Raw genomic sequence first — 112964 nt, forward strand, 5'->3', positions numbered from 1 at the left:
AAAAGGAAGGAAAGTATTAATATCGCGCATAAGAACGCCGGTTTGTTAGATGTGTTTGCTCGCACGAACATCATCAACCAAATCGGCGTTCTTGTTTCTATGTTTCCCGGGATTCCGTGAAGAACCTATTTTTTTGCCTGTTTTTTGTCCGGCCTATAGGAGGTTTGCGATCTGGTAAGGTCAGTGACTTGGCAAAACATGAAGCAGCGCCCGATGCTGTACAAAAAACAACTATCTGATTGGCATTAAAGATTTATGAGCACACTCGCTTATCGAAGGGATATCGACGGCTTGCGGGCAGTCGCGGTGATTGCCGTGGTGCTGTTCCACTTTGGCGTCCCGGGTTTCACCGGCGGTTTTGTCGGTGTGGACGTGTTTTTCGTGATCTCCGGTTATCTCATCACCTCGATCATCTGGAACCAGCGTCAGGCCGGCCGGTTCAGTTTCGTCGAATTCTGGTCGCGGCGTGCGCGGCGGATTCTGCCGGCGCTGTTTGCGATGATCATCGCGGTGCTGGCCGTGGGCTGGTTCCTGATGGCGCCCAAGGACTACGAAGAGCTAGGGCGCTCGGTGCGCTATCAGGTGCTGTTTGTCTCGAACATCCTGTTCATGCGCCAGGACGGCTATTTCGATGTCGCCTCGGATCTCAAGCCGCTGTTGCACACCTGGTCGCTGGCGGTGGAGGAGCAGTTCTACATCGTCTTCCCGCTGTTGCTGACCCTGATGTCGAGCCGCTTGAAGCACTGGCGGCTGGCACTGTTCGGTGTGTTGCTCGTTTCCTTCGGGTTGAGCGTCTGGGCGGTCCATCATCACCCGGAAAAAGCCTTCTTCCTGTTGCCGATGCGCGCATGGGAACTGCTGGCCGGGGCGATGCTGGCGATCGCGCCGAAACATGCCTGGCGCCTCAAGCCGATGGCGGCGCAATGGTTGAGTCTGCTGGGCATGGGCCTGATTCTGTTGGCAGTGTTCGGGTTCGACAAGCGCACGCCGTTTCCCGGTGCGGCCGCATTGCTGCCGGTGCTGGGCGTGGTGCTGTTGATCCTGGCCAATGGTCATCGCCGGACCTGGGTGGGCCAATTCTTGAGCAGTCGGGTCATGGTCGGTTTTGGCCTGATTTCCTATTCCTGGTATTTGTGGCACTGGCCGGTGTTTGTGTTTTCCAGCTACGCCAGCATCGAGGAACCGAGCGCCTTCGACAGCGCAGGGTTGATCCTGCTGACCCTGGTGCTGGGTTATCTGTCGTGGAAATTTGTCGAGACGCCGTTCCGCGAGCGGCGCTTGCTGGCCGGACGTCGGCAGATTCTGATCGCCGGTGCATTCGGCGTGCTGATAATCGGACTGGCCGGGCAAACCCTGCGCTGGACCGATGGCCTGCCGTGGCGTCTGTCCGATCAGGCACTGCAATACGCCAAGGGGCGCGAGTGGCGGCCGGAGTTGATGGCATGTCTGGCGGACGACAAGACTCCCGATGACAAGCTGTTTTGCCATTACGGATTGCAAAGCCGTGCTTCGCGGGCGCTGGTCTGGGGCGACAGTCATGCCACGGCGTTGATCCCGGTCTTCGATGAGGGGGCAAAAGCCCATGACGTCAGTGTGATCCTTGCCAGTTCGCCGGGGTGCATACCAGTGGAAGGTCTGGAGCATGACGCCCGCTGCGCGCGGTTCAACCAACGTGTGGTGCAGGCAATCAAACCGCAAACCGTCAGTGATGTGGTGCTGGTTGCGCGCTGGAGTCTGTATCTCTATGGCGATGCCAAAGGTGATCTGGGCCATGTCTTGAGAACGCCTGACGGGCACTACGACCGTTCCGTCGCCGAGCAGCGTCTGGCTGACGGGCTGCGCGCGCGGGTGGCGCAGTTGCGGGCCGGCGGGCATCGGGTCTGGCTGGTGAAAGAGGTGCCGTTACAGGCTTTCAGTCCGCCGTACCGTCTGACGCGGCTGGCGATGCTGGATCGCTCGGTGGATGGCGTCGGGCTGAACGTTGCCGAACACCACAAGCGCCAGGCTTTTATCAGTCAGCTGTTCGCCGATCTGGCGAAGGATCCGGCAGTGCGCGTTGTCGATCCGGCGCCGAAGCTGTGCGATGAAAGCGGTCTGTGCCGTGCCGAACTCGGTGGATACTCCCTGTATACCGATGACAATCATCTGTCGGAGGTCGGCGCGCGTTTCGTGGCACCGATCCTCGAACCGCTGTTTGTCGGCCTGCAGGCCAGGGCAAATCTGGGAAAAGGTCAGGCGAATGCAGCCAAGTAAGCAGTGACGGGCTGCCAGCGACCGGCATAGCAGGTAGGATGTACGCCTATTTTGAGGGTGCCATCGTCAATGAAATTCAAGGATCTTCGGGATTTCGTGCAGCAGCTTGAGCAGCGCGGAGAGTTGAAACGCATCCAGATTCCCGTCTCGCCGGTGCTGGAAATGACCGAGGTGTGCGACCGCACGCTGCGGGCCAAGGGCCCGGCGCTGCTGTTCGAGAAGCCGACCGGTTACGACATCCCGGTGCTCGGCAACCTGTTCGGCACGCCCGAGCGGGTGGCCATGGGCATGGGCGCCGAATCGGTCAGCGAGCTGCGCGAAATCGGCAAGCTGCTGGCGTTCCTCAAGGAGCCGGAGCCGCCGAAGGGCTTGAAGGACGCGTGGTCGAAGCTGCCGATCTTCCGCAAGATCATCGCGATGGCGCCGAAAGTCGTCAAAGACGCACCGTGCCAGGCAGTGGTCATCGAAGGCGATGACGTCGATCTGGCGATGCTGCCGGTGCAGACCTGCTGGCCGGGCGACGTGGCGCCGCTGATCACCTGGGGCCTGACGGTCACCAAAGGTCCGAACAAGGATCGGCAGAACCTCGGTATCTACCGTCAGCAAGTGATCGGCCGCAACAAGGTCATCATGCGCTGGCTCAGCCACCGTGGTGGCGCGCTGGATTTCCGTGAGTGGTGCGAGAAACATCCGGGCCAGCCGTTCCCGGTGTCCGTGGCCCTTGGCGCGGATCCTGCGACCATTCTTGGCGCGGTGACGCCGGTGCCGGACAGCCTCTCTGAATACGCCTTTGCCGGCCTGCTGCGCGACAGCCGGACGGAGCTGGTGAAGTGCCGCGGCAACGACCTGCAAGTGCCGGCCACCGCCGAAATCATCCTTGAAGGCGTGATCCATCCGGGCGAAATGGCCGATGAAGGCCCGTACGGCGACCACACCGGTTACTACAACGAAGTCGACAGCTTTCCGGTGTTCACTGTCGAGCGCATCACCCACCGGATCAAACCGATCTACCACAGCACCTACACCGGCCGTCCGCCGGATGAGCCGGCGATTCTCGGCGTGGCGCTGAACGAAGTGTTCGTGCCGATCCTGCAAAAGCAGTTCCCGGAGATCACCGACTTCTACCTGCCGCCGGAAGGCTGCTCGTATCGCATAGCCGTGGTGACGATGAAGAAGTCGTATCCGGGCCACGCCAAGCGCGTGATGCTGGGTGTCTGGTCGTTTTTGCGACAGTTCATGTACACCAAGTTCGTTATCGTCACCGACGACGATATCAACGCACGGGACTGGAACGACGTGATCTGGGCCATCACCACGCGCATGGACCCCAAGCGCGACACGGTGATGATCGACAACACGCCGATCGACTACCTCGACTTCGCCTCGCCGGTGTCGGGACTCGGCTCGAAGATGGGCCTGGACGCCACCCACAAGTGGCCGGGCGAAACCACTCGCGAGTGGGGTCGCGTCATCGTCAAGGATGACGCCGTCACCCAACGGATCGATGCCATCTGGAATCAGTTAGGAATAGATTGATGCGTGTAACCCTGCAGCCCTCCGGAGCGGTGCTCGAGATACGGCCCGGAGAGCGGATTCTCGATGGTGCGCGGCGCCTGGGCTACGAATGCCCGCAAAGCTGCCGCAACGGCAATTGCCACGTGTGTGCGGCGCTGCTGGTGGAAGGCCGCGTCGAACAGGCCGGCGAGGTGCACGACCATGGCGAGTTCTACACTTGCATAGCGGAGCCGCTGGAAGACTGCATCGTGCTGTGGGATGGCGTGCTCGCGCTGGGAGAACTGCCGGTGCGCAGCGTGTCGTGTCAGGTCATCGAATGCCGGAACGTCGGTGGCGATACCTTTCGTGTGCGCCTGCGGGCGCCGGCCGGCAAGCCGCCGCGCTACCACGCGGGTCAGTATTTGATGATCGAGCGCGAGAACGGCGAGAAGTCGGCGTTCTCCATGGCCTCCGCGCCCCACGGCGGGCGTGATCTGGAAATCCATGTGCTGGCGCGCGAATCCAGTGCGCTGAGCCTGATCGATCAGCTCAAGCGCAACCCGATGGTGCGGGTCGAACTGCCGTTCGGCGACACCCACCTGGCGGAGCTGCCGGACGGGCCGCTGGTGCTGATCGCCGCGGGCACCGGCATGGGCCAGATCCACAGCCTGATCGAACATTGCCGGGCCAGCGGCTTCAAGCATCCGGTGCACTTGTATTGGGGCGTGCGTCGTCCGGAAGATTTCTACGAAATCGAACATTGGGACGAATGGCTGAAGTTGCCCAATCTGTTCCTGCACAAGGTCGTCAGTGACCAGTGCGGCTGGGAAGGGCGCTGCGGGATGTTGCACGAAGCGGTGTGCGAGGATTTCCCCGATCTAAAACCGCTGCACGTCTATGCCAGCGGCTCGCCGGCCATGGTCTACGGCACGCTGGATGCGCTGGTGGAAGCGGGGATGGATGCCCATCAGATGCGTGCGGATGTATTTGCTTACGCCCCCCGCTCCTAAGTTCGTTATAACTCGCTATATAGCCGATCGGTATTTATGTAATTACATAAATACCGGTAGGTTATATATCCATCAGGCAATCAATTAAGAACGGTGCCATGGCACTTAAATTGCCTTAAAACATATGTGCCTTATTGTTACAGCGGTGCGTTCTATTAAGTAATTCTTCACCCGCGGGGAGCTGAACGCTATTCGCCATGAGCGCCATTGAAAACGCTTTTCTGAACCTGGCTTATCCTCCGCGGCTCGATCTCGGGCCGCAACTGACGCACGAACAACTTCTCGCCTCCATGCAATCGACCATGGCACGCCACAAGGGCGGGCCGGTGTGGCTGTTCGCTTACGGTTCGCTGATCTGGCGGCCGGAATGCTCCGCCGTCGAGCGGGTGCGTGGGCGCGTGCATGGCTATCATCGTGGCTTATACCTGTGGTCCCACGAGCATCGCGGCACGCCGGAAATGCCGGGTCTGGTCTTTGGTCTGGATCGGGGCGGTTCGTGCAGCGGCTTCGCCTACCGGTTGCCGGAAGACAATCTGGACAGCGCGCTGTATGCGTTGTGGAAACGCGAGATGCCGTTCCCGTCCTATCGGCCACACTGGCTCAACTGCCGACTCGAAGATGGCAGCCAGGTTCAGGCCTTGGGATTCGTATTGGAGCGACACCTGCCCAGCTATGCCGGCAACTTGCCGGATCATGTGCTGAGCCAGGTGTTCGAAAGCGCTTGCGGGCGTTATGGCACGACTCGCGATTATGTCGAGCAGACCGCGCACGCCCTGCGCAGCCACGCCATGCCAGACCGGAATCTGGAGGCGCGGCTCAAGCGCTGTAAGTCAAAGGCCGATCAGGCGACTGCTTCGCGGCTCTGACTGGCGACTTGCTTGTGCCACAGGGTCGGGGCCAGGAAGGCCATCGACAGCAGGCAAGCGCCCACCAGCAGCACGAAACCGCCATCCCAACCGAAATGGTCCACGGTGTAGCCCATCGCTGCACTGGCCGCGACCGAACCACCCAGATACCCGAACAGACCGGTGAAGCCCGCTGCGGTGCCGGCGGCTTTCTTCGGCGCCAGTTCCAGCGCCTGCAGACCGATCAGCATCACCGGACCGTAGATCAGGAAGCCGATGGAGAACAGCGCGATCATGTCGATGGTCGGGTGGCCGGCCGGGTTCAGCCAGTACACCAGGGTCGCGACGGTCACCAGGGCCATGAACACCATGCCGGTCAGGCCACGGTTGCCACGGAAGATCTTGTCCGACATCCAGCCGCACAGCAGCGTGCCCGGAATCCCCGCCCACTCGTAGAAGAAATAGGCCCACGAGGTTTTATCCACGGTGAAACCCTTGGCTTCCTTCAGGTAGGTCGGCGCCCAGTCCAGCACGCCGTAGCGCAGCAGGTAAACGAAGACGTTGGCCATGGCGATGTACCAGAGCATTTTGTTGCGCAGCACGTATTTGACGAAGATTTCCTTGGCGCTGAATTCGTCTTCGTGGCTGGCGTCGTAGCCTTCCGGGTAGTCGTTCTTGTACTTCTCGATCGGCGGCAGGCCGACCGATTGCGGGGTGTCGCGCATGGTCACGAAAGCGAACACCGCTACCGCCAGGGCTACGGCAGCCGGGACGTAGAACGCTGCGTGCCAGTCGTTGAACAGGCCCATGCCGATTAGAAACAGCGGGCCGATCAGGCCGCCACCGACGTTATGCGCCACGTTCCACACCGACACCACGCCGCCACGTTCTTTCTGTGACCACCAGTGCACCATTGTGCGTCCGCTCGGCGGCCAGCCCATGCCCTGGGCCCAGCCGTTGATGAACAGCAGGATGAACATCATGGTGACGCTGGAGGTTGCCCAAGGTGCGAAACCGAAAATGAACATCACCCCGGCCGAGACCAGCAGGCCGAACGGCAGGAAATAACGCGGGTTGGAGCGGTCGGACACCAGGCCCATGAGGAACTTGGACAGACCGTAGGCGATGGCGATGGCCGACATCGCCAGGCCCAGGTCGCCACGGCTGTAGCCTTCGTCGATCAGGTATGGCATGGCCAGCGAGAAGTTCTTGCGCAGCAGGTAATAACCCGCGTAGCCAATGAAGATGCCGGCGAAGATCTGCCAACGCAGGCGTCGGTAGGTGCTGTCGATTTTTTCTTCAGGCAATGGAGCCTGATGTGCGGCAGGACGAAAGAAAGCAAACATTCAAGAGCTCCAGATTTCTTGTTTTGACTGCGGATGCGAATGTTACAGTTTCGTTACCGAAAATAGCACCGCTTCCCATCGGCAAAACAGCGGAAATGTTGGAAGTCGCGCGTTCCTTTATGAACATGTCGCTCAGATATAAGTGCGGGGCGTTGTGGGAAAGGTTACTTCGGCGTCTTCCTGCCGGGTTTCAGGGTTTTGTAAGGCGCAGGTTTGGGAAATGTCCTGCGAACAATACAGAAGGCGCGGCGTTCTGTTTCAGGCTGCCGGGCTCTACCCTTTTACGGTGCCAATCAGGCACTCGTGCTGTGAAGGGGGGAGGGCTCATGCAGTGGTGTGTGTTGCTTATGTTGCTGATTGTATCGGGAGGCGCGTGGGCGTCCGAGGTGCTGCTGATTCCGGAAAACAACCCGCGGCCGGTCTATCCGTTGGCGCTTTTCAGGGCGGGTATTACAGGTGAAGTGGGAGCCGAGTTCACCGTCCATGCCGACGGTTCAGTCGACCGGATCAGTTTTGCGCAAGGCGGCCATCCGGAGCTGATCGAAGCGGTCAGGAGCGCCATTGAACAATGGCGTTTCAAACCATGGATCGTCGAGGACGGTAAACCGGCTTACAGGCGAGTCCTTGCACCGATGGTGTTCAGGCTGGATCTGGATCAACCCATCCACATCAATCAACAACTGAAAGCATTGAAATGCCGCACCTTGAATGAGAGTCTCGGAAAGATTGCGGAACAGTCGTGGATCGATACGAAGGTGTTCGTTCACACCAGGGCTTACCTTTCCAATGCCTTCCATAAAGCGCAGCTGCCGGACGACCAGCGACTGGCGATGATCGCGAGGCTGAACAAGCGGATTCCGACGATTGTCAGGGGATGCCGCGAAAGCCCGGTCCGGACCTACATGAGCCTGTTGCCGGAGGATATTCGCAGGTTGATGTAGGACTGGAGTGTTCTGAAGGACGATCCGGATTGGTCATCAATTCCGGATCGTCCGATCAGCTCAGCGCACTTGCACCACAACCTTGCCTACGGCCTTGCGCTGCCCGAGATCATTGATCGCCTGCGCGGCATTGCCCAGTGGATAGACCTGCGACACCAGCGGTTTCAGCTTGCCTTCGGCAAACCAGCCGAACAGTTGCTGGAAGTTCGCCGCATTGTCCTGCGGCTGTCGCTGGGCAAAGGAGCCCCAGAACACCCCAAGCACCGCCGCGCCCTTGAGCAGGGCGAGGTTGACCGGTAATTCGGGAATGCGGCCGCTGGCGAAGCCGACCACCAGCAGACGGCCGTTCCAGGCGATGGCGCGGATGGCCTGGTCGAACAGGTCTCCACCGACCGGGTCGTAGATCACGTCGGCGCCCTGGCCATCGGTCAGGCGCTTGATTTCGTCCTTGAGGCTGGTTTCGCTGTAATTGATCAGTTCGTCGGCACCGGCAGCCTTGGCGACTGCGAGTTTTTCCGCGCTGCTGGCGGCGGCGATCACCCGGGCGCCCATGGCTTTGCCGATCTCGACGGCCGCGAGCCCGACGCCGCCAGAGGCGCCGAGCACCAGCAGGGTTTCCCCCGATTGCAGGTTGCCGCGCTGCTTGAGGGCGTGCATCGACGTGCCGTAGGTCATGCTGAACGCGGCGGCGGTGTTGAAATCCATCGAGGGCGGGATCGGCAGCACGTTGTAGCCCGGCACTGCGACCTGCTCGGCGAAGCTGCCCCAGCCGGTCAGGGCCATGACCCGGTCGCCGACTTTCAGGTGACTGACCTTTTCCCCCACCGCGCTGACCACGCCGGAAGCTTCGCCACCCGGCGAGAACGGGAAGGGTGGCTTGAACTGGTACTTGCCCTCGATGATCAGCGTGTCCGGAAAGTTGACCCCGGCGGCGTGCACGTCCAGCAGGATTTCGTTCTTCTTGGCGACAGGGCTGGCGACGTCTTCCAGCACCAGCGATTCGGCAGGGCCGAAGGCTTTGCACAGCACGGCTTTCATCAGGGCTATTCCTTTGGGAGTGATGGCCGATAAGTGTAGGTGTGGCAGTCAACGGGTCAACGAGCATGCCCGGCCCTGATAGTCCGCCATAAGCTTGTGCTTGCGCGGCGGGTCGTTATGCTAGGCCGCAAACCGGATAAGGAGCGAATTGTGAAAGCGTGGATCATGTTGTTGCTGGCCCTGTCTCTGCCTGTGGCAGCGCTGGCCGAAGAAGCCAAAGAGGGCGAGGCGCCGAAGGTCAACTACATCACCCTGAGCCCGCCGTTTGTGGGTAACTACGGGTTGGACGGCACCCCGAAGCTCAAGGTCTACAAGGCCGACGTGGCACTGCGGGTGACGGGCGAAGAGGCGACCAAACTGGTCAAGGCCAACGAGCCGCTGATCCGCAATCAACTGGTGGCGCTGTTCACTCAGCAGACCACCGAGGCGATGGGCAGCATCGAAGGCAAGGAAAAACTGCGTCAGGAAGCCTTGAAGCAGACCCAGCAGGTGATGAACGACGAAACCGGTAAGCCGGTGGTTGAAGACCTGTTGTTCAACAACCTGATCATTCAGTAAGGCATTCGTTGTCCGGGCGGGACTCTTCGCGAGCAAGCTCGCTCCCACAGTGGATTTGCGGTGATGCAGATTTTTGAGTTCACCGAAAAAAATCTGTGGGAGCGAGCTTGCTCGCCAAAGCACTTTGTCAGGCGACAAGTGCCTCAGGGTTTCAATGCGATAACCACCGCCCACTGTTCGGCGGTCACTGGCATCACGGACAGTCGCGAACCCTTTTGCACCAACGGCATTTCTGCCAGCGCGGTCTGCTGTTTCAGATAATCCAGCTTCAAGACCCGGCTGAACGTCTCCACGTGGGCCACATCAATGGCGCTCCAGGCGTTTTTCTCCGGAGTGGCTTTCGGGTCGAAGTAGTGACTCTCCGGCTCCAGTGCGGTGGGATCCGGGTACGCCGCCTGTATTATTTTTCCAATGCCTGCGATGCCTGGCTCCGGGCAACTGGAATGGTAGAAAAAGAATTCGTCCCCCACCGTCATGGCCCGCAAGAAATTGCGTGCCTGATAGTTGCGAACCCCGTCCCAGCGCGCTTTGCCGAGTTTTTCCAGGCCTTTGATCGAGAGTTCGTCGGGCTCGGATTTCATCAGCCAGTAGGCCATGGTGTGTGCTCCTCAAGCGGTCATTGGGCAGGTTGTCCGGCAATTTTATGACAAACCGACGGTCGGTTGACGTCAGCATTTGCGCAGAGGTTCACGTTGTCGCAAAATGCCGGGCTTTAAAGCTTGACGCTGCTGCACGGCCTACGAATGGAAACCGCTGCTGTCATCGTGATGATGTGCCTTGAGGGGGGCAATCGATGAAACGCAAACCGGATTTGCTGTGGACTTTGGTAATTTTGTTCGGTCTGGGCGTCGTGACCACCGGTTATGCGCAAAGTCTGTGGGCCAACAAGGCCGATGCACCGATTGAAGTGGCGCAACAAGTACAACAGTCGACAGCCTTCAAACGCTGAAACTGCCTTTTCGACGCCGCTGATCCGCGCGGCGTCTATCTAGCGAAATACCACGCCTTGTCCGTGACCGTGCCTTGCAACGGTACATCCCAGCTGGCCTGCGCCAATCGTTCGACTTTCTGACATTCATGGGCCAGGCCCAACAGCGTCGGCTTGCGCCAGTTCTGGCGTCGGGCCAGGTAGGCCAGGCTGCGGTCGTAGAATCCGCCGCCCATGCCCAGACGCCCGCCGACATCGTCAAACCCCACCAGTGGCAACAACACCAGATCCAGCGCCCAGATCTTGCGCTGGCGGGCCAGATTGGCGCGCGGCTCAAGAATGCGGAAACGGTTGGGTTTGAGCTTTTCGCCGGGGCGGATCTGCTGAAAGACCATTTTGGTCCGTGGCCAGGCACTGAGCACTGGCAGGTAGGTTTTCTTGCCCCGACGCTGGGCGGCGCGCAGCAACAGGCTTGGGTCGATTTCACCGTCGGTGGGCAGGTACAGGGAAATGTGTTTCGCCCGGCGAAAGTGCGGGTCTTGGGCCAGTTGTTTGTACAGGCCTTCGGCGGCCTGGCGTTGCTCGCTTCGCGTCAGGGAGCGGCGAGCCTTGCGCAGCAGGCGGCGCAGTTGGGGGCGGGGCAGCAACGCGGGTTCGGTCATGGTTCGGCTTCGGCAGGATGGGGACGAAAACGTACGCATAAAAAATCCGATGCCGGCATGCACCGGCATCGGATTCGAATCAGGCTCCCCGGATGAGCCGCTGTCGACTTAGCCCTTGAACCCGAGAGTTCAAGGTGGAGGATGCAGTAGGCTTTAAGGCTTTCCGTCTGGCGGACATGCACACCAGCCCAACGTGCAACCCCCAGGGTAGTGCAAATCGGCTCAGGGACATCGTCAACTGGCAAGCACCCCAGGGAGTGCGGCGAGTATAACTCAAGCGGCCTGGCGAATCAGCCCTTGGTGACGTCCGGATCGGTCGCCAGCACCAGATCGACACGATCGAGCAAGTCACGCACCTGTTCACGGGTCGAACCGCTGGCCTGGATGTCCGGACGCTCTTCTTTGTGCAAGAGGTCGTGGGTGATGTTGAGCGCGGCCATCACGGCGATGCGGTCGGCGCCGATGACTTTGCCGCTGCTGCGGATCTCGCGCATCTTGCCGTCCAGGTAGCGGGCGGCGCTGATCAGATTGCTGCGCTCTTCCTGGGGACAGATGATCGAATATTCTTTGTCGAGGATCTGCACGGTAACGCTATTGCTTGAACTCATGAGTCTTGCTCCAGGGCCTTGAGGCGCGAAATCATCGATTCGACCTTACGCCGGGCGATTTCGTTTTTTTCAATGAGGTGCGCGCGTTCCTCGCGCCAGGTCTTTTCCTGAGCAACTAAGAGTGCATTTTGACTCTTTAGTTGCTCGACTCGGGTAATCAGCAGTTCGAGTCTGGCCATCAGCGCTTGCAGGTCGGTGTCTTCCATTGTGTCCACTGATTCGGTCTGATGGGTTTGGCTGGCGGACAGCCTTTAATGGTCTTGGCGAGTCTGTCGATGTAGGATACAAGGCCTTCATTCTAGACATAGCGCCGTCTGGCGCCTAGCTGCCCATGCCCATTCAGAATTCCCCGTACCAAGGCTTCGCCACCCTGCTCAATTCCAGCGGTCACTCCGTTTCGCCTGCCGAACTGCACGGCCTGTTGCTGGGACGCAGTTGCGCCGGCGCCGGCTTCAATGCCGAAGAATGGCTGATCGATGCCGCCGAGCTGCTCGAAAGCGAGCCGCAGGACAACGTCCGCAACGCCCTGATCGGCCTGCAGGAAATGGTCAAGAGCGAACTCACCGGCGACGACGTCACCGTGGTTCTGCTGCTGCCGAACGATGATGCACCTCTGGCCGAGCGCGCCGCCGCGCTGGGCGAATGGTGCCAGGGCTTCCTTACCGGTTTCGGCCTCAACTGCCGCGACAGCAGTATGCTGAGCACCGAGGCTACCGAGGTGTTGCAGGATCTGGCAGCGATCTCTCAGGTGCAAGACGCACTGGAAGAATCCGAAGACGGCGAAAGCGACTACATGGAAGTCATGGAGTACCTGCGTGTCGCTCCGCTGCTGCTGTTCTCCGAAACCAAAAAGGCCGACGTGCCGCCAGCGGCCAAGCCGTCGCTGCACTGATCGCGTGCCAGGGAAAGCCATCTGCCCATGATTCATATCCCGAAAGCGGAATACGCCCGGCGCCGCAAGGCGCTGATGGCGCAGATGGAACCCAACAGCATCGCGATCCTGCCGGCCGCCGCGGTCGCCATTCGCAACCGCGATGTCGAGCATGTCTATCGCCAGGACAGCGATTTCCAGTACCTCAGCGGTTTCCCCGAACCGCAGGCGGTCATCGTCCTGATGCCCGGTCGTGAGCACGGCGAGTACGTGCTGTTCTGCCGTGAACGCAACGCCGAACGCGAACTCTGGGACGGGCTGCGCGCCGGCCAGGAAGGCGCGATCCGCGATTTCGGCGCCGACGACGCCTTCCCCATTACCGATATCGACGACATCCTGCCGGGCCTGATCGAAGGCCGCGACCGGGTGTATTCGGCCATGGGCAGCAACCCGGAGTTCGACCGCCATCTGATGGACTGGATCAACGTGATCCGCTCCAAGGCGCACCTCGGCGCCCAGCCGCCGAACGAATTCGTTGCGCTGGATCACCTGCTGCACGACATGCGCCTGTATAAATCGGCGGCAGAAGTGAAGGTGATGCGCGAAGCGGCGCGGATTTCCGCCCAGGCCCACATCCGGGCGATGCAGGCCAGCCGGGCCGGGCTGTACGAGTACAGCCTCGAAGCCGAACTGGATTACGAGTTCCGCAAGGGCGGGGCGAAGATGCCGGCCTACGGTTCGATCGTCGCTGCCGGACGCAACAGCTGCATCCTGCATTACCAGCAGAATGACGCGCTGCTCAAGGACGGCGATCTGGTGCTGATCGACGCCGGTTGCGAAATCGACTGCTACGCCAGCGACATCACCCGCACCTGGCCGGTCAACGGCAAGTTTTCCGCCGAACAGAAAGCGATCTATGAATTGGTATTGGCCTCGCAGGAAGCCGCGTTCGCCGAAATCGCCCCGAACAAGCACTGGAACCAGGCGCACGAAGCCACGGTTCGGGTGATCACCGCCGGACTGGTGAAGCTGGGGTTGTTGCAGGGCGAAGTCGACGAGTTGATTGCCTCCGAGGCCTATAAGGCGTTTTACATGCACCGCGCCGGCCACTGGCTGGGCATGGATGTGCATGACGTCGGCGAATACAAGGTCGGCGGCGAATGGCGGGTGCTGGAAGTTGGCATGGCGCTGACCGTGGAGCCGGGCATCTACATCGCCCCGGACAATCAGAACGTAGCGAAGAAATGGCGCGGCATTGGCGTGCGCATCGAGGATGACGTGGTAGTGACCAAGAGCGGTTGTGAAATCTTGACCGGCGGCGTGCCGAAAACCGTCGCCGAGATCGAAGCCCTGATGGCGCAAGCACGGACCTGCGCGGCATGAGTCGGGTCAATCTGGCAATCATCGGTGGCGGTCTGGTCGGCGCCAGTCTGGCGTTGGCGTTGCAGGCCGGGGCCAAGGCCCGTGGCTGGAAGATCGTGCTGATCGAACCGTTCGCCCCCGGTGACACCTGGCAGCCAAGCTACGACGCGCGTTCCTCGGCGCTGTCTTTCGGTTCACGGCAGATTTATCAGCGGCTGGGCGTGTGGCAGGAAATCTCCCGCCGCGCCGAGCCGATCAAACAGATTCATGTGTCCGACCGTGGACGCTTTTCCACCGCTCGTCTCTCGGCGATGGAAGAGGGCGTCCCGGCGCTCGGCTATGTGGTGGAAAACGCCTGGCTCGGCCAGTGCCTGTGGCAGCACCTCGACAAAGACGTAATCAGCTGGCGCTGCCCGGCGGAAGTCTCCCGCATGGAGCCGCTGCCCGACGGCTACCGCCTGACCCTCAACGATGAAACCACGGTCGAATGCGATCTGGCGGTGCTCGCCGATGGCGGCCGTTCCGGTCTGCGCGAGCAGTTAGGCATCAACGTGCGCAAGCGCCCGTACAACCAGAGTGCGCTGATCGCCAATATCACCCCGAGCGAAGCGCACAACGGCATGGCCTTCGAGCGCTTCACCGACGAAGGCCCGATGGCGCTGCTGCCGCTGCCGGAAAACCGCTGCGCGCTGGTCTGGACCCGTCTGGGCATGGACGCGCAACGGCTGGCGGACCTGAGCGAGCGTGATTTCCTCAGCGAGCTGCAAGGCGTGTTCGGCTACCGCCTCGGCACCCTGAAGCAGGTGGGTGCGCGGCATCTGTACCCGCTGTCGCTGGTGGAGGCCGAAGAACAGGTGCGTTCGCATCTGGCCGTTCTCGGCAACGCCGCCCACAGCCTGCATCCGATTGCCGGTCAGGGTTTCAACCTGTCCCTGCGCGATGCCGATGCGTTGGCCGCGGCGCTGCTGGGCAGCGACAAACCGCTGGGGGATTTCGCCACGTTGCAGGCCTATCGCGAGCGCCAGCGCCTCGATCAGGACCTCACCGTCGGATTCTCCGATCAGGTCACGCGCCTGTTCGGCAGCACCCAGCCGCTGGTATCGCTGGGGCGCAATATCGGCCTGCTCGGCCTCGATCTGCTGCCGCCGGCCAAACGCTGGTTCGCCCGCCAGGCCATGGGGCTGGGGACGCGGCCGGATGCGTGAGTGGCTGATCAGACGGTTCGGCAAGGCGCGGCTGATGCGCTGGATCATGACGTTCTACCCGCCGTATTTCGGCGCCGGTGTCCGGGTCAGGCACATCAGCGATGACTTTCGTGACATCCAGGTCTCGATGGGCCTGGGCTGGTACAACCGCAATTACGTCGGCACCCAGTTTGGCGGCAGTCTGTATTCGATGGTCGACCCGTTCTTCATGTTGATGCTCATGGAGAATCTCGGCTCGCGGTACATCGTCTGGGACAAGGCCGCCGACATTGATTTCATATCGCCGGGCAAAGGCCCGGTGTTTGCCCGATTCAACATCGACGACACCCTGCTCGACGAGATCCGTCGGCAGACCGCCAATGGCGAGAAATACCTGCCGCAGTTGCAGGTCGACATTCATGACGGCGCCGGCAATCTGGTGGCGCGGGTCGGTAAAACCCTTTACGTGCGGCTCAAGCCGCCAGCGAGACAGGCTTAAAGCATGGAAATGCGCGCGGATGTGCTGATTGTCGGAGCCGGAATGGTCGGCAGCGCTTTGGCGCTGGCGTTGCAGGGCAGCGGGCTGGAAGTCCTGCTGCTCGACGGCAGCCCGTTGAGCGTCAAACCGTTCAATGGCGACGCGCCGTTCGAGCCACGGGTGAGCGCACTGTCGGCGGCCAGCCAGCGGATCCTCGATCGCCTCGGCGTGTGGGACGGCATCGTCAACCGACGCAGCAGCCCTTACACCGACATGCATGTCTGGGACGGCAGCGGCACCGGCCAGATTCACTTCTCGGCCAGCAGCGTGCACGCCGATGTGCTTGGGCATATCGTCGAAAACCGCGTGGTCCAGGATGCCTTGCTCGACCGCCTGCACGATTGCGACCTGGGCCTGCTGGCCAACGCGCGGCTGGAGCAGATGCGCCGCTCCGGTGACGACTGGCTGCTGACCCTGGCTGACGGCCGCACATTGCGCGCGCCGCTGGTGATCGCGGCAGACGGCGCCAATTCCGCCGTGCGCCGTCTGACCGGCGTCGCCACCCGCGAGTGGGATTACCTGCACCACGCCATCGTCACCAGCGTGCGCAGCAGCAAGCCGCACCGGATGACCGCGTGGCAGCGTTTCACCGATCATGGGCCGCTGGCGTTTCTGCCGCTGGAGCGTGACGGCCAGCAGGACTGGTGCTCGATCGTCTGGTCGACCACGCCGAGCGAAGCCGAACGGTTGATGGCGCTGGATGACGCGGATTTCTGCCGTGAGCTGGAGCGCGCGTTCGAAGGCTGCCTCGGCGAGGTTATCAGCGCCGATCCGCGTCTGTGCGTGCCGCTGCGTCAACGCCACGCCAAGCGCTACGTGGCCGAAGGCCTGGCGCTGATCGGCGATGCCGCGCACACCATTCACCCGTTGGCGGGGCAGGGCGTGAACCTTGGCTTCCTCGACGCCGCAGTGCTGGCTGAAGTGCTGCTGCAAGCCAACGAACGCGGCGAACGACTGGCGGATGTGAAGGTCCTGAGCCGCTACGAGCGTCGGCGCATGCCGCACAACCTGGCGCTGATGGCCGCTATGGAAGGCTTTGAGCGGTTGTTCCAGGCTGATCCGCTGCCGCTGCGCTGGCTGCGCAACACCGGACTGAAAATCGTCGAGCAGATGCCCGAGGCCAAGGCGTTGTTTGTGCGTGAAGCATTGGGGCTGACCGGCGACTTGCCTGCGCTCGCCAAGGCCTGACCAATGTCGTGCAACATCTGGTAACTCCTTGGGAAAGTGTTCGATTGAGAAGGTAAATGTGAGTCCTTATCATTTGGACCACTTTTCCCGAACGAGAGACCGCTCCCATGTTGGCATCCAAGCGTGTTCTGACCGCACTGGCCCTGACCCTGATCGGCAGCACTGCCGCCCAGGCCGCTGACGAGGTGGTGGTCTACTCCTCGCGTATCGATGAGCTGATCAAACCGGTGTTCGATGCCTACACCGCCAGGACCGGGGTGAAGATCAAGTTCATCACCGACAAGGAAGCGCCGCTGATGCAGCGGATCAAGGCCGAGGGCGAGAACGCCTCCGCCGACCTGCTGCTGACCGTCGATGCCGGCAACCTCTGGCAGGCCGAGCAGATGGGCATTCTCCAGCCATTCACCTCGAAAACCATCGACGCCAACATCCCTCTGCAATACCGTTCTTCGACCCACGCCTGGACCGGCCTGAGCCTGCGTGCGCGAACCATCGCCTACTCCACTGAACGAGTGAAACCGGGCGAGCTGACCACCTACGAAGCGCTGGCCGACAAGAACTGGGAAGGCCGCCTGTGCCTGCGCACGGCGAAAAAGGTCTACAACCAGTCCCTGACCGCCACCATGATCGAAGTGCATGGCGCCGAGAAAACCGAGAAAATCCTCAAAGGCTGGGTCAACAACCTGTCCACCGACGTGTTCTCCGACGACGTCGCGGTGCTGGAAGCAATCAACGCCGGTCAGTGCGATGTCGGCATCGTCAACACTTACTATTACGGCCGCCTGCACAAGCAGAAGCCGGAACTGCCGGTGAAACTGTTCTGGCCGAACCAGGCGGATCGCGGGGTGCACGTCAACCTGTCGGGCATCGGCCTGACCAAGCATGCGCCGCATCCGGAAGCGGCCAAGGCGCTGGTCGAGTGGATGACCACGCCTGAGGCGCAAAAGATCTTTGCCGATGTGAACCAGGAGTTCCCGGCGAATCCGGCGGTGAAGCCTTCGGAAGAAGTGGCGGCTTGGGGGCAGTTCGTGGCTGATACTTTGCCGGTTGAGGTGGCAGGCAAGCGCCAGGCCGAAGCGATCCGGATGATGGATCGGGCGGGTTGGAACTGAGTCTTTCCTGACAGCACTGTTTGATCGTTCCCACGTTGAGGCGTCGAACCGTCTGCGTGGGAATGCAGCCCCCGACGCTCTGCGTCGCATCATCGACAGCGTGACGCAGAACGTCACAGAATGTGTGCCCACGCAGAGCGTGGGCACAATCATTTGAACGAGACTGTTTCCTTGGCCCACCCCGCCCAACGCCGCTGGTACCCCATCGTCTTCACCATCGCCGCGTTGGTGCTGCTCCCCCTCAGCGTCCTCCTGCTCTCATGGCAAACCATCGATCACCAGATCTGGTCGCACCTGTGGGAAACCCAGATGCCGCGTCTGCTGGGCAACACCCTGACGCTGGTTCTCGGCGTTGGCGTGGGGGTAACGCTGATCGGCGTGAGCCTGGCCTGGCTCACCAGCCTCTGCGAATTCCCCGGTAGGCGCTGGCTCGACTGGGCGCTGATGCTGCCGTTCGCCATCCCGGCCTACGTGCTGGCGTTCGTCTTCGTCGGCCTGCTGGACTTCGCAGGCCCCGTGCAGACCCTGGCGCGCGAATGGTTCGGCGCCGGCCTGCGCCTGCCGCGAGTGCGTTCTACCGGCGGCGTGATTCTGGTGCTGGTGCTGGTGTTCTACCCCTACGTTTACCTGCTGGCGCGCACCGCGTTTCTCGCGCAGGGCAAAGGCCTGATGGAAGCCGCACGAGTGCTCGGCCAGTCACCGTGGCAAGCATTCTGGCGCGTGGCGTTGCCGATGGCGCGACCGGCGATCGGTGCTGGCGTGGCGCTGGCGCTGATGGAAACCCTGGCGGATTTCGGCGCGGTGTCGGTGTTCAACTTCGATACCTTCACCACCGCGATCTACAAGACCTGGTACGGCTTCTTCAGCCTGCCCAGTGCCGCGCAACTGGCCAGTCTGTTGCTGCTGGTGGTGATGCTGGTGCTGTATGGCGAGCGCCGTGCCCGTGGGGCGAACCGGGCAAGCAACGAGCGGCCACGGATCAAGGCGCTGTACCACCTGCGCGGGCCCAAGGCCTGGGCGGCGACCGGCTGGTGCGGTCTGGTGTTCGCCTGTGCGTTTGTCATTCCGGTGCTGCAACTGGGGGTATGGTTCTGGCAGCGCGGGCGCTTCGACCTGGATGAGCGCTACGCCGGGCTGATTCTCCACACCTTGTATCTGGGCGGCATGGCAGCCTTGATCACAGTCAGCGTGGCGATGTTGCTGGCGTTCGCCCGGCGGCTGGCGCCCACCCGGACGATCAACTCTGCGGTCGGTCTGGCCAATCTCGGTTATGCCTTGCCGGGTTCGGTGCTGGCGGTGTCGATCATGCTCGCGTTCAGTTATCTGGATCGGGAGCTGGTGATTCCGCTGTCCGGCTGGCTCGGTGGTGCGGGCAAGCCGCTGCTGCTGGGCAGTCTGGCAGCGTTGCTGCTGGCGTATCTGGTGCGGTTCGTGGCGGTGGCCTATGGACCACTGGAAAGCAGTCTGGCGCGTATACGGCCCTCTTTGCCTGAAGCGGCACGTAGCCTGGGTGTCAGCGGTCCGCGACTGTTTTTCAAAGTGTATCTGCCGCTGTTGCTGCCCGGCACGCTCAGCGCTGCGTTGCTGGTGTTCGTCGATGTGCTCAAGGAAATGCCCGCGACCCTGCTGATGCGCCCGTTTGGCTGGGACACGCTGGCGGTGCGGATCTTCGAAATGACCAGCGAAGGCGAATGGGCGAGGGCGTCGTTGCCGGCGCTGACGTTAGTGCTGGTCGGTCTGTTGCCGGTCATCGGACTGATCCGTCGTTCGGCGCACCGCAACACTTAGTCGTCAGTCCTGAATCATGCGGCTACAATGCGCGGCATTCGGTGCGGTCCGTCTGACAGACCCTGTCGCTGAAATCGGCTGAAGGCCCTTTGATACAGGGCTTTCCGATCCGTGCAGCAGCGCTCCGCACCTTCGCCACGCCCGGAAGGAGAAACCCATGGGACAGCGTACGCCTCTGTATGACCTGCATCTCGCCCTCGGCGCGAAGATGGTCGATTTTGGCGGTTGGGACATGCCCCTGCATTACGGCTCGCAGGTCGAGGAGCACCATCAGGTGCGCCGCGATTGCGGGGTATTCGATGTTTCCCACATGACCGTGATCGATGTCAGCGGCCCCCAGGCCAAGGCCTGGCTCCAGCATTTGCTGGCCAATGACGTCGAACGCCTGCACAGCCCCGGCCGTGCGTTGTACAGCACCATGCTCAACGAGCGCGGCGGCATCGTCGACGACATGATCGTCTACCGCCTCGAAGACGGTTATCGTCTGGTGGTCAACGCCTCCACCCGCGATCAGGACCTGGCCTGGATGCAGGCACAGCTGGGCAGTTTCGATGTGCAAATGCACGAACGCTTCGAGCTGGCGATGCTCGCCATCCAAGGCCCCCATGCCCGGCACAAGATTGCCGAACTGGTGACTCAGTCCCGAGCCAACCTGATCCAGATGCTCAAGCCTTTCGAAGGCCACGTCGACGGCGACTGGTTCATTGCGCGCACCGGTTACACCGGCGAGGACGGTCTGGAAATCGCCCTGCCGGCCGATCAGGCCCCCGGGTTTTTCAACGATCTGGTGGGCGCCGGCATTTCCCCCATCGGTCTCGGTGCGCGCGACACGCTGCGGGTCGAAGCCGGCATGAACCTCTACGGTCAGGACATCCACCAGGAGGTTTCGCCACTGGCCTCGAACATGGCCTGGAGCATCGCCTGGGAGCCGGCCACGCGCCGGTTCATCGGTCGCGACGCGCTGGAAGCGGAAAAAACCGCCGGTGTGCAGCACAAACTGGTCGGCCTGGTGCTTGAGGAACGCGGGGTTTTGCGGGCCCATCAGGTGGTTCGTATCGCCGATGTTGGCGAAGGGGAGATCACCAGTGGTAGTTTCTCTCCTACGCTTAGCAAGTCGATTGCCCTGGCGCGTGTGCCGATGGCGACTGCCGACCGCGCCGAAGTGGAAATCCGTGGCAAGTGGTACCCGGTACGGGTGGTCAAACCGACTTTCGTACGCCATGGCAAAACCTTGATCTAACCTTTTCCGGCGGGCACGACCGCTGACCTATTTCCTGAGGACACAGAACATGAGCAATATCCCCGCCGACCTGCGTTTTGCCGAAAGTCATGAATGGGTGCGCCTGGAAGCCGACGGCACCGTCACCGTGGGCATCAGCGATCACGCCCAGGAAGCGTTGGGTGATGTGGTGTTTGTCGAGCTGGCAGAAGTGGGCAAGGTGTTCGCTGCCGGTGATGCCGCCGGTGTTGTCGAGTCGGTCAAGGCTGCTTCCGACATCTATTCCCCGGTTGGTGGCGAAGTGATTGCGGTCAACGAAGACCTGGCCGGTTCGCCCGAAGAGCTGAACAACGATCCGTACGCCGCGTGGATCTTCAAGCTCAAGCCAAGCGACAAGGCCGAACTGGACAAGCTGCTCGACGCGGCCGCCTACAAGGCTGCCATCGGCGAATAAGCTGCACGCCAGGCCCCAAAGCCCCGACCCGTCGGGGCTTTTTTCTGCCCGGGACTTTTGCCGTCGGGGTGGCTGCTATGCTGGTTTGACCGTGTTGCATTGACGCCGAGCCGCCAGCCAAGAGAGAGCCCGTCATGTCCAAGTTGCCATCCCTGAGCCAGTTACGCGATCCCCATGCCTTTCTGCGCCGCCACCTCGGCCCCGATGCCGCCGAGCAACAGGCGATGCTCGACAGCCTCGGCCTCGGCAGCCGGGTCGAACTGATCGAGCAGACCGTGCCGCCGGGCATTCGCCTCAACCGCGAGCTGGACCTGCCACCGGCGCTGGACGAGCAGGCAGCGCTGGCCAAACTGCGCGGCTATGCCGAACAGAATCAGGTCTGGACCAGCCTGATCGGCATGGGCTACCACGGCACCCTGACGCCGACCGTCATCCTGCGCAACGTGCTGGAAAATCCCGGCTGGTACACCGCCTACACGCCTTACCAACCGGAAATCGCCCAAGGCCGGCTCGAAGCGTTGCTCAACTTTCAGCAACTGACCATCGACCTCACCGGCCTTGAATTGGCCAACGCTTCGCTGCTCGATGAAGCCACCGCGGCGGCGGAAGCCATGGCCCTGGCCAAGCGGGTGGCGAAGTCGAAAAGCAATCTGTTCTTTGTTGACGAAAACTGTCATCCACAAACCCTTTCCGTGGTGCAGACCCGCGCCGAAGGCTTCGGCTTCGAGCTGATCGTCGACGCTGTGGATAACTTGAAGCAGCACCAGGTGTTCGGCGCGCTGCTGCAATACCCCGACACCCACGGCGAAGTCCGTGACCTGCGGCCGCTTATCGATCACCTGCACGCGCAGCAAGCACTGGCCTGCGTGGCGGCCGACCTGCTCAGTCTGTTGTTGCTGACCCCGCCGGGCGAACTGGGTGCGGACGTGGTGTTCGGCTCATCCCAGCGCTTCGGCGTGCCGATGGGTTACGGCGGCCCGCACGCGGCGTTTTTTGCCAGCCGCGAGGAATACAAACGGGCGATTCCCGGGCGGATCATCGGCGTGTCGAAAGATGCCCGTGGCAACGTCGCGCTGCGCATGGCCCTGCAAACCCGCGAGCAGCATATTCGTCGGGAGAAGGCCAATTCGAACATCTGCACCGCCCAGGTGTTGCTGGCCAACATCGCCAGTTTCTATGCGGTCTATCACGGCCCGGAAGGACTGAAACGAATCGCCCAGCGCGTGCACCGGCTGACCTGCATTCTCGCCGCCGGGCTTGAGCGCCATGGCATCCAGCGCCTCAACCGACACTTCTTCGACACCCTGACGCTGGACGTGGGCGGGGCGCAAACCGCGATCATCGAAAGCGCCCGGGCCGCGCAGATCAACCTGCGCATTCTCGGTCGTGGCCAACTGGGTCTGAGCCTCGACGAGACCTGTGATGAAAACACTGTGGCCAAACTGTTCGATGTGCTGCTGGGCGCCGATCACGGGTTGAGCGTCGATGATCTCGACGCTGAAGCGCTGACCTCCGGTATTCCCGACACGTTGCAGCGCAGCACGCCGTACCTGCGCCACCCGGTGTTCAACGCCCACCACAGCGAAACCGAGATGCTGCGTTATCTCAAACAGCTGGAAAACAAGGATCTGGCGCTCAACCAGTCGATGATCCCGCTGGGCTCCTGCACCATGAAACTCAACGCCACCAGCGAAATGATCCCGATCACCTGGCCGCAATTCGCCAACCTGCACCCGTTCGTGCCCCGGGAGCAGGCTGTCGGTTACACGCTGATGATCGAGGAACTGGAGCGCTGGTTGTGCGCGATCACCGGGTTCGATGCGATCTGCATGCAGCCCAATTCCGGCGCCCAGGGCGAGTACGCCGGGCTGCTGGCAATCCGCAAATATCACGAAAGCCGACAGCAGGGCGGGCGGGATATCTGCCTGATTCCTTCCTCGGCCCACGGCACCAACCCGGCCTCGGCGCAGATGGCGGGGATGCGCGTGGTGATTGTCGAGTGCGACGACGCCGGCAACGTTGATCTGGAGGATTTGAAAGCCAAGGCGTCCGAGGCCGGGGCCAGGCTGTCGTGCCTGATGGCGACCTACCCGTCGACCCACGGCGTGTACGAGGAAGGCATCAGCGAGATCTGCGAAGTTATCCACAAACACGGCGGCCAGGTGTACATGGACGGCGCCAACCTCAACGCTCAGGTCGGGCTGGCGCGGCCGGCGGACATCGGCGCCGACGTGTCACACATGAACCTGCACAAAACTTTCTGCATTCCCCACGGCGGGGGCGGGCCGGGCATGGGGCCGATTGGCGTGCGCGCACATCTGGCGCCGTTCGTTGCCAACCATCCGGTGATTCCGATCGACGGGCCGCAACCGCAGAACGGAGCGATCAGCGCCGCCCCGTGGGGCAGTGCGAGCATTCTGCCGATCAGTTGGATGTACATCGCGATGATGGGGCCGCAATTGGCGGACGCCAGCGAGGTGGCGATTCTGGCGGCGAATTACCTGGCGCAGCACCTCTCGGGTGCTTTCCCCGTTCTGTACACCGGGCGCAACGAGCGGGTCGCCCACGAGTGCATTCTGGATCTGCGGCCGCTCAAGGCCGCCACCGGCATCAGCGAAGAGGACGTCGCCAAGCGCCTGATGGATTACGGTTTCCACGCGCCGACCATGTCGTTCCCGGTGCCGGGCACCTTGATGGTCGAACCGACCGAGAGCGAGTCCAAGGCCGAACTGGATCGCTTCATCGGCGCCATGCTGAGCATCCGCGCAGAAATCACCGAGGTGCAGAACGGCAACTGGCCAGCCGAAGACAACCCGCTCAAACGGGCGCCGCACACCCTGGCCGATATCACCGGCGTGTGGGAGCGGCCGTACAGCATCGAGCAGGGCATCACGCCGGATGCACACACCCAAGCGCACAAATATTGGCCGGCAGTGAACCGGGTCGATAACGTCTACGGCGACCGCAACCTGTTCTGCGCCTGCGTGCCGGTGGACGATTACCGCTGATCAGCGGACAAAAAAATGCCGCTCGTGTGAGCGGCATTTTTGTCTGTCCGGAAAGTTATTCCGACGCCACGGCGTTCTTCGCCAGAATCGCGTTCGCCAGTTCCATGTCCGTTGCCTGCAGGCCCGGGTTGTCGGCGCGGACTTTCTGCATCGCGGCTTCCAGGTACGGGCCACGGATACCGCCATCGCTGGCGACGAAGCTGCCGGCGTCGTCCTGGGCGGCAACGATCAGTTTGTGATCCTTGAAGGTCAGGTAGGTCGAGCCGGTGGTGGCGCCGGACGAAATGACGTTACGCCAAAAGCTGTCGGCCATTGCCGAACCGACGGGCAGAGACAGCAGGGCAAGGGTGGCGACAGCAAGTTTGAGACGCATGTTGGGTGACTCCACTGGTGTTGAATAACGGGTTGGATCGTCGTTTCGCCGATCCGGTTCCGTGAGAGGCTATTTCTGCTCGCTCTGTGGTGTCACCCGCAATACTTCTTCAAGCGTTGTCAGCCCGGCCGCGACTTTCTGCGCGCCGGACAGGCGCAGGCTGCGCATGCCTTCCTTGAATGCCTGCCGACGGATCGCCGTCAGATCGGTGTCAGGGCTGATCAAGGCCTTGAGGCTGTCGGTCAGTTGCATGATTTCGTAGACCCCGGCGCGACCGTGATAACCGGTGTCACGGCACTCCAGACAACCGATGGCCCGTTGCGCATTGCCCGGCAGCGGCGCCTGCCACGGCCGGGTCAGGGTTTGCCAGTCTTCTTCGTCCAGAGTCAGCGGCGCCTTGCAGTGCGGGCACAGTGTTCGCACCAGTCGTTGCGCCATTACACCGAGGACGGTGGCCTTGATCAGGTAATGCGGCACGCCGAGCTCCAGCAGACGACTGATGGCGCTTGGTGCGTCATTGGTGTGCAGGGTCGAGAGCACCAGGTGCCCGGTCAATGCCGCCTGGATCGCCATTTCGGCGGTTTCCAGGTCGCGGATCTCGCCAATAATGATGATGTCCGGGTCCTGTCGCATCAGCGCGCGCACGCCGGCGGCGAACGTCAGGTCGATGTTGTGCTGGACCTGCATCTGGTTGAAGGCCGGCTCAACCATCTCGATCGGGTCTTCGATGGTGCAGAGGTTGACCTCCGGCGTCGCCAGTTTTTTCAGCGTGGTGTACAGCGTGGTGGTCTTGCCGGAACCGGTCGGGCCGGTGACGAGAATGATGCCGTTGGGCTGGCGGGTCATGTCCTGCCAGCGGCGCAGATCGTCAGCTGAAAACCCGAGCTGATCGAAATCCTTGAGCAGCACCTCCGGGTCGAAGATCCGCATCACCATTTTTTCGCCGAACGCGGTGGGCAGCGTTGATAGCCGCAGCTCGACCTCGCCGCCGTCCGGGGTCTTGGTCTTGACCCGGCCGTCCTGGGGCTTGCGCTTCTCGGCGACGTTCATCCGGCCAAGGCTTTTCAGGCGACTGACGATGGCCATCGTCACCTGTGGCGGAAATTGATAGACGTTGTGCAGCACGCCATCGATGCGAAAACGCACCGTGCCTTGCTCGCGTCGGGGTTCAATGTGGATATCGCTGGCCCGCTGCTGGAAGGCGTACTGGAACAGCCAATCGACGATGTTGACGATGTGCGCGTCGTTGGCGTCGGGCTCCTGATCACTGGCGCCGAGGTTGAGCAGTTGTTCGAAGTTGCCGAGGTTGCCGTTCTGCGCATCGGCATTGCTGGCGCCGCTGACCGATTTGGCGAGGCGAAAGAATTCGACGCTGAATCGCTGAATGTCCGCCGGGTTGGCCACCACTCGCTTGATCGGCAGTTTCAGTACGTGAGTCAGATCGGCTTCCCAGCCGCTGACGTAGGGCTGGGCGCTGGCCACGGTCACCGCGTCGCGGTCGACCGACACCGCGAGGATCTTGTGGCGCTGCGCAAAGGCATAGGACATCAGCGGCGTGATGGCGGCGACGTTGATCTTCAGCGGATCGATCCGCAGGTACGGCTGGCCGGCCTGTTGCGCCAGCCACAGGGTCAGGCTTTCCAGATCGAGGTGTTTGCCCGGACGGCTGAGATCGTCCAGTTGCTGGCTGGCGATGAATTCCAGCGGGTGTTTCTGGCCGTGGGCGGCATGCCGACGCCGGGCATTCAGCGCCTGTTCGGCCGAGTCCTGGCAGATGAAACCCTGGGCGACCAGTTCACGCAGTACCTCATTGAGATCCAGCCAGCGGTCCTGAGCGGCGAGTTGAACGGACATGCGGGCTCCTTTTGAACGACAGTGCGCAAAGGATAGTCGTGGCCCCGCCGACCGTTGGGCCACTACCCGACGAAGACGTTTCGGTTCTTGTCAGCCGGCCGCCTGCGCCGGCGCATCCCACGCCGCCTCGGGGTTTTGCAGGTTCACCGAGCAGACGCTGATCAGGTTACGAAGTTTTTCCGCGATCACCTGGGCGCGGTGCCAGCTCAGGCCGCTCATGACGATGTCGATCGACAGCAGGTCGTCGAGCCGCTGGACATTGACCTGTTCCGGGGTAAGGCACTGCAAGGCGAACAGGTTCAGCACCCGCACCAGCAAATCCGGCTCGGCTTCGGCCAGGATCTGGTACTGCGCAAGGCAATGGGCGTTGCTGGCGTTCCACACATCGGCACGGGGCGCGGGGGTGTTGACGGCTTCGAGGTGTGGCATGGCAGGTCTCCGGAATCAGTGGAGGAATTTTTACATTCGATGCCGGGCATTTCTTGTCTAAGATGAGCTTCTTGCGCGATTGGTCGGGTATATCAATTCGGCATTGGCTGATTTTGAGGATTATTTATGCACAGCGAGCTGGACAGTTATGACCGGCGCATTCTCGCCCTGCTGCAAGAGGACGCTTCCTTGTCCAGCGCACAGATCGCCGAACAGGTAGGCCTGTCGCAGTCGCCGTGCTGGCGACGGATTCAGCGGATGAAGGAGGAGGGGATCATTCGTGGTCAGGTGACCTTGCTCGATCGCAAGAAGATTGGCCTGAACACGCAGATCTTCGCCGAGATCAAACTCAACGCCCACGGCCGTTCGAACTTCACTGAGTTCACCGAGGCGATTCGCGGCTTTCCGGAAGTGCTGGAGTGTTATGTGCTGATGGGGGCGGTGGATTTCCTGCTGCGGATCGTCGCGGCGGACATCGAGGCGTATGAGCGGTTCTTCTTCGAGAAACTGTCGCTGGTGCCGGGGATTCAGGAAGTGAACTCGATCGTCGCGCTGTCGGAGATCAAGTCCACGACAAGCCTGCCGGTATTGCGCTGATTTGATGATCGTTCCCACGCAGACGGTTCGACGCCTTGACGTGGGAACGATCTTTAGCGGGGATTACATGCGCAGCAGAATTTTCCAGGCGCGATTCTGATACACCGCAATCGCCTGATGCTTGCGTGCATCGAGCAGTTCGTCGGTGATGGTCGGCTCATTGGCCAGTTGCGCCAGTTTGTTCAGCTCGCCGTACAGGCGATCCATTTCCGGGATCTCCAGCACGTTGCGCGCGTGGTGCAGCCAGACCTGGATGCGTTCGATGCGCGGCAGTTGCTCGGCCAGATCTTCCGGCTGCTGCTGATAACGCTGCAATTGCAGCGAAGTGGCTTCTTCGCCCAACAGGCGCGGCAGCCAGCTTTGCAACTGCGCAGCACCCTGGCGATTGCCACGGGTGTTGCGGTCAGCCGTCCAGGTACGGGCCAGCAACCAGCGCGAAGCGTTCAGCGAGAACAGGCCCCAGCGCGGGTCTTCCAGCTCTTCGAGGAACTGTTCCGGCGCGGCTTTGCGCACGTCTTCGTCTTCGATGCCGACCTGTACCAGCGGACGCCAGTCTTCCAGCAGCGCATCCAGTGCCACGCGCAAGTCGTGGGTCGACTGACGCGGTGCGGCCTGGCCGAGGCTGCTCAGCAGGGCGCGCATTTCCGCAAGGTTCTCGACCCAGTCCTGCAGCAGGCGCCAGTGACCGTTGAAGCGATACTGTTCGGCCAGACGCTGACTGCTGCCGAGCAAGTGCCAGGCCAGGGCGGCGAAGGCGTCGTCCAGCGGGGTTTCGGCGGTGATGGCCGGCGCCGGCAGGCTCAGCGAGTAGCTGTTGGCGTCGTACAGGCGATAACCGCGCTCGGCCTTGCTGATGTCGCACGGCATCAGGGCCAGGGTTTCGGCCAGCTCGGCGGCCAGCTCCAGCAGTGCGGCAGGCTCGCCTTCGCGCAGTTCCAGTTCCAGCTCGCAGATTTCTTCTTTCTGCTTGCCGACCACCACATGGCCCAGGTCCAGCGCGGCTTCGATGACCACTTTGGTCTTGCCACGGCCCCAGGCGATTTCGGCGCGCTCGCGGACGAAATCGGTGGTGAAGATCGGCTTCAGGGTTTTCTTGTCCAGGTCGGCAAGGGACTCGGGCCAGCATTCGCCGTCGAGTTTCTTCACGTCGAGCCTGGCTTTGGGCAGGTTCCAGTCGTACTCGTTACGCTCGGACAGGCCGGCGACGCTCTGGCCACGGGTCTTGAGGGTCTGAATCACCTCTTCGCCGTCCTTGCGCAGGCGCAGGGCAACCTTGGCCCGGGCCAGGTCACGCTCAGGCGTGTCGAAATACTGATTCATCAACTCACGGCGTTCCCAGCCACTTTTGTTGCGTTTTTTCAGGAGAGGGTGCTCGCGCAGGGCGGCGAGGGTTTCGCGGCTGACGCGGAGTTTGATTTCGGTTTCTTTCTGCATGGCCGGAAAATCCAGGATCGGGAGCGCAGCCGGGGGAATGTGTGGCTGCCAAGGCCGTGCAGTGTACAGGACTGAACCTTCCTACGCTTTGCGGCGGTTTATTCTCGGCGCCGGATGGTTCTATGATGGACTCCAATCCGGGAGTTGGAGTCAGCGATGCCTTTGCCGTCCATGCAAGACCAGTTCGCTGCACTGATCGCTGCGCCGTCGGTCAGTTGCACCCAGCCGCGCCTCGACCAGTCCAACCGGGCGGTGATCGATCTGCTGGCGGGTTGGCTTGGCGACCTCGGTTTCAGTTGCGACATCCAGCAGGTCAGCCCCGGCAAATTCAACTTGCTCGCCAGCTTTGGCAGTGGCCCCGGCGGGTTGGTGTTGGCGGGGCACAGCGACACGGTGCCGTACGACGATGCGTTGTGGAAAACCGATCCGCTGAAACTCACGGAAGTCGACGGACGCTGGGTCGGTCTCGGCAGTTGTGACATGAAGGGCTTCTTCGCCCTGATCATTGAAGCCGTGCAACCGCTGCTCGACCAGCCGTTCAGGCAACCGCTGCTGATCCTCGCCACCTGTGATGAAGAAAGCTCGATGTCCGGCGCCCGGGCGCTGGCCGAGGCGGGGCGTCCACTGGGCCGGGCGGCGGTGATCGGCGAGCCGACCGGGCTCAAGCCGATCCGCATGCACAAGGGCATCATGATGGAGCGCATCGATATCCTCGGGCAGAGCGGCCATTCGTCGGATCCGCGTCTGGGACACAGCGCCCTCGAAGCGATGCACGACGCCATCGGCGAACTGCGTGGCCTGCGCCTGCTGTGGCAACGCGAATTCAACAACCCGCAGTTCAGCGTGCCGCAGCCGACCATGAACTTCGGCTGCATCCACGGCGGCGACAACCCCAACCGCATTTGCGGCCAGTGTTCGCTGGAGTTCGACCTGCGGCCGCTGCCGGGGATGGATCCCAAGGTCTTGCGCAACGAAATTCTGCGCAAGCTCAACCCGGTCGCCGAACGGCATAAAGTGAAGATCGATTACGCGCCACTGTTTCCCGAGGTGCCGTCGTTCGAGCAGGCCGAGGACGCGGAGCTGGTGCGAATTGCCGAAAAACTCACCGGCCACACGGCCGAAGCGGTAGCGTTCGGCACCGAAGCGCCTTATCTTCAGCGTCTTGGCTGCGAAACCATCGTGCTCGGCCCCGGCGACATCGCCTGTGCGCACCAACCGGGCGAGTACCTCGAAATGTCACGTTTGCAGCCTACCGTGCATCTATTGCGGCAGTTGATCGAACATTACTGTCTCAAAACTGTATAAATTGCCCACCCATCCACCCGTATTCATGAGGAGAGCGCGCGTGTCGCCAAGCCTGTTCCGACGATAACCATCAGCCCGCTGTGCGTTTTCCGTTTCGCCCCTTTTCCGGCTGCTATTTATTACAGGCCCAGGTTCATGCCCGAATACGTCAATTGGCTTCGCCACGCGTCTCCTTATATCAATGCTCACCGCGATTGCACCTTCGTCGTCATGCTTCCGGGCGACGGCGTGGAGCATCCGAACTTCGGCAATATCGTCCATGACATCGTGCTGCTGCACAGCCTCGGCGTGCGGCTGGTGCTGGTTCACGGTTCCCGTCCACAGATCGAAACCCGTCTCGCCGCCCGTGGCCTGACCCCGCATTACCACCACGGCATGCGCATCACCGATGCCGCGACGCTGGAGTGCGTGATCGACGCGGTCGGCCAGCTGCGCATCGCCATCGAAGCGCGGCTGTCGATGGACATGGCTTCGTCGCCGATGCAGGGCTCGCGCCTGCGGGTCGCCAGCGGCAACCTCGTGACGGCACGACCGATCGGCGTGCTGGAAGGTGTCGACTATCACCACACCGGCGAAGTGCGCCGGGTCGACCGCAAAGGCATCAACCGCCTGCTCGACGAGCGCTCCATCGTATTGCTGTCGCCGCTGGGGTATTCGCCGACCGGTGAGATCTTCAACCTGGCCTGTGAAGATGTCGCCACCCGCGCCGCCATCGATCTGGGGGCCGACAAGCTGCTGCTGTTCGGTGCCGACCTCGGTCTGATCGACGAAAACGGCAAACTGGTGCGCGAGCTGCGTCCGCAACAGGTGCCGGCACATTTGCAGCGTCTGGGCAGCAACTATCAGGCGGAACTGTTGGATGCCGCCGCCGAAGCCTGTCGAGGCGGCGTGGCGCGCAGCCATATCGTCAGTTATGCCGAGGACGGCGCGCTGCTGACTGAACTGTTCACCCGCGACGGCGGCGGTACGCTGGTGGCCCAGGAGCAATTCGAACTGGTGCGCGAGGCGGCGATTGAAGACGTCGGCGGTTTGCTTGACCTGATCAGTCCGCTGGAGGAGCAGGGCATTCTGGTGCGCCGTTCCCGTGAAGTGCTGGAGCGCGAGATCGAGCAGTTCAGCGTGGTCGAGCGTGAAGGGATGATCATCGCCTGTGCGGCGCTGTATCAGATTGCCGATTCGGATGCCGGCGAGCTGGCGTGCCTGGCCGTGAACCCGGAATACCGTCATGGCGGTCGCGGCGACGAACTGCTCGAGCGCATCGAGACCCGTGCCCGGGCGCAAGGCCTGAAAACCCTGTTCGTTCTCACCACCCGCACCGCCCACTGGTTCCGCGAGCGCGGTTTCGAGCCGAGCAGCGTCGAACGCCTGCCGGCGGCGCGGGCTTCTCTCTATAACTATCAGCGCAATTCGAAGATCTTCGAAAAGACGCTTTGACTCATCAGGCTGTGGGGCAGCAGATGCAGGCCGCAAGCTCCCCACCCAGCCGTTTTCTGCAGCTCTTCTCCTGATTCAACATCACTGAACACGATGGCTGCACCGAGCCAGGTCAATCCTGCAAGCCGGCGGCTGCGTTGTGCGTGAAAGAAATATCCACGATACACAAACTGTAACAATTGATCCGGATATTGCGCGGGTTGGCTGTTGTTGTGATGGAAATGTTTCTGGATTACGTCAGCGCAAATCGCTCTAGGCAGGGTGGTTCAATACCCTTCAGAAATTGACCGGCAGGTTCGCATGGGGAGCACGCGAGCCTTTAAATACGGGGTTCAATTCCTAAAGGGTATTAGAAAAGAAGGTTTCAATTCTTTTCAGATTCATGACGAACTCATGAAGCGGCATGGACCAAAACACCGGAGATTAGACTATGGTCGTAGACACACAAAGTTACGATTGACTTGTGAGTCACGCTCTGGCGCTAATCGCTAACCTTCGGACTCGGGCGTTGATCCGGGCCAGGCAAACAAGAATTAGAAACGAGGAGCTTGACAATGAATAAGTCCACCTTGGCCGTGGCTGTGGCCTTTGGGGTATTGGCGCAGCAAGCAGGGGCCGCGGGTTTCATCGAAGACAGCAAGGCTTCCCTGAGTTCCCGCACCATGTACTACAACAACGATAACCGTGATGGCGGCGCCGATCAGAAAGAGACCGCGCAGGGCTTCAAGTTCGATTACCTCTCCGGTTTTACTCAGGGCACGGTCGGGTTTGGTCTGGATGTGCAGGCGCTCAGCGGCATTCACCTGGATGGTGGACGTGGGCACCACCCGGACAGCAACACGTTCTCCCCGAGTGATTCCGACGGTTCGGCAACACATTCCTGGAGCCGCATAGCGGGTAACGTCAAGGCACGTCTGTCCAAGACCGAAGCTCACTTGGGTGGTGCTCTGCAACCTAACTTGCCGATTCTGGTCGCGAACGATAGCCGCCTGCTGCCTCAAACCTTCGAGGGTGGCACGGTCACCTCCAAGGAAATCGACAACGTCACCTTCAACGCCGGTCAGCTCGAGCATGCAGTGGGTCGTGCCTCGACAAACAGTACTGGCCTCGCAGTGGCTGGTGGTACGCAGGACAGCAATCAGTTCCGCTATGCAGGCGCCGACTGGAAGGTCACCAAAGACCTGACCCTGCAGTACTACCACTCCAACCTGCAGGATTATTACAAGCAGAACTTCTTCGGCCTGGTGCATGTTCTTCCGATCAGCACCAACCAGTCGTTCAAGACCGATATTCGCTATTTTGACAGCAGCTCCGATGGCAAGAACGGCGAAGCAGGCTACCGCTTCAATAACAATGGCGGCTATGCCAGAAATCCGGGCGAGGTCGATAACAAGACCTGGAGCGCCATGTTCACTTACACCTTGGGTGGCAATGCGTTCTTGCTCGGCCATCAACGCGTCAACGATGACGGTGGTTTCGTCTACTTGAACCAAGGCAACGTGGTCGATGGCAACGGTCGCCCTGAAGGTGCCGGTGGAACCAGTTTCTATTTGTTCACTGACGCCATGGTTAACGGCTTTGTCCGTGCCGGTGAAAACACCACCTTCGGTCAGTATTCCTATGACTTCGCAGGTCTGGGCGTACCGGGCCTCAAAGCCTCGATCGCTTATCTGCATGGCGAAAACATCAAGGCAACGAACGGCACCGGTAGCGACATGTCCGAGTGGGAACGAGACATGCGTATTGATTACACCGTTCAACAGGGCGTACTCAAAGGCTTCGGCGTGACACTGCGCAATGGTGTTTATCGTGGCAGCCAGATCAATATTGCCGATCAGGATCAGACCCGTCTGATCTTCAACTACACCTATAGCTTCCTGTAAAAAGTGCTGAAAAAGACCTTGCCGCGCGGCAAGGTTTTTTTTGCCTTTTTTTATATATTTCCAAATGTTATTTATTGATTGTTTTTTATTCTTTTTGTGTTTTAAGGCGTCAGTCTAGAGTAGGCCGTCCGACGCCCGGAAAGCGCTGCGGTGTTTTGGCATTTTTGTCCCTCGACAATCTGAAGGGTTCAGGAATCGGTGTTCAAGCCGATACCTCCATTCTGTCGTGCCTTTGTATATGCCTCGATGTTCTTAAAAAGAGTGAAGCAATTCTTTTCGAGATTATGACGAGGTATGCTTCCGCGGCTTTGACGGGGGTAAGCGATCCGCTGCGATGAGTGTTCCAGGTTTTCGGGCAATTGATCCGGAGCCGACAGCAAAAAGCAAAAAGCAAAAGAATTAGAAACGAGAGGAGCGAAACATGAACAAGTCCACCTTGGCCCTGGCCGTGGCCGTAGGGGTTTTGGCGCAGCAGGCAGGCGCCGCCGGTTTCATCGAAGACAGCAAGGCCACCCTGGGGCTGCGTAACTTCTACATCAACACTGACTACCGCGATGGCGCAGGCGCCAACAAGAACGAAGAGTGGGGCCAAGGCTTCGATCTGCGTTTCATCTCCGGCTACACCCAAGGCACCGTAGGCTTCGGTATCGACGCTATCGGCCTGCTGGGCGTGCGTCTGGATTCGGGCGGCGGCACCAACGGCAACAGCGGTGCCGCTTACGGCGGCACTGTGTTCCCGAGCGAGTCCAACGGTAAAGCGGTCGACAACTTCTCCAGCCTGGGCCTGACTGCCAAAGCCAAGATCTCCCAGACCGAACTGAAGCTGGGCACCCTGCAGCCGAAGAACCCGGTCATCGTGACCAACGACGGTCGTCTGCTGCCGCAAACCTGGCAGGGCGGTCAGATCACTTCCGGCGAAATCAAGGACCTGACCCTGGTCGGTGGTCAGATCGAAGCCGTGAAAGGCCGTAACTCCAGCAACAACGAAAACCTGTCCATCAGCGGTGCAAACACCCGTGGCGCCGGCTTCCGTGACAGCAACAAGTTCATCTACGCCGGTGGTGACTACAAGATCACCAAAGACCTGACTGCCCAGTACTACTACGGCAACCTGGAAGACTTCTACAAGCAGCACTTCCTGGGTCTGGTACACAACTGGGCCATCGGCCCGGGCGTATTGAAGTCTGACTTCCGTTACTTCAACAGCTCCGACGACGGCAAGAACGGCACTGATCCTGCGTACTTCAGCACCGGTAACTACACCGGCGTGCGCAACGGTCGTGGCGAAGTCGACAACAATCTGTACAGCGGCCTGTTCCTGTACACCGTTGAAGGTCACACCTTCGGTGGCGGTTACCAGGTGTCCAACGGCAGCTCTGACTTCCCTTGGCTGAACCAGGGCGACGGTTCGTCGAACTACACCATCACCGACATGCAGATCCAGAAGTTCGGCCGTGCCGGCGAGAAAACCTGGCAGGCTCGCTACTCGTATGACTTCGCCAAAATCGGCGTACCAGGCCTGACCGCTGGTGTGGTTTACCTGAAAGGCGATTCGATCGACACCGTTGGCACCAGCGGTCGCGAAAGCGCTTCGAACCGTTCCGAGTGGGAACGCGACTTCACCATCGGTTACGTCGTACCGGAAGGCCCGTTCAAGAACGTCGGCCTGATGTGGAAAAACGCTGTATGGCGCACCGACCTGCCGAACACCCGTTCGCAGGACGAAAACCGCCTGATCGTCAGCTACTCGATCCCGCTGCTGTAATCGCGCGCTCCTGCACTGATGTAAAAAAGCTGATGTAAAAAAGCCCCGTCCGGCATTGCGCCGGACGGGGCTTTTGCGTTTTCGGGTCCGGCTCACCCCCGTAAGCCTTTCCCGATGTTCCCCTCTTTACAGCAACTCAAGGCCTTCTCGAACCTTGAGGGCGATGTTCGTCGCGATGCTGCGGGGCGTCCAGTGAACAGAAGTTTAATATTCAATATGGATATAAATATCTAGTTATTTATTCTTTTTCAGAAGAACAAATCCCGAGCTACAGTTGAGGTCTCCAACCTCTTATCAGGAGCCGCACCATGAGCCTCAGACTTGGCGATATCGCCCCCGATTTCGAACAGGATTCCAGCGCCGGCAAGATTCGTTTCCACGAATGGCTGGGCGATAGCTGGGGCGTGCTGTTTTCCCACCCGGCGGATTTCACCCCGGTGTGCACCACCGAACTGGGCTTCACCGCCAAGCTCAAGGACGAGTTCACCAAGCGCGGCGTGAAGGCCATCGCACTGTCGGTCGACCCGGTGGACTCGCATCACAAGTGGATCGAGGACATCAACGAAACCCAGAACACCATCGTCAACTTCCCGATCCTGGCCGATGCCGATCGCAAGGTGTCTGATCTGTACGATCTGATTCACCCGAACGCCAACGACACCCTGACCGTGCGTTCGCTGTTCGTGATCGATCCGAACAAGAAGATCCGCCTGACCATCACTTATCCGGCCAGCACCGGTCGCAACTTCCACGAGATTTTGCGGGTGATCGATTCGCTGCAGCTCACCGACAACTACAAGGTGGCCACACCGGCCAACTGGCAGGACGGTGAAGAAGTGGTGATCGTGCCGTCGCTCAAGGACGAAGACGAAATCAAGCAGCGCTTTCCCAAGGGTTACCGCGCGGTGAAACCGTACCTGCGCCTGACCCCACAGCCGAACAAATAACCTTACCGGGCACATCTCGTTGCAGATCGTTCCCACGCGGACGGTTCGACGCCTCGACGTGGGAGCGATCAGTCAGGGAGCGATCAGTACACACCACGATGCAGGGTTTCAGGCCGCTTTGACGGCCTGTTTTTTTGCCGCAGGAAAGTGAAATGTATATCTCCATAAAGAATAACCAAATGAATAAATATGATTTATAGATATATAAATCAGCTGGTAAGGTCACTGACATCGAAGCGAGATCGCAACCCGCGAATCGCCTGTAACGCGCAAAGGAATCGTCTGAATGCTGGTCGTCTCACTCGGTGGCAGTCCCAGTCAACGTTCTCGCTCCGGGGTGTTGCTGGAGCGCTCCCAACGCTGGTTACAGCAGCAAGGGGTGGAAGTGGTGAGTTATCAGGTGCGGGACTTCCCGGCCGAAGACCTGCTCCACGCCCGCTTCGACAGCCCGAAGGTGCTCGACCTGCTGCAACAGATTGAAAACGCCGATGGCCTGCTGATCGCCACGCCGGTGTACAAGGCGTCGTTTTCCGGCGCCCTGAAGACCGTGCTGGATCTGCTGCCCGAGCGTGCGCTGAACCACAAGATTGTTCTGCCGATGGCCACCGGCGGCAGCATCGCCCACATGCTGGTGGTCGATTACGCGCTCAAGCCGGTGCTGTCGGCGTTGAAGGCCCAGGAAATGCTGCAAGGGATTTTTGCCGAGGACAGCCAGATCGCCTACGGCGAAGGCAGTGCCCAGGCGCAGTTGGCACCGGCACTGGAGCAGCGGCTGCATGAGGCGCTGGACCAGTTTGTCAGCGCCATGGCCCGCCGGCCCAAGCCGCTGGAGCCGGGGCTGTTGAACGAACGTTTGTTGAGTGCTCGCTGGAGCATTTGAGCCACACCGAAACTTGAAGTACTCACCTTACTCAGCCGCCAACGGCCAAGCAGGTGCAGCCAAAACCCAACAGCAAAAAGGAGAGCGCTATGCGCACTGTATTTTTGCGTCGTGGTCTGGTCGCTCTGTTTGCTGCGGCTGTGTCCTTCGGCGCCATCACTCAAGCTCAGGCCGAGACGCTACGAATCGGTTATCAGAAGTACGGCACTTTGGTGCTGCTCAAAGCCAAGGGCACCCTGGAAAAACGTCTCGCCGCCCAAGGCGTCGACGTGCAATGGACTGAATTCCCCGGCGGCCCGCAACTGCTCGAAGGCCTGAATGTCGGCTCGATCGACTTTGGTGTCACCGGCGAAACCCCGCCGGTCTTTGCCCAGGCTGCCGGCGCTGATCTGCTCTACGTCGCTTACGAGCCACCAGCGCCAAACAGCGAAGCGATCCTCGTGCCGAAAGACTCGCCGATCAAATCGGTGGCGGATCTCAAGGGCAAGAAAGTCGCCCTGAACAAAGGCTCCAACGTCCACTACCTGCTGGTGCGTGCGCTGCAAGACGCCGGCCTCAAGTACACCGACATTCAAACCGTATTCCTGCCGCCGGCCGATGCCCGCGCCGCGTTCGAGCGTGGCAGTGTCGACGCCTGGGTCATCTGGGACCCGTACCAGGCCGCCGCCGAGAAACAGCTGCAAACGCACACCCTGCGTGACGGCAAAGGCATCGTCGATAACCACCAGTTCTACCTGGCGACCAAACCCTACGCACAGAAAAATCCCGAGGTGATCAAGACCCTCGTGGAAGAAGTGCGCGCCGTCGGCGAGTGGTCCAAGGCCAATCCGCAAGACGTGACCCAACAGGTGTCGCCGCTGCTCGGCCTGCCGGCAGACATCACCCTGACTTCGGTGAAACGCCAGGGCTACGGCGCGCTGTTCCTGACCCCGGAAGTGGTCGCCGCGCAACAGAAAATCGCCGACACCTTCTACCAGCTCAAGCTGATTCCCAAGCCGTTGAGCATCAAGGATGTGATCTGGACCCCACCGGCCGCTGTGGCCAAGGCGCAGTAATTCGAATCCCCAAGGAGACCACTCCATGAGCCTCAACATTTTCTGGTTCCTGCCTACCCACGGCGACGGCCATTACCTTGGCACCGCCGAAGGCGCCCGCGCCGTCGACCACGGCTATCTGCAACAGGTCGCGCAAGCGGCGGATCGACTGGGTTTCGGCGGCGTGCTGATTCCCACCGGCCGTTCCTGCGAGGACTCGTGGCTGGTGGCGGCATCGTTGATCCCGGTGACCCAGCGTCTGAAATTCCTTGTCGCCCTGCGCCCCGGGATCATTTCCCCGACGGTGGCGGCGCGTCAGGCGGCGACCCTGGATCGTCTGTCCGGCGGTCGTGCACTGTTCAACCTGGTGACCGGTGGCGATCCGGAAGAGTTGGCCGGCGACGGCCTGTTCCTCGATCACGAAGCGCGCTATCAGGCCTCGGTGGAATTCACCCGGATCTGGCGTCGGGTGCTGGAAGGTGAAACCGTGGATTACGACGGCGAGCACATCAGCGTGAAGGGCGCCAAATTGCTCTATCCGCCGATCCAGCAACCGCGTCCGCCGCTGTATTTCGGTGGCTCGTCGGAAGCGGCGCAGGATCTGGCCGCCGAACAAGTGGAAATGGTCCTGACCTGGGGCGAGCCGCCCGCAGCCGTCGCCGAGAAAATCGAACAGGTGCGCGCCAAGGCCGCCAGGCTCGGGCGCACCGTGCGCTTCGGCATTCGCCTGCATGTGATCGTGCGGGAAACCAATGCTGAAGCCTGGCAAGCGGCGGATCGCCTGATCTCGCACCTGGACGACGACACCATCAAGCGTGCCCAGGCTTCGCTGGCGCGGTTCGATTCGGTCGGCCAGCAACGCATGGCCGCGCTGCACGGTGGCAGCCGCGACAACCTCGAAGTCAGCCCGAACCTGTGGGCCGGCGTCGGCCTGGTGCGCGGCGGTGCCGGTACCGCGTTGGTCGGCGACGGCCCGACCGTGGCGGCGCGCGTGAAGGAATACGCGGATCTGGGCATCGATACCTTCATCTTCTCCGGTTATCCACACCTCGAAGAATCGTATCGGGTGGCTGAACTGCTGTTCCCGCACCTCGATGTCGAGCGTCCGGAATTGCCGAAAAGCGCCGGTTACGTCAGCCCGTTCGGCGAGATGGTGGCCAACGACATTCTTCCCAAAGCAGCGTCCCAGAGCTGAGGCGCCGCCATGAAGAAACTTATCCACAGCCTCGCGCCCTGGGCGTTGCCGGTGTTGTTGCTGGCGGTGTGGCAGTTGTCGGTATCGGCGGGCTGGTTGTCGACGCGGATTCTGCCGGCGCCGATAGCGGTGATCGAAGCCGGCGTGAGCCTGGTGCGCAGCGGTGAAATCTGGACGCACCTGGCGATCAGCGGCTGGCGCGCCGCGCTGGGCTTCACCATCGGTGGCAGCATCGGTCTGGTGCTGGGGTTCATCACTGGCCTGTCGAAGTGGGGCGAACGCCTGCTCGACAGCTCAGTGCAGATGATCCGCAACGTGCCACACCTGGCGCTGATTCCGCTGGTGATCCTGTGGTTCGGCATCGACGAGTCGGCGAAGATTTTCCTGGTGGCATTGGGCACGTTGTTCCCGATTTACCTCAACACCTATCACGGCATCCGCAACGTCGACTCGGCGCTGGTTGAAATGGCCCGCAGTTATGGCCTGTCCGGTTTCAGCCTGTTCTGGCAGGTGATTCTGCCGGGCGCGCTGCCTTCGATTCTGGTCGGCGTGCGCTTCGCCCTGGGCTTCATGTGGCTGACGCTGATCGTCGCGGAGACCATCTCCGCCAGCTCCGGCATCGGTTACCTGGCGATGAACGCCCGGGAGTTCCTGCAGACCGACGTGGTGGTGCTGGCGATTCTGCTGTACGCGGTGCTCGGCAAACTGGCCGACCTCGCGGCCCGTGGACTTGAACGTGTGTGGCTGCGCTGGCATCCGGCGTATCAAGTGGCGAAAGGAGGTGCGGCATGACCGCTCAACAACCTCCACGCCTGCTGCGCGGGATTCCGCTGGCGGTGCACAACCTGCAAAAGACCTTCGGCTCGCGGCAAGTGCTGCGGGGCATCGATCTGCACATTCCGGCGGGGCAGTTTGTCGCCGTGGTCGGGCGCAGCGGATGCGGCAAAAGCACGTTACTGCGCTTGCTCGCCGGCCTCGATCAACCCACCGGCGGCGACTTGCTCGCCGGTGCCGCACCGCTCAGCGATGCGCGGGATGACACCCGGTTGATGTTCCAGGAAGCGCGGCTGCTGCCGTGGAAAAAGATCATCGACAACGTCGGTCTCGGCCTCAAGGGCAACTGGCGCCCGCAAGCCTTGCAGGCATTGGATGCGGTGGGCCTGGCGGATCGCGCCCATGAATGGCCGGCAGCGTTGTCCGGTGGGCAGAAGCAGCGTGTGGCGCTGGCCCGGGCGTTGATCCATCAGCCGCGTCTGCTGTTGCTCGACGAGCCGCTGGGCGCGCTGGATGCGCTGACCCGGATCGAGATGCAGCAACTGATCGAACGTCTCTGGCAACAGCATGGCTTCACCGTGTTGCTGGTAACCCACGACGTCAGCGAGGCGGTGGCGATTGCCGACCGGGTGATTCTGATCGAGGACGGCAAAGTCGGCCTCGACCTGCCAGTGGAGCTGCCGCGCCCGCGGGTGCGTGGCTCTCATCGTCTGGCTGCGCTGGAAACCGAAGTGCTCAACCGTGTGTTGTCCCTGCCCGGCGAGCCGCCGGCGCCGGAACCCGTATCACCCTTGCCTACGCAACTGCGTTGGGCTCAATAACTCAAGCAAACGACAGGAATCAATGCCATGACTATCAAAGCCATCAACGTACGCAACCAGTTCAAAGGCGCGATCAAGGAGATCGTTCTCGGCGACGTACTGTCGGAAATCGACGTGCAGACCGCGTCCGGCATCGTTACTTCGGTGATCACCACCCGTTCGGTCAAGGAGCTGGAACTGGAGGTCGGCAGCGAAGTGATCGCCTTCGTGAAATCCACCGAGGTGTCCATCGCCAAGTTGTAAGGGCGTGGGACAAAAACAACCCCGAAGGGCGTGAGCCCTTCGGGGTTTTTTATTGATCGCTGATCGTGTCTCAGCGCTTGGGCAGATACGGTGGCAGATACAGCCCGATATAGGCATCGAACACCCGCATGCCTTCCTCGGCCATGCGCGGGGTGATCTGACCGTGCTGCTGCACCGAGCGGGCGTAGACGCGGTCGCCCAGTTCCATGGCCAGCGCGAACACATCGACGTCATCCGGCAGGCGCGGCAGTTCGAAGTGATGGTCGAACAACTTGTGCATCAGGTCGCCGAGTTCGAGGTCGTGCTGACGGTCGGCCTGGGTGACTTCGGTGAGGCCGTGCTGCGCGAGGATCAGCTGGCGGGCGGCGGCATCCTCGTCGTAGATTTCCAGCATCCGTTCTTCGACCAGTCGTGACAGGTCGCGCCAGTCGCGCAGGGCATCGTGATCGATCGGCGCTTGCAGACAGGCGCGAAAGGCTGCGTGCACATCGGCGGTGAGCGCTTCGAGCAACGCCGGGACGCTGGCGAAGAAGTGATAGACCGAGGAGGGCGGAATCTGCGCGCGCTCGGCCACGCTGTAGATCGACAGGCTCGCCACACCCTCGGCGGCCAGCAGCGTGCGCGCGGCGTCGAGTATCGAATCGATCCGCGCCTGACTGCGGGCACGGGGTTTGCGGACGGGGGCGGGGCGCGTCATGAAAGTCTCCTGCGGGGCAGCAGGCATTGTACGCAGAGCTTGAATGTCTGCCACAGAGGCCAATAAAAAAACGCCGCTGGCTGAGAAGCCAACGGCGTTTTCCTTTGCTGCAATCCGCTTAAACGGTATGCAGGTACCAGTTGTACTCGAGGTCGGAGATGGAGTGTTCGAACTCCTCCAGCTCGCTCTCTTTACAGGCGACGAAGATATCGATGTATTTCGGATCGATGTACTTGGCCATCACCTCGCTGTCGTCCAGCTCGCGCAGGGCATCGCGCAAGTTGTTCGGCAGGCTCTGCTCGTTCTGCTCGTAGCTGTTGCCTTCGGTCGGAGCCGGTGGCTCGATCTTGTTGGTCAGACCGTGGTGCACGCCCGCCAGCACCGATGCCATCAGCAGGTACGGGTTGGCGTCGGCGCCGGCCACGCGGTGTTCCAGACGGACCGCGTCGGCGGAGCCGGTCGGTACGCGCAGGGCCACGGTGCGGTTGTCCAGGCCCCAGCTCGGCGAGTTCGGCACGTAGAACTGTGCGCCGAAACGACGGTAGGAGTTGACGTTCGGGCAGAGGAAAGCCATCTGCGCGGGCAGGGTCTCGAGCACACCGCCGATCGCGTGACGCAGCGCGGCGTTCTGCTCGGGATCCTCGCTGGCAAAAATGTTTTTGCCTTCTTTGTCGAGAACCGAAATGTGGACGTGCAGACCGTTGCCTGCCTGGCCCGGATACGGCTTGGCCATGAAGGTGGTGTCCATTTCATGGTCGTAGGCGATGTTCTTGATCAGACGCTTGAGCAGGACCGCGTAATCGCACGCCTTGATCGGGTCAGCGACGTGGTGCAGGTTCACTTCGAACTGCGCCGGGGCACTTTCCTTGACGATGGCGTCGGCCGGGATGCCCTGCTCTTTGGCGCCTTCCAGAATGTCCTGGAGGCAGTCGACGTATTCGTCGAGGTCGTCGATCAGGTAAACCTGGGTCGAATGCGGGCGTTTGCCGGAGATCGGCGAACGTGGCGGCTGAGGGCGGCCGTTCACGTTTTCCTGGTCGATCAGGTAGAACTCGAGTTCGAACGCAGCGCAGATGGTCAGGCCGAGCTCGTCAAACTTTGCAACAACTTGACGGAGCACTTCGCGCGGGTCGGCGAAGAAAGGATCACCTTCGAGTTCGTGCATGGTCATCAACAGTTGCGCGGTCGGGCGCTTCTGCCATGGCTCGTTGCACAGGGTATCGGGAATTGGATAGCAGATACGGTCGGCGTCGCCGATGTCCAGGCCCAGGCCGGTGCTTTCCACCGTGGAGCCATTGATATCCAGAGCAAATAGAGAGGCCGGCAGGTTGATGCCTTTCTCGTAAACCTTGTGGAGGCTGGTGCGTTCGATGCGCTTGCCGCGCACCACACCATTCATATCCGCAATCAGAAGGTCAACGTACAGAACCTCAGGATGTTCCTTAAGGAACGCGTTCGCTTCGTTAAGCTGAACGGCACGCGGGGGTACCGACATGATGCAACACCTTTGTTGTTAAAAATATCAATCATTGATCTTTTCTGGTTTCAGTCAACCCGAACGGCCTGCCGAAGTCAAGCGAGGCCTTTTGTGCCCTGAAAAAGCGCCGCGAGGGCATTTATGGGGCACTTTGGGGCATTTTTTTAGCCGTGAAGGACGCGCCACCCGCAGGCTTGAGCAGGCCGTGTTGTATTTTTTACGGGGGTGTTGTGTAAAAAAATGAACAAGGCTAAGCTCGGATCAAACCCATAACAGCAATAATACCGGGGTGCTTCATGTCTCGCCTGCCGTTAATCGGCGTCACCGACTGCTCTTTGCAGCCCGGTCTGCATGCTTATCACATCAGTGGCGACACGTCCGTCCGCAGCGTGGCCAGCAAGGCCTGCAACGTGTCAGCGATCTCCAGATCCATGGCAGATCGAGTGGCAGCGTCCGATATTCTGGACGTGTGCGAGGGCATCCTCTTCAGCGTTTCTCCTTTCAATATAGATCTCTTTCCCGATCCCGGCCTGCACCGCGTCCGTCGCCGTGCCCGTGATTCTGCACGCCCGGGATGTGCACAGGAAATGCAACGCCAGCGTAAAGGGCAGGTAAGCTCCTCTTTCATTGTCTATGCGCGGTGCCGGGCGTAAGCCGGCACTGCGCGCAAGCAAGGCCCTTTAACGCGACGCCAGGTGCGTCAAACATTGCCTGACATCTGTCAGGAGACTCAGCCCAGAGGCATTTATGAGTAACAACCTCGACCAGCTCACCGATTGGTTGAAAGACCACAAGATCACAGAAGTCGAATGCATGATCGGCGACTTGACCGGCATCACCCGGGGCAAGATCTCGCCGACCAACAAGTTCATCGCCGAAAAAGGCATGCGCCTGCCAGAGAGCGTTCTGTTGCAGACCGTGACCGGCGACTACGTCGAAGACGACATCTATTACGAACTGCTCGACCCGGCCGACATCGACATGATCTGCCGTCCCGACCAGAACGCCGTGTACCTGGTGCCGTGGGCCATCGAGCCGACCGCCCAGGTGATCCACGACACCTACGACAAGCAAGGCAACCCGATCGAGCTGTCGCCGCGCAACGTCCTCAAGAAAGTCCTGAAACTCTACGCCGACAAGGGCTGGCAGCCGATCGTGGCGCCGGAAATGGAGTTCTACCTGACCAAGCGCAGTGACGACCCCGACTATCCGCTGCAGCCGCCAGTCGGCCGTTCCGGGCGTCCGGAGATTGGTCGTCAGTCGTTTTCCATCGAAGCGGCGAACGAATTCGATCCGCTGTTCGAAGACGTCTACGACTGGTGCGAATTGCAGGAGCTGGACCTCGACACGCTGATCCACGAAGACGGCACCGCGCAGATGGAAATCAACTTCCGGCACGGCGATGCGCTGTCGCTGGCCGACCAGATTCTGGTGTTCAAACGCACCATGCGCGAGGCCGCGCTCAAGCACAACGTGGCCGCCACCTTCATGGCCAAGCCGATGACCGGCGAGCCGGGCAGTGCGATGCACCTGCACCAGAGCATCATCGACATCGAGACCGGCAAGAACGTGTTCTCCAACGAAGACGGGACCATGAGCCAGCTGTTCCTGCACCACATCGGTGGTTTGCAGAAACTGATCCCGGAATTGCTGCCGCTCTTCGCACCGAACGTCAACTCGTTCCGCCGCTTCCTGCCGGACACCTCGGCACCGGTGAACGTGGAGTGGGGCGAAGAAAACCGCACCGTGGGCCTGCGCGTTCCGGATGCCGGCCCGCAAAACCGTCGGGTGGAAAACCGTCTGCCGGGCGCCGACGCCAACCCGTACCTGGCGATTGCCGCAAGCCTGCTCTGTGGCTACATCGGCATGGTCGAAGGCATCAACCCGAGCGCGCCCGTGGTGGGCCGTGGTTACGAGCGCCGCAACCTGCGCCTGCCGCTGACCATCGAAGACGCGCTGGAGCGCATGGAAAACAGCGCGACCATCGAGAAATACCTGGGCAAGACCTTTATCACCGGCTACGTCGCGGTCAAGCGGGCCGAGCATGAAAACTTCAAGCGCGTGATCAGTTCGTGGGAGCGGGAATACCTGCTGTTCGCCGTCTGATGCGCCCGGCGCGGCGATCGAACGCCGCGCCTTCACCGATAGCAAGGAGAATTGGCATGACCAGCAACAACCCGCAAACCCGTGAGTGGCAAGCGCTCAGCAGCGATCACCACCTGGCCCCGTTCAGTGACTTCAAGCAGCTGAAAGAGAAAGGCCCGCGGATCATCACCAATGCCAAGGGCGTGTACCTCTGGGACAGTGAAGGCAACAAGATTCTCGACGGCATGGCCGGCCTGTGGTGCGTGGCGATCGGCTACGGTCGCGATGAACTGGCCGACGCCGCCGCCAAGCAGATGCGCGAACTGCCTTACTACAACCTGTTCTTTCAGACCGCCCACCCGCCGGCGCTGGAACTGGCCAAGGCCATCGCCGACGTGGCGCCGGAAGGCATGAACCACGTGTTCTTCACCGGTTCCGGCTCCGAAGGCAACGACACCATGCTGCGCATGGTTCGCCACTACTGGGCGATCAAGGGCCAGCCGAACAAGAAAGTCATCATCAGCCGCAAGAACGGCTACCACGGTTCCACCGTGGCCGGCGCAAGCCTGGGCGGCATGACTTACATGCACGAGCAGGGCGATTTGCCTATTCCGGGCATCGTCCACATCGCCCAGCCTTACTGGTTCGCCGAAGGCGGCGACATGACCCCGGATGAGTTCGGGATCTGGGCGGCCAATCAGCTGGAAGAAAAGATTCTGGAAGTCGGCGTGGACAACGTCGGTGCCTTTATTGCCGAGCCGATCCAGGGCGCCGGCGGGGTGATCATTCCGCCAGATACCTACTGGCCGCGCATCAAGGAGATCCTCGCCAAGTACGACATCCTGTTCGTGGCGGATGAAGTGATCTGCGGTTTCGGCCGTACCGGCGAGTGGTTCGGCAGCGACTTCTACGACCTCAAGCCACACATGATGACCATCGCCAAAGGCCTGACGTCCGGCTACATCCCGATGGGTGGCCTGATCGTGCGTGACGAAGTGGTGGCGGTGCTCAACGAGGGCGGTGATTTCAACCACGGCTTCACTTACTCCGGACACCCGGTGGCGGCGGCGGTGGGTCTGGAAAACATCCGGATTCTGCGCGAAGAGAAAATCATCGAACGCGCTCATGAAGAAACGGCACCGTATTTGCAGAAACGTCTGCGCGAACTGAACGACCACCCGTTGGTGGGAGAAGTGCGCGGGGTCGGTCTGCTGGGGGCCATCGAGCTGGTGCAGGACAAGGCCACTCGCAAGCGTTACGAAGGCAAGGGTGTGGGCATGATCTGCCGCCAGTTCTGCTTCGACAACGGGCTGATCATGCGTGCCGTGGGCGACACCATGATCATCGCGCCGCCGCTGGTGATCAGCAAGGCGGAGATCGACGAGCTGGTTACAAAGGCACGCAAGTGTCTGGACCTGACCCTGAGTGCGCTGCAGGGCTAAGTGCTAGGCTCAGAGCGATGGAGCTGCTGCACTGTCGCTCGGAGCTGTCACAAAGGCTGGTCTTTTCTTGAAAGACCGCCTCGGATCTTGCCAGACTAGCCGCGGTTGCAGTTGTCCGGGTTCGGCCGCTGAACAAAGTGGTTCAAAAAAGAAAAATTTGGAGCATTAACGCATGAAGGCATTAGGCAAAAAGCTCGCTGGCAAGACTCTGCTCGCCATGTCCCTGATGGGCGTGATGGCGGGTGCGGTCCAGGCGGATGACAAGGTGTTGCACGTTTACAACTGGTCCGATTACATCGCGCCGGACACGGTTGCCAATTTCGAAAAAGAGACCGGCATCAAAGTCGTCTATGACGTTTTCGACAGCAACGAAACCCTGGAAGCCAAGCTGCTGGCCGGCAAGTCCGGTTACGACATCGTGGTGCCTTCCAACAACTTCCTGGCCAAGCAGATCAAGGCCGGCGTTTATCAGGAACTGGACAAGTCCAAGCTGACGAACTGGAAGAACCTCGACGAAGACCTGCTCAAGGCCGTTGGCGATGCCAGCGACCCGGGCAACAAGCACGCGTTCCCGTACATGTGGGGTTCGATCGGCATCGGCTACAACCCGGCGAAGGTCAAGGCTGCGCTGGGCATCGACAAGATCGATTCCTGGGACGTGGTGTTCAAGCCTGAAAACATCGAGAAGCTGAAAAGCTGCGGCGTGAGCTTCCTTGACGCGCCGACCGAAATGATTCCGGCGGCTCTGCACTATCTGGGCAAACCGACCAACAGCAAAGACAAGGCTGACCTGAAAGCCGCCGAGGACCTGTTCCTCAAAGTGCGTCCTTCGGTTGCCTACTTCCACTCCTCGAAGTACATCTCCGACCTGGCCAACGGCAACATCTGCGTGGCGGTCGGTTACTCGGGTGACCTGGAGCAATCCAAGACCCGCGCCAAGGAAGCCGGTGACAAGGTCAAACTGGCCTACACCATTCCGAAAGAAGGTGCCGGTACTTTCTACGACATGGTCGCCATTCCAAAGGATGCCGAAAACGTCGAAGCTGCCTACAAGTTCATGAACTACCTGCTCGATCCGAAAGTGATGGCCGAAATCACCAACGCCGTGCGTTTCCCGAACGGCAACAAGGCGGCCACCGCCCTGGTGGACAAGGAAATCACCAGCGATCCGAGCATCTACCCTTCGGCTGAAGTGAAGAAGCAGCTCTACGCGATCAGCGATCTGGACGCGGCCACCCTGCGTCTGATCACTCGCAGCTGGACCAAGATCAAATCCGGTAAATAAGCCGGTTTGAAGCAGCCATCGCTGGCCGTCGCCTTCACCTGGGCGGTCAGCGGTGCAATTAAATGACAGAAAGTTTTGCTGGAACGGTTTTTCGAAGGTAAGTTGCGCGCCGGTTTTGTTGCCGGGCAACCGTGACTGTCATGCAGCACGGGGCAACTTGGGCCCAACTCAATTAGAGGACCTCCACTTGCCTATTTTTTCTTCTTTGCGCAATGCCCTGCTGGCCGCTGCCGGCCTGACGTTCGCTGTCGGTGCCCATGCCGCCGGTACTGTGCATATTTATAACTGGTCGGATTACATCGGCGAGACCACCCTGGCCGATTTCCAGAAAGAAACCGGGATCAAGCCGGTCTACGACGTGTTCGACTCCAACGAAACCCTGGAAGGCAAACTGCTCGCCGGGCGTACCGGTTACGACGTGGTCGTGCCGTCGAACCACTTCCTCGGCAAGCAGATCAAGGCGGGCGCGTTCCAGAAGCTCGACAAGGCGCAGCTGCCGAACTACTCCAACCTCGATCCGGTGCTGCTCAAGCGCCTGGAACAGAACGATCCGGGCAACCTGTACGCCGTCCCGTACCTGTGGGGCACCAACGGCATCGGCTACAACGTCGACAAAGTGAAAGCCGTGCTCGGCATCGACAAGATCGACTCCTGGAGCGTGCTGTTCGAGCCGGAGAATATCAAGAAGCTGCACAGCTGCGGCGTGGCATTCCTCGATTCGGCCGATGAAATGATGCCGACCATGCTCAACTACATGGGCCTGAACGCCAACAGCACCAATCCCAAGGATTACGAGAAGGCCACGGCCAAGTTGCTGGCGGTGCGTCCTTACGTGACCTACTTCCATTCTTCGAAATACATCGGCGACCTGGCCAACGGCGACATCTGCGTGGCCATCGGTTTCTCCGGCGACATCTTCCAGGCGAAGAACCGCGCCGAAGAAGCCAAGAAAGGCGTGAACATCGCCTACTCGATCCCGAAGGAGGGCGGCGCGCTGTGGTTTGACATGCTGGCGATTCCGAAGGATTCGTCCAACGTCAAAGAGGCCCACGCCTTCATCAACTATTTGCTGAAACCTGAGGTGATCGCCCAGGTCAGTGATTACGTCGGTTACGCCAACCCCAACCCGGGTTCGGACAAGCTGATGGAGCAGTCCATCCGCACCGACGAGTCGGTTTATCCACCGCAGGCCGTGCTCGACAAGACCTACGTGTCGACCGAGCTGCCGCCGAACATTCAGCGTTTGATGACCCGCAGCTGGACCAAGGTCAAGTCGGGTAAATAGCGTCAACGTACAAACTATCCTGGGTTCGTCTTGCGTGGGCGGGCTGCACTCTTTTTTACTGGGAGTTTCGTAAATGGCAGTTGCCTCCGGCGCCTATAAGAAAGCCCTCGAGGGCGACCAGACACCGAAACAGGTGTTGGTCAAAATCGACCGGGTCACGAAGAAGTTCGACGAGACGGTTGCCGTGGACGATGTGTCCCTGGAAATCAAGAAGGGCGAGATCTTCGCCCTGCTCGGCGGTTCGGGATCGGGCAAATCCACTCTGCTGCGGATGCTGGCAGGGTTCGAACGGCCCACGGAGGGGCGCATTTTCCTCGACGGCGTCGACATCACCGACATGCCGCCGTACGAGCGACCGATCAACATGATGTTCCAGTCCTACGCCCTGTTCCCGCACATGACGGTGGCGCAGAACATCGCCTTCGGCCTGCAACAGGACAAGATTCCCAAGGCCGAGATCGACGCCCGCGTGGCCGAGATGCTCAAACTGGTGCAGATGAGCCAGTACGCCAAGCGCAAGCCGCATCAGTTGTCCGGTGGCCAGCGGCAGCGTGTCGCGCTGGCGCGTTCGCTGGCCAAGCGGCCGAAGCTGCTGCTGCTCGACGAACCGATGGGCGCCCTGGACAAGAAACTGCGTTCGCAGATGCAGCTGGAACTGGTGGAAATCATCGAGCGCGTGGGGGTGACCTGCGTGATGGTGACCCACGACCAGGAAGAGGCCATGACCATGGCCGAGCGCATCGCGATCATGCACCTGGGCTGGATTGCCCAGATCGGCAGCCCGATCGACATCTACGAAACCCCGACCAGCCGTCTGGTCTGCGAATTCATCGGTAACGTGAACATCTTCGAAGGCGAAGTGATCGACGACGCCGAAGGCCACGCGACCATCACCTGCAAGGATCTCGACCGGCAGATTTACGTCGGCCACGGCATCAGCACCTCGGTGCAGGACAAGTCCGTGACCTACGCGATCCGTCCGGAAAAACTGCTGGTCACCGCCGATCAGCCGACCTGCGAGTACAACTGGTCGAGCGGCAAGGTGCATGACATCGCCTACCTCGGCGGTCATTCGGTGTTCTACGTCGAATTGCCGAGCGGCAAGCTGGTGCAGTCGTTCGTGGCCAACGCCGAACGCCGTGGCGCACGTCCGACCTGGGGCGATCAGGTCTACGTGTGGTGGGAAGACGACAGCGGCGTGGTACTTCGCTCATGAACATGCGCAAATTCAAACGCCGGCTCAATCGAATAATTCCCGGTGGCCGTCAGCTGGTCATCGGGGTTCCGTTCATCTGGCTGTTCCTGTTCTTCATGCTGCCGTTCTTCATCGTCCTGAAGATCAGCTTCGCCGAAGCGGACGTGGCCATCCCGCCGTACACCGAGATCTACACCTACGCCGAGCAGAAGCTGCAACTGCTGCTGAACCTGGGCAACTACGTGTTGCTCGGCGAAGACGAGCTGTACATCGCCGCCTACCTCGGCTCGCTGAAAATGGCGTTTTTCAGCACGCTGCTGTGCCTGTTGATCGGTTACCCGATGGCCTACGCCATCGCCAGCGCCCGCAAGGAGCTGCAGACGGTGCTGGTGCTGCTGATCATGATGCCGACCTGGACCGCGATCCTGATCCGCGTGTACGCGTGGATGGGCATCCTCAGCAACAACGGCCTGCTCAACGGTTTCCTGATGAGCATGGGTTTGATCGACGAGCCGCTGCAGATCCTCAACACCAACCTCGCGGTGTACATCGGGATCGTCTATTCGTACCTGCCGTTCATGATCCTGCCGCTGTACGCCAACCTGGTGAAGCACGACACCAGCCTGCTGGAGGCCGCGTCCGACCTGGGTTCGAGCACGTTCAACAGCTTCTGGAAAATCACCGTGCCGCTGTCCAAGAACGGCATCATCGCCGGCTGCATGCTGGTGTTCATCCCGGTGGTGGGCGAGTTCGTGATCCCGGAACTGCTCGGCGGTCCGGAGACCCTGATGATCGGTAAAGTGCTCTGGCAAGAGTTCTTCAACAACCGTGACTGGCCGGTGGCGTCCGCCCTGGCGGTGGTGATGCTGGCGATCCTGATCGTGCCGATCATCCTGTTCAACCGCAGTCAGGCCAAGGAAATGGAGGGTAAAGAATGAAGCGCTTCCGTTTCTCCAGCCTGATGCTGGTGCTCGGCTTGTTGTTCATCTACCTGCCGATGTTGATCCTGGTGATCTACTCGTTCAACGCCTCGAAACTGGTGACGGTGTGGGGCGGCTGGTCGGTGAAGTGGTACGTCGGCCTGCTCGACAACTCGCAACTGATGGGCTCGGTGGTGCGTTCGCTGGAAATCGCCTTCTACACCGCGATTGCCGCCGTGGCGCTGGGTACGCTGGCAGCCTTCGTGCTGACCCGAATCACCCGCTTCAAAGGCCGCACGCTGTTCGGCGGCCTGGTCACCGCGCCGCTGGTCATGCCTGAGGTGATTACCGGTCTGTCGCTGTTGCTGCTGTTCGTGGCGATGGCGCAGATGATCGGCTGGCCACAGGAACGGGGTATCGTCACCATCTGGATCGCCCACACTACGTTCTGTGCGGCGTATGTGGCGGTGGTGGTGTCGGCGCGCCTGCGCGAGCTGGACCTGTCGATCGAAGAAGCGGCGATGGATCTGGGCGCACGGCCGTGGAAGGTGTTCTTCCTGATCACCATCCCGATGATCGCGCCGTCGCTGGCGGCGGGCGGCATGATGTCGTTCGCCCTGTCGCTGGATGACCTGGTATTGGCAAGCTTCGTGTCCGGGCCGGGTTCGACGACCCTGCCGATGGAAGTGTTCTCGGCAGTGCGCCTGGGCGTGAAGCCGGAGATCAACGCCGTGGCCAGCCTGATTCTGCTGGCGGTATCGCTGGTGACCTTCCTGGTCTGGTTCTTCAGCCGCCGTGCCGAAGAAGCCCGCAAGAAAGCGATTCAGCTGGCCATCGAAGAAAGTGCTGCGGATTCGTGGAAGCAACCGGACGTGCGCCGGGCGCCGACGCCAGAAGCGGTTTAAGTCTGCGGACAGAAAAAACCTCGCGACCGGAAGCGGTCGCGAGGTTTTTTTACGCCTTTCAGGAAACCCAGGGCGACTGGCGAATCACCTCGACGAAATTCATCGGTTTGAACCCCGGCATTTGATCCCTTCAGCACATCGGTCTTCACATTGCCGAACGTCGTCTGCGGACGGTGACGCAGGCCATCGGCGAACGCGCAGATGATGCATTCCTTGAAGCCCTCGCCCCGAGGATGCGCATGCCCCACCGCTTTGCGCTGCACCATGGTGAACGCCGCGTAGTCCATGCCCGGCACGTCCATCTCGACGCCTGCGGTCACCAGCGCCACGGTCGGACGCAGATGCTTCGGCACCCCCGGCGTGGTGTGCAGGGCGATCGACAGCCAGACCTGCTCGATATCGTCGTCACTCAATCCGTATGGCTTGAGAAACGCCGCGGCTGCGTTGGCGCCATCGACTTCGAAGCGCTCGTCGTCGCTGCGGTGCCCTTCGACCAGACCCAGGTTGTGGAACATTGCGCCGACGTACAACAGCTCCGGATCGTAGGCCAGTTGCCGGCGCTCACCGCTCAAGGCGCCGAACAGAAACACCCGGCGCGAGTGGTGGTAGAGCAGGTCGGATTCGATGTCGCGGATGTATTCGGTGGTGGCCCGGGCGAGATTGCTGGACGGGCGAACGGTCACCACTCACTGGAACGACGCTGAGGCACTGGCGCAATTGTGCCCGTCGAGCCGGGTCGAGGCTGATCGGTTGTACGTCGAGGATGGCCAGCTCTATACCTCGGCGGGGGTGACGGCGGGGATCGATCTGTCGCTGTACCTGCTGGCGCGTGATCATGGCGCCGAGGTTGCGCTGAGCGTGGCCAAGCGGCTGGTGGTGTTCACTCAGCGCTCCGGCGGGCAGTCGCAGTTCAGCCCGTTCCTCACGCCCCACATCGAGCCGACGTCGGCAGTGGCGATGGTGCAGCTGTATGTGCTGGCCAATCTCACCGGTGACCTGACCATTGCCGACCTGGCGAAGGCGGCGAACATGAGTGCGCGGAATTTCTCTCGGGTGTTTGCCCGGGAGGCGAAAGTCACCCCGGCGGAATTCGTCGAACGGGCGCGGGTGGATGCGGCGCGGGTGATGCTCGAAAGCACCACGGCGCCGCTGAAGACCGTGGCGTATCAATGTGGATTTCGCGATGCGCAACACATGCGCAGTGTGTTCAACCGGCGGATGGGGGTGACGCCGCAGCAGTTTCGGCTGAATTTTGCGGCGATGGTTTGAGTGGCGCTTATTGCGCCGCCCGCGCCGGCAGCAGCTTCAAGGTACTGCGCGTATTCGCCGTCACCTCTTCCTCGCTGAAGTGCGCCTGCACATACATCCCGTCCACATACGCCTCTGCCTGATCGTCATAGTGGCTGTCGAACGGCACGCCGCTCTGGCCGACCGGGTTGATGGTCAGGCTGTGAGCGGGATCTGCGAAATCCACCAGCCGCCGAGTCGACGGACCGTAAGTCACCGGCCATGGCGCCGGGCCGATCTTCGCCGAGAGGTTGTTCGGCACTTCATGGGAGCCCGGCGCGGCGAACGGACCGACGTTGAAAATACGATCCAGCGGTTTCTGCTGCCCCAGCGGATGGCCATGAGTCAGGGTGTGAGCCTTGCCCCATTGCCAGCCGGAAGTGTCGTCGCCGAGGGTCGATTTCAGGTGCGCCATGCTGGCCTGCCAGGCGATGCGCACAGTGTCAGTGCGAGTCTCCTTGTCCGGCGTGCTGCGGTTGTCCCACCACGGCGAATCGGCATTTGCCGCCAGCCGGGGCAGGGCCGCATCGATCACTCGGGTCGACAGCAAGGTGTCGAAGAAATCATTGCCCAGCTCATCGCGCATGGCCGCGTCGGCGAGGTTGAACAGGAACTGGTTGAACACCGTCGCACTGACTGAATCCAGCGGATAGTCGCCTTGCCACTGGGCCAGTTGTTCGATCAGCTTCAGCTCGGCGGGATTGCCCGCCACCTCGCGCAGCACCGGCAGCAACGGCGCCAGCAGACGCGGGCCGTAACCGGTGGTGGTGCCCAGTTGCAGCTTCTGGTTGGCCTCGTTGTCCCACTTCACGTTCTTGTCGGCGAGCTGGCGGTTGAGCTGCTGACCACGGTCGGCGAGGTTGTAGTAACCGGGAATCTCCATGCCGGTCGCTGACACCGGCTGGAAGTTGGCCGAGACGATATAGCCCCGCGCCGGGTTCTCTTGCTGCGGGTTGGCGCTGAACGGGAAGTAACCGTCCTTGTCCGCCTGATTGCCGCTGCCGTCGAGAATGAAGCCAGGCTTGACCCCGGCCGGACGCTTGGGCAGCAGCGCCGAGGCCCACCAGGCGATATCGCCCTTGGCGTTGGCGTAGACGATGTTCAGTCCCGGCGCCTGCACCTTGGCCGCTGCGGCGCGAGCCTTGGCCAGGGTGTCGGCGCGGTTGAGCTGGTAGAAGCCTTCGAGGATCGGATTCGGTGTTTCGAGGAACGCCCACCACATCGCAATCGGGGTTTTCCCGGCGGCGCTGCCGAGGGCGTCGTTGACGATCGGGCCGTGGGGCGACTGGCGCAGGGTGATGGTCACCGGGGCCTGGCCTTTCACCGCGATCTGCTGCTCGGTCTTGACCAGGTCGGTCCAATGGCCGCGATACCAGACCTGATCCGGGTTGTCCGGATTGACCTTCTCGGCGATCAGATCGAGGTCATCGTTCTGGAACATGGTCAGGCTCCAGCCGAAATCCAGGTTGTGGCCGAGAAAGGCAAACGGCACCAGCGCCTGATGATGACCGTAGAGCTCGAAGCCCGGGGCCGACAGCTGCGCCTCGTACCACACCGACGGCACCGAAAAGCGAATATGCGGATCGCCTGCCAGTAAAGGCTTGGTGCTCTTGCTGCGGCTGCCGGCGATCACCCAGGCGTTGCTGCCTTCGAACTGCGGCAGGCCGTTGTCGATCAGCGCCTGTTCGCTGACGCGGGCGAGGGTGTTCAGGTCTTTCCAGTCTTCGGCGGCGAGGGCCGGTGCGGTGCCGGGGTGGCCCTTGGCGAGCACGCCCTTGGGCTGCCAGTCGAGATCGAAGACGTTGAGGTAGTCGGCGCCCAGTTGATCGCGCACGTAGGTCAGCAGCGGTTCGGTGCGAAACGCGGCGGCGAAGCTGTACGCCATGTAGCCGGCAACGCTGATGCTGTCTTCAGCGGTGAACGGCCGCTTGGGGATGCCCAGCACGTCGAACTCGACAGGGGCGGCGTGCGCGTCCTGATATTGATTGATGCCATCCAGATAGGCTTGCAGGGCCTTCCACGCCGGCGACTGCCTGTCGAGGCCGGCCACGTAACTGGCGGCACGCTCGCGGATGCGCAGGCTGCGGAACAACTTGTCGGTGTCGAGCAGTTTCGGCCCGAGCACCTCGGCCAGTTCGCCCCGGGCCAGACGGCGCATGGCTTCCATCTGAAAGAGGCGATCCTGGGCGTGCACATAACCGAGGGCGCGGTAGAGGTCGGTTTCGTTTTCGGCACGGATGTGCGGCACGCCGCGTTCGTCGTAACGCACGGTCACCGAGCCTTGCAGGTTGCGCAACTCCACCTGGCCCTGACGCGTCGGTTGCTTGCTGTAGACATACCAGCCGCCGGCGGCGAGCAGGGCAACGATGAGCAAGGCAAGAACGGTGAAAACGCGTTTCATGGTGACTCCTTGTGCATTCGGGATTGCCGCCCGTGCGGGCTGCAAACAATTAGCACACGCCTCATATGCTGCGCATCGCCGTCCTTGAAATGTCCGGAATGCCTTACTTCGTCTGCGCCGGCCACGGGCAGTAGCAACCGACTGCCAGCGTGTGCGTCGCATTGACCGGACGATCATCGCTCAACGCCTGCAGGATCGGTTCGATAAAACTGTTGCTGGAGTTGCAGGTCAGGCCTTCGCTGTACGGGCCGAAGTACGCCAGTCTGCCGCTGCGATCCCAGATCGCCACGGCGGGGCTGGCGGGAATCTGTTCGGCGCCGGGCAGCACCGCGATGGTTTTCAGATTGCGGAGTGTGGCGGGCAACTGGCCGTGGCTGCCGGCCTTCTGCACGGCGAAGAACTCCACGCCCTGGGGGCCGAACTGTTCGACCATTTCGGTCAGGTGCTGTTGATTGCCGACATTGCACGGGCAGGCCGGGTCCCAGAAATGCACCAGACGGATATTGCCGGGGCCGGCGAGGTCGTCGGGCAGGCGCAACGGGTCGCCGGAAAACACCGCGGTGTGTTCGCTGAACGCCCGCAGGTAGCGGCCCTGAAACCAGTCGTACGCGGCCCACAGCACGCCGGCGCACACGATGGCGAGCAGGCTGGCAAACAGTGCGGTGCGGTAGGGCGAGCGCATGGATTTGAGTCCTCAAGAGCGCGCTAGCTTGCCATGCTTGCCTCTACAGATGAATATCGCAGGCCGATAAAGTCCGTTTACCGCTCTGGAATTGCCCATGTCTGTTGCCTTCGATCCCGATCATCTGCGTGCGAGCCTCAAGCCTCTGGCCGAGTGGCAGCCGTTGTCCGAGGAGGCGAAGGCGTATCAGCGGTTCTACCAGACCGACTTCCCGGAGCGCGATGTCTGGCGTGGCATGGGCCGGTTCGACATCGATGGTTATCAACTGGTCAGTCATTGCTGGTGGCCGGCGGAGACGGCCAAGGCCACGCTGTTTCTGGTGCACGGTTTTTATGATCACACCGGCCTCTACCGGCATGTGATCGAGTGGGCGCTGGATCAGGGGTTTGCGGTGATTGCCTGCGATCTGCCGGGGCATGGGCTGTCCAGTGGCGAGCGGGCGAGTATCCGTGATTTCTCCGAGTATCAGGATGCGTTGCAAGGCCTGTTCGCCGAGGCGCGCTCGTTGGCGCTGCCGCAGCCGTGGCACTTGTGCGGGCAAAGCACCGGCGGGGCGATCATTGTCGATCACGTGCTCAATCATGGCGAAAACAGCCCGGCCCAGGGGCAGTTGATTCTGCTGGCGCCGTTGGTGCGTCCGCGTGCCTGGGGCTGGTCGCAGTTCAGCTATTACCTGCTCAGGCCGTTTGTCAGGGGTATCGCCCGGCGTTTCAGCGAGAACTCCAACGACCCGGATTTTCTGTCGTTCCTGCAGGCCGATCCGTTGCAGCCAAAGCGCTTGCCGACCGCGTGGGTCGGGGCGTTGTCGCGCTGGATCAACCGGGTGGAATACGCGAAGAAAAGTCCGCGCCGGCCACTGATCGTCCAGGGCCAGGCCGACATGACCGTGGACTGGCAGCACAACCTGCAAGTGATGAAGTGGAAATTCGACCGGCCGCAGATTCTGTTGCTGGCCGAGGCGCGGCATCACCTGGCCAACGAGACGGCGGAAATGCGCGAGGAGTATTTCGAGTTCTTGAGCAAGCGGATCAAGGGCCGCAACCCCTAGATCACTGGTTGAGGTTCGAGGTGCTCTGGCCGACGGCCAGCCCGGCGCGGATCGCTGCCAGCGCGGCCTGATAGTAGGCTTTGCCTTCGGTGGATTCGGCAAAGGTCGCGAACTCTTCCAGTTCCTCATCCGACAAGTCGCGGTAGACATACAGCAGCGTGTTGTTCAGGTCGGCGCCGATCTGATCCATCAGGCGCTGGCGTTGACCGTTCAACATGCCTTGGGCCTGACCGCCGCCGAGCAGGCCGGGAATCATCGAACTCAGGCTGTCCGCCGCCACGCCGGCAATCGCCAGACTGACTTCGGCGCCGGCTTCACGGGCGGGCAGGGCCTGGGCGAGGTGGCCGATGATCAGCAGGCGAGTGTCGCTGGCCGGCATCTTTGGCAGGCCCTTGGCGTTTTTCGCCAGTTGATCGCGGCGGGTCGCCAGCAGTTCGGCGGCGACGATCTTCTTGCCCAATGGTGACTGAAAGAACGACAGGGCCGGTTTCGGATCGGCGAGGTTCTTGCGCAATTGCGCTTCGGCGCGTCGATCCACGGCCTGAGGGGCGAAGCGCTGGTTGCTGTTGTTCACCAGCGCCTGAAACACCGCCGGCGGCAGGCTGTTCTGGTAACGCTGCTGCGCGGCGCTCAGGGCGTCATTGAAATGCGCGCGTTGTTCTGGCCAGCCGGCGGCCTTGTACAACTGGTCGTGGCCGTCCGCCCAGGCGGGCAAAACGCAGAACATCAACAATGAAAAAAGCAAACGGCGCATAAGGACTCCTGTCGGCAGCCGACTATTCTCCGTGCGGTGCCAGTACTTGTCGAGAATTCGTATCCAGCCGCCGCGTGGCTCTGTCGGATTTCTTGCCGCAGGCATACTATGCGCGCCATGCAAATATCCTCTGATCACCCGCTGCTGTTACGTATCGTCGACGACCTGGCCGAGCACGGCTGGTCGCAGCAGAACATTTTCCTGCCTGCGGATTTGACCCGCGCACTGGCGGCCGAGTGCCGCAAACGTGACGCCGAAGGTGAACTGGCGCCGGCGGCGGTTGGACGTGGCCCCTTTTCGGAGATCCGTGAGGGCATTCGTGGCGACCATATCCAATGGATCGACCCCGGTCAGGCGCAGGCCAGCGACCGCTACCTGAATCTGATGGACAGCCTGCGCGAAGCGCTCAACCGCGGATTGTTCCTGGGGCTGGAAGACTTCGAGTGCCATTTCGCCCTGTACCCGCCGGGTGCGTTCTACCGCAAGCATGTCGACCGTTTTCGCGACGATGACCGGCGTATGGTCTCGGCGGTGATCTACCTCAATGACGGCTGGCTGCCGGAAGATGGCGGGCAACTGCGCATGTACCTGGAGAACGATCGCGTTCATGACGTCCAGCCTACGGGCGGTTGTCTGGTGGTGTTCCTCTCCGGCGAAGTCCCCCATGAAGTGTTGCCGGCCAATCGCGAGCGGCTGTCGCTGACAGGCTGGTTCCGCCGCCGCGGCAACGAGCCGTTCTGAGATGCACAGGATTTTGGTCAGTCGCTGCCTGTTGGGCTATCGCGTGCGTTACGACGGTGGAGCCAGCGGGCCGTTCGATCTGCTGGAGCAGTGGATCAGCGAAGGCCGGGTAGTGCCGCTGTGTCCGGAAGTCGCCGGTGGTTTGCCGACGCCACGCGCGGCAGCGGAGATTCCGGGCGGGCAGGGCAGCGAGGTGCTGGACGGGCGCGCCTCGGTGATCACCACCGAGGGCGAAGATGTCAGCGCGCAGTTTCTCGACGGAGCACGGCAGGCGCTGGCGCTGGTGAAAAAGCACGGGATTCGGGTGGCGGTGCTCAAGGCCAGCAGTCCTTCCTGCGGGAATCTGTTGACCTATGACGGCACGTTCAGTGGGGTGAAGGTGAGTGGCGAGGGCGTTACCGCCGCATTGCTCAAGCGCCATGGGGTGCAGGTCTTCAGCGAACTCGAACTGCCGCAGGCTGCACAAGCCCTCAACGTGCTCGACTAGTCGCGCTCACTTCAGTTTTCCGTCGCCTGCACACTCAACCACTTCTTCGACAACGCCTCCAGCCGCCCGTCCGCTCTGATCCGCTGCAAGGCATTCTCCAGGCTCGCGCGAAACGCCGGGTTACCCTTCTGAAACGGTATCGCCAGATCAACCGGCGGGCCGACCTTCGGTTTTTCTTCTGTCAGCGTCTGCACCAGCACCATGGGCCGAGGTTGCTCGTCCTTTTTCGCCAGCAACTGCGTATTGACCTGCGTGTAAGGCTCGCTGAAATCGAAACGATCCTTGAGTTCCGGGGTCAGTGCTATGTGGTTGAGCGCGACGTCGTACTTGCCGCTTTCGACGCCCTGGAGCAGATCGGCTTCGTCGGTGACGATGAAGTCGGCCCGCACATCCAGTTCGTTGGCCAGCAGCTGCCCAAGCTCGACCTCGAACCCGGTGAGCGTGTCGCCGTCCTTGAAATTGAAGGGCGGTGTATTAGCCTCAAGGGCAATGCGCAGCTCGCCACGGTCGTAGACGTCATCAATCAGTTCGGCGTGAGCCAGAGGGCTCAGAAGGGGAAGCAGGCAGATCAGGCCAGGCAGAAAACGCATGGTCACTCCTTTGAAATCGATATCGGCCTGTTTTCCAGGCTCGCTTTGCTATGGTTGTCGAGTGCCTTCGACAACGAATGGTCATGAAGTTGTCATGACCGTGCGGATTTTACGGAAAAACTGGAGAAGAAAATGAAAAGCTTTATGTCACGTGCAGCGTTGGCCGGTGTGCTGATGGGGGTTTCGGTACTGGCCAGTGCGGCCACACCGGCACCGAAGGGCGCCGAAGTGTTCATCGTTTCTCCCGAGGACGGAGCCACGGTTGCGCAGACCTTCACGGTCAAGTTCGGTGTAAAGGACATCGCGCTGGCACCTGCCGGTGACGTCACCAAAAACACCGGTCATCACCATCTGCTGATCGATGCCAAGGAAATCGTGCCGGCCGGTTCCGTCGTGCCGACCGACGCCAACCACATGCACTTCGGCAAGGCGCAGACCCAGGCCGACATCAAGCTCGCACCGGGCAAGCACACCCTGCAACTGGAGCTGGGCGACAGCGGCCACATGGCGTTCGATCCGCCGATCGTGTCGAAGAAGATCACCGTCAACGTAGAATGACGTTTTCGCGTGTATAAAAAAGGGAGCCCCGAGGGGCTCCCTTTTTTGTCGCTCAACGCTTGATCAGAACAACACGCGGCTACGGATGGTACCGTTGACGTGTTGCAGCTTCTCTTGCGCCAGCTCCGAGTACTCGGCGTCGACGTCGATCACCACGTAGCCGACTTTCTCGTTGGTCTGCAGGAACTGACCGGAGATGTTGATGCCGTTTTCGGCGAAGACCTTGTTGATCTCGCTCATCACACCCGGAATGTTCTCGTGGATGTGCAGCAGGCGGTGCTTGCCAGGATGAGCCGGCAGGGCCACTTCCGGGAAGTTCACGGACGATACCGAAGTACCGTTGTCGCTGTACTTGACCAGTTTCTCAGCCACTTCCAGACCGATGTTGGCCTGCGCTTCGGCGGTAGAGCCGCCGATGTGCGGGGTCAGGATCACGTTGTCCAGGCCACGCAGCGGGCTTTCGAACTCTTCGTCGTTGGAGCGCGGCTCGACCGGGAACACGTCGATGGCGGCGCCGATCAGGTGCTTGTCCTTGATCGCAGCGGCCAAGTGATCCAGCTCGACCACGGTACCGCGTGCCGCGTTGATCAGAATGCCGCCTTTCTTGATGGCGCGGATTTCCTTCTCGCCGATCATCCACTGGGTCGCAGCGGTTTCCGGTACGTGCAGGGTGACGATATCGGACATACCCAGCAACTCGTGTAGGTTGCCGACCTGGGTCGCGTTGCCCAGTGGCAGCTTGGTCACGGTGTCGTAGAAGAACACCTGCATGCCCAGACCTTCCGCCAGGACCGACAGCTGAGTACCGATCGAGCCGTAGCCGACGATGCCCAGTTTCTTGCCACGGATCTCAAAGGAGTTGGCTGCGGACTTGATCCAGCCGCCACGGTGGCAGGAAGCGTTTTTCTCAGGGATGCCGCGCAGCAGCAGGATCGCTTCGGCCAGCACCAGCTCGGCCACGGAGCGGGTGTTGGAGTACGGCGCGTTGAACACGGCGATGCCGCGCTCGCGGGCCGCGTCCAGGTCAACCTGGTTGGTGCCGATGCAGAAACAGCCGACGGCGACCAGTTTCTTCGCGTGATCGAAGATCTCTTCGGTCAGTTGGGTGCGCGAACGAATGCCGATGAAGTGAGCGTCAGCGATCTTTTCCTTGAGCTGGGCTTCCGGCAGGGAGCCTGTCAGGTATTCGATGCTGGTGTAGCCCGCCGCCTTGAGGACGTCGACAGCCGATTGGTGGACGCCTTCGAGAAGAAGGAACTTGATCTTGCTCTTATCGAGAGAAGTCTTGCTCATCTGCGTAAACCTGTATCCCGGAGAAAAATGGCAGGGAGGGGAGCAGCCTGGAGCTGACCCGCACGGCAAGAAAGCCGTCACCGCAGAACCGGCCTTGGGCACTGGCCTGCGGGGTCGGTATGCTAGCATAGCCACCCCGCTAAACACTCATTCCTGCGACGTGAAGCGTTCTCAGGATGACCATGAATTGTTCGAGAGTTCCGTCGATGACCAATCCTGCCCTGATTGATGAACTGAAGACCCTGGTCGAGCCTGGCAAAGTTCTGACCGATGCCGACTCCCTGAACGCTTATGGCAAGGATTGGACCAAGCACTTCGCCCCGGCGCCCAGCGCCATTGTGTTTCCCAAGACCATCGAGCAGGTGCAGGCCGTCGTCCGCTGGGCCAACGAACACAACGTGGCGTTGGTGCCGTCGGGCGGGCGCACTGGTCTTTCCGCCGCGGCCGTGGCCGCCAATGGCGAAGTGGTCGTGTCGTTCGACTACATGAACCGGATTCTCGACATCAACCTCACCGACCGCACCGCCGTCTGTCAGCCGGGCGTGGTCACCGCGCAATTGCAGAACGCGGCCGAAGAACATGATCTGTACTACCCGGTGGATTTCGCCTCTGCAGGTTCCAGCCAGATTGGCGGCAATATCGGCACCAATGCCGGCGGGATCAAGGTCATTCGCTACGGCATGACCCGCAATTGGGTGGCGGGCATGAAAGTCGTGACCGGCAAGGGCGATGTGCTGGAACTGAACAAGGATCTGATCAAGAACGCCACCGGTTATGACCTGCGGCAGCTGTTCATCGGCGCCGAAGGTACCCTCGGTTTTGTGGTCGAGGCCACCATGCGCCTGGATCGCGCGCCGAAGAACCTGACCGCAATGGTCCTTGGCACCGCCGATTTCGATTCGATCATGCCGGTGCTGCATGCCTTCCAGGGTCGCCTCGACCTGACCGCGTTCGAATTTTTCTCCGACAAGGCGCTGGCCAAGGTCATGGGCCGTGGCGATGTCCCGGCGCCGTTCGAAACCGACTGCCCGTTCTATGCCTTGCTGGAATTCGAGGCGACCACCGAAGAAGTGGCCAACACTGCCCTGGAAACCTTCGAGCATTGCGTGGAGCAGGGTTGGGTGCTGGACGGCGTGATGAGCCAGAGCGAAACCCAGTTGCAAAACCTGTGGAAGCTGCGCGAGTACATCTCCGAAACCATCTCCCACTGGACACCGTACAAGAACGACATCTCGGTGACCGTCTCCAAAGTCCCGGCGTTCCTGCAGGAAATCGACGCGATCGTCGGCGAACACTATCCGGACTTCGAAATCGTCTGGTTCGGCCACATCGGCGACGGCAACCTGCACCTGAACATTCTCAAGCCGGACAACCTGAGCAAGGACGAGTTTTTCGCCAAGTGCGCCACCGTCAACAAGTGGGTGTTCGAAACCGTCGAGAAGTACAACGGTTCGATTTCCGCCGAACACGGGGTGGGCATGACCAAGCGCGACTACTTGACCTACAGCCGCTCGCCGGTGGAAATCGAGTACATGAAAGCAGTCAAGGCGGTGTTCGACCCGAACGGCATCATGAACCCGGGCAAGATCTTCTCGGTTTGATTGGCAATCCCTGATGAATCAATGAAGGCAGGAGTCGGTAATGAGCTATCAGCACCAGTATGTCGACGGTACGCGGATTCATTTTCCGCTGGGGAAGGTGGTGTGCATCGGCCGTAACTACGCCGAACACGCCAAGGAACTGGACAACCCGGTGCCTACCGAGCCGTTGCTGTTCATCAAACCGGGCAGTTGCGTGGTGCCGCTGGAAGGCGGTTTCAGTATTCCGACCGAGCGTGGGTCCGTGCATTACGAAGCGGAAATCGCCGTGTTGATCGGCAAACCGCTGTCAACCAGACCAAGCCGCGAAGAAGTGCTCGACGCCATCTCCGGTTTCGCCCCGGCGCTGGACCTGACCCTGCGTGACAAGCAGGCCGAGCTCAAGTCCAAGGGCCTGCCGTGGGAAATCGCCAAGTCGTTCGACGGCGCGGCGGTGATCGCGCCGTTTGTGGTTGGCAGCACTTTCGCTGACCTGACCGACATCGGCATTCGCCTGACCATCAATGGTGAGGTGCGCCAGGACGGCAACAGCAGCGCGATGCTCAACCCGATCGTGCCGATGATCCAGCACATGGCCGGCTGCTTCTCGCTGCAGGCCGGTGACGTGATCCTGACCGGCACGCCGGTGGGCGTCGGCCCGCTGAACGTTGGCGATGAGATCGTGCTGGAACTGCCGGGCGCCAGTCGCTTCACCAGCAGCGTTCGCTGACTGCAACTCTGAAATACCTTTGTGGGAGCCAGCCTGCTGGCGATGACGGACCGTCAGTTGATGTTTCATTCGACTGATACACCGCCATCGCCGGCAGGCTGGCTCCCACATTTGTTTTTGTGTGGCAGCTCGCAAACGCAAAGGCATTCCGGCCATTTACCGTTTTTTTCACATTTTGTCCGGATAATTCCGGTCATTCTGGCGTCTGAGCCGGCCTCTTTGTGCTATTACCCGTAGCCTGAATTTTCGGAATGCGTCCTTTGATGTCCTCTCAAACTCAGCTCAAACCCGCTCGTCGTTCACGCTTCGCCCTGCGCTGGTATTCCTGGCTTTTGTTGGCTGCCGCCGCTGCATACGGGCTGGCGTTTGCCATGCATTGGGATGACCGGGGCGTGCTGTGGCTGCTCGAGCGTTTCGAAAGCCAGGCCGAGAAGCAGGAAAGCGTCTGGCTCCCGGACTACCGTGTGGTCATCGACGCCAAACCGCTGCCCGGCATGGAAAAGGACGAAGCTTCGGACCTGTCCTATAACCCGCAGACCAAAACCCTGTTTTCGGTGATGGGCAAGAATCCGTTTCTGGTCGAGCTGACCCTGCAGGGTGACGTGCTGCGCAAGATGCCGCTGGTGGGCTGGAGCAACCCGGAAGGCCTGACGGTGATGGAAAACGGCTTGATGGCGATTGTCGATGAACGCGAGCACCTGCTTTCCATCGTCAAGGTCGATGCCGAGACCCGCGAACTGAAGCGCGACGATTTCCCGAAATACGACCTGGGCCCGTCGAAAGACCAGAACAAGGCCTTCGAAGCCATCACCTGGGACGCCCGTAACCAGCAACTGCTGTTGGGTGAAGAGCGTCCGCCTGCGCTGTTCACCTGGAAAAGCGACGGCAGCCAGGCACTAAAAGGGGACAAGCAGAAACTCGACAGCGATGAACTCGACATTCGCAACCTGTCGGCCCTGGCGATCGACCCGCGCACCGGCCACACCCTGGTGCTGTCTGCCGATTCGCACCTGTTGCTGGAGCTGGACAAGAAGGGCGAACAAGTCAGTTTCATGACCCTGCTCGGCGGTTTCAACGGTTTGAAGAAAACCATTCCCCGCGCCGAAGGCGTGACCATGGATGACTCGGGCACGCTGTACATGGTCAGCGAGCCGAACCTGTTCTACCGCTTTGAAAAGCAGAAGTAATCTCTCCTGCAGGGATTGCAGATCTGTGGAGTTGTGGCCTGAGGCAAGTGGCCATTAAGCTTCAGTTCAGACAGGCGTGATATTTCATCCGCCTGTTTTGACTCCGAGCCTGCCTGAATGCGTCGACTTGCCCGCCCCAAGCCTCTGTTCATCATCCTGTCGATGATTGCCCTGATCGCATTGATTGCGATCGGCCAATACATGCGTCTGTTCGAGCGTGCCTGGTTCAACCTGCATACGCTCTGGCAGCCGATGAGCAGCGAGGCCATCGGGCTTGATCGGTATCGGGTCGACATTGAAGCGAAGGTCATCGACGGGTTGAACGACGATGTCTCGGCGCTGACTTATGATCCGGTGCGCAAGAGCCTGTTCACGGTGACCAACAAGAATGCCGAACTGATCGAGCTGTCGCTGGATGGCACGATCCTGCGCCGTGTCGCCTTGATCGGTTTCGGCGATCCGGAAGCGGTGGAGTTCATCAGTGCCGACACCTACGTGATCACCGACGAGCGCCAGCAACGGCTGATCAAGATCCATCTGGAGCACGACACCACGTTCCTTGATGCAGCGGACGCCGAGCAAATGACCCTCGGGGTGCACATGAGCGGCAACAAGGGCTTTGAAGGCCTGGCTTACGACTCGGTGGGCAAGCGCCTGTTCGTGGCCAAGGAGCGGGATCCGATGCTGATCTATGAAGTGCACGGTTTCCCGCACTTCAATCCGGAAAAATCCTACGCGGTACACGTGATCAACAATCCCAAGCGCGATGCCGGGATGTTCGTGCGCGATCTGTCGAGCCTGCAATACGACGAGCGCAGCGGCCATTTGCTGGCGCTGTCCGACGAGTCACGGCTGATACTGGAACTGGATGTGGACGGGCGCCCGCTGAGTACCCTGTCGTTGAGCGGTGGTCGGCAGGGCCTGAAGAAAACCGTGCCGCAGGCCGAAGGTATCGCGATGGATGACGAAGGGACGTTGTATCTGGTGAGCGAGCCGAATCTGTTTTATGTCTTCAGCAAGCCTGCGCAGAACTGATTCGCACCACAAAAACATTGTGGGAGCTGGCAAGCCAGCTCCCACAAGTTTTTTATCGACCCACAAAATGTGGGCAGACTGGCTTACTCAGCCTTGAGGGTCTTCACGCCTTCGCTGGTACCCAGCAACAGCAGATCCGCCGGACGCGCCGCGAACAGGCCGTTGGTGACCACGCCGACGATCGCATTGATCTGCGCTTCCAGCTCCACCGGGTTGGTGATCTGCAGGTTGTGCACGTCGAGGATGATGTTGCCGTTGTCAGTCAGCACGCCTTCGCGGTAGACCGGGTCGCCGCCCAGTTTTACCAGCTGGCGAGCCACGTGGCTGCGGGCCATCGGGATCACTTCCACCGGCAGCGGGAAGGCGCCCAGCACCGGCACCAGTTTGCTGGCGTCGGCGATGCAGATGAAAGTCTGGGCCACGGCCGCGACGATCTTCTCGCGGGTCAGGGCTGCGCCGCCGCCCTTGATCAGGTTCAGGTGTTCGTCGCTTTCATCGGCGCCGTCGACGTAGAACTCCAGGTTGCTCACGGTGTTCAGCTCGTACACCGGAATCCCGTGGCCCTTGAGGCGCGCGGCGGTGGCTTCGGAGCTCGCGACCGCGCCATCGAACGCGCCCTTGTGCTGGGCCAGGGCGTCGATGAAGCAGTTGGCGGTGGAGCCGGTGCCGACGCCGACGATGCTCTTGTCGTCGAGTTTCGGAAGGATGAAGTCGACGGCGGCCTGGGCCACGGCCTGTTTGAGTTGATCCTGGGTCATGCGGGCTCCGGAAGCGGGCAAGGTGAGAACGGAAAGGCCGGCATTATAGCCGCAAGCGCGGCTAAAACCTCTGGATTCGTGTGGTCGTGCGGGCAAAAGCCGGGTTAGACTCCTCGGTCCCGCTCAACCGCTCAGTGATGCTTTCCGATGCTCGAACAGTACGTCAAAAAGATCCTCACCTCGCGCGTTTATGACGTTGCCGTAGAAACCCCGCTGCAGAACGCTCGCCAGCTCTCCGAGCGGCTGGGCAATGACATTTGGCTCAAGCGCGAAGATTTGCAGCCAGTGTTCTCGTTCAAGATTCGCGGCGCCTACAACAAGCTGACGCAACTGAGCGATGAAGAGCGCGCACGCGGCGTGGTCACCGCGTCGGCGGGCAACCACGCGCAGGGCCTGGCCCTGGCGGCCAAAGTGCTGGGCGTGAAAGCGACCATCGTGATGCCCAAGACCACCCCGGAGATCAAGGTCGAAGGCGTGCGCTCGCGTGGCGGCAAAGTGGTGCTGCACGGCGATTCCTTCCCGGAAGCCCTGGCCTACTCGCTGAAACTGGTCGATGAAAAAGGCTACGTCTACATCCACCCGTACGACGATCCGCACACCATTGCCGGGCAGGGCACCGTGGCGATGGAAATCCTGCGCCAGCACCCGCAGCCGCTGGACGCGATCTTCGTTCCGGTGGGCGGCGGCGGTCTGATCGCCGGCATCGCGGCATACGTGAAATACCTGCGCCCGGACATCAAGGTCATCGGCGTCGAGCCCGACGACTCCAACTGTTTGCAAGCGGCGATGGCGGCAGGCGAACGCGTGGTGCTGCCGACCGTGGGCATCTTCGCCGACGGCGTGGCGGTGGCACAGATCGGCCAGCACACCTTCGACATCTGCAAGGATTACGTCGATGAAGTGATCACCGTCAGCACCGACGAAATCTGCGCGGCGATCAAGGACATCTACGACGACACCCGTTCGATCACCGAACCGGCCGGCGCCCTCGGCGTGGCCGGGATCAAGAAGTACGTCGAGCAGCGCGGCGTCAGCGGCCAGACTTTCGTGGCCATCGACTCCGGGGCCAACGTCAACTTCGACCGCTTGCGCCACGTCGCCGAGCGCGCCGAACTGGGTGAAGGCCGCGAAGCGATCATCGCCGTGACCATCCCGGAGAAGGCCGGCAGCTTCAAGGCCTTCTGCGAGGCCATCGGCAAGCGCCAGATCACCGAATTCAACTACCGCTATAACAATGGCAGCGAAGCGCACATCTTCGTCGGCGTGCAGACCCACCCGGACAACGATCCGCGCAGTGCACTGCTGGCGAGCCTGACCGAGCAGGGTTTCCCGGTGCTCGATCTGACCGACAACGAACTGGCCAAACTGCACATCCGCCACATGGTGGGCGGTCGCGCCGCGCACGTGGTCGATGAAGTGGTGCTGCGCTTCGAGTTCCCGGAGCGTCCGGGCGCGCTGTTCAACTTTCTCAACAAGCTTGGCGGTCGCTGGAACATCTCGATGTTCCACTACCGCAACCACGGTGCAGCGGACGGCCGCGTGGTGGCGGGCCTGCAAGTGCCCCACGACGAACGTCATCTGGTGCCCGCAGCCCTTGAGGAAATCGGCTACCCGTACTGGGACGAAAGCGACAACCCGGCCTATCAGCTATTTCTTGGCTGAACGGCTACGCTGATGGGTATGGCCCAAGGAACGAGAAATACATGGAAACCCTGACCACCCTGAAAGTCCTTCACGTCGCGGCGACCGTGGTGATACTGGCGAGCGGGCTGGGGCTCGCCGCTGTTTCCTGGCGTAATCGTAGCGAGGGGCCGGCCAGCACGATGCAGCGACCCTGGTTGTTCGTCTGGTGTCTGATGCTGATCGGCGTGCTCAGCATGCCTTTCACCGGCTGGTGGCTGGTGCACCTGATTGGCTGGCCGTTGGGGCAATTCTGGATTCTGGGGTCCAGCGTGATCTATGCCGTTGCCACATTCAGTGCGGTCTGGCTGCTTGTTCGGCTTAATCGGCTATGGACCAGCGGGGTCGGCAACCGGACATTCAATCTGGTGCTGGCGATTGTCAGCGGGGTCGGATTTCTCGCCATTGCGGCGTTGATGGGGGCCAAGCCGGTTTAAGGTTTGAAGTCGTGTCAACCCAATCGCTGGCAAGCCAGCGCCCACATTTGATCTGAGGCGTTCACAAATCTCCTGTGGGAGCTGCGGTGCGACGATTCGACTTGCCTGCGATGGCGATATCAGCCGCGCAGGCTTATGACGGGCCAGCCGCGCTTCTCGGCTTCGGCCCGCAGGTTCGGGTCCGGGTCGACCGCTACCGGATTCGCCACCTGCTCCAGCAGCGGCAGGTCATTCATCGAGTCGCTGTAGAAGTAGCTGTCTTCCAGCGAATGCCCGGTTTCTTCCAGCCAGCGGTTCAGGCGCGTCACCTTGCCTTCACGGAAGCACGGCACGTCGGTGCTGCGCCCGGTGTAGCGACCGTCCCGCATCTCGCACTCGGTGGCGATCAGGGTTTCAACGCCTAGGCGCACGGCAATCGGCGCGGTGACGAAGCGGTTGGTGGCAGTGATGATCACCAGTTTGTCGCCGGCATCGCGGTGCTTTTTCAGCAGCTCAAGCGCCTTCGGCAGGACGATCGGCTCGATGCAGTCGCGCATGTAATCGCTGTGCCATTGCTCAAGCACGACCATCTCGGTGCGGCCGAGGATCTCCAGGCAGAAGTTCAGGTAAGCGGCGTTATCCAGTTTGCCGGCCAGGTAATCCTGATAGAACTCGTCGTTGCGCGCCTTGTAGGCGATCGGGTCGAGGAAGCCGCGTTCGCACAGATAATCGCCCCAAGCGTGATCGCTGTCGCCGCCCAGAAGGGTGTTGTCCAAATCGAATAAAGCCAGGCGCATTGCAGTTACCCGCTGAAAAGTCAGTAAAAAGGCCACAAGAATACGGTCTTTTCACAAGAGTGCACATAAGCTCGGAACCTTCGTTGCCGCCTTCACAACCTTTGTGGAACAATGCGGCGACATGCGTTTGCGAGGTTGTTGCCGTGATCGACCCCGATGGTTTCCGCCCCAATGTCGGGATCATTCTGACGAATGACGCCGGCCAGGTGCTATGGGCTCGCCGTATCAATCAGGATGCCTGGCAGTTTCCACAAGGGGGAATCAACCCCGAGGAGACGCCTGAAGACGCCTTGTACCGCGAGCTGAACGAAGAAGTGGGCCTGGAACGCGAAGATGTTGAAATTCTCGCCTGTACCCGGGGCTGGTTGCGCTATCGTTTGCCGCAACGTCTGGTGCGAACCCACAGCCAACCGCTGTGCATCGGCCAGAAACAGAAATGGTTTCTCCTGCGCCTGATCTCCAGTGAGCAGCGGGTGCGGATGGATTTGACCGGTAAACCGGAGTTCGATGGCTGGCGCTGGGTCAGTTATTGGTATCCGTTGGGCCAGGTGGTGACATTCAAGCGCGAAGTGTATCGCCGCGCTCTCAAAGAGCTTGCACCGCGCCTTTTAGCGCGCGACTGACGACGGAGTTCGACCCCGAGCCATGCTCAATACGCTGCGCAAGATCGTCCAGGAAGTTAACTCCGCCAAGGATCTCAAGGCGGCGTTGGCGATTATTGTGTTGCGCGTCAAAGAGGCCATGGGCAGCCAGGTCTGCTCGGTCTACCTGCTTGATCCAGAGACCAACCGCTTCGTGCTGATGGCCACCGAGGGCTTGAACAAGCGCTCGATCGGCAAGGTCAGCATGGCACCCAATGAAGGTCTGGTTGGCCTGGTCGGCACGCGTGAAGAACCCCTGAACCTTGAAAACGCCGCGGATCACCCGCGCTACCGCTACTTCGCCGAGACCGGCGAGGAGCGCTACGCCTCGTTCCTCGGGGCGCCGATCATTCACCACCGCCGCGTCGTCGGCGTGTTGGTCATTCAGCAGAAAGAACGCCGCCAGTTCGATGAGGGTGAAGAAGCCTTCCTCGTGACCATGAGCGCGCAGCTCGCCGGGGTCATCGCCCACGCCGAGGCCACAGGGTCGATCCGTGGCCTGGGCCGTCAGGGCAAGGGCATCCAGGAGGCCAAGTTCGTCGGCGTGCCGGGTTCGCCGGGCGCAGCGGTCGGTACCGCGGTGGTCATGCTGCCGCCGGCGGATCTGGACGTGGTGCCGGACAAGACCATCACCGACATCGATGCGGAACTGGCGCTGTTCAAGACCGCCATCGAAGGCGTGCGCGCCGACATGCGTGCGTTGTCGGCCAAACTGGCGACCCAGTTGCGTCCGGAAGAGCGCGCGCTGTTCGACGTCTACCTGATGATGCTCGACGATGCCGCGCTGGGCAGCGAAATCACCAAAGTGATCAAGACCGGTCAATGGGCCCAGGGCGCGCTGCGCCAGGTCGTGACCGATCACGTCAATCGTTTCGACTTGATGGACGACGAGTACCTGCGTGAGCGGGCCTCTGACGTCAAGGACCTGGGCCGCCGCCTGCTCGCCTACCTGCAGGAAGAGCGTCAGCAGAACCTGGTCTACCCGGAAAAAACCATTCTGGTCAGCGAAGAACTGACGCCGGCGATGCTCGGCGAGGTGCCGGAAGGCACGCTGGTCGGTCTGGTCTCGGTGCTCGGTTCGGGCAACTCCCACGTCGCGATCCTGGCCCGGGCCATGGGCATCCCGACTGTAATGGGTCTGGTCGACCTGCCGTACGCCAAGGTCGACAACATCGAGATGATCGTCGATGGCACCAAGGGCGAGGTCTACACCAACCCCAGCGAAGTGCTGCGCAAACAGTTCACCGAGGTGGTGGAGGAAGAGAAACAACTGGCGTTGGGGCTCGATACCCTGCGCGACCTGCCGTGCGTGACCCTCGATGGCCACCGCATGCCGCTGTGGGTCAACACCGGCCTGCTGGCGGACGTTGCGCGGGCGCAGCAGCGTGGCGCCGAAGGCGTCGGTCTGTACCGCACCGAAGTGCCGTTCATGATCAACCAGCGCTTCCCGAGCGAGAAAGAACAACTGGCGATCTACCGCGAGCAGCTCGCCGCGTTCCACCCGCAACCGGTGACGATGCGCAGCCTCGACATCGGCGGTGACAAGTCGCTGTCTTACTTCCCGATCAAGGAAGACAACCCGTTCCTCGGCTGGCGCGGGATCCGCGTCACCCTCGACCACCCGGAAATCTTCCTGGTGCAGACCCGCGCGATGCTCAAGGCCAGCGAAGGCCTGAACAACCTGCGGATCCTGCTGCCGATGATCTCCGGCATCCACGAGCTCGAAGAGGCGCTGCACCTGATCCACCGGGCCTGGGGCGAAGTGCGCGACGAAGGCACCGACGTGCCGATGCCGCCGGTGGGCGTGATGATCGAAATTCCTGCGGCGGTTTACCAGACCAAAGAGCTGGCGCGGATGGTGGACTTCCTGTCGGTCGGCTCCAACGATCTGACCCAGTACCTGCTGGCGGTGGACCGCAACAACCCACGGGTGGCCGATCTCTACGACTACCTGCACCCGGCGGTGCTGCAAGCCTTGCAGACCGTGGTGCGTGACGCCCATGCCGAAGGCAAGCCGGTGAGCATCTGCGGCGAGATGGCCGGTGACCCGGCGGCCGCGGTGCTGTTGATGGCGATGGGTTTCGACAGCCTGTCGATGAACGCCACCAACCTGCCAAAGGTGAAATGGATGCTGCGCCAGATCAACCTGAGCAAGGCCAGGGATCTGCTGGCGGAACTGATGACCATCGACAACCCGCAGGTGATCCACAGCTCGCTGCAACTGGCGCTGAAGAGCCTCGGACTGGCGAAGATGGTCAATCCGGCGGCGGTCAAGCCCCTCTAGCTCGAATAGCGCCCATCGCGAGCAAGCTCGCTCCCACATTGGAATGCATTGCCTTGTGGGGGCAGCCTGCTCGCGATGGCGTCAGTTCAGGCGCCGCTAAATCAGAATCTCCACTTCCCCCAGATGCCCGCCATACGGCCCGAAACTACGCTCCACCATCCGCCGCGTCCCATCCGCCTGCACGATCAGCGCCGTGCTCGCCCGCGTCCCGTAGCTCTGGCTGGCAATGAACACACTCGACAGCAACGACTCGGTCGCCAGCCCCACGCCGGTATCCGGCAGTTCGGCAAACGGCGCCGTTTGCGCATCGCTCAATAAGGCCAACAATCGCTCGGGCTGCGGATCATCCAGCACCGCACTCAAGGCCGCCCTGGCCTTGAGCAGTTTCGGCCACGGCGTATCCAGCCCGGCGTTGGACAGGCCATAGACGCCGGGCTGCAACATCACAGGCTCCATAGACCGCGCATTGAAGTGCCACAGTTCGTTGGCATTGCCCAGCAGCAGGTTGAAGCCGGCATATTCCGGCGAACGGGCGACCACGTCGGACAAATAGTCATCGATCGACAGGTTTCCGGTGAGAAAACTTGCGACCAGCTCACCCCGAGAGCGTCGCGCCGGCGGCTGATGCGGATCGCGGATGTTGGTCAGCGCCGCAAAACGACCGTTGGCGCCCAGGCCGAGCCAGGTGCCCCCAGCCTCAAGATCGCGACCGGCGTGAACCTGCGGCGACTCGGGCCACTGCGCCAGCGGCAGGCTGGGCCGGGCGTAGAATTCGTCACGGTTGGCCGCGACGATCAGCGGCTGGGCATGCCCCGGCCGCCAGGCGAAAACGATCAGGCACATAAGGTGGTCCTTGTGTGTTTTTGCCCACTCTACGCAGACATCGTCCGTGCATCCATCGCCAGTTCCGCCTGAGGCCCTGCATCCGTTACCATGCCGCTCCGGTTTTGGGACGCGCCTTGGGAGGCAGCCATGGAATTTCTGCTCTATCTGGCGCTTGGCGCCTGTGCGGGCGTATTGGCCGGGCTGTTCGGGGTGGGCGGCGGGATCATCATCGTCCCGGTGCTGGTGTTCAGTTTCACCTTGCAGGGCTTCGATCCGTCGATCCTGACCCATCTGGCGGTCGGCACGTCCCTGGCGACGATCATCTTCACCTCGGTCAACGCCGTGCGTGAGCATCACCGGCGCGGTGCGGTGCGCTGGCCGATCTTCCGCTGGATGACCGTGGGCATCCTGCTCGGCGCCGGTTTCGGTGCGCTGACGGCCGAAGCGATCTCCGGCCCGAACCTGCAAAAGATCATCGGTGTCTTCGCCCTGGTGATTGCGGCGCAGCTGGCGCTGGACGTCAAACCCAAGGCCAGCCGAACGGTGCCGGGTAAACTCGGTCTGACCGTGGCCGGCAGTGTGATCGGCTGGGCATCGGCGATTTTCGGGATTGGCGGCGGCTCGCTGACCGTGCCGTTCCTGACCTGGCGCAGCGTGCCGATGCAGCAGGCGGTGGCGACCTCATCGGCCTGCGGCCTGCCGATTGCCGTGGCCAGTGCCATAAGTTTCATGATTCTGGGCTGGCATGATCCGTTGCTGCCGGCCCATAGTCTCGGTTTTGTGTATTTGCCGGCACTGCTCGGTATTGCCCTGACCAGCATGGTGTTCGCCCGTGTCGGCGCGCGGCTGGCACACAGGTTGTCGCCAAAGTTGCTGAAACGGCTGTTCGCGGCTTTGCTGTTTTGCGTGGGCCTGAGCTTTCTGTTCTGAGCCGTTTGTTTTGGCCGGTCGCAATCCTGGCTTAATCCTGAGGTGACAGCGTCGCCCGGGAATTTTTGAAGATTTGAATGCTAACGAGGAGTCGCAATGCTGCCTTACCCGCAGATCGATCCGGTGGCCCTGGCCATCGGTCCGCTGAAAATCCACTGGTACGGCCTGATGTACCTGGTCGGTATCGGCGGCGCGTGGCTGCTGGCATCGCGCCGGCTCAACCGTTTCGACCCGACCTGGACCAAGGAAAAACTCTCCGACCTGGTGTTCTGGCTGTCGATGGGGGTGATTGTCGGCGGGCGTCTGGGCTATGTGCTGTTCTATGACCTGAGCGCTTACCTGGCCAACCCGACGCTGATTTTCGAAGTGTGGAAGGGTGGCATGTCGTTCCACGGCGGGTTCATCGGCGTAATGCTGGCCGCGTTGTGGTTCGGCAAGCGTAACGGTAAGTCGTTCTTCCAGCTGATGGACTTCGTCGCGCCAATGGTGCCGATCGGTCTGGGCGCCGGGCGTATCGGCAACTTCATCAACGCCGAGCTGTGGGGCAAGGCCACCGACGTGCCGTGGGCCATGGTGTTCCCGCCGTTCAGCGACCCGGCGCAACTGCCGCGTCACCCGTCGCAGCTGTATCAGTTCGCGCTCGAAGGCGTCGCGCTGTTCCTGATCCTCTGGCTGTTCTCGCGCAAGCCGCGGCCGACCATGGCGGTCTCGGGCATGTTCGCGCTGTTCTATGGCATCTTCCGTTTCATCGTCGAATTCGTCCGCGTGCCGGACGCGCAACTGGGCTACCTGGCCTGGAACTGGCTGACCATGGGTCAGGTTCTCTGCGTACCGATGATCATCGGCGGGCTGTTCCTGATCTGGCTGGCCTACCACCGCGCCCCGGCGGCGCCGGTTGCCCCGACAGCTTAAATATTCGAACCCCGGCGACGTCTGCCGGGGCTCAAGGACACAGGTAACTCATGAAGCAATATCTCGATCTGGTGTCGCACGTCATCACCAACGGCACCAAACAGGCCAACCGTACCGGCGTGAACACCATCAGCTTTCCGGGCGCCATGCTGCGCTTCGATCTGCAGGAAGGTTTCCCGGCGATCACCACCCGCAAGATGGCCTTCAAGTCGGCCATCGGCGAGATGTGCGGCTTTCTGCGGGGCGTGAACAACGCCGCCGAATTCCGTGCGCTGGGCTGCAAGGTCTGGGATCAGAACGCCAACGAAAACGCCCAGTGGCTGGCCAACCCGTTCCGCCAGGGCGAAGACGACCTCGGCGAGATCTACGGCGTGCAATGGCGCAAATGGCCGGCGTACAAGCAGATCCCGCTGAGCAACACCGCGGCCATCGAACAGACCTTGAGCAATGGCTACAAACAGATTGCCCAGGGCGAAGAAGACGGTCAGGCCTACGTGGTGCTGTACAAAGCCATCGATCAGGTGCGCCAGTGCGTCGACACGATCATCAAGGACCCGGGCAGCCGCCGCATCCTGTTCCACGGCTGGAACTGCGCCCAGCTCGATGAAATGGCCTTGCCGCCGTGCCATCTGCTGTACCAGTTCCACCCGAACGTCGAAACCAAAGAGATTTCTCTGACCCTCTACATCCGCTCCAACGACCTGGGTCTGGGCACGCCGTTCAACCTCACCGAAGGCGCTGCGCTGCTGAGCCTGATCGGTCGCCTGACCGGCTACACGCCGCGCTGGTTCACCTATTTCATCGGTGACGCCCACGTCTATGAAAACCACCTGGACATGCTCAACGAACAGCTCAAGCGTGAGCCGTTCGCCATGCCGAAGCTGAAGATTTCGGATCGCGTGCCGGAGTTTGCCAAGACCGGTGTTTATCAGCCGGAATGGCTGGAGCTTGTAGAGCCGAGCGACTTCTCGCTGGAAGGCTACGAGCACCATGCGCCGATGACCGCGCCGATGGCGGTCTGAAGCAGGAGTGACAAAACACTGAGGGAGCCAAATGGCTCCCTCAGTTGTTTCTGGCGTTCTTAATGACCGTGGCTGCGGCCCACATGCGAATGCTCAACCTCCGCCGCCACAACCCCGCCACTCACCTCCAGCCGCTGCAGGATCCCGCACTGATCCGCTTCCGGCCCTTCGCCACAGCGCTGGCGCAGGTCGAGCAGTTGCGTCTGCAATGCCAGTAACCCATCGATTCGCGCCTTGACGTGCTGGATGTGCTCGTCGATCAGCGCATTCACGCTTTCGCACTGATCCTGCGGGCTGTCGCGCAAGGCGAGCAGGCTGCGGATTTCTTCGAGGGTCATGTCGAGGGTGCGGCAGTTGCGGATGAAGGTCAGGCGCTCGGCGTGGGCCTGGTTGTAGACGCGGTAGTTGCCGTCGCTGCGGGCTGGTTCCGGCAGCAGGTTTTCGCGCTCGTAGTAGCGGATGGTTTCCACGGCGCAATCGGTCTGTTTTGCCAGTTCTCCGATCTTCATGACGGCCATCTCCAAAAAGGGTGCTTGACCCTATAGTGGCTACAGGGTCTTTACTTGGCAACAGGCACCTTCATGGACGCGACCAATGAGCGATTCCCTGCACACCCACCCTCACACCCACAAACCGGGCGACGGGCACGATCACAGTCACAAACTGCAGCCTGTGCATAAACATGCCCACGGCGGCGATTCCTGCTGCGGGTCGAAAGTCGCAGCACCGACACCCGTTCATGCGCACGAAGAGTCCTGCTGCGCGTCGAAAGTCGCCGCACCTTCGCTTGTTCAACTGAGCGAGGCAAAAAGCGCCGACGCCCGGTTGAGCAGCTTCCGCATCGAAGCGATGGACTGCCCGACCGAACAGACGCTGATCCAGAACAAGCTCGGCAAACTGGCCGGGATCCAGCAGCTGGAATTCAACCTGATCAACCGCGTGCTCGGCGTGACCCACAATCTGCCGGACACCGCGCCGATCATCGACGCGATCAAATCCCTCGGCATGCAGGCCGAGCCACTGGAGGCGGGCGTTGAAACGCCAACGCCAGCGCCGGTGAAAAAACACTGGTGGCCGCTGGCACTGTCCGGCGTCGGTGCGCTGGCCGCTGAAGTGATCCACTTCACCAGCGCCGCCCCGACCTGGGTGGTGGCGATCATCGCGCTGATCTCAATCCTCAGCGGCGGCCTCAGCACCTACAAGAAGGGCTGGATCGCCCTGAAGAACCGCAACCTCAACATCAACGCCCTGATGAGCATCGCCGTGACCGGCGCCGTGTTGATCGGCCAGTGGCCGGAAGCGGCGATGGTGATGTTCCTGTTCACCGTGGCCGAGCTGATCGAGGCCCGTTCGCTGGATCGCGCGCGCAACGCCATCAGCGGTCTGATGCAGATGACGCCGGAGCAAGCCACAGTGTTGCAGGCGGACGGCAACTGGGTCGAACTGGAGGTCAAAAGCATCGATCTCGGCGCCCGCGTGCGGGTAAAACCCGGCGAGCGTATTGCGCTGGACGGTGAAGTCATCAGTGGCAGTTCGACCATCGATCAGGCGCCCATTACCGGCGAAAGCCTGCCGGTGGAAAAAACCGTCGGTGACAAAGTCTTCGCGGGCACCATCAACCAGGCCGGTTCGCTGGAATATGCCGTGACAGCCGCAGCCAACAACTCCACCCTGGCGCGGATCATCCACGCCGTGGAGCAGGCGCAAGGCGCGCGGGCGCCGACCCAGCGTTTCGTCGATCAATTCTCGAAAATCTACACGCCGGCGGTTTTCGTTCTGGCCTTGGCTGTGGCGATCATCCCGCCGCTGTTCATGGGCGCCGCGTGGTTTGACTGGATCTACCGCGCGCTGGTGCTGCTGGTCGTCGCGTGCCCGTGTGCATTGGTGATTTCCACGCCGGTGACCATCGTCAGCGGCCTCGCGGCTGCGGCGCGCAAAGGCATTCTGGTCAAGGGCGGCGTGTACCTGGAGGGCGGTTTCAAGCTCGACTATCTGGCCCTCGACAAGACCGGCACCCTCACCCACGGCAAACCGGTGCAGACCGATTTCCTGTCCCTCGACCCGACTGCCGACGCCACGGCCCCGGCGATTGCCGCTGCGCTGGCCGGTCGTTCCGATCACCCGGTGTCGCTGGCCATCGCCCATGCGGCTGTGGATAAAGGTTTTGCGGCTCTACCTGTGGATAACTTCGAAGCGCTGGCCGGTCGTGGGGTAAAGGGCGAGGTCAACGGTCAGGTCTACCATTTGGGCAACCACCGTCTGGTTGAAGAACTGGGCCTGTGCTCGCCGCAACTGGAAGAAAAGCTGTTCGCGCTGGAGAAACAGGGCAAGTCCGTGGTGCTGCTGCTCGACCGTTCCGGCCCGCTGGCGCTGTTCGCCGTGGCGGATACAGTCAAGGAAACCAGCCGCGAGGCGATCCGCCAACTGCACGAACTGGGCGTGAAAACCCTGATGCTCACCGGCGACAACGTCCACACCGCGCAGGCGATTGCGGCGCAGGTCGGGATCGATCAGGCCAAGGGCGACCTGTTGCCGACTGACAAACTGCAAGCCATTGAGGACCTCTACGCCCAGGGGCATCGGGTCGGCATGGTCGGCGACGGCATCAACGACGCGCCCGCACTGGCGCGGGCGGAGATCGGTTTTGCGATGGCGGCGGCAGGCACCGATACGGCGATTGAAACCGCCGATGTCGCCCTGATGGACGATGATCTGCGCAAGATTCCGGCGTTCATCAGCCTGTCGCGCCATACCGCCGCTATCCTCAAACAGAACATCGCGCTGGCGTTGGTGATCAAAGCGATCTTTCTTGGGGTAACCTTCGCCGGGCTCGCCACCATGTGGATGGCCGTGTTTGCCGACATGGGTGTGAGCCTGCTGGTGGTGTTCAACGGTTTGCGCCTGCTGCGCAAATAGAGGAAGAGGGACGGTTGTGTTGAGTGCCGAGCTGAAAGCGTTTTACATGGTGGCTCGCCTGGGCAGCATCACCCTGGCGGCGAAAAAGCTTGGCCTCAGTCAACCGACCGTGACCACTCAGATCCGCAATCTGGAGAGCCAGTATTCGGTGGAGCTGTTCTACCGGGGCGGCCGACGCCTGAGTGTCAGCGACGAGGGCGCGCGGCTGTTGCCGATGGTCAAGGCGTTGCTGCAGCAGGAGGCCGATATCGAGTTCTTCCTGCGCAACAGTGGTCAGGTGCAGGGCACGTTGCGCATCGCCGCCACCGCGCCGTATTACATCCTCGATCTGGTGAAGACCTTCCGCGAGCGCCTTCCGCAGGTGGAAGTGTCGGTGGAAATCGGCAACTCCCAGCAAGTGCTCGAAGCGCTGGAGGATTACCGGGTGGATGTCGCGGCGTCGTCGCAGTTGCTCGACGATGCGCGGTTGATCCGCCGGGTACTCGGCAGTGATCCGCTGGTGCTGGCGGTGCATCGCAATCATCCGCTGGCGGCGCACGACCATGTGGCGCTGAGCGCGCTGGCCGGGCATACCCTGCTGATGCGCGAATCCGGCTCGACGACCCGGCGACTCACCGAAGAATTGCTCGCCAGCGCCGGGGTCAGTTTCGGCCCGTTGCTGGAGATCGGCAGCCGCGAGTCGATCCGCGAAGCGGTGCTGCGCAACATCGGCATCAGCATCATCGCCCGCCAGGAAGTGCCGCACGACCCGCAGTTGCGGGTACTGACCCTGGAAAATGCACCGCAGATTCCCGAATACCTCTACTGCCTCAAGGAACGCAAGAACGCCCGCTTGCCAGCGGCGTTTCTCGGACTGGCGCAGGAAATGTCCCCGGCCTGATCAACCAAAATCCCTGAATACCACTATCGGTCGTTTTTGCCTCACTGCCATATGACCGACGCATTACAACTCTAGGATTCGTCTCATCTGCTTGATGAGGCCTTTCCATGAACCCTGCAATCGCAACTGCCCTGACCAACCCCGGCGCACCGATGAAAGTGCGCGGCGTGCAGAAGCGCTTCGGCGCTTTCACGGCGCTGGATAATGTCTCCCTCGATGTCGACGCCGGTGAGCTGGTGTGCCTGCTTGGCCCGTCGGGCTGTGGCAAGACCACGTTGTTGCGTTGCATCGCCGGCCTGGAGAAACAGGACAGCGGCGAGTTGTACCTCGGCGAGCGCGACGTTTCCCACCTGGCGCCGCAGGCCCGGGACTACGGCATCCTGTTTCAGTCCTACGCGCTGTTTCCCAATCTGACCGTCGAAGCGAACATTGCCTACGGCCTCGCCGGTAGCGGTCGCGATGAAGTGCGCCGTCGGGTCGGTCAGATGCTGGAACTGGTCGGCCTCACCGGCAGTGAGAAAAAGTACCCGGGCCAGTTGTCCGGCGGCCAACAACAACGGGTGGCACTTGCCAGGGCTCTGGCACCGGCGCCGTCGCTGCTGTTGCTCGACGAACCGATGTCCGCCCTCGACGCCCGGGTCCGCGAGCATCTGTGCACCGAGCTGCGTCAGCTGCAACGCAACCTCGGCATCACCACCCTGATGGTCACCCACAATCAGGACGAAGCGATGCTGATGGCCGACCGCATCGCCGTGATGAACAACGGCAAGGTCGAGCAGTACGCCACCCCGCAGGACATCTACAACCGCCCGGCCACGCCGTTCGTGGCCGAGTTTGTCGGCCAGGGCAACTGGCTGCCGTTCCAGCGCAGCAGCGACAGCCACGCCAAGGTTGGCGGGATGAACCTGCGCCTGGCCGACGGCAGCGTCCACAGCCCGTCGGGCCGGCTGTTCTGCCGCCCGGAAGCGATCAACGTCAATCCGCTGGTGCACGAGGAAAACCTGTTCCCGGCCAAGGTCCGCGAGATCACTTTCCTCGGCAACCGCTGCCGCATGAGTTTCGAACTCGATCAATTGCCCGGTCACGCCTTGCTCGCTGAACTGGCGCCGGAAGCCATGCCGCGCCTCGGCGCCCAGCAGATCATGGTCGCCTTGCCGCCGCGCAGCCTGCAGGTGTTTGCCTGATGAACAGCAACCTTGCACTGCCGCTACCGCACAAGCAGGCGCGGCAGTTTTCCGGGGCCGAGGTCGGCGACCGGATCTTCGTCCTCGGCGGCAAACTCCTGCTGCTGGTGCTGCTCGGTGTGGCGGTATTGTTGCCATTGCTGGCGATCTTCTGGCGTGGCTTCAGCAGCGAAGCCGGGCAGGGCGGTGGCTGGCTCGCCGCGAAGGAACTGGTGACCAGCGACAATTTCCACTGGCTGCTCGGCAACAGCCTGAAAGTTTCCCTCAGCGTCGCGGCCATCGTCGTACCGCTGGCCTACCTGTTTGCCTACGCCTTGCAGCGCACATTGATTCCGGCGAAAGGCATCTGGCGCGGGATTTCGCTGCTGCCGCTGATGGCGCCGTCGATGTTGCCGGGGATTGCGCTGGTTTATCTGTTCGGCAATCAGGGCCTGTTGCGCGGGCTGCTGTCGGACAACATCTACGGTTTCTGGGGGATTGTTCTGGGTGAGGTGATCTACACCTTCCCACACGCCTTGATGATTTTGCTGTCGGCCCTGTCGCTGGCGGACGCGCGATTGTTCGACGCTGCGTCGAGCATGGGCGCCAGTCCGGCAAAGGCCTTTCGCAGCATCACTTGGCCGGCGACCCGTCAGGCCGTGTTCGCCGCGTTCTGCCTGGTGTTCACCCTGACCATCACCGATTTCGGTGTGCCGGTGGTGGTCGGCGGCGACTATCAAGTGCTGGCGCTGGAAGCCTACAAAGCCGTGGTCGGCCAGCAGCAATTCGGTCGCGGCGCGTTGATCGGCATGGTTCTGCTGCTGCCGGCGCTGTTCAGCTTCGGGGTCGATGCCTGGTTGCGTCGGCGTCACGGCGACGCCATGAGCGGCCGCGCCCAGGTGTTCAAGCCGGCACCGTCGACGAAACGCGATGCCTTTTATCTCAGCGTTGTCCTGCTGATCAGCGCCGCATTGCTGCTGGTGTTCGGCATGGCGGTGTTCTCATCGCTGGTGAAGTTCTGGCCGTACAACCTGTCGCTGTCGCTCAATCACTACCAGTTCAACGAAACCGCCGGCGGTGGCTGGCTGGCCTACGGCAACAGTTTGAAGATGGCGCTGGGCACGGCGTTGGTCGGCAGTGTGCTGATCTTCACCGGCGCTTATCTGATGGAAAAGACCCGCAGCCAGCGCGGACTGAATCTGATGCTGCGCATGCTCAGTTTCGTACCGATGGCAGTGCCGGGGCTGGTGCTCGGTCTGGGTTACGTCTTCTTCTTCAACCTGACCGGCAACCCGCTGCATGTGCTGTACGGGACCATGACCCTGCTGATCGTCTGCACCATTGCTCACTATTTGACCACTGCGCAGATGACCGCCACCACCGCGCTGCGCCAGCTCGACGCCGAATTCGAAGCCGCCGCGCTGTCGCTCAAGGCGCCGCTATACCGGCATTACCTGCGGGTCACCGTGCCGATCTGCCTGCCGGCGCTTTTGGACATCGTGCGCTACCTGTTCGTCTCGGCCATGACCACTGTGTCCGCCGCGATCTTCCTCTACAGCCCCGACACCATCCTCGCGGCGGTGGCAGTGCTGAACATGGATGACGCCGGCAACGTCGGCGGCGCGGCGGCGATGTCGACCCTGATTCTGTTCACCTCGGCGGGCGTGTCCTTGCTGCTGGCGTGGGCTTCGCGCGGCTTGCTGCGCCGTTCCCAGGCCTGGCGGCAAACGGCGCCGGGCCACTGATCCACGACTTGTCCCTATCGCCTCAACTCACCTACAGGAAAACGATCATGTTCAAGCCTATGGCCCTGGCCGCTGCTGTGCTCGCAACTTTCAGCCTGAATGCCTTCGCGGCAAAAACCGAGTTGACGGTGTACACCGCCCTCGAAGCCGAACAGTTGAAGTCCTACAAAGAGGCCTTCGAAAAGGCCAACCCGGATGTCGAGATCAAGTGGGTGCGCGATTCCACCGGGATCATCACCGCCAAACTGCTGGCCGAAAAGGAGCGCCCGCAGGCTGACGCGGTCTGGGGCCTGGCGGCGTCGAGCCTGGCGATCCTCGATCAGCAGGGCATGCTGCAAAGCTATGCGCCGAAAGACCTGGGCAAGATCGGCGCGAACTACCGCGACGCCGCCAACCCGCCAGCCTGGGTCGGCATGGACGTGTGGGCCGCGACCATTTGCTTCAACACCGTCGAAGCCGAGAAACAGGGCCTGACCAAACCGGTGAGCTGGCAGGACCTGACCAAGCCCGAGTACAAGGGCAAGATCGTGATGCCGAACCCGGCCTCGTCCGGCACCGGTTTCCTCGACGTCAGCGCCTGGCTGCAAACCTTCGGCGAGAAGCAGGGCTGGGCCTACATGGACGGCCTGCACCAGAACATCGGCCAGTACGTTCACTCTGGCTCCAAGCCTTGCAAACTGGCGGCGGCGGGCGAATTCCCGATCGGAATTTCCTTCGAATACCCGGCCGTTCAGCTCAAGCGTCAGGGCGCGCCGCTGGACATCATCCTGCCGAAGGAAGGCCTGGGCTGGGAGATCGAAGCCACCGCCGTGATCAAAGGCACGCCGCACGAAGAGGCCGCGAAAAAACTGGCCGACTTCTCCGCCAGCGCTCCGGCGATGGACCTGTACAAGGAAAACTTCGCCGTCCTCGCCCAGCCGGGCATCGCCAAACCGCAGACCGAGCTGCCGGCCGACTACGAGCAGCGCCTGATCAAGAACGACTTTGCCTGGGCCTCGAAGAACCGCGACGAGATCCTGAGCGAATGGCGCAAGCGCTATGACGGCAAGTCCGAGAAAGTCGCTGCCAAGTAAATCTTCTTACCCGATCGTTCCCACGCTCCGCGTGGGAATGCAGCCAAGGACGCTCCGCGTCCTCTGTGACGCAGAGCGTCACGGTATTCATTCCCACGCAGAGCGTGGGAACGATCAACGTGGGAACGATCATTGAGGTCGCTGCATGACACAACACAAAGACTTGCTGATCGTTGGCGCCGGCATTCTGGGCCTGTCCCACGCCTGGGCCGCCGCCCGGCGCGGTCTCAAGGTCACGGTTTTCGAGCGCACCGCCACGCCCATTGGCGCGTCGGTACGCAACTTCGGCCAGGCACTGGTCACCGGCCAGCCACCGGGCCCGATGCTCGAGCTGGCCAAAGCCAGCCGCGAGATCTGGGGCCAGTGGGCGCAGCTCGCCGGCCTGCAACTCAGGCGCAACGGCTCGTACCTGTTCGCCCGCACCGAGGCCGAAGAACATTTGCTGGAAGCCTTCTGCGCCGGGCGCGCCGTGGAGCATGACTACCGCGTCGAGCTGCTGCGCGGTGCCGCGTTGCGTGATCTGTATGGCGGCCAGTTCGGCCATCACCGCGCCGCGCTGCACGGGATGGACGATCAACAGCTGTATTCCCGGGAAGCGATTCCGGCGCTGATCGAGTACCTGCGTCGCGAACTCAACGTCGAATTTCACTTCTCGACACTGGTGCGCGACGTCGAACCGGGACGCCTGCACAGCACCGTCGGCAGCTTCACCGCCGAGCAGATCATCGTCTGTTCCGGCCACGATTATCAGACCTTGCTGGCCGAGCCGATTGCCGCCCTCGACCCGCAAATCTGCCGCTTGCAAATGCTCCGCGCCCGGCCGCAGATCGACCTGAACTTGCAGCACGCCCTGCTCACCGGCCTCAGCTGCGTGCATTACGGCGCCTTCGCCGACCTGCCGGAGGCGGCCGCCGTGCAGGCGCAAATCCTGCGCGAGCAACCGCACCTGCAGGCAAACGGTATTCACCTGCTGATCAGCCCGACACCTTATGGCGAGTTGATCATCGGCGATTCGCACCATTACGGCAGCGATCCATCGCCGTTCAACGGCGAGCAGGTCGATAACTGGATGCTTGAACTGGCCGAACAGACCCTCGGTTGCAAGGTGCAAGTGGTCGAGCGCTGGCAGGGTGTCTATGGTTCCCGGGGGCCGGGGCCGTTTTCGTTCCTGCGTCCGGCGCCGGGGCTGAGTGTGGCGCTGATGCACAGCGGCGTCGGCATGAGCGTCGGCCCGGCGATGGCCGAGCGCAATGTGGCACAGCTATTTGGAGAGCGTTGATGGGGCGTCACGAGCAAGTCATCGACCGGGTGTTCGGCCTTTATGAGCGCTTCGGCACCAGCGACTACATCGGCGAACCGGTGTCGCAGATCGAGCATATGTCCCAGGCGGCGCAACTGGCCATCGCCGAAGGCTTCGACGACGAAGTGGTGCTCGCCGCGTTCTTCCACGACATCGGCCACTTGTGTGCCGAAGGTGCGCAGAACATGGGCGGTTACGGCGTGGTCAGCCACGAGCGCCTCGGTGCGGACTATTTGCGTGAGGCCGGCTTCAGCGAGCGCTTGGCGCGGCTGGTGGAATATCACGTTCAGGCCAAGCGCTATCTGACGCTCCGGGAGCCAGGCTATTACGCGCGCTTGAGCGAAGCCAGCCGCCGCACCCTGGGCTATCAGGGCGGGGTGATGACCGAGGCCGAAGCCGATGCGTTCGAGCAGGATCCGTTGTGCGCCGTCAGTCTCAGGATGCGTCAGTGGGATGAGTTGGCGAAGGCGATGGGGGTGCCGGTGATGGATTTGGCGGTGTTGAAGCACAAGGCTTTTGCCGTGCTGTCCGGCGAAGTGCGCTGACCTTTCTTACCCCAATCCGGGAAAGGGTGCATGGCGCGTGTTGCGCCTTCTGCCCAGACTGGTTTTTTGCCGAAGGAGCGCACGGATGCGTTTTTTGAAAGTGATTGCCCAGGATCGATCGGGCAGCGGCGCAGGGGACAGTGTCCGGCTGCGCTTTCATGACAGCGAACAGGATTGGCGCGAAGCCTCTGCCCGTGAAGTCGCGCAACTGCGCAGCTTCACCCGAACCTATCTGAAATGCGCCTGGTTCAACGCGGCCGACGAGGACACGCGACATCTGCGGATCTTCGCTTTGAACCCCGGCAGCGATGGAACGCCGGAATCAGTGAGGCTGCACTTTCACCAGGGCGAAACCATCGCTTACAAAGCCGCCGTCCACGACCTGGATAACGATGGCCGCTTCGAGGTTGTCCTGTGTTCGGACGTCGACAACGACGGGCGCGCCAATCGCACCGATCGCAGCCGGGTGACGACGCTGGTCAAACAGTTCCTCAAGCTCGGCTGGTTCTAGAGTTCGAGGACCTTGCCGACCAGCTCGTCGATCTGTTCCTGACGCTGGGCCTGATTCAGCTTCGGATGCGGATTGAGTGACGACCACTGCGGGTGGGCCCGGGCAATGTTCAGCGCTTCGGGCAGCTTGCCTTCGCGCCAGGTCTTGTCCTGCGGCGTTGCTACCTGAATGCTGTCCAGCGCCGCATGGCCTCGGGCGTTCAGTGCTTGCAGCAGTTGCCGCTGACGCAGAGCCAGCAGGCGCAATACGTTGTCGTCGACCGTCAGTTCACGCTGCCCTTTGATCTTGCCGAGCAGACGATTGCCATAACTGCGGGCGGTCTGCAGGGCGCCGCCGGCAATTGCACCAGCCAGCGCGGCAGCACCGAGGGTGATGCCGCCGACCAGCAGATCTACACCTGCACCGGCCGCTGCGCCCGCAGCAATCCCGCCGCCGACCCGTACGCCCAGTTGCTTGAGGGTTTCCGGGTTGAACAGGTCGTCGCCCCAACGCCCGTCGAGCAACGGCAGATCGCTGGCGGCAGCGTCCTGCGGGCGGAAGGCGTAGAGCTTGAGCAGCGCTTCGACGCAGCGTTGTTCGCGCTGACGCACGGCTTTGCGCAGTTCGCTGATGGCCTGTTGTTCCTGCTCGGCATTACTCACCACACTGCGCCGGCACGCAGCGCAGTCGATCAACAGCTCGGCGATCAGACGGGCGGCGCTTTGCTCGCGGGCCAGACGTTGGGCCTGTTGATCGGCGATCAGCCGTTCGAGCTGTGGGCGAGCGTTTTCCAGTAGCAACGCGAGGCTTTCGTACAGCCGACGCTCGCCATCTTCCGGCGGGGCGACGCTGTCGAAACGCACTAGCGCATGCAGTCCGAGACGTGCCAGTGCTTCGCGCCAGTCCGGCTCACGGTGGTTGGCGCTGCTGACGAAATTCAGCACCGGCAGCAACGGTTTGCCGCAACTGGCCAGCACCTCCAGCTCATCGCGGTACTTGGCCAGCACCGGCTCGCGGGCGTCGATCACGTACAGGCCGGCATCGGAGGCGAGCAGTTGTCGCAGCACTTTGGCTTCCTGTTCGAAACGCTGGCGCGCTTCGCTGCCGTCGAGAAACCGTGCCAGCCGGGCCGGGCCGTCGAGGCGTTCGCCGGGGCGCTCCAGGCGCTCGAGAAAATCCAGCAGGGCGATGGCGTCTTCCAGACCCGGCGTGTCGTACAGGTCGAGCAACGGTTCGCCATCCACCGACAACCGCGCGCCTTCGACGTGCCGGGTGGTGCTCGGTCGATGGGAGACTTCGCCGAAGCCGACGTCGCGGGTCAGGGTGCGCAACAGCGAGGTCTTGCCGACGTTGGTGTGGCCGACCACCGCCAGTTTCAGCGGTGCTTTCCAGGCATCAGTCATGTCCGTGCTCCAGCCAGTTCAACGGGGCGCAATCGGCGAACTCCAGCTCAAGCTGTTGCAATGCTGCATGCCAGTCGCCCAAGCGCTCGGCGTCCAGCGCTTGTCCTTGGGGCGCCTGCAACAGCCAGACCCGGGTCGCAGCGGCATTGCGCGCCAGCTCGGCGATCAGCGCCAGGCTGCCGCGATCCGGCGAGCGCCGCGGGTCGCAGGCAATCGCAAGGCGCGCCGGCGGAAAGCGGCTGAGCTGTTCGAGCAGTTTGTTGCGCGATTCGCGGCTGTCGAGGATGCCGGCGTTGCTGACGTTCTTCGGCAACGTCGGCGGCCATGGATGCTGATCGTCAAGTTCGATTGCCACCAGTAATGCGCCGTCACGGGCGTGCCCGCCGACGGTGCTTTCGATGCGGTGCAATTGCGCAGGCTCAGGATCGGTAATGCCCAGACGTTCGCTGGTCGGCATCAGCCGCTCGCGCAACTGGGCATAACCGGGCAGGTTCAGGTCCAGGCGCAACGCAGCCTTGCCGCTGTTCCAGCGCCAGAAGCAGAACAGCGTCAGCAGCAGGCGTGGCAGCACGCCGTACACCACCAGCACGCCAACCAGCCAGGTCGCCCAGGCCTGACGGGCACCTTCGATATTCAGCGCGGTGTCGCCGCTGGCGCGGATCATGTCCACGGTCGGCACGTTGAAGCCCAACAGCGCCGGCAATGCGCCGAGGGCCTGGGTCATATTGATGAACGTATCGGCGCTGAGAATCGTGGTTTCCCAGACGAAACCGTAGCGCCGGGTCGCCATCAGGGTCAGCAGCAAAACCAGTGCGCTGACCATCGCCAGCAACCACAGGCCGTTGACCAGCGTGCCGAGCGCCCAGCGATTGAGTTTCGGGCGTTGCAGCATCAACAGCAGGGCCGGCGCCAGTTGCGCGGCCTTGGCATCGCGGGCGAGTTTTTCACTGAGCCACAGCCACAAGCGGCCGAGAGTGGCGCCATGTTCGCCAGCGACGATCAGACCCAGCGCCCAGCTCAGCAGCAGGATCAGGTTAAGCCCGAGCAGACTGCCCAGCGCCCAGAACACATTGACCGGCGTCTGCCCCAGTGCAGCGAAGGCCAGACCGGCGCCGCTCAACACGGCGAGGATCGCCAGCAGCAGCAGCGCCAGACGCGCACCTTGCAGCCAGTGCTTGAGCGCAGCGGGCAGGCCATCGCGCTCGGCCAGCCACAGGGCGCGGCGTTGAATGCGTCCCGGCAGATCGCCGCCGGCCGCGCGGGCCAGGCGACTGGCTTCCAGATCGTCCAGCGGGCCTGCGTGTTCTTCGCGCAGGCGCACGGTTTCGGTGAGCCAGAGGTTTTGCAGTGAAGTCAGTTCAGTCACGCGGCATCCCGTTGCTTGATTGAGCCGTGAGCATAACCGCTGTGGCGCTTATCGGGGTAAGGGCGGCTCTGGTATCCTCGCCGGCATGACTAAATCACTCCCCCTCAGCCTGATCGCAGCCCTCGGTGAAAACCGTGTGATCGGCGTCGATAACAGCATGCCCTGGCACCTGCCGGGGGATTTCAAATACTTCAAGGCCACGACGCTCGGCAAGCCGATCATCATGGGCCGCAAGACCTGGGATTCGCTGGGTCGCCCGTTGCCGGGGCGTTTGAACATCGTGGTCAGCCGTCAGCAGGGTCTTGTGCTGGAAGGTGCGGAAGTCTATCCGTCGCTGGAAGCGGCCGTGGTTCGCGCCGAAGAATGGGCGAAAGAGCAGGGCGTCGACGAATTGATGCTGATTGGCGGGGCGCAGTTGTATGCGCAAGGGCTGGCGCAGGCGGATCGTCTGTATCTGACCCGTGTGGCACTGAGCCCGGAAGGCGATGCGTGGTTTCCGGCGTTCGATCTGAACCAGTGGACACGGGTGTCGGATGTGCCGAATCCGGCTGAAGGCGACAAACCGGCTTACAACTTCGAAGTCTGGGAAAAAGCTTGAACCTGTGGCGAGGGAGCACGCTCCCTCGCCACAACGTCAATCAAGCCTGAGCAAGCTCCGCATGCTCATCGGCATCCAGCAGTGCCTTGTCGGTCTGCTGCATCGCCTGGCTGGTAATCGCGCCAGCGGTGATCGAACCACTCACGTTCAGCGCCGTACGACCCATGTCGATCAGCGGCTCGACCGAAATCAGCAACGCCACCAGCGAAACCGGCAAGCCCATGGCCGGCAGCACGATCAGCGCGGCGAAGGTCGCACCGCCACCCACGCCCGCCACACCGGCCGAACTTAAGGTAACAATCGCCACCAGCGTCGCGATCCACAGCGGATCCAGCGGGTTGATGCCGACGGTTGGCGCAACCATCACCGCCAGCATCGCCGGGTACAGACCGGCGCAACCGTTCTGACCGATGGTCGCACCGAACGAAGCGGCGAAACTTGCCACCGATTGTGGAATGCCCAGACGACGGGTCTGCGCTTCGATGCTCAGCGGAATGCTCGCGGCGCTGGAGCGGCTGGTGAACGCGAAGGTCAGCACCGGCCAGATCTTGCGGAAGAAACGCACCGGGTTGATTCCGGCGGCCGACACCAGCAGGCCATGTATCACAAACATCAGGCCCAGGCCGAGGTACGACACCACCACGAAACTGCCGAGCTTGATGATGTCCTGCAGGTTGGAACCGGCCACCACTTTGGTCATCAGCGCCAGCACGCCGTACGGGGTCAGCTTCATCACCAGACGCACCAGACGCATCACCCAGGCCTGCAGGGTGTCGATGGCGTTGATCACTTTCTGACCTTTCTCGACGTCATCCTTGAGCAATTGCAGCGCGGCAACCCCCAGGAACGCGGCGAAAATCACCACGCTGATGATCGAAGTCGGCTTGGCCCGGGCCAGGTCGGCGAACGGGTTTTGCGGGATGAACGACAGCAACAGTTGCGGCACATTCAGGTCGGCGACCTTGCCGGCGTAGTCGGTCTGAATGGTTTGCAGGCGGGCCAGTTCCTGAGTGCCGGCCACCAGGCCTTCGGCGGTCAGGCCGAACAGGTTGGTCAGGCCGATGCCGATCAGCGCCGCAATCGCGGTGGTGAACAGCAGCGTGCCGATGGTCAGGAAGCTGATCTTGCCCAGCGATGAAGCGTTGTGCAGACGAGCCACGGCGCTGAGGATCGAGGCGAACACCAGCGGGATCACGATCATTTGCAGCAGTTGCACGTAACCGTTGCCGACCAGATCGAACCAGCCGATCGAGGCTTTCAGCACCGGGTTGCCGGCACCGTAAATCGTGTGCAGCGCGATACCGAAGGCCACGCCCAGCACCAGCGCGAGCAGGACTTTTTTCGCCAGGCTCCACGAGGTGTGGCGGGTTTGCGCCAGACCAAAGAGCAGGGCGAGGAACACCAGCAGGTTGAGAATCAGGGGCAGATTCATGAGAACTCCAGAAAAGACTGTGCCAACAGCCTTCCGGGGCTGTTGCGAACCGGCAAGCCTAACAGCTTGATTTCCAATGATTTAATACCGAAATCAAAGGTGATCCGTCGTTTTTGGAATAAGCGGGTGTCGCTCTCGGCGATGCAACTGGCGCGAAACGGACGTGGACGGTCGCTGACAGACGAGGACTGTCACACATATTTGTTAGCGTCGATTTCTTTGACCCAGGGAGAAAGCGCCAATGAAGTTCACACCGAAATTTCTGGCTGTCGCACTGACTGTGGGAATGGGCCTGGCCACTCAGGCCTTTGCCACCGACCTGAAACACTGGCCGGCGGATCAGGCCAAGGCACTGGATACGATGATCGCCGCCAACGCCAACAAGGGTAACTATGCGGTGTTCGACATGGACAACACGAGTTACCGCTACGACCTCGAAGAGTCGTTGCTGCCGTTCATGGAAAACAAGGGCCTGATCACCCGCGACAAGCTCGACCCCTCCCTGAAACTGATGCCGTTCAAGGACACCGCCGACCACAAGGAAAGCCTGTTCAGCTACTACTACCGCCTGTGCGAAGTCGACGACATGGTCTGCTATCCATGGGTGGCGCAAGTGTTCTCCGGCTTCACCCTCAAGGAGCTCAAGGGCTACGTCGATGAGCTGATGGCCTCGGGCAAGCCGGTGCCGACGACTTATTACGAAGGTGACGTGGTCAAGACTCTGGATGTGAATCCGCCGAAGATCTTCACTGGCCAGAAAGAGCTGTACAACAAACTCATGGAGAACGGCATCGAGGTCTACGTGATGACTGCCGCCTCCGAGGAACTGGTGCGCATGGTCGCGGCCGATCCGAAATACGGCTACAACGTCAAACCGCAGAACGTGATCGGCGTGACCACGTTGCTGAAGAACCGCGAAACCGGCGAGCTGACCACCGCGCGCAAGCAGATCACCGCCGGCAAATATGACGAGAAAGCCAACCTCGGCCTCGAACTGACCCCCTACCTGTGGACCCCGGCGACCTGGATGGCCGGCAAGCACGCGGCGATCCTGACCTATATCGACGAGTGGAAAAAACCGGTACTGGTGGGTGGTGATACGCCGGCCAGCGACGGCTACATGCTGTTCCACGATGTGGACGTGGCCAAGGGCGGCATTCACCTGTGGGTCAACCGCAAGGACAAGTACATGACCCAGATCCAGGGCATGATGGCCAAGCACGCGGCAGCCCAGGCGAAGGAAGGTTTGCCGGTGACGGCGGACAAGAACTGGGTGATCGTCAAACCTGAAGAAATCCAGTAATTGCGACGGTGATCGTTCCCACGTCGAGGCGTCGAACCGTCCGCGTGGGAACGCAGCCCGTGACGCTCTGCGTCACTGGACGCAGAGCGTCCCTTGAGGCATTCCCACGCGGGAGCGTGGGAACGATCAAAACCTGAAGGCAAAAAAATGCCCCGCACTTGGCGGGGCATTTTTATTTCTGCGATTTGACGCTTACAGCCCGTCGAGCATCGCCTTGTTGCGCACCGCACCCTTGTCGGCGCTGGTCGCCAGCAGGGCGTAGGCCTTGAGGGCGGTGGTCACTTTGCGTGGGCGCTGCTCGACCGGTTTCCAGCCTTTCTTGTCCTGCTCGACCCGGCGTGCCGCCAGTTCTTCATCGCTGATCAACAGGTTGATCGAGCGGTTCGGGATGTCGATCAGCACCTTGTCGCCGTCCTGCACCAGACCGATCGCGCCGCCGGCCGCAGCCTCTGGCGAAGCGTGGCCGATGGACAGACCGGAAGTGCCGCCGGAGAAACGCCCATCGGTCAGCAGGGCGCAGGCTTTGCCCAGGCCTTTGGATTTCAGATACGACGTCGGGTAGAGCATTTCCTGCATGCCCGGGCCGCCTTTCGGGCCTTCGTAGCGAATGATGACGATGTCGCCTTCCTTTACTTCGTCGGCGAGGATGCCGCGCACGGCGCTGTCCTGGCTTTCGAAGATCTTCGCGTTGCCTTCAAAGACGTGGATCGACTCGTCGACGCCGGCGGTTTTCACCACGCAGCCGTCCAGGGCGATGTTGCCGTACAGCACGGCCAGGCCACCTTCTTTCGAATAGGCATGTTCGAAGCTGCGGATGCAGCCGTTTTCACGGTCGTCGTCGAGGGTTTCCCAGCGGGTCGACTGGCTGAATGCGGTCTGCGTCGGAATGCCCGCCGGGCCTGCCTTGAAGAAGTGGTGCACGGCTTCATCGTCGGTCTGGGTGATGTCCCACTTGGCGATGGCTTCTTCCATGCTGCGGCTGTGCACGGTCGGCAGATCGGTGTGCAGCAGGCCGCCACGGGCCAGCGAACCGAGGATGCTGAAGATGCCGCCGGCGCGGTGCACGTCTTCCATGTGGTACTTCTGGATGTTCGGCGCGACCTTGCACAATTGCGGCACCTTGCGCGACAGACGATCGATGTCACGCAGGTCGAAGTCGATCTCGGCTTCCTGGGCCGCGGCCAGCAAGTGCAGGATGGTGTTGGTCGAACCGCCCATGGCGATGTCGAGCATCATTGCGTTCTCGAACGCCTTGAAGTTGGCGATGTTGCGCGGCAGTACCGACTCGTCGTTCTCGCCGTAGTAGCGTTTGCACAGTTCGACGATGGTACGGCCGGCCTGCAGGAACAGCTGTTCGCGATCGCTGTGGGTGGCCAGGGTCGAACCGTTGCCTGGCAATGCAAGGCCCAGGGCTTCGGTCAGGCAGTTCATCGAGTTGGCGGTGAACATGCCGGAGCACGAACCGCAGGTCGGGCAGGCGCTGCGCTCGTACTCGGCAACTTTCTCGTCAGAAGCGCTGGAGTCGGCGGCGATCACCATGGCGTCGACCAGGTCGAGACCGTGGCTGGCCAGTTTGGTCTTGCCGGCTTCCATCGGGCCGCCGGAGACGAAGATCACCGGAATGTTCAGGCGCAGGGCGGCCATCAGCATGCCCGGGGTGATCTTGTCGCAGTTCGAGATGCAGACGATGGCGTCGGCGCAGTGGGCGTTGACCATGTACTCGACGGAGTCGGCGATGATCTCGCGGCTCGGCAGCGAATAGAGCATGCCGTCGTGGCCCATGGCGATGCCATCGTCCACGGCGATGGTGTTGAATTCTTTGGCAACGCCGCCGGCGCGTTCGATTTCACGGGCAACCAGCTGACCCAGGTCCTTCAGGTGGACGTGGCCCGGTACGAACTGGGTGAAGGAGTTGGCAATGGCGATGATCGGCTTCTTGAAGTCGTCATCTTTCATCCCGGTGGCGCGCCACAGTGCGCGGGCGCCGGCCATGTTGCGGCCGTGGGTGGATGTTTTCGAGCGGTAATCTGGCATGGAGCACTCCGGGCGGCTAATCAGGTATCAAAAGGGAGTGAGCTTCTGTTGACGTCTGGAACACTCAGAAATGGCCGTGTGTCCTGATGTTGCCGATGACGTTGCGGGATCGCCGCTGGTCTCAGCCTGAGCTCATAAACCCGCCGGGGGATGAATGGCGATGAATCTCGCGATTCTACACCGCTGGCGTCAGGAGGGAATGGCGCAAAGCGTTGTTCCAGTACTGACGAAGCGTGCGCAATGACGACCGGCAGGTTTAATCGCTGTCCGGTTGCCCCACAAGATCGTTGCGACGGCTGATCCGGGCGTTCAATGCCAGTGCCACCCCGCTGAGTATCACGAAGCTGTAGCCCAGCGTGGCATGCAGGTTGGCAGGGCTCAGGCTGATCAACGCACTGATCAACCCGCCGCAAATGAAGATCAGCGTACTGCCGGCCGATGCCGACGTGCCGGCGTTTTCGGGAAACAGACTCATTGCCCGCGAGGTGGCTGCGGGCCGGGCGATGGTGGTGCCGGCGGTGCAGATCAGCATCGGGATCAGCACGGTGGCCGGAGTCAGTGCGAAGTTAGATGCCAGATACAGCATGGTCAGGCCGGCGAACAGGATCAGGCTCAGCCCGACGACAATCTGCTGGCCACCGTTGATGCGTCTGCTCAGTACGCTGGCGAGGATGCCTCCGACTACATACGCCGCGCCGTAGATCAGCAGGATCAACGAGAAGTCATAGGCGGACAGTTGCAGGCGGTCCATGAAAATCAGCGGCGAAATCACGATGAACGAAAAGTGGCAGGCGAAGGCGAAGGCGGAAATCAGCCAGTATCGGACGAAGTCGAAATCTCCCAGAACGCGCCGGTAAGCCTTCAGAAAGTGGGTGGGTGTACCGCCGCTGGCTGCTGGCCGACTGCTATCGAGCAACCACCATGCCTTGAGCAGCACGATGGCGGACAGCGCGGTGAACACCCAGAAGCTGCCGCGCCAGCCCAGCGTTGCCTGAAGGAAGGTGCCGGCGAGCGGCGATACCGAGATGAAAATTCCGGTGGCGGTGACCATCAGGATCCGCAGGCGATCACGTTCTTCGCCTTCGAAAAGGTCCTGAACCAGCGCCTGTGACAGCACGAAGCAACCGCATCCCAGCGCCTGTACCACCCTGAATAGGAGAAACAGTGAATAGTCCGAGGTCATCACGCACCCGAGGGCGCCGAGCATTGAGACGCTCATGCCGGCGAGCAGCAGGCCCTTGCGACCGATCACATCCGACAGTGGCCCGATCAGTAACTGGGCGAAGGCAATCCCGACGGCAAACAGGCTGATCGACAGGGCGATGTCCGCCGGGGTGCTGCGAAAGTGCTCGGCCAGTGCCGGAAAAGAAGGCAGCAGGACATCCAGCGGGAAAACGCCGAGCAACACCATTGCCAGCAAGAGACTGACAGCACCGCGCCGCTGGCGTTGAGTCACCACAGATTGTCCGTCATCCATCGATCAGTCCTGCCCTGGCAAAAAGTGTCTGGTTTTGAGGTTCGGCGAAAAATCCGGCTTTTTTCAAAGCGTTCAGTGTGGCGAGGCTACCGGCGCGAGCCCGCTGCCGACGGGCCCGGGTCGTTGTCAGCGTGCCGAGAATGTCCATCACCGTCGTGTTTGCAAGGCCTGCGCCACAGAGGCTTTCCTGCAGCCAGTGCTCATCCACTTCGAAGAAGATTTCCGGAATGTCGAGCAAGGTCGTCGCGGTGAACGTCCGCTGTTGCGGATTCAAGTGCAACCAGAGGTAGTGGAACACCTCGGTGAAATAGCGGCTGTGGCGCGCTTCGTCGGTGAGGTGATCGCGCAACATGTCGTTGACGCCGGATACCAGGCTGTCGCGGCAGACATCCAGCAGTTCCCGGGCAATGATGGTTTCCGAGACGAACCCCAGAAGAAAGCAAGCCAACGGCCGCTGCTTCTTTCCTGTGCGTGCGATCAGCAGATTCATCCGCGTGATCCGTCTGGGCATTACCGGGCGCCCGGTGATGGCGTAGAGGCTGGCGATCTGTTCCGCCACCTGACTGGAAAACAGGGCGTGATAGCCCTCGTCGGTGTAGAGCTGGAGTGCGGCGGTTTTCATCGGCGCCGGCACGGCGACCGGCAGTTCGCCGTGGACGATGGTTTCGACGGCGCGATTGACGATCCGGTGTTCGAGCAGCGTGGTGTAGTCGAGAAAATGCACCAGATGCCGGGCCGTAAGCCGATGCAGCATCGAACGGTCCGCTGCTTCGATAGCCGGATGGGCCAGATAGGGCAGGAACGCCGGCGGAAACCAGTGCCGGGTCTCCAGTTGTTCCTGCACGTTGTCCGGCAAGCGGTAATCGTGAGGACTGATACGGACCGAGGCGCGGGTGTTCCAGTCACTCAGGGTGAACTGAAAGACCGATACCGGGGCGAGGGCGCTCATGGTTGTGCCTCACGCAGCAGGTCGCGCATTTCCTGACACATCGCCTGACCGTCGCTTTCCCCGCAACCGACGAAGAACAAGGGTTGTTCCGCACTGTTCTCGAGCTTCAGCAACGTTTCCACCTGGTCGTCGGAAAACGCACCCGTCAGCCAGGTGTTCATGCCCAGCGCTGTAGCCACCAGTTGAAACGTCTGTGAAAGGTGTCCGGCTTCGATGAGCGCCATCCGATAGGCGCGCGAGTGCGGGTATTTCCACCAGAGCCGGTCGAAGCGAGCGCTGATGAGCAGGCCCAATGGCAGGTTGTTGATGAAATGCTGGCCTCCCAGCAGATGGCCGGGCGCGGTGTCGGGCAAGGGGTTGATGAAGCTCAGGGCGTGTTCGGCGGGGTGGTAGGCATACACACCCGGTGCCAGTCCCTCGACGCTCTGTACAAGCACATACCCGGTGCAGGCATTGAGGCCGCCGCCAGAAGGGCTGCTGCGCCGCGCGCAAAGCCCGTCGGCGATGCTGTCGTCGCGGTCGGCTTCGCGCTCCTTCAGGTAGCCGAGTGACAGGTAAAGCAAGGTGGCTACATCCTCCAGCGGTACGGCGGCGCCGGTGAAGGATCGGCAGGTTTTTCGCCGGATCAGTGAATTCAACAGGCTGTCGTCATTCAGTGCCAGCGGTTCCGGCAGCGCGACAAGTGCGTTCGGGCCGGTCTCCAAAGGGACGTCGGTCGGTGGTGGAGTGGCCAGCACCGTGTTGCAGTGTTCAAGGTACTGCCTGGACCATTCCTGAATATTTCGGGGAATATATTCGCAGGGAATATTCCGGGTGCCGATATGGTAGATCCTGGACAGTTCATCCCAGCCCCAGACAGGCGCCGAGATTTTTGAAGAGGTCAGTATTCCGGCATTTAAAAGTTGCGTGTCTATTGTGTTGTTGTCGTCGTATAAATCAGGGTTGTGGATAAGTTGTGCCAGTCGAGAGGAGTACTCGAAATCTAATTCATGTTGTGTATGGTCTTTGTAGTTCCAGACTATCTGGCCGGGCGTTCGTGGCAGTATGAATAAATAAGGGTTTATATACATGTCGGGGCACGCTGCTCTGGATAGATGCTTTGTCAGAGGCGCTGGGTAGCCGGCTATACCCAGCGCCAGCCTTACTTATCGGGCTTTAGGCGCGACCAGGAAAGCCAGGTTGGCGAGAGTGCGGGATTCCAGAGTAATTGCTTTCATGATTGAACTCCTTGTTCATTGATGCTTCGTGGTTAGTTGGTGTCACCTTCGTGGTGACGACTTAATAATAGTTTGTAATGGATTAATCGCAAGCAAATATTAAGTAGGAATTATCCAGTAATTTTGTCGGAGTGATCTTCGGCTGGAAGTGAGTGTGTAAGTTAAATTTCAGTAAATAAGATATTTGAGGAAATATCCTGCACGTCGGCAGGACGATAAATGTAGGAAAGCCAAGTACAAGACAAAAAAGGGGAGCCCGTGGGCTCCCCTTTCGACCGCGTCAGTGCCGTGCGTTTGTCAGCTGTTAGGCAGCAGGCGGCAGGTGATGCTCTTGATGTAGCGGGTTTCCGGAATGGCCGGGTGTACCGGATGATCCGGACCCTGACCACCACGCTCCAGCAGCTGGATGTTGCGATCCAGGTGACGGGCGCTGGTCAGCAAGATGTTCTGCAGATCGTCTTCCGGCAGGTGCATCGAGCACGAAGCGCTGAACAGGATGCCGTCCTTGTTGAGCAGGCGCATGGCTTGCTCGTTCAGGCGGCGATAGGCGCCTTCACCGTTTTTCAGGTCTTTCTTGCGCTTGATGAACGCAGGCGGGTCGGCAACGATCACGTCGAAGCGTTCTTCGCTGGCCTTGAGTTCCTTCAGGGCTTCGAAGACGTCGCCTTCGATGCAGGTCATCTTGTCGGCGAAACCATTCAGTGCGGCATTGCGCTCGACGCCATCGAGGGCGAAGCCCGAGGCGTCGACGCAGAACACTTCGCTGGCGCCGAATGCGGCTGCCTGCACACCCCAGCCACCGATGTAGCTGTACAGGTCCAGCACGCGTTTGCCCTTGGCGTAAGGGGCCAGGCGGGCGCGGTTCATACGGTGATCGTAGAACCAGCCGGTTTTCTGACCTTGAACGACCGGCGCTTCGAATTTCACGCCGTTCTCTTCCAGCGCCACCCACTCCGGCACCACGCCGAAGACGGTTTCGGTGTAACGCTCGAGGCCTTCGGCATCGCGGGCGGCGGAGTCGTTCTTGAACAGGATGCCGCTTGGCTTGAGCACTTGGGTCAGCGCCGCGATCACGTCATCTTTATGGGCTTCCATGGTCGCGGAGGCGAGTTGTACCACGAGGATGTCGCCGAAACGGTCGACCACCAGACCCGGCAGCAGGTCGGAATCGCCGTAGACCAGGCGATAAAACGGCTTGTCGAACAGGCGCTCGCGCAGCGACAGGGCCACGTTCAGGCGATGCACCAGCAGCGACTTGTCCAGCGCCAGCTTGATGTCGCGCGACAGCAGGCGGGCGCAGATCAGGTTGTTCGGGCTCATGGCGACAATGCCCAGCGGCTTGCCGCCCGCGGCTTCGAGGATCGCCTGGTCGCCGGCCTTGAAGCCGTGCAACGGGGTCGCGGCCACGTCGATTTCGTTGCTGTAGATCCACAGGTGACCGGCGCGCAGGCGACGGTCGGCGTTGGCTTTGAGGCGCAAGCTAGGCAGGGACATGACGTCGCTCCGGAAAAAAGAGCGGGAGTATACCGTGTTGCGCCTCATGCCGGGTTTGGCGTGCGATGAAACGCGCCGGAGCCCTATGCCGACAGCGCCTCGATCAGCGCGTTACTGAACGCCGGAATATCATCCGGTTGACGGCTGCTGATCAGGTTGCCGTCCTTGACCACCTCCTGATCGACCCAGTTCACCCCCGCATTGACCAAGTCGTCCTTGACGGTCTTGTAGCTGGTCATGGTTTTGCCATTGACCAGCCCTGCCGAAATCAGCAGCCAGCTGCCATGGCAGATCACCGCGATCGGTTTGCCGGCGGAGGCACCGGTCTTGACCAGATGCTGGGCGTCCTGATCGATGCGAATGGTGTCAGAGTTCTGCACACCGCCGGGCAGCACCACGGCGTCGTATTGATCAATGCTTGCGCCCTGGAAGGTCTGGTCAACCTTGAAGTCGTCCGCAGGTTTATCGTGGTTCCAGCCTTTGACGCTGCCGGTTTCGGCGGAGAGGATGTCAACCTGCGCTCCAGCCTGCTCCAGTGCCTGTTTGGGACCGGTCAGCTCGACTTGCTCGAAACCATCGGTTACCAGAAAAGCGACGCGCTTGCCGCTGAGAGAAGTCGCCATCGTTAAGCTCCTGAGTCTGTTGGGATTACTGCCCGAGACAGACGTGTATCTGTTCCGGGCACTACAGATTCCGAAGGCGGACGGAAAGTGAAAGTTCCTGCGAATTGCCCGCTGGTGTGTCGTGCGTCGGTTTTTAGAGGTTAGAATCGCCGCCTGTCCCAGAGTGTGTACATATGTCCCAAGAGCTGACCACCGAACAGATTCAACAGTCCCTGCAGGGCATCAGTGTGCCCGCGCAGCCGCAGATCATGGTGGATCTGCAAATGGAGCAGTACATGCCCGACCCGGATCTGGAGACGATCGCCAAGCTGATCTCCCAGGATCCCGGTCTGTCCGGCTCGCTGCTGAAAATCGTCAATTCGCCGTATTACGGGCTGAGCAACAAGATCACCTCGATCAAGCGCGCGGTGAACCTGCTGGGCAGCCGTTCGATCATCAACCTGATCAACGCGATGTCGATCAAGGGCGAAATGAACGATGACACCATCGTCACCCTCAACCGTTTCTGGGACACCGCCCAGGACGTGGCCATGACCTGCCTGACCCTGGCCAAGCGCGTCGGCACCGAGGCGAGCGACGAGGCTTACGCCCTGGGTCTGTTCCATGACTGCGGCGTGCCGCTGATGCTTCAGCGTTTCCCGGACTACATGACGACGCTCGAAACGGCCTATGCCAATGCGGGGGCCGAGCGCCGGGTTGTGGACACCGAGAACGATGTCTACAACACCAACCACTCGGTGGTCGGTTATTACACCGCCAAATCCTGGCGCCTGCCGGAGCATGTCAGCGCGGCCATCGCCAACCATCACAACGCGTTGGCAATCTTCAGCGACGAGACCTCGCGCAACAGTCAGATGAAAAACCTGCTGGCGATCCTGAAAATGGCCGAGCACATCTGCGCGTCGTACCGGGTGCTGGGGAACCAGACCGAAGACTTCGAATGGCAGGCCGTCGGGCCGTTGGTGCTGGAATACATCGGCCTCTCGGACTACGACTTCGAAACGTTGAAGCAGACGATCCGCGAACTTGGCGCACACTGATTCAAGAAGCTGATGATTCGAGGAATTCATGCCTGAACTGCCGGAAGTCGAAACCACCCGCCGCGGCATCGCCCCGCATCTGGAAGGCCAGCGTGTCAGCCGGGTCATCGTGCGTGACCGACGGCTACGCTGGCCGATTCCCGACGACCTCGACGTGCGCCTGTCCGGGCAGCGCATCGTGCTGGTCGAGCGGCGCGCCAAGTATTTGTTGATCAACGCCGAAGTCGGCACGTTGATCAGCCACTTGGGCATGTCGGGCAACCTGCGGCTGGTTGAGGTCGGGATGCCGGCGGCCAAGCATGAGCATGTCGACATCGAGCTGGAATCGGGCCTGGCCCTGCGCTACACCGATCCGCGGCGTTTCGGGGCGATGCTCTGGAGCACCGATCCGCTCAATCACGAATTGCTGATCCGTCTGGGCCCGGAGCCGTTGACCGATCTGTTCGATGGCGAGCGGTTGTATCAGCTGTCGCGCGGGCGGTCGATGGCGGTCAAGCCGTTCATCATGGACAACGCGGTGGTGGTGGGAGTCGGCAATATCTACGCGACCGAAGCGCTGTTCGCTGCCGGTATCGATCCGCGTCGTGAAGCCAAAGGCATTTCCCGGGGGCGCTACTTGAAGCTGGCCATCGAGATCAAACGCATCCTCGCTGCCGCCATCGAGCGCGGCGGCACCACTTTGCGCGATTTCATCGGCGGCGACGGGCAGCCGGGGTATTTCCAGCAGGAACTGTTTGTCTATGGTCGCGGGGGCGAGCACTGCAAGGTCTGCGGTACGGGCCTGCGGGAAATGAAGCTCGGCCAGCGTGCCAGCGTCTGGTGCCCGCGCTGCCAGAGCTAAGCGCAAAAGCTGAAAAAGTCCTACGGTCTATAGTGATTTGTCTCACTGTTCAGCCCGAAGGATCGTGCCATGAAGACCTTGCAAACCCTCATCGTCGCACTGCTGCTGTGCTTCAGCCTGACCGTCCAGGCCACGGAAGGCGGCAGCGGTGACCCGCGTTACGCGATCCAGAATCCACCGGCTTACGCCATGCTCGGCGATCTGCTGATTGCCCGACCATTGCTGGTGGTGGCGACGGTAATCGGTGCCGGGGCGTTCGTCGTGTCGTTGCCGTTCACCGCGCTGGGTGGCGGGATTGGCGATGCGGGGGAGGCGCTGGTCGTGGCGCCGGCGAAAGCGGCGTTCGTGCGATGCCTGGGCTGCACAGGGGAGGGGTTCGAGCAGCGCGAATAGTCCGATCGCAGCCTGGAGCTGCGATCGGATTCAGTGGCTCAAGCCTTGCCGGTGATCTTGCGGTACTTCTCCATCAACTGTTCTTCAGTCTCCAGATGGGCTTCGTCCAGTGGAATGCAATCCACCGGGCAGACCTGCTGGCACTGCGGCTCGTCGTAGTGGCCGACGCACTGGGTGCACAGGTTCGGGTCGATCACGTAGATCTCTTCGCCTTGGGAAATGGCGGCGTTCGGGCACTCGGGTTCGCAGACGTCGCAGTTGATGCAATCGTCGGTGATGATCAGGGACATGCTAACTCCAGCCGGGGCGGGGAGCCCGGGCGCTATGAATCAATGCGCGCAATTGTGCCGCATTGGCGCCCGTAGTGCACGCGGGCGCCGTTTGAACGGTCGTTACTTCTTGAAGCGCAAGGTCAGGGCCTCGGCCACCGCCGGGTGGACGAACTTGCTGATATCGCCGCCCAGGGCCGCGATTTCCCGCACCAGGGTCGAGGAAATGAACGAATAACGTTCGGACGGGGTGAGAAAAAGGCTCTCCACATCCGGTGCCAACTGGCGGTTCATGTTGGCCAGCTGGAATTCGTATTCGAAGTCCGACACCGCGCGCAGGCCACGCAGAAACACGTTGGCGTTCTGCTCTTTGGCGAAATGCGCGAGCAGCGTCGAGAAGCCGACCACTTCCACGTTCGGCAGGTGTTTGGTGACCTCGCGGGCCAGCTCGACCCGTTGTTCCAGCGGGAACAGCGGATTCTTCTTGGGGCTGGCGGCGACGGCGATGATCACATGGTCGAACAGGCGCGAGGCGCGTTCGACCAGATCGCCATGGCCCTTGGTAATAGGGTCGAAGGTACCTGGGTACAACACTCGGTTCATCGCGTCGTCCTGGCGGGAATCCGTTGGGGAGTCGGATGGTATCGCAGCCGTCCCGGTCGGGAAAGTCGCCTGTTGGGTAAGAAAGCACTATAGACGATCGGAATTTTCGTCTTTTTCACGGGTTTCTCAGCCGTTCGCCGAGGGATGTCGCCAGTTGCGCCGTCAGACCATACACCGACAACTGCGGGTTGGCGCCGATGCTGGTGGGGAACAGCGAGCCGTCATGAATCGACAGATTACGTAGCTGATGATGACGGCCGAGACTGTCGGTCACGGCGGTTTGCGGGTCTTCGCCCATCGCACAACCGCCCATGACGTGGGCGCTGCCCAGACGTGTGCGATACAGCTCCAGGCTCAGGCTGTCGATCAGCGAGCGGGCTTCGGCCAGGCTGTTCACGTAGCGCGCATCGGCGTGCATCGGCATTACCGCTTTGGCGCCGCCGGCGAACTGGATTTGCGCCATGCTGTGGAAGGATCGGCGCAGGCCGTCCCAGGTGTAAGGCGAAACCGGGTAGTCGAGTACCGGTGAGCCGTCACCCCGCAACTCGACGCTGCCGCCCGGACTGTCCGGGTGAAAACCGTCGCGCAGCAGGGCCAGCATTGCGTGGGTGTGGGGCAGGTCCGCCATGTGTTGCGCGCTTTCCTGACCGAAACCGCCAAGCAATGTGGCGGCCAGCGCCGGGTGCAGCGGCGGCACTTCGAGTTTGTAGGCCATCGGGCCGCGGGTGCCATCCTTCCACTGGAAATGATCCGAGTAGATCGATTGCGGCGCGCCGTAGAACGGGTTGATCACCTCGTCGAAACGCCCGGCGGACATGTTCACCAGATGCAGGAAGGTGCGTTTGCCCAGCCGTTTGTGCGGATCCGGTGCGTCCGAGCGCATCAGCAGGGCAGGGCTGTTGATCCCGCCGCCGGCCAGCACGTAATGCCGCGCCTTGACGGTTATCGTGCGTCCGGTCGGCTCGACACAGCGTTCGTCCATCGCCACGCATTGCAGGCCAGTGACCTTGTCGCCGCTGATCAACAGTTTTTCGGCTCGGGCCAGATAAAGCAGTTCGCCGCCCTTTTCCAGGGTCGCCGGAATGGTCGTGACCATCATCGATTGCTTGGCGTTGGTCGGGCAGCCCATACCGCAGTAGCCGAGGTTCCAGCAGCCGCGCACGTTGCGCGGGATCACGTGCCAGCTGTAGCCGAGCTGTTCGCAGCCTTTGCGGATCACGTCGTTGTTGGCGTTGGGCGGCACCCTCCACGGGGCGACGCCGAGACGCTGCTCCATTTTTTCGAACCACGGCGCCATGTCGGCGGGGCTGTGGCCTTTGACGTTGTGTTCCTTGGCCCAATGTTCGAGGGTCGGCTCGGGGGTGCGAAAACTCGATGTCCAGTTGATCAACGTAGTGCCGCCGACCGCGCGGCCCTGAAGGATGGTGATCGCGCCGTCCTTGCTCATGCGGCCGATGCCTTCCTGATAGAGGCTGCTGTAGGCCTGGTCTTCCAGCAGTTTGAAATCGCTGCTGGTCTTGAGCGGGCCTTCTTCGATCAGCAGCACTTTGTAGCCGGCGGCACTGAGGATTTCCGCCGTGGTGCCGCCGCCGGCACCGCTGCCGATGATGGCGACGTCGGCCTCCAGGGTCAGGTCATCGTTGAGTTGCGCGCCGTTGTAGGTTTTCCAGCCACGGGCAAGGCCTTCGCGAAACGGGTCGGGTACGGGCATCGATCAGGTTCTCTTATTATTGTTTTGCGTGGGTCGCCAGGCTCAAACGGCGGGCGGGCCGGGGTAACCACAATGGGCCCAGGATTCGGCGCGGGAGTACCAGGCCATCATCACTATTTGCTGGAGGGAGCTGTGGCCCATGCGCAGCAGACTCAGCGAGCTGTTTTCCCAGCGCTCGAGGAAGCGACGGATCGCCTCGGGGCCGGCGTTTTCCCAACTGCCCCAGATTCCGGTCAATGGCCCGCGCGTCACCGCCATGCCGAGCACATCGAACAGTTGCCGGGTGAGCTTGAGCATTTCCGGCGACAGGTGATCGAGGCTGTAGTCCAGTGACTGCAGCGTTTCGTCGACAGCCGCGGGCATCTTTTCCACAGCCACGGCGCCATCGAGCATCACGGGAATCAACGCACGCAGAAACAGCAGATCAGCGCTGCGCAACGTGGTGAATCCATTGGCCGAGACACTTGATGAACAGCCGCTGAGGCTGGCGCCGAGCCCGGCAGTGGCGAGAAAAGCTGTGGCGCCCAGGCTGAATTTCAGCAGGCCACGGCGCGACAGGGCAGGTGTTTCGGTCAGGCTTGGGTGCATTGTTGTTATTACCCGGCGGTGACGTTAGCGAATGAACAGTTTCTGGATCAGCTTCTGAATGGATTTGCCGTAGGGCGGGTAGATCAGCTTCGCCGCGTTGAAGCGCTGTTTGACCAGCACGCCCTTGGCCTTGCTGAACGTCAGGAAGCCCTCGTGACCGTGGTAATGGCCCATGCCCGACGGGCCGATGCCGCCGAACGGCATGTCGTCCTGCGCCACATGCAGCAGCGTGTCGTTGAGGCAGACGCCACCGGAATGGGTTTCGCTGAGGACGCGCTTCTGTTCGCGCTTGTCGTAGCCGAAGTAGTAAAGAGCCAGAGGACGTGGCCGCTGATTGATGTAAGCAAATGCCTGATCCAGATCCTGATACGGCACGATCGGCAGCAGCGGGCCGAAGATCTCGTCCTGCATCACCGTCATTTCCTCGCTGACATTCAGCAGCAGGCTGTGCGGCATGCGTCGGCCCTGGCCCTGCTCGAACAGCGGAATCAGCAGCGCGCCCTTGCTGGTGGCGTCGCTGAGGTAGCTGTTGAGCCGCGCCAGCTGTCGTTCGTTGATGATGGCGGTGTAGTCCGGGTTGTCGGCGAGTGTCGGATAAAACCCGCGCACGGCTAGGCGATAGGCTTCGACGAAGCCGCCGATGCGCTCTTCCGGCACCAGCACGTAGTCCGGGGCCACGCAGGTCTGGCCGGCATTGAGGGTCTTGCCGAAAGCGATGCGTTCGGCGGCGTCCTTGAGTGGCACGTCGCGGGAGACGATGGCCGGGGACTTGCCGCCCAGTTCCAGCGTCACCGGCGTCAGGTTCTCTGCCGCTGCGCGCATCACATGCTTGCCGACGCTGGTGGAGCCGGTGAACAGCAGGTGGTCGAAGCGCATTTTTGAAAACGCCACGCCGACATCGGCCTCGCCGAGCACTACGCACACCAGATCCTCCGGGAAGATCCGCGCCAGCAGTTCCTTGAGCAACAAGCCGGTGGCCGGAGTTGATTCGCTGAGTTTCAACATCACCCGGTTGCCGGCCGCGAGGGCGCCGGTCAACGGGCCGATGGCCAGGAACAACGGGTAGTTCCACGGCACGATGACACCGACCACACCCAGCGGCTGGTACACGACTTTCGCCGATGCCGGCTGGAAAGCGACGCCCACTTTGCGTCGCGAAGGTTTCATCCACTGACTGATGTGCTGGCTGGCGTAGTGAATGCCGTGCAGGCTCGGCATCAGTTCGGCGAGCAAGGTTTCATCGGCGCTGCGATGGCTGAAGTCGGAGCTGATGGCGTCGATCAGGGCTTGCCGTTCGTTGCTCAGCAAATCGCGCAGCGCCTTGAGCCATTGCCGGCGCTGGGCTGCGGGCGGCATCGGGTTGGCGGCGTAGGCGGCGCGCTGTGCGTTGAACAGCCGGTTGAGCTCTTCCAGCGGCTGTTGCAGCGTTTGCAGGTAGGCAATATCGGCGGTCATCGGCGACTCCGGAGTTGTTATTGTGAGGAACTTTTTAGAGTCTATGCTCTAGAAAGTCAATTGGCTTCCTTGCGCATCCTGGTTTTATCCCGCTCCGGATAGGTCGTAAGATGCCCCCCAACGCACTCTGAATTAAAGCTCAAGCCATGGCCCCACGGATCAAAACCAGCGAGCGCATCGTGCAGAACAGCCTCGAGCTGTTCAATCAGCAGGGCGAGCGCAGCATCAGCACCAATCACATCGCCGCCCACATGGAGATTTCTCCGGGCAATCTGTACTACCACTTCCCCAACAAGCAGGCGATCATCGCCGTGCTGTTCAGTGAGTACGAAAGCCTGGTGGACAGCTTTCTGCGTCCGCCCCAGGGCCGTCCCGCGACGGTCGAAGACAAGCGCTTCTATCTCAAGGAGCTGCTGTCGGCGATGTGGCGGTATCGGTTTCTACACCGCGATCTCGAGCATCTGCTCGACAGCGATCCGGATCTGGCCGGGCGTTACCGACGCTTCTCCCAGCGCTGCGTGATCCAGGGCGCGGCGATCTACGAAGGGTTCGTTGCCGCCGGAATCCTGAAAATGGACCGGGTGCAGATCGAGTCCCTGACCCTCAACGCGTGGATCATCCTCACCTCTTGGGTGCGCTTCCTGTGCACGACCCGGGAGAACTCCAATTACCTCAGCGAGCAGGCCATCAAGCGTGGTGTGTATCAGGTGCTGGTGCTCGAAGCAGGGTTCGTCACCGAACAGGCCCGCGATGAGGTCAACGCCCTGTTCGAAGAGTTCTACGTGCCGTTGGCCCAGGCCCTCGAAGAAAGACCGTAAGTTCATTTCCTCACTGGAGTCGTTCGCTATGCCGATTGCGCAACTGATCAGCCCGACCGCACTGGATGCCCGCAAGGCGCAACCGGGGCTGGTGATTCTCGATTGCCGTTTTGCCCTCGAAGACCCGGATTACGGCCAGCGCAGCTATGCCGAGGGGCACATTGCCGGGGCACATTTCGCCGATCTTGAACGCGACCTCAGTGGCCCGGTCATCAAGGGCGTGACCGGTCGCCACCCGCTGCCGGAGCCGGCGGTGCTGATTGAGCGCCTGCAAGCCTTCGGCATCGACAGCGACAGCGAGGTGGTTCTGTATGACGACGGCCCGGGTGCCTATGCGGCGCGGGCGTGGTGGCTGCTGGCGTGGCTGGGCAAGCGTGACGGCGTGTTCATTCTCGATGGCGGGCTCAAGGCCTGGCATGCGGCGGGCCTGCCGTTGAGTCTCGATCCGCCGTCAGCGGTGCGGGGCAACTTCAGCGGCCAGCCGGACATGAGCCTGCTGCTCAGCGCCGAGCAATTGCAGCAGCGTCTCGGCCAGCCGGCGTTGACCCTGCTCGATGCCCGCGCCTTGCCGCGTTTCAAGGGTGAAGTGGAACCGATCGACCCGATTGCCGGGCACATTCCCGGTGCGCAATGCGCGGCGTTTACCGACAACCTGGGCAGCGATGGGCGTTTCCTGCCGGCCGATCAGCTCAAGCAGCGTTTCGCCGCGAAACTCGCCGAACGTTCGCCGAGCGATCTGGTGGCGTACTGCGGCTCCGGGGTGACGGCGTGTCACAACCTGTTCGCCCTGTGCCTGGCGGGTTATCCGTTGGGGTCGCTGTATGCCGGATCGTGGAGCGAGTGGATCAACGATCCTGCGCACGGTATCGCCACTGGCGAGTAAACGCTCAGCGATTCAGCCGCGCGCTGCGGTAGGCCGCCGGCCCCACACCGTAAACCTGTTTGAACTGCCGGCTCAGATGGCTCTGGTCGGCAAATCCCAGCTGCGTGGCGACTTCAACCGGCAGGCAGCCGTTCTGCAACAAGCCCCGCGCGCAGGCAATCCGCTGCTGCATCAGCCAGCTGTGCGGCGGCATGCCGGTGGCGCGGCGGAACACCCGGGCGAAGTGGAAGGGCGACAGGTTCACCGCCGCCGCCAGTTCTTCCAGCGAGGGCGGCGCCGCCAGGTGCGCGTGCAGCAACTCCTTGGCCATCGCCACCGCGCGGTGTTCTTTGCCAGGGTTACCGTTGAATTGCACCGCCGCGTGACGTTGCAACAGCAGCATCATCATTTCCCGCCACACTGTTTGCTGTTGCAGCGCGGTGGCGGGGCTTTCCAGCAAGCGATGCAACTGACAGAAACCGTTGACCAGGTCCGGATCGCGATACAGCGTCGCGCCGAAGGCCGGCATCGGTGCGGTCGGCAGTTCCAGTTCATTCAGCAGCCCGACGATCTGCCCGGTGTCGGGATAAAACGCCCGGTACAACCAGCCGTCCTCGGTGCCCTTGTGGCCGTTATGCACTTCATCCGGATTGATCAGCACCAGCGTGCCGCTGCCCGCCAGGTGTTCGGCGCCGCGATAACGGTAGCGTTGGGCGCCGGCCATGATCATGCCGATCACATAACCGTCGTGGACGTGCGGGGCGAAGCGATGCTCGATGTAGCGCGCCGTCAACAGCTCGACCCCGGCCAGAGGCGCGGCCTGCCAGAAACGGATCGACTCGCCCTGATCGTTCATGACCTCACCTGCGCCCTGCGTCGACCAGCCACTGCGGAATCCGTCGCTCCAGGTAATAACCCGGCTGTCGAAGCGTGCCGTCGACGAAACCGACATGCCCGCCCTTTTTCTGCAATTCGAACTGCGTCGTGGTCGACAGCTCACTGGCCTGCGGCAGGCTGTGAGGGAACACGAACGGGTCGTCCGCCGCCTGAATGATCAGGGTCGGCGTACGGATCTCGCCGAGAAAGTAACGGCTCGATGCGCGGCGATAGTAATCCTCGGCATCGGCGAAACCATGCAGCGGCGCGGTCACCCGGCCATCGAAATCCCAGAAGGTGCGCATGTTTTCCAGCGAACCGAGGGCGGCCAGTGCGGCGAGACCGTCCTCGCGCCCGTCGTGCTGGAACTGGCGCTGCTTGTTCTTGATGTAGGCCACCATCTCGCGCATGAAGTGCGCCTGATAGACCTTGGAGAAACCCTGGCCAATACGATCGGCGCATTGATCGAGGCGAAACGGCACCGACACCGCCACCGCACCGAGCACGCCGCTGGCGCTGCCGGTTTCCCCCAGGTGCTTGAGCAGCACATTACCGCCGAGGGAATAGCCGACCGCATACAGCGGCGCCAATGGCCGCTTGGCTTTCAGGTGGCGGAGGGTTTCGGCGAGGTCTTCGCTGGCGCCGGAATGATAGCTGCGCGGCAACAGGTTCGGCTCGCCCGAACAACCGCGCCAGTTCAGCGCGACACTGGCCCAGCCTTGAGCGGCGAGCGCTGCCTGGATTCCGGCGACGTAAGGCGAATTGGAAGAACCGGTCAGCCCGTGCAGCACCAACACCAATGGCGCCTCGGCGCTGTGCGGGCCGTGCCAGTCGAGATCCAGGAAATCGCCGTCGTCCAGCCACAGCCGTTCGCGCTGGCGATCAAGGTGCACGGTTTTTCGCCACAGCGGCCCCCACAAGGTTTGCAGGTGCGGATTGCCGAGGCCGAAGGCGGGGATGAACGGATTAGACGAAGGGGACACGATTGCTCTCGATGCAGCGCAGCGAGCCTCGGTTGAGACCCGCCGCTTTTTCAGGCCGGTCGGTTAACCGGCAATCACTGCCATACGTTGCCACAACGCGTAGTACACCCGCCCGGATTTCTGTTCGCGGTGCAGGCGCCAGTTGCCCGGCAGGCCGAGGGTCGATGGCGCGGTTTCGCTTTCAGTGTAGATCCACGCATCGTCGGCCAGCCATTGGCGCTCTTCCAGCAGCGTGCACACGGCGGGCAGCAGGTTCTGGTTGAACGGCGGGTCGAGGAACACCAGGTCGAACGCGGTCGCGGTCTGGGTTTCCAGGTAGCGCAGCGCATCGGCGGTCTGTACGTGGCCGTTGGTGCAGCGCAGCGTGCCGAGGTGTTCTTTCAGGCTGGAGACCGCGACATGGCTGGCATCCAGCGCCTGGCCCATGGCCGCGCCACGGGATAGCGCTTCGAGAAACAGCGCTCCGCTGCCGGCGAACGGATCGAGCACCTTGGCCCCGGCAACGTAAGGCGCGAGCCAGTTGAACAGGGTTTCGCGCACCCGGTCTGGCGTCGGGCGCAGGCCCGGCGCATCGGGAAAGCTCAGCTTTCGGCTGCGCCATTCGCCGCCGATGATGCGCAACTGGTTCACACCATTGTGCAGTTTTTGTACAGGTTTCTTTGGACTGGCCATTAATGCTCCGGAACCCCGAGCGGCTGCTCGGCAGGTTTATCAGATGGGGCCGGTAACGGCTTTTGCGGCACGGTCGGGCCAGCGCTGACGATGACCAGTTTATCCGTGCTCAAGTGTTTGTTCAGGGCGTCGCGAACCTGCTCGACCGTGAGGCTCTGGGACTGACGCATGAAGTCGTCCAGATAGCTCAGCGGCAGGTTGTAGAAACCCATGGCGCCAAGTTGACCGACGATATCGGCATTGCTCGCGGTGGACAGCGGGAAGCTGCCGGCCAGTTCGCGCTTGGCGTCGTCGAGTTCTTTCTGGGTCGGGCCGGTCTTGAGGTAGTCGGCGAGCACGTCCTGCACCAGTTTCAGGGTGCCTTCGCTCATCTCCGCGCGGGTCTGCAGGTTGATCATGAACGGGCCGCGAGCCTGCATCGGGCTGAAGGCCGAATACACGCCGTAGGTCAGGCCGCGTTTCTCGCGTACTTCGCTCATCAGCCGGGTGCCGAAACCGCCACCGCCGAGGATCTGGTTGCCCATCGACAGCGCGGCGTAGTCCG

General features: G+C 61.5%; 106 protein-coding genes, 1 other RNA gene and 2 pseudogenes (1 of these 109 running past the window's edge). 68 read left to right on the forward strand and 41 right to left on the reverse strand.

Annotation, left to right across the window (positions count from 1 at the left end; all coding sequences use genetic code 11):
* Positions 1–255: 255 nt before the first annotated feature.
* From L6D81_RS08710 to L6D81_RS08725, 4 genes are all read left to right on the forward strand, one after another.
* Positions 256–2253, forward strand: coding sequence for an acyltransferase family protein (locus tag L6D81_RS08710; protein ID WP_236178734.1), 1998 nt, complete (start codon positions 256–258; stop codon positions 2251–2253).
* Positions 2254–2322: 69 nt separating this feature from the next.
* On the forward strand, positions 2323–3789 hold the full coding sequence (ubiD, locus tag L6D81_RS08715; RefSeq protein WP_236178735.1) for a 4-hydroxy-3-polyprenylbenzoate decarboxylase: 1467 nt from the start codon (positions 2323–2325) through the stop codon (positions 3787–3789).
* Positions 3789–4757: a CDP-6-deoxy-delta-3,4-glucoseen reductase gene (locus L6D81_RS08720; protein ID WP_236178736.1), complete on the forward strand. Its 969-nt coding sequence runs from the start codon at positions 3789–3791 to the stop codon at positions 4755–4757. Before ubiD ends, L6D81_RS08720 begins: the two co-directional genes overlap by 1 nt.
* Positions 4758–4954: 197 nt before the next feature.
* Positions 4955–5623 carry a gamma-glutamylcyclotransferase gene (locus L6D81_RS08725; protein WP_007951821.1) on the forward strand — a complete coding sequence of 223 codons (669 nt, stop codon included), beginning with the start codon at positions 4955–4957 and terminating at the stop codon, positions 5621–5623.
* On the opposite strand, the gene glpT is transcribed toward L6D81_RS08725, so the two are convergent.
* Entirely contained in the window at positions 5599–6948 is a 1350-nt protein-coding gene (gene glpT, locus L6D81_RS08730) for a glycerol-3-phosphate transporter (protein WP_236178737.1), read from the reverse strand. The two genes, L6D81_RS08725 and glpT, sit on opposite strands and share 25 nt — an antisense overlap.
* A gap of 326 nt (positions 6949–7274) precedes the next feature.
* On the opposite strand from glpT, the gene L6D81_RS08735 reads away from it, so the two are divergent.
* Positions 7275–7889 (forward strand): energy transducer TonB, encoded by a 615-nt coding sequence (locus L6D81_RS08735; protein ID WP_236178738.1) that lies wholly within the window; start codon positions 7275–7277, stop codon positions 7887–7889.
* 60 nt (positions 7890–7949) lie between these two features.
* Here the strand turns inward: L6D81_RS08735 and L6D81_RS08740 are convergent, their stop codons facing one another.
* Positions 7950–8927 carry an NADPH:quinone oxidoreductase family protein gene (locus L6D81_RS08740; RefSeq protein ID WP_236178739.1) on the reverse strand — a complete coding sequence of 326 codons (978 nt, stop codon included), beginning with the start codon at positions 8925–8927 and terminating at the stop codon, positions 7950–7952.
* A 150-nt stretch (positions 8928–9077) separates the two neighbouring features.
* Here L6D81_RS08740 and L6D81_RS08745 point away from each other — a divergent pair, with 150 nt between their 5' ends.
* The gene (locus L6D81_RS08745) at positions 9078–9485 is read left to right on the forward strand and encodes a flagellar basal body-associated protein FliL (protein WP_027610485.1); all 408 of its coding nucleotides are present in this window, start codon (positions 9078–9080) and stop codon (positions 9483–9485) included.
* 143 nt (positions 9486–9628) lie between these two features.
* Here L6D81_RS08745 and L6D81_RS08750 read toward each other — a convergent pair whose 3' ends face one another.
* Positions 9629–10081, reverse strand: a complete 453-nt coding sequence (locus tag L6D81_RS08750; protein ID WP_236178740.1) for an EVE domain-containing protein — start codon at positions 10079–10081, stop codon at positions 9629–9631.
* Between the two features lie 197 nt (positions 10082–10278).
* On the opposite strand from L6D81_RS08750, the gene L6D81_RS08755 reads away from it, so the two are divergent.
* Positions 10279–10434: a hypothetical protein gene (locus L6D81_RS08755; protein ID WP_007911192.1), complete on the forward strand. Its 156-nt coding sequence runs from the start codon at positions 10279–10281 to the stop codon at positions 10432–10434.
* A gap of 35 nt (positions 10435–10469) precedes the next feature.
* Here the strand turns inward: L6D81_RS08755 and L6D81_RS08760 are convergent, their stop codons facing one another.
* The 4 genes from L6D81_RS08760 to L6D81_RS08775 form a co-directional block, all read right to left on the reverse strand.
* Positions 10470–11075: a 5-formyltetrahydrofolate cyclo-ligase gene (locus L6D81_RS08760; RefSeq protein WP_236178741.1), complete on the reverse strand. Its 606-nt coding sequence runs from the start codon at positions 11073–11075 to the stop codon at positions 10470–10472.
* 81 nt (positions 11076–11156) lie between these two features.
* Positions 11157–11335: non-coding RNA, 6S RNA (gene ssrS, locus L6D81_RS08765), on the reverse strand.
* 30 nt (positions 11336–11365) lie between these two features.
* On the reverse strand, positions 11366–11683 hold the full coding sequence (locus tag L6D81_RS08770) for a cell division protein ZapA (protein WP_039765346.1): 318 nt from the start codon (positions 11681–11683) through the stop codon (positions 11366–11368).
* Positions 11680–11889, reverse strand: a complete 210-nt coding sequence (locus L6D81_RS08775; RefSeq protein ID WP_236178742.1) for a TIGR02449 family protein — start codon at positions 11887–11889, stop codon at positions 11680–11682. Before L6D81_RS08775 ends, L6D81_RS08770 begins: the two co-directional genes overlap by 4 nt.
* A gap of 125 nt (positions 11890–12014) precedes the next feature.
* Between L6D81_RS08775 and L6D81_RS08780 the strand changes: the two genes are divergently transcribed.
* From L6D81_RS08780 to gcvP, 10 genes are all read left to right on the forward strand, one after another.
* The gene (locus L6D81_RS08780) at positions 12015–12575 is read left to right on the forward strand and encodes a YecA/YgfB family protein (RefSeq protein WP_007951810.1); all 561 of its coding nucleotides are present in this window, start codon (positions 12015–12017) and stop codon (positions 12573–12575) included.
* A gap of 27 nt (positions 12576–12602) precedes the next feature.
* The gene (gene pepP, locus L6D81_RS08785; RefSeq protein WP_085696903.1) at positions 12603–13937 is read left to right on the forward strand and encodes a Xaa-Pro aminopeptidase; all 1335 of its coding nucleotides are present in this window, start codon (positions 12603–12605) and stop codon (positions 13935–13937) included.
* Positions 13934–15121, forward strand: coding sequence for a 2-octaprenyl-6-methoxyphenyl hydroxylase (ubiH, locus tag L6D81_RS08790; protein ID WP_236178743.1), 1188 nt, complete (start codon positions 13934–13936; stop codon positions 15119–15121). The genes pepP and ubiH overlap by 4 nt, the downstream gene beginning before the upstream one ends.
* Entirely contained in the window at positions 15114–15599 is a 486-nt protein-coding gene (locus L6D81_RS08795; RefSeq protein ID WP_236178744.1) for a DUF4442 domain-containing protein, read from the forward strand. The genes ubiH and L6D81_RS08795 overlap by 8 nt, the downstream gene beginning before the upstream one ends.
* A gap of 9 nt (positions 15600–15608) precedes the next feature.
* Positions 15609–16826, forward strand: a complete 1218-nt coding sequence (locus tag L6D81_RS08800; protein WP_236178980.1) for a 2-octaprenyl-3-methyl-6-methoxy-1,4-benzoquinol hydroxylase — start codon at positions 15609–15611, stop codon at positions 16824–16826.
* A 107-nt stretch (positions 16827–16933) separates the two neighbouring features.
* Complete coding sequence (locus L6D81_RS08805; protein WP_236178745.1) at positions 16934–17938, forward strand: extracellular solute-binding protein; 1005 nt, start codon at positions 16934–16936, stop codon at positions 17936–17938.
* 171 nt (positions 17939–18109) lie between these two features.
* A complete protein-coding gene (locus tag L6D81_RS08810) occupies positions 18110–19726 on the forward strand; it encodes an ABC transporter permease (RefSeq protein ID WP_236178746.1) in 1617 nt (538 codons plus the stop codon).
* 157 nt (positions 19727–19883) lie between these two features.
* Positions 19884–20966, forward strand: a complete 1083-nt coding sequence (gene gcvT, locus L6D81_RS08815; RefSeq protein ID WP_236178747.1) for a glycine cleavage system aminomethyltransferase GcvT — start codon at positions 19884–19886, stop codon at positions 20964–20966.
* A gap of 49 nt (positions 20967–21015) precedes the next feature.
* Positions 21016–21399 (forward strand): glycine cleavage system protein GcvH, encoded by a 384-nt coding sequence (gcvH, locus tag L6D81_RS08820; protein ID WP_236178748.1) that lies wholly within the window; start codon positions 21016–21018, stop codon positions 21397–21399.
* A gap of 134 nt (positions 21400–21533) precedes the next feature.
* The gene (gene gcvP, locus L6D81_RS08825) at positions 21534–24407 is read left to right on the forward strand and encodes an aminomethyl-transferring glycine dehydrogenase (protein WP_236178749.1); all 2874 of its coding nucleotides are present in this window, start codon (positions 21534–21536) and stop codon (positions 24405–24407) included.
* Between the two features lie 55 nt (positions 24408–24462).
* Here the strand turns inward: gcvP and L6D81_RS08830 are convergent, their stop codons facing one another.
* The 3 genes from L6D81_RS08830 to L6D81_RS08840 form a co-directional block, all read right to left on the reverse strand.
* Entirely contained in the window at positions 24463–24780 is a 318-nt protein-coding gene (locus L6D81_RS08830; protein WP_007951791.1) for a DUF2388 domain-containing protein, read from the reverse strand.
* Between the two features lie 69 nt (positions 24781–24849).
* On the reverse strand, positions 24850–26634 hold the full coding sequence (gene tfpB, locus L6D81_RS08835) for a type IV pilus assembly ATPase TfpB (RefSeq protein ID WP_236178750.1): 1785 nt from the start codon (positions 26632–26634) through the stop codon (positions 24850–24852).
* A 90-nt stretch (positions 26635–26724) separates the two neighbouring features.
* Entirely contained in the window at positions 26725–27063 is a 339-nt protein-coding gene (locus tag L6D81_RS08840; protein WP_207984276.1) for a hypothetical protein, read from the reverse strand.
* A gap of 126 nt (positions 27064–27189) precedes the next feature.
* On the opposite strand from L6D81_RS08840, the gene L6D81_RS08845 reads away from it, so the two are divergent.
* Positions 27190–27660 (forward strand): Lrp/AsnC family transcriptional regulator, encoded by a 471-nt coding sequence (locus L6D81_RS08845; RefSeq protein ID WP_007951785.1) that lies wholly within the window; start codon positions 27190–27192, stop codon positions 27658–27660.
* 63 nt (positions 27661–27723) lie between these two features.
* Here L6D81_RS08845 and L6D81_RS08850 read toward each other — a convergent pair whose 3' ends face one another.
* Positions 27724–29094, reverse strand: coding sequence for a CYTH domain-containing protein (locus L6D81_RS08850; protein ID WP_236178751.1), 1371 nt, complete (start codon positions 29092–29094; stop codon positions 27724–27726).
* Between the two features lie 156 nt (positions 29095–29250).
* On the opposite strand from L6D81_RS08850, the gene argE reads away from it, so the two are divergent.
* From argE to L6D81_RS08905, 11 genes are all read left to right on the forward strand, one after another.
* Positions 29251–30399 carry an acetylornithine deacetylase gene (gene argE / locus L6D81_RS08855; protein ID WP_236178752.1) on the forward strand — a complete coding sequence of 383 codons (1149 nt, stop codon included), beginning with the start codon at positions 29251–29253 and terminating at the stop codon, positions 30397–30399.
* A 135-nt stretch (positions 30400–30534) separates the two neighbouring features.
* Positions 30535–31833 (forward strand): amino-acid N-acetyltransferase, encoded by a 1299-nt coding sequence (argA, locus tag L6D81_RS08860; protein WP_064389470.1) that lies wholly within the window; start codon positions 30535–30537, stop codon positions 31831–31833.
* Positions 31834–32387: 554 nt separating this feature from the next.
* Complete coding sequence (locus L6D81_RS08865; RefSeq protein WP_236178753.1) at positions 32388–33716, forward strand: OprD family porin; 1329 nt, start codon at positions 32388–32390, stop codon at positions 33714–33716.
* Between the two features lie 421 nt (positions 33717–34137).
* Complete coding sequence (locus tag L6D81_RS08870) at positions 34138–35481, forward strand: OprD family porin (RefSeq protein ID WP_236178754.1); 1344 nt, start codon at positions 34138–34140, stop codon at positions 35479–35481.
* A gap of 308 nt (positions 35482–35789) precedes the next feature.
* Positions 35790–36428 carry a peroxiredoxin gene (locus L6D81_RS08875; RefSeq protein WP_011336455.1) on the forward strand — a complete coding sequence of 213 codons (639 nt, stop codon included), beginning with the start codon at positions 35790–35792 and terminating at the stop codon, positions 36426–36428.
* A 286-nt stretch (positions 36429–36714) separates the two neighbouring features.
* The gene (gene ssuE / locus L6D81_RS08880; RefSeq protein WP_011336454.1) at positions 36715–37308 is read left to right on the forward strand and encodes an NADPH-dependent FMN reductase; all 594 of its coding nucleotides are present in this window, start codon (positions 36715–36717) and stop codon (positions 37306–37308) included.
* A gap of 89 nt (positions 37309–37397) precedes the next feature.
* Positions 37398–38363, forward strand: a complete 966-nt coding sequence (locus L6D81_RS08885) for a sulfonate ABC transporter substrate-binding protein (protein ID WP_236178755.1) — start codon at positions 37398–37400, stop codon at positions 38361–38363.
* Positions 38364–38388: 25 nt separating this feature from the next.
* The gene (ssuD, locus tag L6D81_RS08890; RefSeq protein WP_236178756.1) at positions 38389–39537 is read left to right on the forward strand and encodes an FMNH2-dependent alkanesulfonate monooxygenase; all 1149 of its coding nucleotides are present in this window, start codon (positions 38389–38391) and stop codon (positions 39535–39537) included.
* A 9-nt stretch (positions 39538–39546) separates the two neighbouring features.
* Entirely contained in the window at positions 39547–40329 is a 783-nt protein-coding gene (ssuC, locus tag L6D81_RS08895) for an aliphatic sulfonate ABC transporter permease SsuC (protein ID WP_236178757.1), read from the forward strand.
* Entirely contained in the window at positions 40326–41132 is an 807-nt protein-coding gene (gene ssuB / locus L6D81_RS08900; protein WP_236178758.1) for an aliphatic sulfonates ABC transporter ATP-binding protein, read from the forward strand. The genes ssuC and ssuB overlap by 4 nt, the downstream gene beginning before the upstream one ends.
* Before the next feature lie 27 nt (positions 41133–41159).
* Positions 41160–41375 (forward strand): TOBE domain-containing protein, encoded by a 216-nt coding sequence (locus tag L6D81_RS08905; protein WP_007953520.1) that lies wholly within the window; start codon positions 41160–41162, stop codon positions 41373–41375.
* A 70-nt stretch (positions 41376–41445) separates the two neighbouring features.
* Here L6D81_RS08905 and L6D81_RS08910 read toward each other — a convergent pair whose 3' ends face one another.
* Together L6D81_RS08910 and L6D81_RS08915 are read right to left on the reverse strand one after the other, a co-directional pair.
* Positions 41446–42072, reverse strand: a complete 627-nt coding sequence (locus tag L6D81_RS08910) for a TetR/AcrR family transcriptional regulator (protein WP_236178759.1) — start codon at positions 42070–42072, stop codon at positions 41446–41448.
* Between the two features lie 118 nt (positions 42073–42190).
* Positions 42191–43567 (reverse strand): glutamine synthetase family protein, encoded by a 1377-nt coding sequence (locus L6D81_RS08915; protein ID WP_011336449.1) that lies wholly within the window; start codon positions 43565–43567, stop codon positions 42191–42193.
* 278 nt (positions 43568–43845) lie between these two features.
* Between L6D81_RS08915 and L6D81_RS08920 the strand changes: the two genes are divergently transcribed.
* The 8 genes from L6D81_RS08920 to L6D81_RS08955 all read left to right on the forward strand — a co-directional run bounded on the left by L6D81_RS08920 (position 43846) and on the right by L6D81_RS08955 (position 52666).
* Positions 43846–44202, forward strand: coding sequence for a glutamine amidotransferase (locus L6D81_RS08920; protein WP_236178760.1), 357 nt, complete (start codon positions 43846–43848; stop codon positions 44200–44202).
* 94 nt (positions 44203–44296) lie between these two features.
* Positions 44297–45655, forward strand: coding sequence for a glutamine synthetase family protein (locus L6D81_RS08925; RefSeq protein ID WP_007953514.1), 1359 nt, complete (start codon positions 44297–44299; stop codon positions 45653–45655).
* A gap of 56 nt (positions 45656–45711) precedes the next feature.
* On the forward strand, positions 45712–47076 hold the full coding sequence (locus L6D81_RS08930) for an aspartate aminotransferase family protein (RefSeq protein ID WP_236178761.1): 1365 nt from the start codon (positions 45712–45714) through the stop codon (positions 47074–47076).
* A gap of 172 nt (positions 47077–47248) precedes the next feature.
* Positions 47249–48361, forward strand: coding sequence for a polyamine ABC transporter substrate-binding protein (locus L6D81_RS08935; protein WP_236178762.1), 1113 nt, complete (start codon positions 47249–47251; stop codon positions 48359–48361).
* Positions 48362–48548: 187 nt separating this feature from the next.
* On the forward strand, positions 48549–49646 hold the full coding sequence (locus L6D81_RS08940; RefSeq protein WP_276574204.1) for a polyamine ABC transporter substrate-binding protein: 1098 nt from the start codon (positions 48549–48551) through the stop codon (positions 49644–49646).
* Positions 49647–49719: 73 nt separating this feature from the next.
* Positions 49720–50862, forward strand: coding sequence for an ABC transporter ATP-binding protein (locus L6D81_RS08945; protein WP_007953506.1), 1143 nt, complete (start codon positions 49720–49722; stop codon positions 50860–50862).
* Positions 50863–50897: 35 nt separating this feature from the next.
* Positions 50898–51779: an ABC transporter permease subunit gene (locus tag L6D81_RS08950; protein WP_236178982.1), complete on the forward strand. Its 882-nt coding sequence runs from the start codon at positions 50898–50900 to the stop codon at positions 51777–51779.
* Positions 51776–52666: an ABC transporter permease subunit gene (locus L6D81_RS08955; protein WP_236178763.1), complete on the forward strand. Its 891-nt coding sequence runs from the start codon at positions 51776–51778 to the stop codon at positions 52664–52666. Before L6D81_RS08950 ends, L6D81_RS08955 begins: the two co-directional genes overlap by 4 nt.
* A gap of 58 nt (positions 52667–52724) precedes the next feature.
* Here the strand turns inward: L6D81_RS08955 and L6D81_RS08960 are convergent.
* Positions 52725–53352, reverse strand: a pseudogene (locus L6D81_RS08960) (HD domain-containing protein).
* Between L6D81_RS08960 and L6D81_RS08965 the strand changes: the two are divergent.
* Positions 53309–53935: pseudogene (locus L6D81_RS08965) on the forward strand (GlxA family transcriptional regulator); the annotation flags it as partial. The pseudogenes L6D81_RS08960 and L6D81_RS08965 overlap by 44 nt on opposite strands.
* Before the next feature lie 7 nt (positions 53936–53942).
* Here L6D81_RS08965 and L6D81_RS08970 read toward each other — a convergent pair.
* Positions 53943–56354 (reverse strand): penicillin acylase family protein, encoded by a 2412-nt coding sequence (locus L6D81_RS08970; protein WP_236178764.1) that lies wholly within the window; start codon positions 56352–56354, stop codon positions 53943–53945.
* Between the two features lie 103 nt (positions 56355–56457).
* Positions 56458–57036, reverse strand: coding sequence for a DUF6436 domain-containing protein (locus L6D81_RS08975; RefSeq protein ID WP_236178765.1), 579 nt, complete (start codon positions 57034–57036; stop codon positions 56458–56460).
* A gap of 97 nt (positions 57037–57133) precedes the next feature.
* Here L6D81_RS08975 and bipL point away from each other — a divergent pair, with 97 nt between their 5' ends.
* Positions 57134–58084, forward strand: coding sequence for a phospholipase BipL (gene bipL / locus L6D81_RS08980; protein ID WP_236178766.1), 951 nt, complete (start codon positions 57134–57136; stop codon positions 58082–58084).
* Between the two features lies 1 nt (position 58085).
* On the opposite strand, the gene L6D81_RS08985 is transcribed toward bipL, so the two are convergent.
* Positions 58086–58838, reverse strand: coding sequence for a DUF2059 domain-containing protein (locus L6D81_RS08985; protein WP_236178767.1), 753 nt, complete (start codon positions 58836–58838; stop codon positions 58086–58088).
* A gap of 108 nt (positions 58839–58946) precedes the next feature.
* On the opposite strand from L6D81_RS08985, the gene L6D81_RS08990 reads away from it, so the two are divergent.
* Positions 58947–59579: a 2OG-Fe(II) oxygenase gene (locus L6D81_RS08990; RefSeq protein WP_236178768.1), complete on the forward strand. Its 633-nt coding sequence runs from the start codon at positions 58947–58949 to the stop codon at positions 59577–59579.
* Between the two features lies 1 nt (position 59580).
* Complete coding sequence (locus L6D81_RS08995; RefSeq protein ID WP_236178769.1) at positions 59581–60066, forward strand: 2-thiouracil desulfurase family protein; 486 nt, start codon at positions 59581–59583, stop codon at positions 60064–60066.
* 11 nt (positions 60067–60077) lie between these two features.
* Here the strand turns inward: L6D81_RS08995 and L6D81_RS09000 are convergent, their stop codons facing one another.
* Positions 60078–60656 (reverse strand): transporter substrate-binding domain-containing protein, encoded by a 579-nt coding sequence (locus tag L6D81_RS09000; protein ID WP_236178770.1) that lies wholly within the window; start codon positions 60654–60656, stop codon positions 60078–60080.
* Positions 60657–60788: 132 nt separating this feature from the next.
* Here L6D81_RS09000 and L6D81_RS09005 point away from each other — a divergent pair, with 132 nt between their 5' ends.
* A complete protein-coding gene (locus L6D81_RS09005) occupies positions 60789–61214 on the forward strand; it encodes a DUF4399 domain-containing protein (protein ID WP_236178771.1) in 426 nt (141 codons plus the stop codon).
* 63 nt (positions 61215–61277) lie between these two features.
* On the opposite strand, the gene serA is transcribed toward L6D81_RS09005, so the two are convergent.
* Complete coding sequence (gene serA / locus L6D81_RS09010; RefSeq protein ID WP_007932850.1) at positions 61278–62507, reverse strand: phosphoglycerate dehydrogenase; 1230 nt, start codon at positions 62505–62507, stop codon at positions 61278–61280.
* Between the two features lie 206 nt (positions 62508–62713).
* Between serA and L6D81_RS09015 the strand changes: the two genes are divergently transcribed.
* The 4 genes from L6D81_RS09015 (at position 62714) to L6D81_RS09030 (ending at position 67036) form a co-directional block, all read left to right on the forward strand.
* Positions 62714–64108, forward strand: coding sequence for an FAD-binding oxidoreductase (locus tag L6D81_RS09015; protein ID WP_236178772.1), 1395 nt, complete (start codon positions 62714–62716; stop codon positions 64106–64108).
* 40 nt (positions 64109–64148) lie between these two features.
* Positions 64149–64814, forward strand: a complete 666-nt coding sequence (locus L6D81_RS09020; protein ID WP_236178773.1) for a fumarylacetoacetate hydrolase family protein — start codon at positions 64149–64151, stop codon at positions 64812–64814.
* A gap of 263 nt (positions 64815–65077) precedes the next feature.
* Entirely contained in the window at positions 65078–66001 is a 924-nt protein-coding gene (locus tag L6D81_RS09025) for an SdiA-regulated domain-containing protein (RefSeq protein WP_236178774.1), read from the forward strand.
* A gap of 117 nt (positions 66002–66118) precedes the next feature.
* A complete protein-coding gene (locus L6D81_RS09030) occupies positions 66119–67036 on the forward strand; it encodes an SdiA-regulated domain-containing protein (RefSeq protein ID WP_236178775.1) in 918 nt (305 codons plus the stop codon).
* Between the two features lie 83 nt (positions 67037–67119).
* Here L6D81_RS09030 and rpiA read toward each other — a convergent pair whose 3' ends face one another.
* Positions 67120–67794, reverse strand: coding sequence for a ribose-5-phosphate isomerase RpiA (gene rpiA, locus L6D81_RS09035; protein WP_007953476.1), 675 nt, complete (start codon positions 67792–67794; stop codon positions 67120–67122).
* Positions 67795–67941: 147 nt separating this feature from the next.
* Here rpiA and ilvA point away from each other — a divergent pair, with 147 nt between their 5' ends.
* Positions 67942–69456 carry a threonine ammonia-lyase, biosynthetic gene (gene ilvA, locus L6D81_RS09040; protein ID WP_011336426.1) on the forward strand — a complete coding sequence of 505 codons (1515 nt, stop codon included), beginning with the start codon at positions 67942–67944 and terminating at the stop codon, positions 69454–69456.
* 41 nt (positions 69457–69497) lie between these two features.
* The gene (locus tag L6D81_RS09045) at positions 69498–69911 is read left to right on the forward strand and encodes a DUF2269 family protein (RefSeq protein WP_236178776.1); all 414 of its coding nucleotides are present in this window, start codon (positions 69498–69500) and stop codon (positions 69909–69911) included.
* 119 nt (positions 69912–70030) lie between these two features.
* Here the strand turns inward: L6D81_RS09045 and L6D81_RS09050 are convergent, their stop codons facing one another.
* Complete coding sequence (locus tag L6D81_RS09050; RefSeq protein WP_236178777.1) at positions 70031–70687, reverse strand: histidinol-phosphatase; 657 nt, start codon at positions 70685–70687, stop codon at positions 70031–70033.
* Between the two features lie 143 nt (positions 70688–70830).
* On the opposite strand from L6D81_RS09050, the gene L6D81_RS09055 reads away from it, so the two are divergent.
* Positions 70831–71310 (forward strand): RNA pyrophosphohydrolase, encoded by a 480-nt coding sequence (locus tag L6D81_RS09055; RefSeq protein WP_236178778.1) that lies wholly within the window; start codon positions 70831–70833, stop codon positions 71308–71310.
* Between the two features lie 22 nt (positions 71311–71332).
* Positions 71333–73612 carry a phosphoenolpyruvate--protein phosphotransferase gene (ptsP, locus tag L6D81_RS09060; RefSeq protein WP_236178779.1) on the forward strand — a complete coding sequence of 760 codons (2280 nt, stop codon included), beginning with the start codon at positions 71333–71335 and terminating at the stop codon, positions 73610–73612.
* A gap of 96 nt (positions 73613–73708) precedes the next feature.
* Here the strand turns inward: ptsP and L6D81_RS09065 are convergent, their stop codons facing one another.
* The gene (locus L6D81_RS09065) at positions 73709–74455 is read right to left on the reverse strand and encodes an NRDE family protein (RefSeq protein WP_236178780.1); all 747 of its coding nucleotides are present in this window, start codon (positions 74453–74455) and stop codon (positions 73709–73711) included.
* Between the two features lie 129 nt (positions 74456–74584).
* On the opposite strand from L6D81_RS09065, the gene L6D81_RS09070 reads away from it, so the two are divergent.
* From L6D81_RS09070 to L6D81_RS09080, 3 genes are all read left to right on the forward strand, one after another.
* Positions 74585–75367 (forward strand): sulfite exporter TauE/SafE family protein, encoded by a 783-nt coding sequence (locus L6D81_RS09070; RefSeq protein ID WP_236178781.1) that lies wholly within the window; start codon positions 74585–74587, stop codon positions 75365–75367.
* 96 nt (positions 75368–75463) lie between these two features.
* On the forward strand, positions 75464–76279 hold the full coding sequence (gene lgt / locus L6D81_RS09075; RefSeq protein ID WP_039767887.1) for a prolipoprotein diacylglyceryl transferase: 816 nt from the start codon (positions 75464–75466) through the stop codon (positions 76277–76279).
* Between the two features lie 50 nt (positions 76280–76329).
* The gene (locus L6D81_RS09080; protein WP_236178782.1) at positions 76330–77301 is read left to right on the forward strand and encodes a thymidylate synthase; all 972 of its coding nucleotides are present in this window, start codon (positions 76330–76332) and stop codon (positions 77299–77301) included.
* A gap of 59 nt (positions 77302–77360) precedes the next feature.
* Here L6D81_RS09080 and cadR read toward each other — a convergent pair whose 3' ends face one another.
* Positions 77361–77810: a Cd(II)/Pb(II)-responsive transcriptional regulator gene (gene cadR, locus L6D81_RS09085; protein ID WP_236178783.1), complete on the reverse strand. Its 450-nt coding sequence runs from the start codon at positions 77808–77810 to the stop codon at positions 77361–77363.
* Positions 77811–77895: 85 nt separating this feature from the next.
* Between cadR and L6D81_RS09090 the strand changes: the two genes are divergently transcribed.
* The 8 genes from L6D81_RS09090 (at position 77896) to L6D81_RS09125 (ending at position 87434) form a co-directional block, all read left to right on the forward strand.
* Entirely contained in the window at positions 77896–80217 is a 2322-nt protein-coding gene (locus tag L6D81_RS09090) for a heavy metal translocating P-type ATPase (RefSeq protein WP_236178784.1), read from the forward strand.
* 16 nt (positions 80218–80233) lie between these two features.
* Complete coding sequence (locus tag L6D81_RS09095; protein ID WP_039767890.1) at positions 80234–81097, forward strand: LysR family transcriptional regulator; 864 nt, start codon at positions 80234–80236, stop codon at positions 81095–81097.
* A 107-nt stretch (positions 81098–81204) separates the two neighbouring features.
* Positions 81205–82281 carry a putative 2-aminoethylphosphonate ABC transporter ATP-binding protein gene (locus L6D81_RS09100; protein WP_236178785.1) on the forward strand — a complete coding sequence of 359 codons (1077 nt, stop codon included), beginning with the start codon at positions 81205–81207 and terminating at the stop codon, positions 82279–82281.
* A complete protein-coding gene (locus L6D81_RS09105; RefSeq protein ID WP_236178786.1) occupies positions 82281–84005 on the forward strand; it encodes a putative 2-aminoethylphosphonate ABC transporter permease subunit in 1725 nt (574 codons plus the stop codon). The genes L6D81_RS09100 and L6D81_RS09105 overlap by 1 nt, the downstream gene beginning before the upstream one ends.
* A 47-nt stretch (positions 84006–84052) precedes the next feature.
* Positions 84053–85078, forward strand: coding sequence for a putative 2-aminoethylphosphonate ABC transporter substrate-binding protein (locus L6D81_RS09110; protein ID WP_236178787.1), 1026 nt, complete (start codon positions 84053–84055; stop codon positions 85076–85078).
* Between the two features lie 145 nt (positions 85079–85223).
* Positions 85224–86357: a TIGR03364 family FAD-dependent oxidoreductase gene (locus tag L6D81_RS09115; RefSeq protein WP_236178788.1), complete on the forward strand. Its 1134-nt coding sequence runs from the start codon at positions 85224–85226 to the stop codon at positions 86355–86357.
* The gene (locus L6D81_RS09120; protein ID WP_236178789.1) at positions 86357–86923 is read left to right on the forward strand and encodes a phosphonate degradation HD-domain oxygenase; all 567 of its coding nucleotides are present in this window, start codon (positions 86357–86359) and stop codon (positions 86921–86923) included. Before L6D81_RS09115 ends, L6D81_RS09120 begins: the two co-directional genes overlap by 1 nt.
* A gap of 85 nt (positions 86924–87008) precedes the next feature.
* Positions 87009–87434: a hypothetical protein gene (locus L6D81_RS09125; protein WP_236178790.1), complete on the forward strand. Its 426-nt coding sequence runs from the start codon at positions 87009–87011 to the stop codon at positions 87432–87434.
* Here the strand turns inward: L6D81_RS09125 and L6D81_RS09130 are convergent.
* Positions 87431–88816, reverse strand: coding sequence for a GTPase/DUF3482 domain-containing protein (locus L6D81_RS09130; RefSeq protein WP_236178791.1), 1386 nt, complete (start codon positions 88814–88816; stop codon positions 87431–87433). The two genes, L6D81_RS09125 and L6D81_RS09130, sit on opposite strands and share 4 nt — an antisense overlap.
* Entirely contained in the window at positions 88809–90182 is a 1374-nt protein-coding gene (locus tag L6D81_RS09135; protein ID WP_236178792.1) for a DUF2868 domain-containing protein, read from the reverse strand. The genes L6D81_RS09130 and L6D81_RS09135 overlap by 8 nt, the downstream gene beginning before the upstream one ends.
* Before the next feature lie 85 nt (positions 90183–90267).
* Here L6D81_RS09135 and L6D81_RS09140 point away from each other — a divergent pair, with 85 nt between their 5' ends.
* Positions 90268–90780, forward strand: a complete 513-nt coding sequence (locus L6D81_RS09140) for a dihydrofolate reductase (RefSeq protein ID WP_236178793.1) — start codon at positions 90268–90270, stop codon at positions 90778–90780.
* Between the two features lie 40 nt (positions 90781–90820).
* On the opposite strand, the gene L6D81_RS09145 is transcribed toward L6D81_RS09140, so the two are convergent.
* Positions 90821–92212 (reverse strand): L-cystine transporter, encoded by a 1392-nt coding sequence (locus tag L6D81_RS09145; RefSeq protein ID WP_236178794.1) that lies wholly within the window; start codon positions 92210–92212, stop codon positions 90821–90823.
* Between the two features lie 241 nt (positions 92213–92453).
* On the opposite strand from L6D81_RS09145, the gene L6D81_RS09150 reads away from it, so the two are divergent.
* Positions 92454–93515, forward strand: a complete 1062-nt coding sequence (locus tag L6D81_RS09150) for an HAD family hydrolase (protein ID WP_236178795.1) — start codon at positions 92454–92456, stop codon at positions 93513–93515.
* A gap of 192 nt (positions 93516–93707) precedes the next feature.
* On the opposite strand, the gene ilvD is transcribed toward L6D81_RS09150, so the two are convergent.
* From ilvD to L6D81_RS09180, 6 genes are all read right to left on the reverse strand, one after another.
* Positions 93708–95549: a dihydroxy-acid dehydratase gene (gene ilvD, locus L6D81_RS09155; RefSeq protein ID WP_011336405.1), complete on the reverse strand. Its 1842-nt coding sequence runs from the start codon at positions 95547–95549 to the stop codon at positions 93708–93710.
* A gap of 256 nt (positions 95550–95805) precedes the next feature.
* Positions 95806–97026 (reverse strand): multidrug effflux MFS transporter, encoded by a 1221-nt coding sequence (locus tag L6D81_RS09160; protein WP_236178796.1) that lies wholly within the window; start codon positions 97024–97026, stop codon positions 95806–95808.
* On the reverse strand, positions 97019–97975 hold the full coding sequence (locus L6D81_RS09165; protein WP_236178797.1) for a diiron oxygenase: 957 nt from the start codon (positions 97973–97975) through the stop codon (positions 97019–97021). Before L6D81_RS09165 ends, L6D81_RS09160 begins: the two co-directional genes overlap by 8 nt.
* Complete coding sequence (locus L6D81_RS09170) at positions 97972–99045, reverse strand: SagB family peptide dehydrogenase (RefSeq protein WP_236178798.1); 1074 nt, start codon at positions 99043–99045, stop codon at positions 97972–97974. The genes L6D81_RS09165 and L6D81_RS09170 overlap by 4 nt, the downstream gene beginning before the upstream one ends.
* 444 nt (positions 99046–99489) lie before the next feature.
* Complete coding sequence (locus L6D81_RS09175; RefSeq protein WP_074690133.1) at positions 99490–100686, reverse strand: class I SAM-dependent rRNA methyltransferase; 1197 nt, start codon at positions 100684–100686, stop codon at positions 99490–99492.
* A gap of 83 nt (positions 100687–100769) precedes the next feature.
* Positions 100770–101309 carry a type 1 glutamine amidotransferase domain-containing protein gene (locus L6D81_RS09180; RefSeq protein ID WP_236178799.1) on the reverse strand — a complete coding sequence of 180 codons (540 nt, stop codon included), beginning with the start codon at positions 101307–101309 and terminating at the stop codon, positions 100770–100772.
* Between the two features lie 227 nt (positions 101310–101536).
* Here L6D81_RS09180 and L6D81_RS09185 point away from each other — a divergent pair, with 227 nt between their 5' ends.
* The 3 genes from L6D81_RS09185 (at position 101537) to L6D81_RS09195 (ending at position 103583) form a co-directional block, all read left to right on the forward strand.
* A complete protein-coding gene (locus tag L6D81_RS09185) occupies positions 101537–102349 on the forward strand; it encodes an HDOD domain-containing protein (RefSeq protein WP_163976907.1) in 813 nt (270 codons plus the stop codon).
* Positions 102350–102377: 28 nt separating this feature from the next.
* The gene (gene mutM, locus L6D81_RS09190) at positions 102378–103190 is read left to right on the forward strand and encodes a bifunctional DNA-formamidopyrimidine glycosylase/DNA-(apurinic or apyrimidinic site) lyase (protein ID WP_236178800.1); all 813 of its coding nucleotides are present in this window, start codon (positions 102378–102380) and stop codon (positions 103188–103190) included.
* A 69-nt stretch (positions 103191–103259) separates the two neighbouring features.
* The gene (locus L6D81_RS09195; protein ID WP_236178801.1) at positions 103260–103583 is read left to right on the forward strand and encodes a multidrug transporter; all 324 of its coding nucleotides are present in this window, start codon (positions 103260–103262) and stop codon (positions 103581–103583) included.
* Between the two features lie 38 nt (positions 103584–103621).
* Here L6D81_RS09195 and L6D81_RS09200 read toward each other — a convergent pair whose 3' ends face one another.
* The 5 genes from L6D81_RS09200 to L6D81_RS09220 form a co-directional block, all read right to left on the reverse strand.
* Entirely contained in the window at positions 103622–103873 is a 252-nt protein-coding gene (locus tag L6D81_RS09200) for a YfhL family 4Fe-4S dicluster ferredoxin (protein ID WP_236178802.1), read from the reverse strand.
* Positions 103874–103975: 102 nt separating this feature from the next.
* Complete coding sequence (gene coaD, locus L6D81_RS09205) at positions 103976–104455, reverse strand: pantetheine-phosphate adenylyltransferase (RefSeq protein WP_007953414.1); 480 nt, start codon at positions 104453–104455, stop codon at positions 103976–103978.
* A 115-nt stretch (positions 104456–104570) separates the two neighbouring features.
* Positions 104571–106166 carry a GMC family oxidoreductase gene (locus L6D81_RS09210; protein ID WP_236178803.1) on the reverse strand — a complete coding sequence of 532 codons (1596 nt, stop codon included), beginning with the start codon at positions 106164–106166 and terminating at the stop codon, positions 104571–104573.
* 42 nt (positions 106167–106208) lie between these two features.
* The gene (locus L6D81_RS09215; protein ID WP_236178804.1) at positions 106209–106754 is read right to left on the reverse strand and encodes a twin-arginine translocation pathway signal protein; all 546 of its coding nucleotides are present in this window, start codon (positions 106752–106754) and stop codon (positions 106209–106211) included.
* Positions 106755–106778: 24 nt separating this feature from the next.
* The gene (locus tag L6D81_RS09220) at positions 106779–108209 is read right to left on the reverse strand and encodes a coniferyl aldehyde dehydrogenase (protein WP_236178805.1); all 1431 of its coding nucleotides are present in this window, start codon (positions 108207–108209) and stop codon (positions 106779–106781) included.
* Between the two features lie 146 nt (positions 108210–108355).
* Between L6D81_RS09220 and L6D81_RS09225 the strand changes: the two genes are divergently transcribed.
* Together L6D81_RS09225 and L6D81_RS09230 are read left to right on the forward strand one after the other, a co-directional pair.
* On the forward strand, positions 108356–109027 hold the full coding sequence (locus tag L6D81_RS09225) for a TetR/AcrR family transcriptional regulator (protein ID WP_236178806.1): 672 nt from the start codon (positions 108356–108358) through the stop codon (positions 109025–109027).
* 28 nt (positions 109028–109055) lie between these two features.
* On the forward strand, positions 109056–109910 hold the full coding sequence (locus tag L6D81_RS09230; RefSeq protein WP_236178807.1) for a sulfurtransferase: 855 nt from the start codon (positions 109056–109058) through the stop codon (positions 109908–109910).
* 4 nt (positions 109911–109914) lie between these two features.
* Here the strand turns inward: L6D81_RS09230 and L6D81_RS09235 are convergent, their stop codons facing one another.
* From L6D81_RS09235 to L6D81_RS09250, 4 genes are all read right to left on the reverse strand, one after another.
* The gene (locus L6D81_RS09235) at positions 109915–110745 is read right to left on the reverse strand and encodes an AraC family transcriptional regulator (RefSeq protein WP_236178808.1); all 831 of its coding nucleotides are present in this window, start codon (positions 110743–110745) and stop codon (positions 109915–109917) included.
* Between the two features lie 4 nt (positions 110746–110749).
* A complete protein-coding gene (locus L6D81_RS09240; RefSeq protein ID WP_236178809.1) occupies positions 110750–111748 on the reverse strand; it encodes a hydrolase in 999 nt (332 codons plus the stop codon).
* Positions 111749–111811: 63 nt separating this feature from the next.
* Complete coding sequence (gene rsmD, locus L6D81_RS09245) at positions 111812–112420, reverse strand: 16S rRNA (guanine(966)-N(2))-methyltransferase RsmD (protein WP_236178810.1); 609 nt, start codon at positions 112418–112420, stop codon at positions 111812–111814.
* Positions 112420–112964 carry the end of a M16 family metallopeptidase gene (locus tag L6D81_RS09250; RefSeq protein WP_236178811.1) on the reverse strand. Its footprint extends 943 nt past the window's final position, so only the last 545 of its 1488 coding nucleotides appear in the window; its start codon lies beyond the right edge, outside the window — the gene reads right to left on this strand; the stop codon is at positions 112420–112422. The genes rsmD and L6D81_RS09250 overlap by 1 nt, the downstream gene beginning before the upstream one ends.

It is taken from the genome of Pseudomonas sputi, from assembly GCF_021603585.1.
Lineage (GTDB): Bacteria > Pseudomonadota > Gammaproteobacteria > Pseudomonadales > Pseudomonadaceae > Aquipseudomonas > Aquipseudomonas sputi.

What these genes read in the sequence shown, in the direction of transcription:
- ilvA (WP_011336426.1), top strand. Translation starts at nt 67,942, where the DNA reads ATGCTCGAACAGTACGTCAAAAAGATCCTCACCTCGCGCGTTTATGAC.
- L6D81_RS09160 (WP_236178796.1), bottom strand. Translation starts at nt 97,026, where the DNA reads ATGGATGACGGACAATCTGTGGTGACTCAACGCCAGCGGCGCGGTGCT.
- rpiA (WP_007953476.1), bottom strand. Translation starts at nt 67,794, where the DNA reads ATGACCCAGGATCAACTCAAACAGGCCGTGGCCCAGGCCGCCGTCGAC.
- L6D81_RS08925 (WP_007953514.1), top strand. Translation starts at nt 44,297, where the DNA reads ATGAGTAACAACCTCGACCAGCTCACCGATTGGTTGAAAGACCACAAG.
- L6D81_RS08845 (WP_007951785.1), top strand. Translation starts at nt 27,190, where the DNA reads ATGCACAGCGAGCTGGACAGTTATGACCGGCGCATTCTCGCCCTGCTG.
- lgt (WP_039767887.1), top strand. Translation starts at nt 75,464, where the DNA reads ATGCTGCCTTACCCGCAGATCGATCCGGTGGCCCTGGCCATCGGTCCG.
- L6D81_RS09210 (WP_236178803.1), bottom strand. Translation starts at nt 106,166, where the DNA reads ATGCCCGTACCCGACCCGTTTCGCGAAGGCCTTGCCCGTGGCTGGAAA.
- L6D81_RS09050 (WP_236178777.1), bottom strand. Translation starts at nt 70,687, where the DNA reads ATGCGCCTGGCTTTATTCGATTTGGACAACACCCTTCTGGGCGGCGAC.
- L6D81_RS09080 (WP_236178782.1), top strand. Translation starts at nt 76,330, where the DNA reads ATGAAGCAATATCTCGATCTGGTGTCGCACGTCATCACCAACGGCACC.
- L6D81_RS08955 (WP_236178763.1), top strand. Translation starts at nt 51,776, where the DNA reads ATGAAGCGCTTCCGTTTCTCCAGCCTGATGCTGGTGCTCGGCTTGTTG.
- L6D81_RS08905 (WP_007953520.1), top strand. Translation starts at nt 41,160, where the DNA reads ATGACTATCAAAGCCATCAACGTACGCAACCAGTTCAAAGGCGCGATC.
- L6D81_RS09120 (WP_236178789.1), top strand. Translation starts at nt 86,357, where the DNA reads ATGGGGCGTCACGAGCAAGTCATCGACCGGGTGTTCGGCCTTTATGAG.
- L6D81_RS09005 (WP_236178771.1), top strand. Translation starts at nt 60,789, where the DNA reads ATGAAAAGCTTTATGTCACGTGCAGCGTTGGCCGGTGTGCTGATGGGG.
- gcvT (WP_236178747.1), top strand. Translation starts at nt 19,884, where the DNA reads ATGGGACAGCGTACGCCTCTGTATGACCTGCATCTCGCCCTCGGCGCG.
- L6D81_RS08910 (WP_236178759.1), bottom strand. Translation starts at nt 42,072, where the DNA reads ATGACGCGCCCCGCCCCCGTCCGCAAACCCCGTGCCCGCAGTCAGGCG.
- bipL (WP_236178766.1), top strand. Translation starts at nt 57,134, where the DNA reads ATGTCTGTTGCCTTCGATCCCGATCATCTGCGTGCGAGCCTCAAGCCT.
- L6D81_RS09115 (WP_236178788.1), top strand. Translation starts at nt 85,224, where the DNA reads ATGACACAACACAAAGACTTGCTGATCGTTGGCGCCGGCATTCTGGGC.
- L6D81_RS09025 (WP_236178774.1), top strand. Translation starts at nt 65,078, where the DNA reads ATGTCCTCTCAAACTCAGCTCAAACCCGCTCGTCGTTCACGCTTCGCC.
- L6D81_RS08915 (WP_011336449.1), bottom strand. Translation starts at nt 43,567, where the DNA reads ATGTCGGTACCCCCGCGTGCCGTTCAGCTTAACGAAGCGAACGCGTTC.
- L6D81_RS08775 (WP_236178742.1), bottom strand. Translation starts at nt 11,889, where the DNA reads ATGGAAGACACCGACCTGCAAGCGCTGATGGCCAGACTCGAACTGCTG.
- ssuB (WP_236178758.1), top strand. Translation starts at nt 40,326, where the DNA reads ATGACCGCTCAACAACCTCCACGCCTGCTGCGCGGGATTCCGCTGGCG.
- L6D81_RS09180 (WP_236178799.1), bottom strand. Translation starts at nt 101,309, where the DNA reads ATGGCGACTTCTCTCAGCGGCAAGCGCGTCGCTTTTCTGGTAACCGAT.
- L6D81_RS08885 (WP_236178755.1), top strand. Translation starts at nt 37,398, where the DNA reads ATGCGCACTGTATTTTTGCGTCGTGGTCTGGTCGCTCTGTTTGCTGCG.
- L6D81_RS08995 (WP_236178769.1), top strand. Translation starts at nt 59,581, where the DNA reads ATGCACAGGATTTTGGTCAGTCGCTGCCTGTTGGGCTATCGCGTGCGT.
- L6D81_RS08870 (WP_236178754.1), top strand. Translation starts at nt 34,138, where the DNA reads ATGAACAAGTCCACCTTGGCCCTGGCCGTGGCCGTAGGGGTTTTGGCG.
- L6D81_RS09215 (WP_236178804.1), bottom strand. Translation starts at nt 106,754, where the DNA reads ATGCACCCAAGCCTGACCGAAACACCTGCCCTGTCGCGCCGTGGCCTG.
- ilvD (WP_011336405.1), bottom strand. Translation starts at nt 95,549, where the DNA reads ATGCCAGATTACCGCTCGAAAACATCCACCCACGGCCGCAACATGGCC.
- L6D81_RS09110 (WP_236178787.1), top strand. Translation starts at nt 84,053, where the DNA reads ATGTTCAAGCCTATGGCCCTGGCCGCTGCTGTGCTCGCAACTTTCAGC.
- L6D81_RS09045 (WP_236178776.1), top strand. Translation starts at nt 69,498, where the DNA reads ATGGAAACCCTGACCACCCTGAAAGTCCTTCACGTCGCGGCGACCGTG.
- coaD (WP_007953414.1), bottom strand. Translation starts at nt 104,455, where the DNA reads ATGAACCGAGTGTTGTACCCAGGTACCTTCGACCCTATTACCAAGGGC.
- L6D81_RS09070 (WP_236178781.1), top strand. Translation starts at nt 74,585, where the DNA reads ATGGAATTTCTGCTCTATCTGGCGCTTGGCGCCTGTGCGGGCGTATTG.
- L6D81_RS08800 (WP_236178980.1), top strand. Translation starts at nt 15,609, where the DNA reads ATGCGCGCGGATGTGCTGATTGTCGGAGCCGGAATGGTCGGCAGCGCT.
- L6D81_RS08875 (WP_011336455.1), top strand. Translation starts at nt 35,790, where the DNA reads ATGAGCCTCAGACTTGGCGATATCGCCCCCGATTTCGAACAGGATTCC.
- L6D81_RS09100 (WP_236178785.1), top strand. Translation starts at nt 81,205, where the DNA reads ATGAACCCTGCAATCGCAACTGCCCTGACCAACCCCGGCGCACCGATG.
- L6D81_RS09150 (WP_236178795.1), top strand. Translation starts at nt 92,454, where the DNA reads ATGAAGTTCACACCGAAATTTCTGGCTGTCGCACTGACTGTGGGAATG.
- L6D81_RS09200 (WP_236178802.1), bottom strand. Translation starts at nt 103,873, where the DNA reads ATGTCCCTGATCATCACCGACGATTGCATCAACTGCGACGTCTGCGAA.
- glpT (WP_236178737.1), bottom strand. Translation starts at nt 6,948, where the DNA reads ATGTTTGCTTTCTTTCGTCCTGCCGCACATCAGGCTCCATTGCCTGAA.
- L6D81_RS09230 (WP_236178807.1), top strand. Translation starts at nt 109,056, where the DNA reads ATGCCGATTGCGCAACTGATCAGCCCGACCGCACTGGATGCCCGCAAG.
- L6D81_RS09175 (WP_074690133.1), bottom strand. Translation starts at nt 100,686, where the DNA reads ATGTCCCTGCCTAGCTTGCGCCTCAAAGCCAACGCCGACCGTCGCCTG.
- L6D81_RS09105 (WP_236178786.1), top strand. Translation starts at nt 82,281, where the DNA reads ATGAACAGCAACCTTGCACTGCCGCTACCGCACAAGCAGGCGCGGCAG.
- argE (WP_236178752.1), top strand. Translation starts at nt 29,251, where the DNA reads ATGCCTTTGCCGTCCATGCAAGACCAGTTCGCTGCACTGATCGCTGCG.
- L6D81_RS08725 (WP_007951821.1), top strand. Translation starts at nt 4,955, where the DNA reads ATGAGCGCCATTGAAAACGCTTTTCTGAACCTGGCTTATCCTCCGCGG.
- L6D81_RS09030 (WP_236178775.1), top strand. Translation starts at nt 66,119, where the DNA reads ATGCGTCGACTTGCCCGCCCCAAGCCTCTGTTCATCATCCTGTCGATG.
- ubiD (WP_236178735.1), top strand. Translation starts at nt 2,323, where the DNA reads ATGAAATTCAAGGATCTTCGGGATTTCGTGCAGCAGCTTGAGCAGCGC.
- L6D81_RS08985 (WP_236178767.1), bottom strand. Translation starts at nt 58,838, where the DNA reads ATGCGCCGTTTGCTTTTTTCATTGTTGATGTTCTGCGTTTTGCCCGCC.
- L6D81_RS08935 (WP_236178762.1), top strand. Translation starts at nt 47,249, where the DNA reads ATGAAGGCATTAGGCAAAAAGCTCGCTGGCAAGACTCTGCTCGCCATG.
- L6D81_RS09065 (WP_236178780.1), bottom strand. Translation starts at nt 74,455, where the DNA reads ATGTGCCTGATCGTTTTCGCCTGGCGGCCGGGGCATGCCCAGCCGCTG.
- L6D81_RS09220 (WP_236178805.1), bottom strand. Translation starts at nt 108,209, where the DNA reads ATGACCGCCGATATTGCCTACCTGCAAACGCTGCAACAGCCGCTGGAA.
- L6D81_RS09225 (WP_236178806.1), top strand. Translation starts at nt 108,356, where the DNA reads ATGGCCCCACGGATCAAAACCAGCGAGCGCATCGTGCAGAACAGCCTC.
- L6D81_RS08740 (WP_236178739.1), bottom strand. Translation starts at nt 8,927, where the DNA reads ATGAAAGCCGTGCTGTGCAAAGCCTTCGGCCCTGCCGAATCGCTGGTG.
- L6D81_RS08945 (WP_007953506.1), top strand. Translation starts at nt 49,720, where the DNA reads ATGGCAGTTGCCTCCGGCGCCTATAAGAAAGCCCTCGAGGGCGACCAG.
- L6D81_RS08770 (WP_039765346.1), bottom strand. Translation starts at nt 11,683, where the DNA reads ATGAGTTCAAGCAATAGCGTTACCGTGCAGATCCTCGACAAAGAATAT.
- L6D81_RS09125 (WP_236178790.1), top strand. Translation starts at nt 87,009, where the DNA reads ATGCGTTTTTTGAAAGTGATTGCCCAGGATCGATCGGGCAGCGGCGCA.
- L6D81_RS08795 (WP_236178744.1), top strand. Translation starts at nt 15,114, where the DNA reads ATGCGTGAGTGGCTGATCAGACGGTTCGGCAAGGCGCGGCTGATGCGC.
- L6D81_RS08780 (WP_007951810.1), top strand. Translation starts at nt 12,015, where the DNA reads ATGCCCATTCAGAATTCCCCGTACCAAGGCTTCGCCACCCTGCTCAAT.
- gcvP (WP_236178749.1), top strand. Translation starts at nt 21,534, where the DNA reads ATGTCCAAGTTGCCATCCCTGAGCCAGTTACGCGATCCCCATGCCTTT.
- ssuD (WP_236178756.1), top strand. Translation starts at nt 38,389, where the DNA reads ATGAGCCTCAACATTTTCTGGTTCCTGCCTACCCACGGCGACGGCCAT.
- L6D81_RS09195 (WP_236178801.1), top strand. Translation starts at nt 103,260, where the DNA reads ATGAAGACCTTGCAAACCCTCATCGTCGCACTGCTGCTGTGCTTCAGC.
- ptsP (WP_236178779.1), top strand. Translation starts at nt 71,333, where the DNA reads ATGCTCAATACGCTGCGCAAGATCGTCCAGGAAGTTAACTCCGCCAAG.
- tfpB (WP_236178750.1), bottom strand. Translation starts at nt 26,634, where the DNA reads ATGTCCGTTCAACTCGCCGCTCAGGACCGCTGGCTGGATCTCAATGAG.
- rsmD (WP_236178810.1), bottom strand. Translation starts at nt 112,420, where the DNA reads ATGGCCAGTCCAAAGAAACCTGTACAAAAACTGCACAATGGTGTGAAC.
- L6D81_RS08930 (WP_236178761.1), top strand. Translation starts at nt 45,712, where the DNA reads ATGACCAGCAACAACCCGCAAACCCGTGAGTGGCAAGCGCTCAGCAGC.
- mutM (WP_236178800.1), top strand. Translation starts at nt 102,378, where the DNA reads ATGCCTGAACTGCCGGAAGTCGAAACCACCCGCCGCGGCATCGCCCCG.
- L6D81_RS08830 (WP_007951791.1), bottom strand. Translation starts at nt 24,780, where the DNA reads ATGCGTCTCAAACTTGCTGTCGCCACCCTTGCCCTGCTGTCTCTGCCC.
- L6D81_RS08750 (WP_236178740.1), bottom strand. Translation starts at nt 10,081, where the DNA reads ATGGCCTACTGGCTGATGAAATCCGAGCCCGACGAACTCTCGATCAAA.
- L6D81_RS08865 (WP_236178753.1), top strand. Translation starts at nt 32,388, where the DNA reads ATGAATAAGTCCACCTTGGCCGTGGCTGTGGCCTTTGGGGTATTGGCG.
- L6D81_RS09130 (WP_236178791.1), bottom strand. Translation starts at nt 88,816, where the DNA reads ATGACTGATGCCTGGAAAGCACCGCTGAAACTGGCGGTGGTCGGCCAC.
- L6D81_RS08760 (WP_236178741.1), bottom strand. Translation starts at nt 11,075, where the DNA reads ATGACCGAACCCGCGTTGCTGCCCCGCCCCCAACTGCGCCGCCTGCTG.
- L6D81_RS09020 (WP_236178773.1), top strand. Translation starts at nt 64,149, where the DNA reads ATGAGCTATCAGCACCAGTATGTCGACGGTACGCGGATTCATTTTCCG.
- serA (WP_007932850.1), bottom strand. Translation starts at nt 62,507, where the DNA reads ATGAGCAAGACTTCTCTCGATAAGAGCAAGATCAAGTTCCTTCTTCTC.
- L6D81_RS08920 (WP_236178760.1), top strand. Translation starts at nt 43,846, where the DNA reads ATGTCTCGCCTGCCGTTAATCGGCGTCACCGACTGCTCTTTGCAGCCC.
- L6D81_RS08850 (WP_236178751.1), bottom strand. Translation starts at nt 29,094, where the DNA reads ATGCAGAAAGAAACCGAAATCAAACTCCGCGTCAGCCGCGAAACCCTC.
- L6D81_RS08840 (WP_207984276.1), bottom strand. Translation starts at nt 27,063, where the DNA reads ATGCCACACCTCGAAGCCGTCAACACCCCCGCGCCCCGTGCCGATGTG.
- L6D81_RS09140 (WP_236178793.1), top strand. Translation starts at nt 90,268, where the DNA reads ATGACTAAATCACTCCCCCTCAGCCTGATCGCAGCCCTCGGTGAAAAC.
- L6D81_RS08735 (WP_236178738.1), top strand. Translation starts at nt 7,275, where the DNA reads ATGCAGTGGTGTGTGTTGCTTATGTTGCTGATTGTATCGGGAGGCGCG.
- L6D81_RS08805 (WP_236178745.1), top strand. Translation starts at nt 16,934, where the DNA reads ATGTTGGCATCCAAGCGTGTTCTGACCGCACTGGCCCTGACCCTGATC.
- L6D81_RS08720 (WP_236178736.1), top strand. Translation starts at nt 3,789, where the DNA reads ATGCGTGTAACCCTGCAGCCCTCCGGAGCGGTGCTCGAGATACGGCCC.
- L6D81_RS09015 (WP_236178772.1), top strand. Translation starts at nt 62,714, where the DNA reads ATGACCAATCCTGCCCTGATTGATGAACTGAAGACCCTGGTCGAGCCT.
- L6D81_RS09000 (WP_236178770.1), bottom strand. Translation starts at nt 60,656, where the DNA reads ATGCGTTTTCTGCCTGGCCTGATCTGCCTGCTTCCCCTTCTGAGCCCT.
- L6D81_RS09145 (WP_236178794.1), bottom strand. Translation starts at nt 92,212, where the DNA reads ATGAATCTGCCCCTGATTCTCAACCTGCTGGTGTTCCTCGCCCTGCTC.
- L6D81_RS08990 (WP_236178768.1), top strand. Translation starts at nt 58,947, where the DNA reads ATGCGCGCCATGCAAATATCCTCTGATCACCCGCTGCTGTTACGTATC.
- gcvH (WP_236178748.1), top strand. Translation starts at nt 21,016, where the DNA reads ATGAGCAATATCCCCGCCGACCTGCGTTTTGCCGAAAGTCATGAATGG.
- pepP (WP_085696903.1), top strand. Translation starts at nt 12,603, where the DNA reads ATGATTCATATCCCGAAAGCGGAATACGCCCGGCGCCGCAAGGCGCTG.
- L6D81_RS09165 (WP_236178797.1), bottom strand. Translation starts at nt 97,975, where the DNA reads ATGAGCGCCCTCGCCCCGGTATCGGTCTTTCAGTTCACCCTGAGTGAC.
- L6D81_RS08710 (WP_236178734.1), top strand. Translation starts at nt 256, where the DNA reads ATGAGCACACTCGCTTATCGAAGGGATATCGACGGCTTGCGGGCAGTC.
- L6D81_RS09235 (WP_236178808.1), bottom strand. Translation starts at nt 110,745, where the DNA reads ATGAACGATCAGGGCGAGTCGATCCGTTTCTGGCAGGCCGCGCCTCTG.
- ssuE (WP_011336454.1), top strand. Translation starts at nt 36,715, where the DNA reads ATGCTGGTCGTCTCACTCGGTGGCAGTCCCAGTCAACGTTCTCGCTCC.
- L6D81_RS09090 (WP_236178784.1), top strand. Translation starts at nt 77,896, where the DNA reads ATGAGCGATTCCCTGCACACCCACCCTCACACCCACAAACCGGGCGAC.
- argA (WP_064389470.1), top strand. Translation starts at nt 30,535, where the DNA reads ATGCCCGAATACGTCAATTGGCTTCGCCACGCGTCTCCTTATATCAAT.
- L6D81_RS08970 (WP_236178764.1), bottom strand. Translation starts at nt 56,354, where the DNA reads ATGAAACGCGTTTTCACCGTTCTTGCCTTGCTCATCGTTGCCCTGCTC.
- ssuC (WP_236178757.1), top strand. Translation starts at nt 39,547, where the DNA reads ATGAAGAAACTTATCCACAGCCTCGCGCCCTGGGCGTTGCCGGTGTTG.
- ubiH (WP_236178743.1), top strand. Translation starts at nt 13,934, where the DNA reads ATGAGTCGGGTCAATCTGGCAATCATCGGTGGCGGTCTGGTCGGCGCC.
- L6D81_RS08755 (WP_007911192.1), top strand. Translation starts at nt 10,279, where the DNA reads ATGAAACGCAAACCGGATTTGCTGTGGACTTTGGTAATTTTGTTCGGT.
- L6D81_RS08975 (WP_236178765.1), bottom strand. Translation starts at nt 57,036, where the DNA reads ATGCGCTCGCCCTACCGCACCGCACTGTTTGCCAGCCTGCTCGCCATC.
- cadR (WP_236178783.1), bottom strand. Translation starts at nt 77,810, where the DNA reads ATGAAGATCGGAGAACTGGCAAAACAGACCGATTGCGCCGTGGAAACC.
- L6D81_RS09170 (WP_236178798.1), bottom strand. Translation starts at nt 99,045, where the DNA reads ATGTATATAAACCCTTATTTATTCATACTGCCACGAACGCCCGGCCAG.